Source organism: Sedimentitalea arenosa (assembly GCF_016428585.1).
In the GTDB taxonomy this organism is placed as follows: Bacteria; Pseudomonadota; Alphaproteobacteria; order Rhodobacterales; family Rhodobacteraceae; genus Sedimentitalea; species Sedimentitalea arenosa.
Window position 1 is genome coordinate 1 of the sequence record NZ_JAELVR010000008.1, and the last position, 112,120, is coordinate 112,120.

Genomic DNA, 112,120 nt, shown 5'->3' on the forward strand with positions numbered 1-112,120 from the left:
CAAATACGACAAGCGCCGCTACAAACGCCGCAATCGGATCGAGATCATGTTCGGCAGGCTCAAGGACTGGCGGCGTGTCGCCACCCGCTACGACCGGTGCCCGAAGGTCTTCCTCTCGGCAATCGCTCTCGCCGCTACGGTCATCTACTGGCTATGAGTCCTGAGCCTAACGTTCGCAAGGCTTTTTCCGGGATTGGAGGGTCAGGCAAAGGAAGTTGCCTTTCGGAATGGTCTGGTCACGTAACTCAAGTGTGGGTTTTTCTCTGGGGACCACATGTCTGCAGCATCACGATCGTGCGATTTGTTACTTCAATCCCTACAGTTGAGCGGAAGCAGTCGCCGTCAAATTAGCAAAGGAAAAGAACCATAGTCATGATGGGAACTAGATCTCCTTTGGTTCCACCCCTCCCGGCCCACCCCCACCCCGCGACAACAGCTTCATCCCGGACGCCGCCAGCACCTTCTGACGCGCGGCGCGGGTGTAGCGCGAGGCTTCCTTCATGGTCGTCCAGCCGAAGATCGCCATCAGCTGCCGCTCGGTCGCCCCGTTTTCGGCCGCAAGCGCTGCGCCCGCCTTGCGCAGCCCGTGGGCGGAACAGTGCTTCAGCCCGGCCTCGTCGCATTGCTTGCGGAACCAGTTGCCGAAGCCGTTCGAGGTGAAGGGCTTGCCGAAGGCCGTGACGAGGAAGGCGAGGTTGCCGGTGGGGGTGGCGTCGAGCACGGCCTTCAACTCGGGAAGGACCGGGATGGAAAGGGTGACGGGCTTGCGGTCGCGGTTCTTGGCCTGGGTCAGGGTGATCCAGCCGTCCTTGATGTGCTGGGGCCCGAGCCGGACGATGTCCGACCGCCGCTGCCCGGTGTAGAGCATTAGCGCCAGCGCCAGCCGCGGCTTGCTGCCGATCGGGTGATGGTCCTCGAACTGCCGGACCTCCTCCATCGTCCAGGAATGGAAACCGTCCCCCTTGGCCTTGAGGTAGGGCACATCGCGGGCCGGGTTTCGCTGCGCCAGCTCGTATTCGACCGCGAAGGCATAGACCTGCCTAAGCGCCTTGACGAAGCCGTTCGCGGCTTCGGGCCGGTCGGCCATCTCGTCCCGCATGCGCCGCACGTGACGGGGCTCCATCAGCGCGTAGGGCTTCGATCCGCTCTTCTCGCAGATCCGGTCGAGGATGCCGCGGCGGACATACTTGGTGCGACTGCTCAGGCGCTGGTACTCGGCCGAGACGTAATACTGCTCGCAGAGCCACTTGAAGCTGCCCCGCGATCCGCGCCGCTCGAGCGGTCCGGCCGGCGCGCTCGGCGTGGCGCCAATCATCGCGGCGCGGTATTCGGCGAGGAAGTCCTCCGTTCCCGGCTGGCTCCTCAGCCGCACCTTCAGGTGCCCGGGCCGCCGCAGGTAGACGCGCACGTTCCCGTGCCGGTCGGTATCCTCGATGACGTGCTTCAGGCGGATGCTGCCCGAGCCGTCTCTCATCCTGAATGTGGGCATTGCACGCGCTGCCTTTCGTCAGCCGTCAGTCGTCCCAGGGATTGTGGTCGGAGAGATCTCCATCAGGGATCAGCTCGAACGCCCGGTCAAGTTTTTTCCGGTCCCAGATCGTCCGGGCATTGATCCGCTTGGGCGGCGGCATGCGCCGGTCGCGGACCAGGTGATCGAAGAGCGTGGGCGACACCCCGATATAGGCCGCCGCCTCGGTCCGCGAGAGACCGCGGGGCGCGAGCGTGGGCGGCAGGATGGCGGGGCGCTTGGGCATGGGGCGATGGGTTTGGGTTTCGGGTGCTCCAAGGATGCCGGAAAGGGAGAGAGGAACGAAGCCGAGAACGGGCGGAGTAGGTCTGTGGCGGGGAATGACAGGCGGACGGCGGTTGTAGCTTTGCGGGGCGATGTCCTGGCTGCGCTGGCGTAGTCGTGCGACGTCGCGCACAAGGCTCGGTGCCGCATGCAAAATCGTGTGAAATCAGACTACTGGCGAACTTCCTGCCGCAGAGCCCGAGAAGATGCCGCGCATTTTCCCATTCGACATCAACAACCTGCAAGGATATGCGGCACGCCTTTTATCTTGCGCTCCCATTGTTGAGCGCGAGATGCCACCTCCCGATACACGGAGTTGTTGCCTCTTCAACCGCGCAGCCACAAAGAGCAGGTTTCCGCACTGTGCATGCCAGTGATCTGAAAATACTGCGAAATTGCAGGAAACCTGCACACGACCGATTTGCATGCACGCGAAAACGCCAGTCACGTCAGTGACTTGCGGCAGTCGTGGCAGGCGCTTTTATCTTGCCCTTTTCGTTTTCCGCGGCATACCGCCAGCATACTTCTTGCCGTTCATTCGCCACGACATGCTTCAATACGATATTGTGAGAAGAAATTATTCTCCCGGCTTCGTCGCAAAAAACAGTCGCTCAGCACTCGAAACTGGCGCCAAGACCGTGCAATGAGCCTGCAATCGGGAGACTCTAGTGCTCCAACGTGATCGCGCCGAGATTACAGATTTTTTTGCAAACCATGTGCGTTTCCTTGGCGCAGTTTTTTGGGCTCGCCGCTACGAACTATACGGCCATCGCCAGCCGTACTCGGCAGTAGAAACGGTAGTGCAATTTACGCGTCCATAGAAGGTTGGCAGCGGATCCGTGGCATTTTGTTTGCTGAGCGATTGAGCTCTGGTCCGCAGCGCTGATGGATTCCGAAGCGATGCTGCGGTTGCGGAAAGACGGAAGCAGACAAGCGACAACGCTGACGCCCTGCGCCATCTGCAAGTACCTGCCCGATCACCCCGGATTGGAGGCTGCAACTGGGAGGAGCAGATAACTTAGACCAGTCTACGGTCCTTTACGGTTGAGTTCGCGTAAGGCAAGAATTGGAAAAGCGTTTCACTTAAAAGGTTTGCAATGCCCTCTCCCCAGATCGACACCTTCGCCACTCAGCTTCGTCAGAGGCGTGCCAATTATGGAACCCTTGAAGAGACCGCGGCGGCTTGCCGGAGCGAGATGGAAGCGATGTTTGGCGTCTTCAGTCCTGAGATGGTTGCGAACCTCTTGGCGGCGGTGGAGATCGTCCGAGCCGAGATTCAGGACGTGGAGATTCTCCGGCGCCACTCGATCGTCGATGCACCGGAAGACTGGTATCGCGGACCCGGCGCAAACAGCCGACATTGGACCGCACTGCACGAATATCTCAAGACCAAGGGCTGGAACCCAGACACGATCAGCTCGCTGGACCGTGCATCTACAGAAGTGGTCTCGTTGCTGGGCAATCCAGGCAAGGACAAGTTCGCCTGCCGCGGACTCGTAGTCGGCTATGTGCAATCCGGCAAGACCGCCAACATGACTGCGGTCATGGCAAAGGCCGTCGATGCCGGTTACAATATGATCATCGTCCTCGGTGGCGTGACGAACAAACTGCGCAAGCAGACCCAGGATCGGTTCGAGAAGGATGTGCTTCGTCACCGCACTCTCTGGCAACTCTACACCACGAGTGACCCGGCCGGCGATTTCGTCCAGCCCGCGAACGGTGGATTCGTCATGCCTGCGGAAGGTCATGCTCAGCTGATCGTGATGAAGAAAGAGGGAAGTCGCCTCAAGCAACTGCGGCGCACGATTGCCCGCACGCCCGCTGTGGTCCTGCGGGAGCTCAAGGTGCTCCTGATCGACGATGAATGCGATCAGGCCTCGGTGAATTCGGCGCGCGGCGAGTTCGACATGACGCGGATCAACGCAGAGATACGGCAAGTCCTGGCTGCGCTGCCGGCTGTCACTTACGTCGGTTACACCGCGACCCCCTTCGCAAACGTCTTCATTAACCCCTATGCTCCTTTCAACCCTCACAACGATCTGCGCTCATCCTGTGGCGAGAATCTTTGAGAAAAATTCAGTCTCCATTTCCGTTGACTGGCATCGGGATCCATGTTCCAGACAGGATGTCGACTTAGCGCCGAAATCGCGAAAAGCAGTGAAAATCACTCTGCAAACGCGATTTTCCTCAATGGCCGCCGTTAAGTTGTAAAATGGCCATTTCTTCCCGAAAATGGCCAAAAATTTGCTTGTCGTCACAATACACAACCAGCCCAAGCCAGATCATCCGCACTTGGAATGACCACAACTGGCGCAGGTCATGCAGCCCTCGACCATCCGCATGTCGTATTGGCCGCAGCTCGGGCAGGCCGGGCCGCGGGCGGGGCCTGCGTTGGCGACTTGCGCATGGGGGTCGGATTTCAGGCCCATGCCTTCGCCTTCGAGAAAACCTATGGCGACCATGTGGCGTTCGATGACGCCACCGATCGCGGCCAGGATCGAGGGGATGTATTTGCCCTGCACCCAGGCGCCGCCGCGCGGGTCGAAGACGGCCTTCAGTTCCTCGACCACGAAGGACACGTCGCCGCCGCGCCGGAACACAGCGCTGATCATCCGGGTCAGTGCCACGGTCCAGGCGAAATGCTCCATGTTCTTGGAGTTGATGAAAACCTCGAACGGGCGGCGGTGGCCATTGATGACGATGTCGTTGATGGTGATGTAGAGCGCATGTTCGCTGTCGGGCCATTTGACCTTGTAGGTGTTGCCTTCCAACGCCTGCGGCCGGTCGAGCGGCTCGGACATGTAGATTACGTCGCCGTGGGGCGTGAGGGGTTCTGCGTCGGATTTTGCGACAATTTCCGGAGAGTTTTTCCCGAACGCCAGCCACTCCTTGCTGACACCAATATGGCTTGAAACGGCTTCTGCTACACGCAGGGTAATTTCTTTCTTACCTGTCTCGATTTCGCTGACGTAGGTTTTGCTGAAACCGGCCCTTTCTCCAAGATCAGCGAGCGTCAGTCCTGCTTGATTGCGGGCTTCGCGCATGCGTTGACCTGCGTTCTTTTGGTCCGCCGCCACACTCAACACACTCCCGGTCACCTCGTTCGGCCGGTAGGTCGTGCAGCCCTTGCAGCCGGTATCCCACGCCTGAAGATAGACATCCTTGAAGTCGTCAAAGGATATGTCCTCGGGACAATTGATGGTTTTGGATATGGACGAATCCACCCACTTCTGGGCGGCCGCCTGCATCTTGACATGCTCGGACGGCGAGAGAGTCTGGGCGTTGACGAAGTAATCCGGCAGCTCCGCGTCACCGAAGCGGTCGCGCCACATCTGTACCGCGTAGTCGACCACTTCCTCCTCGGTGCGGCTGCCGTCCTTCTGCAGAACCTTGCGCGTGTAAGCATAGGCAAAGACCGGCTCGATGCCCGAACTGACATTGCCCGCATAGAGGCTGATCGTCCCGGTTGGCGCGATGCTGGTCAGAAGCGCGTTGCGGATCCCGTGTTCGCGGATCGCGTCCCGCACGTCCTCGTCCATGCCGCGCATGGTGCCGCTGTCGAGGAACTTCTCGGCATCAAAGAGCGCAAAGGCGCCTTTCTCCTTTGCCAATTGCACCGACGCCAGGTAGGCGGCGCGGGCGATCGCGTGCAACCAGTCCTCGGTCTGACGCGCCGCCTCGTCAGTTCCGTAGCGCAAGCCCATCATCAGGAGCGCGTCGGCAAGTCCGGTGACGCCAAGGCCGATGCGGCGCTTGGCCTGTGCTTCCGCGGCCTGTTCGGGCAGCGGGAATTTCGAGGCGTCGACCACGTTGTCCATCATCCGCACCGCGACGGCGACGAGCTCGGCCAGGGCTGTGCTGTCGAGCTGCGCCTCCTTGCCAAAGGGGTCGCTGACCAGACGCGCGAGGTTGATCGAGCCGAGCAGGCAAGCGCCGTAGGGTGGCAGGGGCTGTTCGCCGCAGGGGTTGGTCGCCGCGATGGTCTCGCAATAATTGAGGTTGTTGGCCGCGTTGATCCGGTCGATGAAGATCACGCCCGGTTCGGCGTAGTCATAGGTCGCCTTCATCATGCGATTCCAGAGATCGCGCGCCTGCACCGTGTGATAGACCTTCCCACCGAACTCCAGGTCCCAGGGCGCATCTCGCTTGACCGCGTCCATGAAGGCGTCGGTCACCAGGACAGACAGGTTGAACATGCGCAGGCGGGCCGGGTCGGCCTTGGCAGCGATGAACGCCTCGATGTCCGGGTGGTCGCACCGCATCGTCGCCATCATGGCGCCGCGCCGCGACCCGGCGGACATGATGGTGCGGCACATGGCATCCCAGACGTCCATGAAGGAGAGTGGGCCGGACGCATCCGCCGCGACGCCGCTGACCGCCGCGCCCTTGGGCCGGATGGTGCTGAAATCATAGCCGATGCCGCCACCCTGCTGCATCGTCAGCGCGGCCTCTTTCAGCATTTCGAAGATGCCGCCCATGCTGTCGGGAATCGTACCCATCACGAAGCAGTTGAACAGGGTCACCTGCCGCGCAGTGCCGGCCCCGGCGGTGATGCGCCCGGCCGGCAGGAACCTGAAATCCTCGAGCGCCGCGTAGAAGCGTTCTTCCCACAGGTCGGGGTCCTGTTCGACGCGCGCCAAATCACGGGCGATGCGCCGCCAGGTATCCTCGACGCTCTGGTCCTTTGGCGTTCCCGAGGCATCCTTGAAACGATACTTCATGTCCCAGATCTGTTCGGCGATCGGGGCGGCAAAACGGGTCATGGTCCGAATCCTTTGGCTGGCAGGCATCCACAATAGCTTGAAGCCGGGGCCGATTCCACTACCATATACCGTGTGGCTTGGGGGCGACTCTGTGGATAAGACGACCAATCTCATCAAACTTTCCGTCGGCACCGAAACCGTCGAGGCGCTGGCGGCGTGGCAGGCGAGCCGGGCTGCGAAAGGCAAGGACGGCCTGCCCCGCCACGTCACGCGCATGTGGCCGAAACGGGCGGACGAGATCGTGAATGGCGGGTCGATCTACTGGGTCATCAAGGGCCTTGTGCAATGCCGCCAGCGGGTGCTCCGGCTGGACGAGGTGATCGGGGCGGATGGTGTCCGGCGCTGCGCCATCGTGCTCGACCCGGAGCTGCACCGCACGCAAACGGTGCTTAAGCGGCCGTTCCAGGGCTGGCGCTACCTGCCGGTCGCCGACAGCCCGCGCGACCTGCCAAAGGGCCGTCTGAACGAGGACCCGCTTCCCACCGAACTGAACCGCGCGCTGGCGGAAATCGGCGTATTGTAGGGGGTCGCCGCTCGCTGCGGACAATGCGAAATCGAGAGGGCTTGCAAGCCGCACCGCGACCGGGGATGAGTGGGGCCCGACAGGCCCGACGGAGACTAGCGTGACACGACTTCTGACCCTTCTGCTTGCCCTCGCTCTGATCGCCGCCTGTGGACGCACGCCGCCGCCGATCGTTACGCAGATCGATCCGGAACCGCCCCGCGATCCCGAAACCGGCCTCGTCACCTATCCCGAGTTCGGCGACACCAAGCCGCATCCCTGGCAGGGCCGTGGGCCGGATTCCTACGCGATCCACGGCATCGACGTCGCCCGCTATCAGGGAGAAATCGACTGGCCGGCGGCGCGGCGCGCCGGGGTCAGCTTCGCCTTCATCAAGGCGACGGAAGGCGGCGATCATCTCGATCCGAAGTTCGAAGACCATTGGCGCGATGCCAAGCGGGCCGGCGTACCGCGGGGCGCCTATCACTACTACTATTTCTGCCGACCGCCCGAGGAGCAGGCGCGTTGGTTCATCCGCAACGTCCCGCGCGATTCCCGCGCCCTGCCCCACGTGCTCGACATGGAATGGAACCACACCTCGCCGACCTGTCGCCTGAGGCCGGATGGTGCCACCGTGCGCCGGGACGCCGCGACCTTCCTCGACATCCTCGAGGCGCATTACGGCCGCCGGCCGATGATCTATACCACCGTGGATTTCTTTGCCGATACCGGCATCGGGCGGCTGCGCGATACGGAGTTCTGGTTGCGGTCGGTCGCCGGCCACCCACGACAGGTCTATCCGGGCGCGTTCTGGACCTTCTGGCAGTATACCGGAACGGGCCTGGTCCCGGGAATCAGGGGCGAAGTGGATCTCAACGTGTTTCGCGCCGGCCCCGATGTATGGCTGCGATGGTCCGGCGGCGCGGGTTAGCGACCGACCCGCCGGTTTTCGACGAGGGCAGCAGGGCTCTGCCCCTGACCCCGGAGTATTTGTGCAAAGATGAAAAGGGGCCGTGCGCCACTGGCATCGGCATGCGCGTGGGGCAGACGACCCTCACTGCAGACGGTCGGTCAGCGCCTTCAACGCGGCTTTCTCCTGGTCGGAGACCACGGCGGTCCGGCTACGCCAAAGCGTGGCCTGGCTGCGCAGAACCAGCCCATCGCTCAGGATTTTCAAGTGATTGGCCCGCAGGGTTTCGCCGGTCGAGGTGATATCGGCGATCATCTCGGCGGTTTCGTTGGCGACAGTCCCCTCGGTCGCACCCTGGCTGTCGACCAGCTGGTAGTCGGCCACGCCGGCCTCGCGCAGGAACCCGTGAACCAGCCGGTGGTACTTGGTTGCGATCCGCATCCGGTGCCCATGCCGGGCGCGGAATGCCGCCGCGGCCGCATCGAGGTCATCGAGCGTGTCGACATCGACCCAGAAGCGCGGCACTGCGAGGATCAGGTCGGCATGGCCGAAGCCGAGCGGCGCGATCTCTTCAACCTGCTGTTCCCAAAGCGGCAGTTTCTCGTGCACCAGGTCCGTCCCCGTGACACCGAGGTGGATCCGGCCCGACGCCAGTTCCCGCGGCACCTCGCCCGCAGACAGCAACACCAGGTCGACCCCGTCGATTCCGCTGACCGAGCCCGCATACTCGCGATCCGATCCGCTTCTTGTGAGCGTTATACCGTGCCGGTCGAACCAGCCGAAGGTCTTTTCCATCAGCCGGCCCTTGGACGGCACGCCCAGCTTGAGGGTCATCGCGCGCCTCCGAGCAGATCCAGCAACAGGCCCGGCCGCAGCACGCCTCCAACGGCCGGGATCTCGGTCCCCTTGCCGAGCTGGCGGGTCAACGCATCGTAGCGTCCGCCCGTGGCAACCGGCGGCAGGTCGGGGCGGCGCTCGGCATAGAATCCGAAAACGAAGCCGTCATAGTATTCCATTGAGGTCCGCCCGTAACTGGCTTCGAAATCGAGGTCGTCCACATCGACACCCCGTGCCGCCAAGGCGCCAAGACGCGCCTCGAGCCGATAGAGCGCAGGCCCGATGGCGGGAAGGTCCACGGCGATGTCGCGCAACTGAGCCAAGGCGAAGGGCGCCGTTTCGCGCACGGCGAGAAGGCTTTCGAGCGCGTTCAGCTCGGTTGCCCCGATCGGCGGCGCGGCAGCATCCGCGCGCAGGGTTTCGATCCGGGCGGCGATCTCGGCAGGGCCGCGCCGTCCGATCGCCGGGCCGGCATCCGCCATCGGTTCGGTGCTGGCCAGAAGAGCGCTGCGTGTGGGTGGAACCGGACTGCGCCCGGCGAAACGGTCGAGAAGGGCGCGGAAGCGGCGCGGGCGCCAGATGTGGCGCATCAGGGCAGCCTTGCGTGCGGGTGTCGTGTTCAGCCCCTGAACCGCCGCCATGAGGATGCCGATGTCCCCGGTTGCGGCCCGGAGCGGTGCGCCGTCCACGGCCTGCGCGATCAGGGCGAAGACCTCGGCATCGGCGGCACCGGGATTGGAGCGGTCGAAGACTTCATAGCCGACCTGGATGTATTCGCTGGCGCGCGCCGGATCGTGCTCCTGTCGACGGAACACTTCGCCCGCATAGGTGTAGCGCGCCGGTTCGGCGCCTTGCACCATGTGCATCTGCACCACCGGAACGGTGAAATCGGGACGCAGCATCTGCTCGCCGCGCAGCGCGTCACTGGTCACGTAGGCGCGGGCCCGGATATCCTCGCCGTAAAGGTCGAGTAGCGTCTCAGCGGGTTGCAGGATCGGCGTTTCGATCGGCAGGGCTCCCGCCGCCTCGAACCCGGCGCGCAACCGGGCGGCCTCGGCCAAGGTTTCCGCTCGGCTGGCCATCAGGCCTGCCCAAGATCATGGGCGACAAGGATTTCGCGGACCTTCGCGACGAGGTCACCGCGGGCGACCTCGAACTGGCTGGGGCGCTCCTTCCATTCCTCGAGCGTCGCGTTCTGCGCGATCTGCGCCCCGAGGATCAGATCCTTGATCTGCACGACGCCACGCGCCTTTTCGTCGCCGCCCTCGATGATCGCGACGGGGCTGTTGCGCCTGTCCGCGTATTTCAGTTGATTGCCGAAGTTCTTCGGATTGCCAAGGTAGACCTCGGCCCGAACGCCCGCATTGCGCAACTCAGCCACCATCGCCTGATAGTCGGCCATGCGGTCGCGATCCATCACGGTGACGACGACCGGGCCGATCTCCTGCGCTGTGATCCGCCCTTTCTCGCGCAGGGCGGCCAGCAGCCGGTCGACCCCGATCGACACGCCCGTCGCGGGCACCGCCTGCCCGGTGAACCGTTTCACCAGGTCGTCATAACGCCCGCCGCCTGCGACCGAGCCGAACTGCCGCTTGCGGCCCTTGTCGTCGAAGATCTCAAAGGTCAGCTCTGCCTCGTAGACCGGACCGGTGTAATAGCCGAGACCGCGCACCACCGACGGGTCGATGACGATGCGGTCGGGACCGTAGCCTTGCGCCGCCAGCAGATCGGCGATCTGTTCCAGTTCAGCAACGCCTTCTGCACCAACTACAGAATTGTCCACGATACTTCGAAGGTATGTGCATGTAAGTCTGTTTGTGAACTCTTGGTTATCGACTGACAGACTTTTTCGATCACCTACCTCAATAGTTTCAGAAATTGACCGATACTTCGCTTCCCAATCAGCATTCAATTTGCCAGCAGGTTCCGCAATCGACGCTAGTTGTTCCGCTATTCGCTCCTTTCCCAATACGAAAGATAGGACAACTTCTACTTGGTCCTCTCCGAGCCCGGCACCTTTGGTGAAATCCCCACTCTCGTCCTCGCGGCCTTTGCCCAGCAGCGCGCGCACGCCCTCCGGCCCCAGTCGGTCCAGCTTGTCGATGGCGCGCAGAACGATGCCGCGTTCGTGGGCGAATTTCTCGGGGTCCGAAGGGTCCAGTACGCCCGCAACCTCCATCACCCCGTTCAGAACCTTGCGGTTGTTGATGCGGATTACATAGTCCCCGCGCGCGATCCCGACCGCTTCCAGCGTATCGCTCAGCATGGCGCAGATCTCGGCGTCCGCCGCCATGGACGCGCTGCCCACCGTGTCCGCATCGCATTGATAGAACTGGCGGAACCGTCCCGGTCCCGGCTTTTCGTTGCGCCAGACCGGCCCCATGGCATAGCGCCGGTAGGGAATCGGCAAGTCGTTCCTGTGCTGGGCATAGACCCGGGCAAGCGGCGCGGTCAGATCGTATCGCAGGGCGAGCCAGGCGGCGTCCTCCTCCTGCCACGCGAACACGCCTTCGTTGGGGCGATCGACATCCGGCAGGAACTTTCCCAGCGCCTCGACCGTTTCGACCGCCGAGCTTTCCAGCGCATCGAACCCGTAGCGATGATAGACGGCAGCGATCACGTTCAGCATCTCGGCCCGCTGTGTCACCTCGGCGCCAAAATAGTCACGGAATCCTTTCGGCGTCTCCGCCTTCGGACGGGGCTGCTTGCGGGTCTTGGCCATGTCGGGCGTCCTCGGATTGCCGGCTTGCCGCGCGGTCTAGCCGAAGGGCCGGACGGGGGCAAGCCGACGCGCCGACCCGGAGTCTTTCCGGCCACGCCGACCCGGTTCCGACGCCCAGGCCCCGAACTGCGGTTGGACAGGACGCGTCCCGTCTGTCAGGAAGTGCCCGACAGACAGGGACAATGGCCATGCAGCAGCTGGAAGAAAGACTCGCTCATCTCATCCGCACCGTCGACGAGCTCAGTGACGTGGTGGCCGCTCAGCAGGCCGAGATCGAAACGCTCTCGCGCCGGGTCGAGATGCTGATGCGGCGCGAAGCCGAACGCGAGACAGATGGCGGCGGCGGTATCGTTCTCGGCGACGAGCGTCCGCCACACTATTGATGCAGCGCCCGCATCAGAGATCCTCTACCGACACCACGCCGGCGAGGCTCTTCAGCGCGCCCTTCACCTGCGGGTTGATGGCGAAATCCTGACCGAGGTCGATATCGACCTCGCCCGGCAACTCGGGATCCATCAGGCAGAACTGCACCGGCCCGCGCGCCGCCTTGCGCGCGGCATCGCGCGCCTGGTCGAGCACGCTGGCCACCGCGTCGACCGCGGCAGCGTCATCGATGAACACCCGCAGACCGCTGGCGCCGATATCGGCGATGGCGACATCGATTTCCGCAACCGACCGGCCCAACAGCTTGAGCTGATCGCTTTCCAGCGTCGCCTCGACCGTAACCAGCACCTTCGATCCCGCATCGAGAAAATCGCGTGATTTCTCGAGCGTTTCGGAAAACAGTGTGACCTCGTAGGCGCCGGTCGCATCAGACATCTGGACAAAGGCGAAGCGGTTACCGCGAGCGGACTTGCGTTCCTGCCGTCCGGCGACCACACCCGCCATCTTGGCGACCAATGGCCCGCTCTCGCTCTTGCTGCGCACCTCGTCCAGGGTGACCACGCCCTTGCGCTTGAGGAAGGCCGCATAATCGTCCAGCGGATGGCCCGACAGGTAGAAGCCGACCGCCTTGAACTCCTCGGCCAGACGTTCGGCGGGCAACCAGTCGGTCGCCGGCGACAGGCGCGGTTCGGGCAGGTCGTCGCCCGCCTCGCCGAACAGGGATACCTGGTCCGAGTTCTTCTGGTCGTGCACGGCGGCGGAATAGGCAACCAGCGCATCGAGACTGTCATGCACCCGCCGCCGGTTCGGATCGAGTTGGTCGAACGCCCCGGCGCGGGCGAGCATCTCCAGCGGGCGCTTGCCGACGCGCTTCAGGTCGACCCGCCGGGCAAGATCGAAGAGCGTGGCAAAGGGCTTGTCGCGTCCGTCGACACGGCGACCATCGGTCACCAGGCGCATCGCCTCGATGCCGACGTTCTTCAGGGCCCCCAGCGCATAGACCAACGCGCCGTCGACGACCTTGAACATTGCATCCGAGCGGTTCACGCAGGGCGGCACCCAGGGCAGGTTCAGCCCCTTTTTCACCTCTTCGAAGTAGACGCCAAGCTTGTCGGTGAGGTGGATATCGCAATTCATCACCCCGGCCATGAACTCGACAGGGTGGTTCGCTTTCAACCAGGCGGTCTGATAGCTGACCACCGCATAGGCCGCCGCGTGCGACTTGTTGAAGCCGTAGTTGGCGAACTTCTCCAGAAGATCGAAAACCTCGCGCGCCTTTTCAGGACTGACGCCGTTCTCCTGCGCGCCCTTCTCGAATTTCGGCCGCTCCTTGGCCATTTCCTCGGCGATCTTCTTGCCCATCGCGCGGCGCAACAGGTCGGCGCCGCCAAGCGAATAGCCGGCCATTTCCTGCGCGATCTGCATCACCTGTTCCTGATAGACGATGATGCCCTGGGTTTCTTCAAGGATATGATCGATCAGCGGATGCACGGATTCGCGCTCACGCTTGCCGTTCTTGACCTCGCAATAGGCCGGGATGTTTTCCATCGGGCCGGGACGGTAGAGCGCCACAAGCGCCACGATGTCCTCGATGCAGGTCGGCTTCATGCGCTTGAGCGCATCCATCATGCCCGAACTTTCCACCTGGAACACCGCCACCGTCTTGGCGGCGGCGTAGAGCTTGTAGGACGCCTCGTCATCCAGCGGGATGGTCCCGATATCGTCGATCAGCCCCTCGGGCGGGTCGAACAGCTGTCGCCCGTCGGCGGCGATATGCAGGTGCCGCCCTGACGCCTTGATCTGATCGACCGCGTTCTGGATCACCGTCAGGGTCTTCAGGCCCAGGAAGTCGAACTTGACCAGACCCGCCTGCTCGACCCATTTCATGTTGAACTGGGTCGCCGGCATGTCCGACCGCGGATCCTGGTAGAGCGGCACCAGCGCATCCAGCGGCCGGTCGCCGATCACCACGCCCGCGGCATGGGTCGAGGCATTGCGCAGCAATCCCTCGACCTGTTGGCCATAGGTCAGCAGGCGGTCGACGACTTCTTCGTTCTTGGCTTCCTCGCGCAGACGCGGCTCGTCGCTCAACGCCTTCTCGATGCTGACCGGCTTGACGCCCTCGACAGGTATCATCTTGGACAGGCGATCCACCTGTCCGTAAGGCATCTGCAGCACCCGCCCGATATCGCGCACCGCGGCCTTGGACAGCAGCGCGCCGAAGGTGATGATCTGCCCCACCTTGTCGCGGCCGTATTTCTCCTGGACGTAGCGGATCACCTCTTCGCGCCGGTCCATACAGAAATCGATGTCGAAGTCTGGCATCGACACGCGTTCCGGGTTCAGGAAGCGCTCGAACAGAAGGCTGTAGCGCAAGGGATCGAGGTCGGTGATGGTCAACGCATAAGCGACCAGACTGCCGGCGCCCGAACCGCGACCGGGGCCGACTGGAATGTCGTGATCCTTGGCCCATTTGATGAAGTCGGCGACGATCAGGAAGTAGCCGGGAAAGCCCATGCCTTCGATGATGCCGAGTTCGAACTCGAGCCGCTTTTCATACTCGTCGACCGGGGCGGCATGGGGGATCACGGCCAGGCGGGCCTTCAGGCCCTGCTCGGCCTGCCGGCGCAGTTCGACCACCTCGTCATCGGCGAATTTCGGCAGGATCGGCGCGCGCCGATAGGCCATGAAGGCGCAGCGGCGGGCGATTTCGACAGTGTTCTCGATCGCTTCGGGCAGGTCGGCAAAGAGCGTCGCCATCTCTTGCGGCGACTTGAAGTAGTGCTGCGCGGTCAGGCGGCGCCGCGGGTCCTGCTGATCGACATAGGCCCCGTCGGCGATGCAGATCAGCGCGTCATGCGCCTCGTACATGTCGCTGGTCGGGAAATAGACGTCGTTGGTCGCCACAAGGGGCAGGTCCATCGCATAGGCCATCTCGACGTGGCCGCGTTCAGTCAGCCGTTCAGCGTCGGGCTGGCCAGACTCGTCCGGATGACGCTGAAGCTCGATGTAGAGCCTCGTCGGAAATGCGCCGGCAAGCCGCTGGACCAGCGCTTCGGCCACCGGGCGCTGGTTGTCGCGCAACAGCCGGCCCACCGGACCGTCCGGCCCGCCGGTCAGGCAGATCACGCCATCGCTGCAGCGTTCAAGCTCCTCGAGGGTCACATGCGGCAGGGACCCGTCACCGCGCAGGTAGAGGCACGAGTTGAGCTTCATCAGGTTCTCGTAGCCGATCTCGGATTGCGCCAGCAGCACCAGCGGCGCGGGCGGCTTGGGCCGCTCACCAGGCTGCGGCACCAGATAGGCCAGATCGACCTGGCAGCCGATGATCGGCTGCACACCAGCACCGGACAGCGCGACCGACGCCTCGAGCGCGCAGAACATGTTGTTGGTATCGGTCACCGCGACGGCGGGCATGTCGTGGTTACGGCAGAGATCCGGCAGCTTCTTCAGCCGCACGGCCCCCTCCAGCAGCGAGTATTCGGAATGCAGGCGAAGATGGATGAATCGGGGAGAGGCTGTCATGTGCGAACGCTACCCACCCTCGCCGAAGAGGGGAAGCGGGTTTTACCGCCTCGCCCGTGACGAGAGGTACGTTGCCACGGCAATTATATCCGTTCCGTTGAAACAGTTTCCGGGCTCCAGAATCGACACCAACGGCAACCGCATGATTCAACGCGACTAATTCATGTGCAGAAGGGCATCGATCGTGACCGGACCGCGGCGATATCGCATTGCGGCGGAGGTTTCCCTTGCCAGAGCGACATATCGCTTTCTAACCTGCCAGCGGAACAAGGGCTGGCGTTTTTTCATGTCGCATCGATAAAGACGCGCCAAGGGCCGCAACGGGACAAGGCGACGGGTTTCAGCAGATGAGAACCGCAAGACTTCGGGCATCACTGGCTGGTGCACCGCGACCAGAGAACCGGGGCGTGCGCGCCCGACGGCAGGTTGCCTTCGCGGAGACGCGCAGGTGACCGCCCCGCTGTTGAGCCTGAAAGGCCTGACCAAGGCCTATCCCGGCGTTATCGCGAACAACAACGTGTCCTTTGACATCGATACCGGACAGGTGCACGCGCTTCTTGGCGAGAACGGCGCCGGCAAGTCGACCCTCGTCAAGATGATCTACGGGCTGGTGAAACCGGACAGCGGGACGATGTTTTTGAACGGCGCGCCCTTCACTCCCGCCGAACCCCGCGCGGCCCGCGCCGACGGGATCGCGATGGTGTTCCAGCATTTCTCGCTCTTCGATGCACTGAACGTCGCAGAGAACATCGCCCTGGGCATGGAAAGCCCGCCCCGGATGCGCGATCTTGCCAGCCGCATCCGCGAGGTGAGCGAAACCTACGGCCTGCCGCTCGATCCCTACCGCACCGTGGGCGACCTGTCCGCGGGGGAACGCCAGAGGGTCGAGATCATCCGCTGCCTGCTGCAGAACCCCAAGCTGCTGATCATGGACGAACCGACCAGCGTCCTGACACCGCAGGAGGTCGACATCCTGTTCCAGACTCTGCGCAAGCTGAAATCCGAAGGCACGTCGATCCTCTATATCAGTCACAAGCTGGAAGAGATCCGCGCGCTCTGCGATCATGCGACGGTGCTTCGGCTGGGCGAGAATGTCGGCGAATGCGTGCCCGCCGAAACCAGCGCCCGCGACATGGCCGAGCTGATGGTCGGCACGGCGCTGAAATCTCCGGAGCGGGCGGCGCGCGAGCTGGGCCAGATCGCGCTCGACATCAGCGGCCTGTCAGTGCGCTCGCCGCATGAATTCGGCACCGCATTGAAGAACCTGCACCTGACCGTGCGGCAGGGCGAGGTCTTGGGTATCGGCGGCGTTGCCGGCAACGGGCAGGACGAACTGCTGGCCGCCCTTTCGGGAGAAATCACCACGGCGGCGGAGGCGGTCAAGCTGAAGGGAAAGCCGGTCGGCCATCTCGGCCCCACGGCGCGGCGCCGGCTCGGCCTGCTCAGCGCGCCCGAGGAGCGGTTGGGCCACGCGGCCGCGCCCGACATGACCCTGACCGAGAACGCGATGCTGACCGGGTCGGTCCGGGAGGAGCTCGAGCAGGGCGGATTCCTGAAATGGCGGGCGGCAGAGGAGTTCGCCGAGCGCATCATCGCGGGGTTCGACGTGCGCACCCCCGGCCCCGGCAATGCCGCGAGGTCCCTGTCGGGCGGCAACCTGCAGAAATTCGTGATCGGGCGCGAGGTCCTGCAACGCCCGGACGTTCTGGTGGTCAACCAGCCGACCTGGGGCGTCGACGCCAGCGCGGCGGCGGCGATCCGGCAGGCGATCCTCGATCTCGCGTCAGGCGGGGCGGCGGTGGTCTGCATCAGCCAGGATCTGGACGAGCTGATGGAGATCAGTGACAGGTTCGCGGCCCTGAACGAGGGCCGGCTGAGCACTCCCCGCGAGACGGTCGGACTGACGATCGACGAGATCGGCCTGATGATGGGCGGAGCGCACGGCATGGAGGTCGCGCATGTCTGAAACCGTGAGTTTCGCCTTCGGCGAGAGTATTTTCGCAAAGATGAAGACAGGGTCCTCGCGATGATCGTTCTGGAGAAACGGCCGCAGCCCTCGCAGGCCTGGTCGCTGGCGACACCGGTGCTGGCGGTGCTGGCGACGATGCTGTTCGGCGGCCTGCTTTTCGCGGTGCTCGGCAAGAACCCGGTCGAAGCGATCAGGACGATCTTCTGGGATCCGCTGTTTGGTGAGTTCGCCTTCTACTATCGCCCGCAGCTGTTGGTGAAGGGCGCGCCATTGGTTCTGATCGCCATCGGCCTGTCTCTGGGCTTCAAGGCCGGGATCTGGAACATCGGCGCCGAGGGGCAGTACATCATGGGGGCGCTCTGCGGGGCGGGTATCGGGCTGGCTTTCTATCCGCTGGATGCGGTCTATGTCTTCCCGTTGATGGTTCTGGGCGGCGCCTTCGGCGGATGGGCCTGGGCGATGATTCCCGCGATCCTGAAGGTGCGCTTCGGCACCAACGAGATCCTCGTTTCCCTGATGCTGGTCTACGTGGCCGAGCAATTGCTCGCCTCGATGTCGCTGGGTCTTCTCAAGAACCCCGAGGGGTTCGGGTTTCCCGGCAGCCGCAACCTGAACGAATATGCCAGCGCGACCAGCTGGATCAGCCAGGACATCGGCATGCACTGGGGGGTTGTCGCCGCCTTCATCGCGGTGATCTTCGCCTACGTGCTGCTCAACCGGCACATGCTGGGCTTTCACATCCGCCTGACGGGCGACGCGCCGCGCGCGGCGCGGTTCGCGGGGGTTCGGCCGGCACGGCTGATCCTGTTCTGCCTCGGCACCTCCGGGCTGCTGGCCGGGTTGGCCGGGCTGTTCGAGGTCGCGGGGCCCGCGGGCCAGGTCAGCATCGATTTCAATGTCGGCTACGGCTTCACGGCGATCATCGTGGCATTTCTCGGCCGGTTGCATCCGGTCGGCATCCTTTTGGCGGCCGGTCTGATGGCGCTCACCTATATCGGTGGCGAGATCGCGCAGTCGCAGCTGGGCCTGCCCGCGGCGGCGATCCAGGTGTTCCAAGGGATGCTGCTGTTCTTCCTGCTGGCACTCGACGTTCTGACGAACTACCGCATCCGGATGCGCATGCGTGAGGTGGCCTGACATGGATCTGAGTTCGATCAATCCTGTCCTTCTGGTGGCGTCGCTGATGGTGGCGGCAACGCCGATCCTGCTGGCCGCGATTGGCGAGCTGGTCGTGGAAAAATCCGGGGTTCTCAACCTTGGAGTCGAGGGCATGATGATCACCGGCGCGATCAGCGGGTTCGCCATCGCGGTCGAAACCGGCTCTCCGTTTCTGGGTTTCCTCGCCGCGGCGCTCGGTGGCGCCGTCCTGTCGCTGCTCTTCGCAGTGCTGACGCAGCTGGCGCTGGCCAACCAGGTCGCCTCCGGCCTTGCGCTGACCCTGTTCGGGCTCGGGCTGAGCGCCCTGATGGGGCAGCGTTACGTGGGAATCAAGCCGCCGCCGACGCCGGATCTGGATATCCCGATTCTGAGCGATATCCCCGTCATCGGGCCGATCCTCTTCGGCCATGATCCGGTGCTCTATCTCGGCATCGCGATCGTCGCCCTGGTCTGGGTCATGCTGAAATTCACCCGTGCCGGCCTGATCCTGCGCGCCGTGGGCGAAAGCCACGACGCGGCCCATGCGCTCGGCTACAAGGTGGTCCGCATCCGCATCCTCGCGATCCTGTTTGGCGGCGCCTGCGCGGGTCTGGGCGGCGCCTATATCAGCCTCGTCCGGGTGCCGCAGTGGACCGAAGGCATGACCGCCGGGGTCGGCTGGATCGCGCTCGCGCTCGTGGTCTTCGCAAGCTGGAAACCCTGGCGCGTCCTGCTCGGTGCCTATCTTTTCGGCGGCATCACCGTTTTACAGCTGAACCTGCAGGCGGCGGGCGTTGCCATCCCTGTCGAGTATCTGGCAATGTCGCCCTATATCGTCACGATCCTCGTGCTGGTGATCCTGTCCAGGGACAAGAGCAACGCGCCAGCCTCGCTGGGCCGAATTTTCCACGCCTCTCGATAAGAGGCCAATCAGAAGCAACCGGGAGACCCTGAATGAAACTGACTTCTCTACTTGCCGGCGCCGCGATGGCGTTGGGCCTGGCCACGATGGCCGTGGCCGAACCGACCAAGGTCGGCTTCGTCTATGTCGGCCCCGTCGGCGATGGCGGCTGGACCTATGAGCATGACAAGGGCCGGCTGGCGGTCGAGGCCGAGTTCGGCGACGCCGTTGAAACCGTCTTTGTCGAAAGCGTGCCCGAGGGCCCTGACTCCGAACGGGTGATGACACAGATGGCGCTGAACGGCGCCGATCTGATCTTCACCACCTCCTTCGGGTTCATGGATCCGACGATCAACGTGGCCAAGAAATTCCCCAACGTGAAATTCGAGCACGCCACCGGCTACAAGACCGCCGAGAACGTGTCGGTCTATTCCGCACGCTTCTACGAAGGCCGCGCGATCCAGGGCCATATCGCCGGCAAGATGACCAAGAGCAACATCATCGGCTATATCGGCTCCTACCCCATCCCCGAGGTGATCCGCGGCATCAACAGCGCCTTCATTCACGCCCGCAAGGCGAACCCCGACGTGCAGTTCAAGATCGTTTGGGCCTATACCTGGTTCGACCCCGCCAAGGAGGCCGACGCCGCCAAGGTTCTGATCGAGCAGGGCGCCGACGTGATACTGCAACACACCGATTCCACCGCACCGCAGGCCGCGGCCCAGGCCGCTGGCAACGTGATCACCTTCGGGCAGGCCTCGGACATGAGCGAGTATGCGCCCCTGCCGCGCGTGAGCTCGATCATCGACAACTGGGCGCCCTACTACATCGAACGCACGCGCGCTGTCATGGAGGGAACCTGGGAAACCAGCAACCGCTGGGACGGGATCGACAAGGGCATGGTCGGGATCGGCGAGATCTCCGACGCCGTTCCAGCCGAGGTCAAGGAAGAGGCGTTGGCGCTGAAGGACGCGATCGCATCGGGCGAATACCACCCGTTCACCGGCCCGCTGAACAAGCAGGACGGCAGCGCATGGCTGGCGGACGGCGAAACCGCCGATGACGGTACGTTGGCCGGTATGAATTTCTACGTCGAGGGCATCGAGGGCGAAATTCCCAACTGATCCGGGACAACCGCCTTTTCGACGAAACCGACAGAGACCCCGCCCCGGCGGGGTCTTTTCCGTTCGGATGCACGCGCTCTCCTCTTCCCCGGCTCGGGTTGGCGTGTCAGAGTGTTGCCATGACACAGATGACCACACCCGATGGAACCCCCGCCAGCCGCTTTGCCTTTGGCACCATGCAGTTCGGCGGCAACGCCGATGAAGCCGACAGCCGCGCGATGTTCGAGGCCTGCCGCGCACAGGGGATCAACCACTTTGACACCGCCTATGTCTATACCGACGGAGCCTCGGAAACCCTGCTCGGCCGGATGATCGCCGATACACGGGACTCGCTTCTGATCGCGACGAAATACGGCAGCGTCGGCGGCGCCGGCCGCACCAACATGGCCGAGCAGTTCGCCATGTCCTGCACGCGGCTGGGTCTTGACGGGGTCGACCTCCTGTACCTGCACATGTTCGATCCCGACACCGATCTGCACGAGACCATGGAAGGTTTCGCCGACCTGAAACAGGCCGGGCGCATCCGTTACGTCGGCCTGTCGAATTTCGCCGCCTGGCAGGTGATGAAGGCAGTGCGCATCGCCGCCGAGTTCGACCTGACGATCGACGTCCTGCAGCCGATGTACAACCTTGTGAAGCGCCAAGCCGAGGTCGAGATCCTGCCGATGTGCGCCGACCAGGGCATCACCGCGGTGCCCTATTCCCCCTTGGGTGGCGGGTTGCTGACGGGCAAGTACGCACGCGGAGACACCGGGCGGATCATGACCAACGAGATGTACAAGTCCCGCTACCGCGATGGCTGGATGCATGACAGCGCCACCGCGCTTGCGGGGCTCGCCGAGGAAGTCGGCACCGACCCGGCGACGCTCGCCGTGGCCTGGGTCGCGGCGCATCCGACCCGCCCGGTGCCGATCATCTCGGCGCGCAATGCCGAGCAGCTGAAACCGTCCCTCGATGCGCTCGACTTCGAGATGACGGACACCCTCTACGGCCGGATCTCGTCCCTGTCGCCGACGCCGCCCCCGGCGACGGATCGCAGCGAAACCGGCACATGACACGGCGCGCGCTGCCCGACACGGCCAACGTGGCCCACGCGTCGGACGGCGCGAAGCTCAACGCCCCGGCGGCCGAACGCAACCTCGCCCCGCTCTGCGATCTGCTGTCGCAATTCGCGCCGAAAACGGGAGCCGCGCTCGAGATCGCCAGCGGCACCGGGCAGCATGTCGTCGCCTTTGCCAAGCGGCTTCCCGGTCTCGATTGGCAACCGTCCGAGCCCGACGCAGCCCGCCGGGCCAGCATCGACGCCTATGCCGCCGAGTCCCAACTGGACAACCTGGCTCCTGCGTTCGAGCTGGATGCGGCGGCACCCGGCTGGGGTGCCCGTCACGCGGGACAGGCGCTGATCGTGGTGATCAACCTGCTGCACCTGATCTCGATGACCGAGACCGAAACCCTGATCGGCGAAGCCGCCCGGGCACTGACCCCATCCGGGCGCTTCGTGATCTACGGCCCGTTTCAACGCGGCGGCGAATTGACCAGCGACGGCGATGCCCGGTTCCATGCCAGCCTGATCGCGCAAGACCCCGAGATCGGGTACAAGGACGATTTCGACATTCTCGACCTGGCTCTGGCCGCGGGATTGACGGTCGTGGACGTGATCGAGATGCCCGCCAACAACCTCGCCCTGGTGCTGGAAAAGCCCGCGATCTGATCAGGATCAAGGCGGCGGCCCGGCGGATGGGATGAATTCACCTGCAAAGAACACGATATATGGTGAGGACCGATACCCATGACATGGCAAGACAAGCTGAACAGCACCCGGAGCGGACTGCGCAATCTGAACGGGGCGATTCCCGACACTGCCCGCGCCTTCGGCGGACTGGGCAAGGCCGTCAAGCAGGAGGGCGCGCTCGACTACAAGACCAAGGAGTTCGTCGCGCTCGGCATCTCGGTCGCCGACCGGTGCGAACCCTGCATCTCGTTGCACATCGAAGCGCTGATCAAGCTGGGCGCCACCCGTGAAGAGGTCGCCGAGGTGTTGGGCATGTGCATCCAGATGGGCGGCGGGCCTGCGATGATGTATGCCGCCAAGGCGCTCGAATGCTTCGATGAATTGAGCGCGGCATGAAACCGCTTCTGGCATGCCTGCCGATCGCGCTTGCCGCCGGCATGGCGCTGGCGCAAGCCGGTCAACCCGGGGGGCATTTCATCGAGAATTGGGATCTCGACGGCGATGGCTCGGTGTCGCCCGAAGAGGCCACCCAGAAACGGGCGGAACTCTTCACGATGTTCGACCAGGACGGCTCGGGCGGGCTTGATCCGGCCGAATACGACCTCTTCGATCAGACCCGGCAGGCCGACATGAAGGCCAATGCCGGTGGCCACGACAAGGGGCCGATGCGAATCGTGAATGACGGCTTGACCTTGCCCTTCAACGACACGAACGGCGATGGGACCGTCAGCCGCGACGAGTTCCTCGGCCGCAGTGGGGACTGGTTCGAAATGATCGACCGGACCGGCGATGGGGTTGTCGACAGCGCGGACTTCACCCGCCCGGGCGGCTGATCCGCCCGCTCGGCGGCATTTCGCGAAGGGTATCCGCCCCAATGCTGGCGGCCAGGCGGCGCGCTGCCGCGCGGTGTTCCTCCGCTCAAACCGTTTCGCCGCTCCGAGGAAGGAGGCAGGTCGCAATTTGCCCGCGCGCTTGGTACGGTCGATACGGTCGCCCCCAAGGACCGGCAGATCCGGAACCTACGCCCTGACGGATTCACGCCCCATCAGGCTGTCGATCAGAAGGCTCAGCAATTCTCCCCGATTGTGGGTGCCCGACTTGCGGTAGATCGCGTTCAGATGCGACTTGACAGTGCCTTCCGCGCTGCCTCGCAGCGCGGCGATCTCGGCGATTCCCATCCCCTTGACCAGGAAGGTCGCCACGTCCCGCTCGGACGGGGTCAGACCCCACGTGTCGAAATGCGCCTCGATCACGTCATGCAGGGCCGAAGTGGCGACCGACACGCTATGCTCCAGGTGGGCCTTGCGCCGCAGCAGCGCCTGCACGAAGCGGATCTCGAACAGGATCGCGGCGACCAGCGACAGGGTGGCGATGCCCTCGATGTACAGGTGCCAGCGCGTCGTCGTCATGTCGGCGGTCTCGCTGAAGTCCGCGATGATGTCCGCAGCGAAGAACCCGGCGCAAAGCACCTGGATCACCACCAGGAGGATCAGTCCCTGCGGGGCGCGGGAGGGGCTCGCCTGTGTCACACTCCGCTCTTCTCTTCGGGTCGCATCTCCTTGTAACCCGTCACCATCGCGCGGGGAAGGTTGACGCCCAGCCTGCGACTTTCCACCACGACGGCAGCAACATGGAGCAGCACCGAGATCTCGGCCCATGCCACGGCGAATTCGTGCAGTTCCTCGGGCCATTCGACACCCCAGAACCGGTCGGTCGTCATCAGGTGACCGGACAGACCGATCACGATCAGCGCCAGCAACAGGTTGTAGATCATCAAGGCGCCCAGCGGAGAATGCCCGACCTCGGCATGCCTGCGTCCTGTGGCGATCTCGATCACCTGGCGTCGCGCGCCGCCCAGGCTGGGCGGAAAGTCCGCGAACCGTGCATGGCGGCTGCCCACGACGCCCCAAAGCAGACGCAGGGCGACCAGCGCCAACACCCCGTAGCCGATCCAGACATGAAGCTTGCTGTCATCATCCACGACCAGCGCATTGGCCGCGAACAGGATCACGAGAGACCAGTGAAAGATCCGGACGACCGGATCCCAAACCTTGATGCGCTCCATCGGAAAACTCCTTTCCGAGCTGGGGCCGGCGAACCCGCCGGCCCGGTGCAGTAGGATCAGTCGTCCTCTTTGGTTTTGACGATCTCCATCTTCTCGTTCAGATAGACTTCATAGCGTTTGCCGTCCTTGCGGGCATAGGCTTCGTAAAGACCGTCATCGGTCTTGATCTTGCCGACCTCGTAGCCCTGCCCGGTCAACATTGTCGAGATTTGCGTGCGGACCTCGTCGGTCAACTTGACGCCGCTTTCGGACGCCAGCGCGCTTCCGGCCGCCAGGGTCAGAACACTGCCCAGAAGCATTGCTTTCAGTTTCGTCATGGGTCTTCCTTTCCATCTGTTATGCCCGCAAGATCTGCGCGGCGTGGTGGTCAGGATGTCGGGCGGATAGCCACGCGACACCATCCCCCGACAGGTGGAGATCGCCAACCTGCGCCCCCTGTTCATCGTTCTGCAACCGTGGTTCAGGCTCCAAACGGTGCGAGGCCCCCAAAACAGGTCATCCACCGTTGCTCGGGCCGTACCGGCTGAGACCAAGCCAGAAAAAGCGTCGAACGACACCACAGATGTCTTGTTGTCCCGACGGTCTCAAAACAGAAAACCCTGAGAGGGGGCTCCGCCCCCGCCGCCCTGCAGGCGACTCCCCCGGAGTATTTTTGCAAAGATGAAGGGCGCTAAAGTCTTTGGTTCTTCAGCTTCGTTCAAATACTCCGGGGTTTGGGGCAGAGCCCCAAGACATGCTCGCTGCCACGAGATTGGAGTGGCGTTCGGGGAAAGCCGTGCCTTCCGGATGGCCTAGCCCTTGCCCTTCCAGGGCACCAGGATGCGTTCCGCCCAGCGCATCAGCATGTCGATCCCGAACCCGATGATCCCGATCAGGATGATGCCCATGATCACGATATCCGTGTTCTGGAACTTCGAGGCGACCATGATCATCATACCCGCGCCTTTTTCGGCCGCGACCAGTTCGGCGGCAACGACGGTGCCCCAGCAGACGCCCATCGCCACCCGCGCACCGGTGAAGATTTCGGGCAGGCTGTTGGGTATGATGACATGACGCATGATCTGTGGCTTGCTGGCGCCCAGCGAATAGGCCGCGTGAACCTTTGATATCTTCACGCCGGACACGCCCGAGCGCGCCGCGATCGCCATGATCCAGAGCGCTGCGAGGAACAGCAGGATGATCTTGCCGGTCTCGCCGATACCCGCCCAGATGATCACCAGCGGGATCAGCGCCAGCGGCGGCACCGGGCGCATGAATTCGACGATCGGGTCGAACCAGCCGCGGAACCAGTCGCTCAACCCCATGGCGTAGCCCAGCGGGATTCCGACCAACGCGCCGAAGAAGAAGCCGACCACCACCCGGAACAGCGAATACCCCAAATGTTCCCAGAGGGTTGATCCGCGAAAGCCCTCCCGCGCGATCTCGACCACCCGGGCGGCGACCGCCTCGGGGGCGGGCAGCCAGATCGGCTCCATCTGCCAGCCCTTCGCCGGTTCGAAGTTCAGCGTGCCCTTCGGGCTCATCCCGACGCGGCCGAACTCGGTTTCGACACTGCCGCCAGGCGCGATCGGCTTCCCGTTCACGGCGACCACCTCGGCGCCCTCGTCGCGCCCGATGTCGTCGTTGCGGTCGACCCGGATCAAGCCGCTGCGCCAGGTGCCGATGGTCGCGGAATCGTTCTTGGCCCAACCGTCGCCGGGATCGACCTCGGGTTCGGTGACCTCCTCATCCACCGGGTGCACCAGCACCGTCACAGTCGCCGTGTCGCGCTGCCCGTCCGGGGTCTGCGCCGTGTATTCGAACGTCGCCGTTCCTTCGAACGGCCCCGGCATGTGCAGGAACTTCGGCAGCAGGGAGGAGCCGGTGAACATGCCCCAGAGCAGGAACAGCGTCAGGATCGAGATCACCGAGGCGGTCCGGTTCGGCCTGACCGCGCTCTCGTCGCCGAAGGTGACCGTCTTCAGCGAGGTGTAATCGTTGCGCGCCGCGTGGTGGATCACCTTGGTGAACAGGTAGTAGGACAGTACGAAGATCGCGACGTAGATCAGCAGGGGGATCATGCGCCCGCTCCTTCGGTGCGGCCCATGATCTCTTCCTCCATGTCCCAGATCATCGCCAGGATTTCCTCCCGCGTCTTCGCATAGTCCGGATGCTTCTTCACCTCCCGCAGGTCCTGCCCGACGCCGAGATCGGCAAAGGGCAGCCGGTATTCCCTGTGGATGCGCCCCGGTCGCGGGGCCATCACCAACAGGCGCTCGCCCAGCAGCAGCGCCTCCTCGACCGAGTGGGTGATCAGGATGATCGTCTTCCCGGTCTCTTTCCAGAGCTTCAGCACGAGACTCTGCATCTTCTCCCGCGTCAGCGCGTCCAGCGCGCCCAGCGGTTCGTCCATCAGGATCACGTCCGGATCATTGGCCAGACAGCGCGCCAGCGCGACCCGCTGCTGCATCCCGCCCGACAGCTCGTACACCGCCTTCTCCTTGAAATCCTGCAAGCCGACCACGTCCAGCAGGTGATCGACCGTTTCGGCCATGTCCATTTTCGGCATCCCTTTCATCCGGGGGCCGAACCCGACATTCTCGCGCACGCTCATCCATTCGAACAAGGCACCCTGCTGGAACACCATCCCGCGTTCCGCATCCGGGCCCTGCACCGTGTGCCCATTCATCACGATCTGCCCCTCGGTCGGGGCCAGAAACCCTGCAACGATGTTCAGAAGCGTGGTCTTGCCGCAGCCCGACGGGCCCAGCACCGACATCAGTTCACCTTCCTTCAGGTGTAACGTTACGTCCTTCAGCGCCTGAACCGACCCGCCGCCCGGCAGATCGAAACGCATGGAAATCTTCTCGATGGCGAGACCGGACATGGCTGTCTCCACGGTCACGGTGCGGCCGGCGCTCAAGGCGCCGGCCTCACCCGTTTCGGGAAAACCCACCGCCTGCGCGGCGGGCGCGGCTCACATGCCGCTGGCGGCGGCGAGAGGGCCGGTGTTCACGGCGTTCTCATAGCTGTCCAGCGCCGCGTCGATGCTGCCGGCGGCGACGAACACGTCGGCCACGCCTTTCATGAAGCCCTGCGAGCCGCCGCCCAGCCACTTGGCCGAAAGCTGCTCCTCGACGCTCGGAAAGACGAAGGTGGCGATGGTCTCGGCGGTCGCGTCCTCGTCCATGCCGGCGTCCTTGGCGATCACCGGCAGCATCTCAGCGGTGTGCTCGCCTGAATTCCACATCGCGTTGGCATCCGCCGTCACCTTGAGGAACTTAGCGACCAGGTCGGAATTCTCGGCCACGAAGGATGCGGGCGCGCTGGTCACGTCGAAGACCAGGATGCCCAGTTCTTCCTTTTCCGCGCCGGTCAGCAGCACGTTGCCATGCTCCTTCATGCGCCGCAATGCGCCGCCCCAGCCGCAGGCCATGTCGACGCTGCCCTGCGCCAGCGCGGCCGCCCCTTCCGCCGGGGCCATGTCGACCACCTCGAGACTATCGAGCGAGACGCCGAAATGGTCCATCTGCTTGAGGAAGCCGTAATGCGCCGCGGTGCCCAGCGGCACGGCGACCTTCTTGCCGGTCAGTTCACCGGCGCTGTTCTTGTCGATCTCGAGGTTACTGTTCACCACGCAGTTGTCGTTGTCGGAATAGCTTACCGCCACGTCCAGGACCTGCAGGTCCTGGCCGGCGCTGGTGGCCACGACGAAGGGCGGTACGCCCTGGCTCACGCTCATCTGCACGTCACCCGAGGCCATCGCGGCACTCATCGCCGTGCCGGTGTCAAAGCTGACCCAGTTCACGGTGACGCCCATTTCCTCGTCATAGGTGCCCATCACCTTGGCGTATTCGAACGGCATCGGCCATTCGAGGAAATAGCCCACCGTGATCTCGTCCATCGCCAGTGCAGCCCCTGCGGAGGTCATCATCGCCACGCCGGCCACGGCACCCATAAGCCTGGATTTCAGTGTCATTCATCGTCTCCCTGTTGATCCGCCTTTCTGGCGGACATCTGGTTTTCGGGCGGTCGTCCGCCTCTGCGTGTTCGTTGGCGTCCCGGGTCTTTCCCGGTGCGCCCGCCCTTATCCCAGACCAATTCCCCCTCCCGATCAATGTTTTTTCGGGTGCTGGCCCGCGATTGCAGGATGCGTGTGGCGGGTTCCGTGTGGCCTTGGCTGGAAAATGTCCATAAATTTCGGCATACTGCCGGTCAGGGTCCGGGTCGCCGTGCTGGATAGCCCCGCTTTCTGGACTCAATGCTGCGGCAATTCTGGCCCTACGTCACGCCCGGTTTTGACGCGCATGGTTTTCTGCAATGATCCCGGCGCATCACGCCGGCGAAAACCCTGCGCGACACCCTTATTCCGAAAGGACATGTCATGGACGGCACGTTCAATGAAAACGACATCTCTCACGTGGTCGAGGCCGACAAGGCCCATATCTGGCACCACCTGAGCCAGCACAAGCCCTACGAGACCACCGATCCCCGCATCATCGTCGAAGGCAAGGGGATGAAGGTCTGGGACCAGAAGGGCAAGGAGCACCTCGATGCCGTCTCGGGCGGGGTCTGGACCGTCAATGTCGGCTATGGCCGCGAGAGCATCGCCAACGCCGTGCGCGACCAGCTGATCAAGCTGAACTATTTCGCCGGGTCCGCAGGCTCGATCCCCGGCGCCAATTTCGCGCAGAAACTGATCGACAAGATGCCGGGTATGAGCCGGGTCTATTACTGCAACTCGGGGTCCGAGGCGAACGAGAAGGCGTTCAAGATGGTCCGCCAGATCGCCCACGCGAAATACGGCGGCAAGAAGCACAAGATCCTCTATCGCGACCGCGACTATCACGGTACCACCATCGGCTGCCTGTCGGCGGGCGGCCAGGACGAGCGTAACGCGCAATACGGGCCCTTCGCGCCGGGCTTCGTGCGCGTGCCCCATTGCCTTGAATACCGCGCCTTCGAGCAGGAAGGCGCGCCGGTCGAGAACTACGGCCTCTGGGCCGCCGACCAGATCGAGGCGGCGATCCTGCGCGAAGGCCCCGACACGGTGGGCAGCCTCTGCCTCGAACCCGTGACCGCCGGCGGCGGCGTCATCACCCCACCCGACGGCTACTGGGAACGGGTCGCCGAGATCTGCAAGCAATACGACGTGCTCCTGCATATCGACGAAGTCGTCTGCGGCGTCGGGCGCACCGGCACCTGGTTCGGCTATCAGCACTACGGCATCCAGCCCGACATGGTGACCATGGCCAAGGGCGTCGCCTCGGGCTATGCGGCGATCGCCTGCCTCGTGACCAACGAAGGCATGTTCGACAAGTTCAAGGACAACCCGGACGATCCGCTGAACTACTTCCGCGACATTTCCACCTTCGGGGGCTGCACGGCAGGCCCCGCCGCGGCGCTGGAGAACCTCCGCATCATCGAAGACGAGAACCTGCTCGAGAACACCACACGGATGGGCGACTACATGCTCGACCAACTGGGCGCGCTGATGGACAAGCACAGCGTCATCGGACAGGTGCGCGGCAAGGGCCTGTTCCTTGGCGCCGAATTGGTTTCCGACCGCGACAGCCGCGCGCCGGTGCCCGAAAAGCAAGCGCAGGCCGTGGTCGCCGACTGCATGGCGCAGGGCGTTATCATCGGCGTCACCAACCGCTCGCTGCCGGGCAAGAACAACACGCTGTGTTTCTCGCCCGCGCTGATCGCCACCAAGGACGACATCGACCATATCCTCCACGCGGTCGATGGCGCGCTCGGCCGTGTGTTCGGATAAGATCCTCGAAAACGAATTCGGCCAGCCCATCGGCTGGCCGGTTCGGATCGACCTGCCCCGCCCGCGCCCGGACCACCGCCGCCTTCAGGGCCATTGGGGCTATCTCGAACCGCTCACGCCCGATCATGCGCCGGCGCTGTTTCAGGCCTTCCTGCCCAACCCGGCGGGCTTCACCTACATGCCGAACGGCCCCTATACGGAGCCGGCAGAGTTCCAGCGCTTCATCGACGCCTCGGCCCAAAGCCGCGACCCGCTTTTCTACGCCATCTGCACCCCCGACGGCACGCCCCTGGGCCATGCCACATTCCTGCGCATCGACCCGGCGCAGGGTGTGATCGAGGTCGGGTTCATCCACTATGGCCCCGCCCTGCAACGCACCGCGCTCGCCACCGAGACGATGTACCTGATGATGGCGCATGTGTTCGACGACCTGGGCTATCGCCGCTACGAATGGAAATGCGACGCGCTCAACGCGCCTTCCCGCCGCGCCGCGAAACGGCTGGGCTTCACCTTCGAAGGCATCTTCCGCCAGGCGACCACCTACAAGGGCCGCAACCGCGACACCGCGTGGTTCTCGATCCTCGACCGCGAATGGCCCGCCGCCAAGGCCGAATTCACCCGCTGGCTCGCGCCAAGCAATTTCGATGCTGACGGCAGCCAACTCAGCCCGCTCGCCATCGCCGCCGCCTCGTAAGCCGCCTAGAGTTCCTTGACGAAATAATGCAGATGCGGCCGCAGCATCGGCTGGTCCAGATAGGTGGTCGTTTCGATCGGTCCATCGACCTCGGAGAACCCCAGCTTGGGATAGAGTCCGCGCATCTCGACATTCGGCGTCAGCGTGTCCGCGACCAGCCGCGTCAGCCCCATGTCCCGCGCCGCCGCCTCGCGCGCCTCGATCAGTGCACGGCCCGCGCCGGTGCCGCGCGCCGCTTCGGTCACGAAGACCCGCTTCAACTCCCCTGTCTCCGGATCCAGCCGTTTCAGCATCCACTTAGTGGTCGTTCTCGCGAACAGCCAACATTTGCTATGCTTACCACACGGCAAACATTTCCAGTTTTCTGCGCAGTTGCTCCCATCTTTCTCTATATGGCAGCTTCTCATTTTCTTCTTGATGGCGCGATCACACCGCGATCAGTCGGAATGGCTCCCGATCTCAAGCAGACAGTCCAGCAGCATTTGTTGAACATCTTGCGGCAATTGCGATAGTTCTCCTGCCATCATGAAGTTGAAATCGATCCTATGATTTCGATGAAGATACACCAACACCGATCTGCTAGGAAACGAACGCCCGCTCTCCGCATTTGAAATTGCCGCTTTTTTGATCCCCACTAGTTCGCCAAGTTCACTTTGCGTCATACCAATCGCCTTACGAGCTGCCACCAGCCGGATCGCCGAAGCCTCACGCCCTGTGTCCCGCGTCATCGCCAAGGTTTCTTTCTCTTCTTTTTTCACTCCGACACCTTAAATCTGCTTTGGTTTGTTGTAGTGAGGCTACTTGAGCCAGTAGGTATTCCAAGCGCAGAAACGTTCGTATTCCCAGAAACTATGGCGAAAGCAGATGCTCCCGGTCCTATCCAAACTTCTCGGCCCGGACCGCGCGGTAACGGTCTATGTGTTCCTGCAACGCTGGGGCGTCGGGCTGGGGCTCGGCCTCGCCTTCGTCGTCGGCATGGGCCTGTTCCTCACCTTCTCCGCACCGTCCCGGCTCGACCATGTCGCCCATGTCACCGCAGAGGTCCTGTCCACCGCGCCGATCAACGGCGACGCGCGCAACGGGCTGCTGGTCGACGTGCGGCTGCCCGAGGGAGACGTGCTCAACCTGACCGAAACCGAGGGGCTGATCGACCTCGCGCCCGGCCAGCCGGCCTGCGTCGAACTCCGGCGGCACACGGTTACGGGACAGGATCACTACCGCCTGCGCCTCGCTCACCGCTGCACCGACTGAACGGGCTGTCCTTTCCGCGCGTCCGCGGCTAGCCTGAGCCGACAGAGGGAGGATCGATCCATGAGCATGACCGGAGGCTGCTATTGCGGCACCATCAGGTACGAGGCCACCGGCGCGCCGGTGATGAAATCGCAATGCCATTGCCGGGAATGCCAGTACATCTCGGGCGGCGGGCCGAATTACTTCATGATCCTGCCGCAGGAGGGGTTCAGCTACACCGCCGGCACGCCGAACAGCTTCACCCGCCCCGATCTCGACGCGCCGGTGACGCGCGAATTCTGCCCGAATTGCGGCACCCATATCCTGACAAGGCGTCCGGGGCTCGACATGGTGATCCTCAAGGTCGGAACGCTGGACAATCCCGCCGACTACGGCGGCCCGGACTCGGCGATCCATACGCTCGACATGCAGCCGTTCCACGTCATCCCCGACGGCCTGCCGAGCTTCGAGAAACGGCCCCCGCGCCGCTAAGTCCAGATTGCAAGCGAGATAAGGCCAGCGTATCCTGCGCCATGGCCATATCCGTCGACACCTTCTTTCTCAACCCCGACGCGCAGGGCACGCTTCAGGCGCAGATCCAGCAGATGATCGCCGAGGGCATCCTGTCGGGCCGCTTCCACCGGGGCGAGAAACTGCCCTCCTCGCGCAAGCTGGCCAGCCATCTCGGCGTCAGCCGCATCACCGTGACGCTGGCCTATACCGAGCTTCTGGCCAACGACTACCTCACCTCGCGCGGGCGGTCGGGCTATTTCGTCTCCGACAACGCCCCGGTGCCGCCCAGCTATGCCCCGGCCGGGCGCGGCACGGACCGGGTCGACTGGCCGCGCGCCATCAGCAAGCGATTCACCGGCGGCGACACGCCCGAAAAGCCGCGCGACTGGCACCGCTACCGCCATCCGTTCATCTACGGCCAGGCCGACCCCACGCTGTTTGACCACGCCAACTGGCGGCTCTGCGCCCTGCGCGCGCTGGGGCAGAAGGAATTCGCCTCGCTCACCGCCGACTACTACGACCAGGACGACCCGCTGCTGATCGAGTTCATCGCCCGCCACACCCTGCCCCGGCGCGGCATCACCGCACGACCCGAGGAAATCCTGATCACCATGGGCGCGCAGAACGCGCTGTGGCTGGCGGCGCAGATCCTGCTCGACCCGGGCCGCACCGCTGCCATCGAGGACCCCTGTTACCACGCCCTGCGCGACGTGCTGGTGCAGTCGGGGTGCCGCCTCGCGCCGATCCGGGTGGATGCGGACGGGCTGCCCCCCGACGCGCTGCCGGGCAAAACCGATGTCATCTTCACCACCCCCAGTCACCAGGCCCCGACCACGGCGACCATGCCGCTGGCGCGCCGCCGCGCGCTGCTGGACCGGGCGCAGGCGCTCGACGCGCTGATCGTCGAGGACGACTACGAGTTCGAGCTCTCCTTCCTCGCCGCGCCCTCGCCCGCGCTCAAGTCGCTCGATCGCGACGGACGGGTGATCTATGTCGGAAGCTTTTCCAAGTCGCTGTTCCCGGGCCTGCGGCTGGGCTACATGGTCGGCTCCGAACCCTTCATCCGCGAAGCGCGCGCCCTGCGCGCCAGCGTGCTGCGCCACCCGCCGGGACATATCCAGCGCACCGCCGCCTATTTCCTGTCGCTCGGCCATTACGACGCCCAGATCCGGCGCATGTCCCGCGCGCTGCACGACCGGCGCGCCGCGCTCGAAGCCGCCGTGGCGCAAAACGGGCTGACCATCGCCGGGCGCGGTGTCTATGGCGGTTCTTCGGTCTGGATGCGCGCGCCCGAAGGCACCGACACCGCCGCGCTGGCCGACAGCCTGCGCGGCGAAGGCGTGCTGATCGAACCCGGCGCGCCCTTCTTCGCCGGCCCCGCCCGCCCGACGGAGTTCTACCGCCTCGGCTATTCCTCGATCCCCAGCCCGCGCATCGCCGAGGGAATCGCCCGCATCGCTGCCCGCATCTCCGACCCCGCACCGCAGGAGGGCTGAGCACCGCGCCGACCGCCCGAACGCGACCGGCCCGGCATTTACCGCAAGTGCACTCCCCGCATTTACTTTTCGTTAACCTGTCGGTATCGTTGCTCCACTTCTAACCAGTACAACAGGAAATTTTATGAAACTCAGACTCGTCACAGCGGCCATCGCCGCTTCCATCGCTTTCGCCGGCGCAGCCGGAGCCGCCACGTTGAACGGTTTGTTCAGCGTACAGGTCGCCCAGATCACCGGCGCGAATTCAAGCCAGTCGGAAGCGACGGCAGCCAATTTCGGCGCCGCGCTGGCCGGCGGTGTTTCCGACGTCTTCACCTATAACGGTGACCTCAGCTTCGCCACGTCCAACTCCAACGACAGCACCACGATCGCATCCTGGCTTGCGACAGGCACTCCCGGCGGGGTGTCCGGTCTTGATTCGACTATCGGTGCCCTGCAGTTGAGCAAGCCCAACATCAACTCGAACCCCGGAAGCGCGACGACCACGTTCTTCCTGTTCAAGCTCGCGCCCCTCAACGCTGCGGATTTCTCGATCACCCATGACGACGGCATTGCGCTGTTCGACGACGGTACGCGCATCGGCGGCTTCAACGGCCCCAACGGTCAGCGCACCACCGCCGTCAACGGGTTCGACGGCGGCCAGTTCGACCTGCTCTACGTCGCGACCAACGGCGATCCGTCGATCCTCAAGGTCGACATGACCCCGGTTCCGGTTCCCGCCTCGCTGCCGCTGCTTCTGGCAGGTCTCGGCGGCTTCGCTTTCCTGCGCCGGCGCGCCCGCGCCTGACACGGCCCGACAGCGACCAAACGGACAGAGCCGCCTCAGGGCGGCTTTTTTCATGTCGGGCCATGTCCGGACGCGACCAGCCGCGCGTCTGGACCTAAGCGGGCTGCGCGTCTGGCCCTAACCGCCCCCCCGGCCGATCCCTTACATTACGGCCAGCAAAATCGGCGACCTCGGCCGATTTTTTCGTGTTTCCAGGGAGACTGCACCATGAAGATGACGACCGAAGAAGCGTTTGTGAAGGTTCTCCAGCGCCACGGCATCCAGCATGCCTTTGGCATCATCGGTTCGGCCATGATGCCGATTTCCGACCTGTTTCCCAAGGCCGGAATCACCTTCTGGGACTGCGCCCACGAAGGCAGCGCCGGGATGATGAGCGACGGCTATACCCGCGCCACCGGCAAGATGAGCATGATGATCGCCCAGAACGGCCCCGGCATCACCAATTTCGTCACTGCCGTGAAGACCGCCTACTGGAACCACACGCCGCTGCTGCTGGTCACGCCGCAGGCCGCCAACAAGACCATCGGCCAGGGCGGGTTCCAGGAAGTCGAGCAGATGAAGCTGTTCGAGGACATGGTCGCCTACCAGGAAGAGGTCCGTGACCCCTCCCGCGTGGCCGAGGTGCTGACCCGCGTGATCGCCCAGGCCAAGCGCCTGTCCGGCCCCGCCCAGATCAACATCCCGCGTGATTTCTGGACCCAGGTGGTCGACATCGCGATCCCCGACCCGATCGAATTCGAAGTCAGCCCCGGCGGCGAGAACTCGGTCGCCGAGGCGGCCCGCCTGATGTCCGAGGCAAAGGCCCCGGTCATCCTGAACGGTGCCGGCGTGGTGCTGTCCAAGGGCGGCATCGAAGCCTCGAGGGCGCTGGCCGAACGGCTCGATGCGCCGGTCTGCGTCGGCTATCAGCACAACGACGCCTTCCCCGGCAGCCATCCGCTGTTTGCAGGCCCGCTGGGCTACAACGGGTCCAAGGCCGCGATGGAGCTGATCAAGGACGCGGACGTGGTGCTCTGCCTCGGCACCCGTCTGAATCCGTTCTCGACCCTGCCGGGCTATGGCATGGAATACTGGCCCGCCGATGCCAAGATCATCCAGGTCGACATCAACCCCGACCGGATCGGCCTGACCAAGAAGGTCAGTGTCGGCATCGTCGGCGACGCCGCCAAGGTGGCGCGCGGCATCCTTTCGCAACTGTCGGACACGGCGGGCGACGCCGGCCGGGCCGACCGCAAGGCGAAGATCGCCGAAACCAAGAGCCGCTGGGCGCAGCAGCTCTCCAGCATGGACCACGAGGACGACGATCCCGGCACCACCTGGAACCAGCGCGCCCGCGCCGACAAGCCCGACTGGATGAGCCCCCGCATGGCCTGGCGCGCGATCCAGTCCGCCCTGCCGCGCGAAGCGATCATCAGCAGCGACATCGGCAACAACTGCGCCATCGGCAACGCCTACCCGTCTTTTGACGACGGGCGCAAATACCTCGCCCCGGGTCTCTTCGGCCCCTGCGGCTATGGCCTGCCCGCCATCGTCGGCGCCAAGATCGGCTGCCCGGACGTGCCGGTGGTCGGTTTCGCGGGCGACGGCGCCTTCGGCATCGCGGTCAACGAACTCACCGCCATCGGGCGCGGCGAGTGGCCCGCGATCACCCAGATCGTGTTCCGCAACTACCAGTGGGGCGCGGAAAAGCGCAATTCGACCCTCTGGTTCGACGACAATTTCGTCGGAACCGAGCTTGACGACGACGTGTCCTATGCCGGTATCGCCAAGGCCTGCGGGCTCAAGGGGGTCGTCGCGCGCACCATGGACGAATTGACCGAGGCCCTGAACACCGCGATCAAGGACCAGATGGAAAACGGTGTCACCACGCTTATCGAGGCGATGATCAACCAGGAACTCGGCGAACCCTTCCGCCGGGACGCGATGAAGAAACCCGTCGCCGTGGCGGGCATCGACGCCGCCGACATGCGCCCCCAGACGGTGTGAGGCACGTCGCCCAAGCAGACGTGATCCGCCGCCCGGCGGGTCACCCCATCGCCACGGCCACCGCCGTGGCGGCCACGATGTCCTCGACCGTGGCGCCCCGGCTCAGGTCGCAGACCGGCCGCGCGAACCCTTGCAGGATCGGGCCGAGCGCCTGCGCCCCCGCCAGTTCCTGGCACAGCTTGTACGCGATGTTGCCTGCGTCCAGCGACGGGAACACCAGCACGTTGGCATCGCCCGCGCCCAACCCCTTCTTGGCCGCCACGGTCGCGTTCAGCGCCGCATCCGCCTGCACCGGCCCGATGAACCCGGTCGCCTCCGCCGCCGCTCGCACCACGTCGACGCTGTCCCCCGCGCCCGACGCCCCGGTCGAAAACGACAGCAGCGCCACCCGTGCCTCGCCCAGCAGCGCCGCGCCCGATGCGGCCGAAGCGCGCGCGATCGCCGCCAACGCCTCGGCATCCGGCGCGACCGTGACCGCGCAATCGGCGAAGATCATCGCCCGCCCGTCGGGAAACAGCATCAGGAAGAAGGACGACGGCACGGTCACCCCCTCGGCCAGTCCGATCGCCATGCCCGCCGCCTCGATCACCCGCCGCGTCGGGCTGTCGGCCCCGGCGACCATCGCATCGGCCTCGCCCGCCGCCACCATCGCCGCGGCGCGGTACAGCGGTTTCGCCAGCAGCCGCCGCGCGAGGCTTTCCTTCAGACCCCGGGCCTGCACCAGCGCGGCCACCTGCGCGTCCGACACCTCGGCCAGCCCGACCGGGTCGCACAGCCCCTCAGCGCGCATCCGCGCCACTGCCTCGGCCACCCGCGTCTCCCCGATCTCGGGGAACACCACCCGCGCGGCCTTCGCCCGCGCGCGCTCGATCACATTCTCAAGAACCTGCATATCCGCCTCCCTGCACCATCCCCGAAGGAGCCTCACATGAGCGACCCCGTCAAGATCAACCGCGGCCTCAAGGGCGTCTACTTCGAACGGTCCGGCGTCAGCGACATCGACGGCGCAGCGGGCGAACTGTCCTATCGCGGCTACTCGATCCACGATCTCGCCACACAATCCACCTTCGAGGAAGTCTGCTACCTGCTGATCTTCGGAGAGCTGCCGACCGCCGACCAGCTGTCCGCCTTCGACGCCCGCCTCAAGGCCGCCCGCACCCTGCCGGATGGCATCCACGACATCATCCGCGCCTGCCAGCACGGCCACCCGATGGACGTGTTGCGCACCGCCGTCTCGGCCCTGGCCGCCCTTGAACCGCAAAGCCAGGAGGTCAGCGAAGAGGCGTTCATCGACAACGGCATCCGCCTGACCAGCCAGGTGCCGATGATCATCGCCGCGCACGAGGCGATCCGCAACGGACGCAACCCGGTGCCCGCGGACCCGACCCTGTCCCACGCCGCCAACTGGCTCTGGATGCTGAAGGGAGAGCGGCCCAGCGACGAGGCCGCCCGCCTCGCAGATGTCGATTTCATCCTGCACGCCGAACACGGCAGCAACGCCAGCAGCTTCGCCGCCCGCGTCACCATCGGGACCGAGGCCAACCTGCACGGCGCCATCGTCACCGCGCTCTCGACCCTCGCCGGTCCCGCCCATGGCGGCGCCGCCGAGGACGTGATGAAAATGGTCGCCGAGATCGGCACACCCGAAAATGCCGCCGCCTACGTCAAGGCCAAGCGCGCCGCGCGCGAGGCGGTCACCGGCTTCGGCCACCGCGTCTATCGCAAGGAAGACCCCCGCGCGCGCCACATGCGCGACGGCGTGCGGCAGCTGGGCGAGGAAATGGGCGCGCCCGAATGGTACGAAATCCTGCAAGCCGTGGTCGAGGCGATGAAACCCTATGCCCGCCACGGCCTGAACGTGAACGTCGATTTCTATTCCGGCGTGATCTACCAGCTGCACGGCATCCCGATGGACCTTTACGTGCCGATCTTCGCCATCGGACGGATGCCCGGCTGGGTGATCCAGTGCGTCGAACAGCTGCGCGGCAACATCCTGATTCGTCCGCTGACGCTCTATAACGGTCCCGACCCGCGCGCCTATGTGCCTGTCGAGCAGAGGTGAGCGACCTTCTCGCCCTGCCACCCGGGCTGGCCGCCTTCGCGGTGCTGGCCTGCTTTCTCGCGGGGGCGGTGCGCGGCTTCGCGGGCTTCGGCCTGTCGGCGCTGGCCATGGCGATGCTGGCCGCCTTCGTCCCGCCGATCCAGCTGATCCCGTCCTTCTGGTTCCTCGAAATGGCCGCCTCTCTGGTCCTGATGCGGGGCGGCTGGGCCGATGCCGACCGGCGCACCGCGTTGACGCTGATGATCGGCGCCGGGCTCGGCCTGCCGCTCGGCCTCGCCGTGTCGCTCTCGCTCGACCCGGTCGTGTCCAAGACGGCGGCACTGGTGCTGTTGATCGTGCTGGCGCTGATGCAGGTGTCGCGTCTGCGCCTGCCGGCGCTGGCGACCCGGACCGGCACCGCCGCCACCGGGCTGTCCGCCGGGATCATCACCGGCATCGCGGGCGCCGGCGGCATGCTGATCGCGCTCTACGCGCTGGCGCGCGACATCCCGGCGCGGCGGATGCGCGGCACGCTCAACATCTACCTGCTGGGCGGCGGCGTGCTCGGACTGCTGGTTCACCTGCTCGTCGGCACGATGACCTCCGAGGCCGCAACGCGCGGGCTCGTGCTGGTCGCGCCGACACTGGCCGGAGTCTTCGTCGGCAAGGCGCTGTTCACGCCCCGGTGGGAGCGCTGGTACCGCCCCGCCTGCCTGCTGCTCCTGATCGGTCTCGCCACCTCGGGCCTGCTGCGCCTGGCGCTCGCGGGATGAGGCCGCGCGTTCCACCGCCCGGCGCCAGCGTGGAACCGCGTTCCAACTCGCGCCCGATCGCCAGAAAAGGGTTGCCCCTGCGCCCGATTTGCCGGACCGTTCGCCCCGAGGGAGGCCTTCGATGACCCATCAGCAACCACAGCTCGACCTGTCGCCCAAGGTGTCGGACGAGGTGCGCAAGACCACCTGCTACATGTGCGCCTGCCGCTGCGGCATCAACGTGCACATGAAAGACGGCAAGGTGGCCTATATCGAAGGCAACCGCGATCACCCGGTCAACAGGGGCGTGCTCTGCGCCAAGGGCAGTGCCGGCATCATGCAGCACAACGCGCCGTCCCGCCTGCGCGCCCCGCTCAAACGCGTCGGTCCGCGCGGCTCGGGCGAGTTCGAGGAGATCACCTGGGACGAAGCCTTGCAGATCGCGACCGACTGGCTCGCCCCGATCCGCGCCGAGAACCCCGAAAAGCTCGCCTTCTTCACCGGGCGCGATCAATCACAGTCCTTCACCAGCTTCTGGGCACAGAATTTCGGCACGCCGAACTACGCCGCCCATGGCGGCTTCTGTTCCGTCAACATGGCGGCGGCGGGGATCTACACGATGGGCGGCGCGTTCTGGGAATTCGGCCAGCCCGACTGGGACCATACCAAGCTCTTCATGCTCTTCGGCGTGGCCGAGGATCATGACAGCAACCCGATCAAGATGGGGATCGGCAAGATCAAGGCGCGCGGCGCGCGGGTGATCGGCGTCAACCCGATCCGAACCGGCTACAACGCGGTGGCCGACGACTGGGTCGGCATCACGCCGGGCACCGACGGGCTGTTCATTCTCGCGCTGGTGCACGAGCTGATGAAGGCCGGCAAGATCGACCTCGACTACCTCGCCCGCTACACCAACGCCCCCTGCCTCGTGATCGACAACCCGGGCGGCGCGGATCACGGCCTGCTGTTGCGCGACGACGAGGGCCGCGAACTGGTGATCGACAAGACGACGGGCGAACTGACTCCCTTCGACACCCAAGGCGTGCGCCCGGACCTCACCGGACGTTCTGTCCGAAACGGTCGGACCTGCCACACCGTCATGTCCAAGATGGCGGAAACCTACCTCGACCCGCAGTTTTCGCCCGATGCCGTGGCAGACCGCTGCGGCATCAAGGCGGCGAAAATCCGCGCCATCGCCGCCGAAATCGCCCGCGTCGCCTTTGACGAAGCCATCGAACTTGACCGCGCATGGACCGACTTCCGCGGCGAAAAACACAGCACCATGACCGGCCGTCCCGTCAGCTTCCACGCCATGCGCGGCATCTCGGCCCACGCCAACGGCTTCCAGACCTGCCGCGCGCTCCACGTGCTGCAGATCATCCTCGGCAGCGTCGAAACCCCCGGCGGATTCCGCTTCAAACCGCCCTATCCCAAGCCTGCCACAGCCCACCCCAGACCCCATGTCGGGGTCAATCCCGGCGCGCCGCTCAATGGCCCGCATCTCGGCTTCGTCCAGGGACCACAAGACCTTGCGCTGAAGGACGATGGCAGCCCCGCCCGCATCGACAAGGCCTTCACCTGGGAAAACCCGATGAGCGCCCACGGCCTCATGCACATGGTGATCTCCAACGCCCATGCCGGCGATCCCTACAAGATCGACACCCTGTTTCTCTACATGGCCAACATGTCCTGGAACAGCTCGATGAACACAAAGGGCGTGATGGAGATGCTGACGGACACGGACGAAACCGGCGACTACGTGATCCCGCGCATCATCTACTCCGACGCCTATTCATCCGAGATGGTCGCCTATGCCGACCTGATCCTGCCCGACACCACCTATCTCGAACGCCACGACTGCATCTCCCTGCTCGACCGCCCGATCTGCGAAGCCGACGCCGCCGCCGACGCGATCCGCTGGCCCGTCGTCGAGCCCGACCGCGACGTGCGCGGCTTCCAGTCGGTGCTCTGCGATCTCGGCGCACGCCTGAACCTGCCCGGCTTCACCAATGACGACGGCAGCGCGAAATACGCCGATTACGCCGATTACATGGTCAATCACGAACGCCGCCCGGGCATCGGTCCCCTTGCGGGTTGGCGGGCGGGCGACGGCGCGGACGCGCCCGAAGGAAGCGGCCGCGGCGAGAGCCGTCCCGACCAACTGCAACGCTACATCGACAATGGCGGCTTCTGGATCAAGCACCTCCCCGAGGCCGCCGCCTACTACAAGCCCTGGAACAGCACCTACCAGGACTGGGCCGTCGAAACCGGCTTCTACGACAGCCCAAAGCCCTACCTGTTCCAGCTCTATGTCGAACCGCTGCGCAGGTTCCAGCTCGCCGCCGAGGGCCACGGCGACCGCCAGCCGCCCGACCATCTGCGCCACCGCATCAAGGCGGCGATGGACCCGCTGCCGATCTGGTACGACACCGACCAGACCGGCAATGACGGCTTCACCGTCCACGCCCTGACCCAGCGCCCGATGGCGATGTATCACAGCTGGGGCACCCAGAACGCCTGGTTGCGGCAGTTGCACGGCCGCAACCCGCTCTACGTGCCGACCCGCCTGATGCGCGATCACAACCTGACGGACGGCGACTGGGTGCGCGTCACCTCGCCCCATGGCGCGATCACCGTGCCGGTGATGGAGATGGCCGCGCTCAACGAAAACACCGTCTGGACCTGGAACGCGATCGGCAAGCGCAAGGGCGCCTGGGCGCTGGACAAGGACGCGCCCGAAGCCACCCGGGGCTTCCTGCTCAACCACCTGATCCACGAATTGCTGCCCGAACGCGGCGACGGGCAGCGATGGGCCAATTCCGACCCGGTGACGGGTCAGGCGGCCTGGTTCGACCTCAAGGTGCGGCTGGAAAAGACCACCGCCCCCGCCGAAAGCCGGCCCGCCTTCCCGCCGATCGCATCGCCGGTCGGCACAGGACCGGACAGCCTGGCCTGGAAGGTGGGCGAATGACACCCAAGACCCGAACCCTGCTTGTCATCCTGGCCTTCGTCGCCTTCACGCTCGGCTCCTTCATCTGGTTCATCCTCAGTTGGGACGCGACCAGCCAAGAACCCGTCGTCCACCTGCAACACTCAAGGGAGCGCCCCGCATGACCCGACTCCCCGAAACGACCCAGCGCAAGCTCGGCCTCGTCATCGATCTGGACACCTGCGTCGGCTGCCATGCCTGCGTGATCTCCTGCAAGGGCTGGAACACCGAAAACTACGGCGCGCCCCTGTCCGATCAGGACCCCTACGGCGCCGATCCCTCCGGCACCTTCCTGAACCGGGTGCACAGCTACGAGGTCACGCCGCTGGCCGACTCCGCCATGGCGCAGCTGGTGCATTTCCCCAAATCCTGCCTGCATTGCGAGGATGCGCCCTGCGTCACCGTGTGCCCCACGGGCGCCAGCTACAAGCGGGTCGAGGACGGCATCGTTCTGGTCAACGAAAGCGACTGCATCGGCTGCGGGCTCTGCGCCTGGGCCTGCCCCTACGGGGCGCGCGAACTCGACCAGGCGGCCGGCGTGATGAAGAAATGCACGCTCTGCGTCGACCGGATCTACAACGAGAACCTGCCCGAGGAAGACCGCGAACCCGCCTGCGTGCGCACCTGCCCCGCCGGTGCGCGCCATTTCGGCGATTTCGCCGATCCCGACAGCAACGTGTCCAGGCTGACAGCGGAACGCGGCGGCATGGACCTGATGCCCGAACAGGGCACCAAGCCCGTCAACAAGTACCTGCCGCCCCGCCCCAAGGACCGGCTCGACGGCCAGATCGACGTGCTGGCCCCGCTGCTCGCCCCGGTGGCCGAGGACGCACGCGGCTTTCTCGGCTGGCTCGACAAGACACTGGACAAGATCTGATGCACCCGGCCCCCTCCGTCATCATCTTCAGCACCTGCTCGGGTCTCGGCTTCGGTCTCCTGGCCTGGCTCGGGTTCGGCTTTCCCGCCGTCACCGGCTGGGTCGCCTTCACCTTCTTCGCCATCGCCTACCTTCTGGCGGTCGGCGGGTTGATGGCCTCGACCTTCCACCTCGGCCGCCCCGAACGCGCGCTCAAGGCCTTTACCCAATGGCAGACCAGCTGGCTCAGCCGCGAGGCCTGGTGCGCGATGGCCGCGCTGATCCTGATGGCGGTCTACGGCGCGGGGCTGGTTTTTCTTGACACGCGCTGGCCCCTGCTCGGCTGGCTCGGTGCCGCGGCCAGCCTCGGCACCGTGTTCACCACCTCGATGATCTACGCCCAGCTCAAGACCGTGCCACGCTGGCACAGCCCGCTGACGCCCGCGCTGTTCCTGTCTTTGGCGATCGCGGGCGGTGCGTTGATGGCCGGGCAGACCAGCCTCGCGCCCTGGCTCCTGCTGCTGGCCGGTGCGATCCAGCTCGCGGTCTGGCTGCGCGGCGATGGCGCTCTGGGCGCCTCGGGCACGACGATGGCCACCGCCACCGGGCTCGGCGATATCGGCACCGTGCGGGCGTTCGAGCCGCCGCATACCGGCACCAATTATCTCCTGCGCGAATTCGTCTTCGTGATCGGGCGCAAGCACGCCACCAAGCTGCGCGCCATCGCGCTGATCCTGATGATCCTGCTGCCGGTGGTCCTGCTGCTCGCCCCGTTCAGCCACCTCCTGGCCGCCGTCGCGGTGCTCTCGCACCTCGCGGGCGTCGCGGTGTCACGCTGGCTGTTCTTTGCAGAGGCCGAACACGTGGTCGGCCTCTACTACGGCAAACGCTAGGACGGTCAGCCGATCAGCCCGGCGTGGATCATCGCGTCCTTGACCAGGATCCGCGTGCCGTCCGTCAAACCGGTCAGCGGCAGGCGCACCTCCTCGCTGCACAGGCCCAGCAGCGACATCGCGTATTTCACCCCGACAAGCCCCGGCTCGGTAAAGATCGCCCGGTGCAGCGGCATCAGCCGGTCCTGGTAGTCCAGCGCCTTGGCGAAATCCCCGGCCAGAGTCGCTTCCTGGAACTCCGCGCAGAGCTTGGGTGCGACGTTGGCGGTGACCGAGATGCAGCCGACTCCGCCATGCGCGTTGAACCCCAGCGCGCTGGCATCCTCGGCGGACAGCTGGATGAACTCCTTGCCGCAGGTCGCCCGCTGGTCCGACACCCGCGCCATGTCGGCGGTCGCGTCCTTGACCCCGATGATGCGCGGCAGCTTGGCCAGCTCGCCCATCGTCGCGGGGGTCATGTCCACCACCGACCGGCCGGGAATGTTGTAGATGAAGATCGGCAGCTCGCAGCAATCGTGCAACGCCGTGTAATGCGCGATCAGGCCGCGCTGGGTCGGCTTGTTGTAATAGGGCGTCACCACCAGCGCGGCATCGGCCCCGACCTTGTCGGCGAACTGCATGAAGCGGATCGCCTCGACGGTGTTGTTCGATCCCGCGCCCGCGATCACCGGCACCCGCCCGGCCGCCGCCTTCACCACTTCGGCCACGACGATCTCGTGTTCCTCGTGCGACAGGGTCGGGCTTTCGCCGGTGGTGCCCACGGGCACCAGCCCGTGCGAGCCTTCCGAGATATGCCACTCGACCAGCTGTTTGAGCGTGTCCAGGTCCAGCTCGCCGTTGCGGAACGGGGTGACGAGGGCGGGCATTGAGCCTTTGAACATCGGCGCTCTTCCTTTTGGCATCGGCCCGTGTCCTTCGCGGGCCGTTCTGGTGGCGTCTGGCACGGATTATCCGTGTAGAACCGCGTCGGTCCCACGATTGTGTGTTGATCCCGAACCGCCACGGTTTATCGTAACCGGCTCTAGCCTTGGTTTGACGGGAAATGCAAGCGATGTTGCGCATTCTGGCGCTCGTGTTGGGACTGAAACTGCTGTTGGCCAGCGCACTCTGGGCCGAGGACGCCGAGCGCCTCTCCAAGGCGATGGAGTCGATGCGCAAGTCGCTCTGGGAGGACGCGCTGGCCGAGGCCGGCCCGGCCGACAGCATCGCGCGCGACGTGATCGAATGGCACCGCTTGCGCGCCGGTCTGGGCGATGCCGAGGACGTGCTCGGCTTTCTCAATCGCCGCCCGGACTGGCCGGGGCTCGACTGGCTGCGCCGCAAGAGCGAGGCGGCGATGACGGTGCTGAACACCGAGCAGACGCTGGCGTTCTACGCCGACACGCGCCCGCAATCGCCCGAAGGCGTGCTGACCTATGCCCGCGCCCTGATCGCCAACGGCCAGAAGGGTGACGGCGAGGCCGAGCTGGTGCTGGCCTGGCGCACCATGGCGATGGGCAGCGAGATCCAGCGCGATTACCTGTCGCGCCACGCCGACCTGCTGGCACCGCATCACGAGGCCCGGCTCGACCGGATGCTCTGGGACGGCCACATGGTCAGCGCGCGGCAGATGCTGCGCCTGGTCGATGACGGCCACAGGGCGCTGGCCGAGGCCCGCATCGCCCTGCGCGAGATGGAACCCGGCGTCGACACGCTGATCGCGCGGGTGCCGCAGGATCTGGCCAGCGCACCCGGCCTCGCCCATGACCGTTTCGTCTGGCGCGACCGCAAGGGCCGCGACGCCGACGCGATCGACCTGCTGCTGGAACGCAGCGCCAGCGCCGCCCTGCTGGGCGAACCCGACCAGTGGGCGCGCCGCCGCGCCAACCTCGCCCGCCAGCAGATGCGCGCCGGCGATCCCGCGCTGGCCTACCGGATCGCCTCGCGCCACTACACCGTCGAAGGCGCCGCCCATGCCGACCTGGAATGGCTGTCGGGCTTCATCGCCCTGCGCCTGCTCGACGACCCGGCCACCGCGCTGCGCCATTTCCAGAGCTTCGACGCCGCCGTCGAGACGCCGATCTCCAAGGGCCGCGCCGGCTATTGGCTGGGACGCGCCTACGAGGCGCTCGGCGACAGCGACGGGGCGCATGCGGCCTACCTGATGGGCGCCGAACACCAGACGTCGTTCTACGGCCTCCTGGCCGCCGAACGGATCGGCCGCCCCTTCGACCCGGTTCTGGCCACCCCGCCGCAACTGCCGTCCTGGCGCGAGGCCGAGTTCATGGACAGCAGCGTCCTGAAGGCCGGCCTGCTGCTGCGCGACGCCGGTCAGCCCGCCCTGGCCGAACGCTTCCTGACCCACCTGGTCGAATCGCTCGACCCGGTGCAGGCCGGGCAACTGGGCGACATGGCGCTCGAGCTCGACGAACCGCACCTCGCGGTGATGATCGGCAAGCGCGCCGCGCAGCAGGGCATGGTGCTGCCCGCCGCCTACTACCCGCTGCACCCGCTGGCCAAGGAGAGCCTGCCCATGGCGCAGGAGATGAACCTCGCCATCGCACGGCGCGAAAGCGAATTCGACCCGACCGTGATCAGCGGCGCGGGGGCGCGCGGCCTGATGCAGGTGATGCCCGCCACCGCCGTCGCCGTCGCCACCGAGATGGGCGTCCTCGCCGCCCACGACACCGCGCGGCTGACCCGCGACTGGCAGTACAACGCCAAGCTCGGCGCGCGCTACCTCGCCGGGCTCGCCGGCGGGTTCAACGGCAACGTCGTGATGATGTCGGCGGGCTACAATGCCGGCCCGGGGCGTCCGCTGCAATGGATGCTGGACTACGGCGACCCGCGCAAGGGCGAGGTCGACATCATCGACTGGATCGAGTTCGTCCCCTTCAGCGAGACCCGCAACTATATCATGCGGGTGACCGAAAGCCTGCCGATCTACCGCGCGCGGCTCGGCAAGGAGGCGCTGCCTATCCCGTTCTCGCGCGAACTGGTCGGCTCAACCCTGAACGCGTTCGCGCCATAGGGTGAACAGCCCCGCCGCGACGATGATCGCGGCGCCGATCACCACGTTGGTCTCCAGCGTCTCGCCGAACACCGCCATGCCAAGGGCGCTGGCAAAGACCAGCTGGAAATAGGCGAAGGGCTGCACCGCGCTCGCCTCGGCGGCCTCGTAGCAGCGGATCAGCAGCCAGTGCCCCGACACGCCGGTGATGCACAGGGTCAGCATCCACAGCCAGTCGGCGCGCGCCATCGGCTCCCAGAACCAGATGCCGACCGCCGTCATCACCACCGCGCCCACCGTGCCGGTCCAGAAAAAGCTGGTCGCAGTGCTGTCGCGCCGCGCCGCATAGCGGTTGAGCAGGCCATAGATGGCGAACATCACTGCCGACACCAGCGGGATGATCGCCCAAGGGTCGAAGACGCCCATGCCCGGCTCCAGGATGATCAGGATGCCGATGAACCCGACCGCGATCGCCGCCCAGCGCCGCCAGCCCACCCGCTCGCCCAGGATCGGTCCCGACAGCGCCGCGATCAGCAGCGGATAGCAGGCAAACACCGCGTGGCTTTCCACCAGCCCGAGGATGGTGAAACCCAGAACCGCGACGCAGATCTCCGCCGCCAGCAGCACCGCGCGGGTGATCTGGAGGCCCGGCTGGGTGGTCCGCGCCGCCGCGCGCACGCCCCCCGCCGCACGAACGCCGATGGCGATCACGAAAGCGGCGAAGAACCAATAGCGGATCATCACCACCATCATCACGTTGTATTCGCTGGCCAGGTGGCGCGAGATCCCGTCCTGCAACGCAAAGACCACCGTGGTCGCGATCATCAGCGCGATGCCCAGCGGCACGTTGTTGCTCTGCACGCGCAGCTCCGCCAGGCTCATGCCAGCACCCCCCGCGTCATGTGCCGCTTGCGCCCGAACCCGGGCGCGCGGGTCACGTCGAACCCCGCCTCCTGCAGCGCCCGGCGCACATGGCCCGCCGCCGAATAGCTCGCCACCGTGCCGCCCTCTGCGGTGTGCCGCGCGATCCTGCACATGAGCTCGGGCTCCCACAGCTCGGGATTGCGCGCCGGCGCGAACCCGTCGAGAAACCAGGCATCCGCCCGCCCCGTCCACCCGGGCAGGCTCTGCCGGGCATCGCCGCCGATCACCTCCAGCCGCACCTCGCCCAGGTCATACCGTCCCGGCCCGTGCCAGGCGGCCAGCAGCCGGTCCCGCCAAGCGGCAAGCGCGGGAAAGGCCGCAAGCGCGCGCGCCATGTCCTCGGCTCCCATCGGAAAGGCCTCGAAACTGGTGAAATGCAGCACGCCCGCCCGCCCGGTTCCGGCCCAGGCCTGCCATGCGGTCAGCAGGTTCAGCCCGGTGCCGAACCCCAGCTCCGCGATGTGGAACCCGTCGCGGAACCGTCCGGGCAGGTCATTGCCCGCAAGAAAGACGTGCCGGGTTTCCGCCAGGCCGTCCTGCAGGCTGAAATACGGATCGTCGAACCTCACCGACACGGGCACGCCCCCGTCGCGCCATTCCACGACTGCCTGCTGGTCCTGCATCCCATTCATCCCTAGACTCGCGGGGGTATGGCGCGAGCAATGGCGCAACTTCGGGACAGAGGCAATGGCAGAGATCACCATTCGCGGCGCCGGCATCTTCGGCCTTTCGATCGCCTGGGCCTGCGCCCGGCGCGGCGCGACGGTCCGCGTGATCGACCCGAACGGCCCCGGCGCGGGCGCCTCGGGCGGGCTTGTCGGGGCGCTGGCGCCGCATGTGCCGGAAAACTGGAACAGCAAGAAGGCGTTCCAGCTCGACAGCCTGCTTATGGCGCAGGCGTTCTGGGACGCGGTGCACGACACCGGCGGCGTCAGCGCCGGATACGGGCGCACCGGGCGGCTGCAACCGATCGCCGATGCCCGCGCGCTCGACCTCGCCCGCGTCCGCGCCGCCACCGCCGACACGCTCTGGCAGGGGGCCGCGACCTGGCGCGTTCTGCCCGCCTCCGAGCTGGGGCCCTGGGCCCCGCCCTCGGCCAGCGGCTTCCTGATCCACGACACGCTCAGCGCCCGGATGCACCCGCGCCACGCCTGCACCGCGCTGGTGGCGGCGCTCGCGGCGATGGGGGTGTCCGTCGCCCCCGACGGCCCCGACCGGGGGCGCGTAATCCACGCGACCGGGGCCACCGGCCTGCGCGATCTGTCGAATGCGCTCGGCAAGCTGGTCGGCGCGGCGGTCAAGGGCCAGGCCGCGCTGCTGCGGTTCGATGCCCACAACGCTCCCCAGCTCTTCATCGACGGGCTGCATCTCGTGCCCCATGCCGATGGCACCCTCGCGATCGGCTCGACCAGCGAACGCGACTTCGACGCGCCGGACACGACCGACGCACAGCTTGACGCCCTGATCGACCGCGCCACGTCCGCGATGCCGGTGCTGCACGGCACCGAGGTGCTGGACCGCTGGGCCGGCCTGCGCCCCCGCAGCCGCAGCCGCGCGCCGATGCTGGGCGCGCATCCGTTGAAACCGGATCATTTCATCGCCAACGGAGGCTTCAAGATCGGCTTCGGCATGGCCCCGAAGATCGCCGAGGTGATGGCCGACCTCGTGCTGGACGATCACGACACGATCCCGCCGGACTTCCGGGTCGAGGCGTCGTTGTGACCCCGCGCGCCGCGCTTCTCGCCCTCGGCTTCGGCCTGATCGCCGCCCTGCCGGCGGCCGCCGCCGACCCTTCCGCCAGCGCCGAGGCGAACCAGCCGCGCATCTGGATCGCGCTGTCTGGCGATCGGCTCGAACTGGACGGCCAGCGGGCGCGGCTGCGCGGCGTCCGCTGCGCACGGCCCGACACCGACGAGGGGCGCGCCGCCAAGGCGCTGCTCAACACCTTCCTGCGCGCGGGCCACGTGCGCTGCGCCCTGCGCGGCGGGCTCGCCGACTGCACCGTCAACGGCCGCGACATCAACGCCGAGATGCGCAAGGTGCCCGGATGCACCGCCACCGACGATCCCCGTCCGCAGGATCAGGACCAGCTCGCCGGCACGGTGCTCGAACGCCGGATCTGCCCCGCCGACCCCGACCTGCCCTGGCGCGTGCCCACCGGGCTTGGCCCGATGACCGAGCAACTCCGCCTGCTGCTCTACAGCCTGCACCTGGAATGGCGGGCCGAGTCGGGCGGCCCCTGCGGCCCCTGACACCCGGCGATCAGAGCGCCGGCACCGCGTTCGCCTCCATCACCGACCGCCCGTCCGGCCCCCTGACCCACAGATCGGTGCCATGCCGGCACAGGGTCGCGGTCTCGAAATGCATCAGCGGCGAGGCGGCCCGGAACGAGAACTGCGCCAGCGGCCCCACCAGTTCCTCGGCCATCAGCATCAGGTGCTGCGCCAGCAGCGGCCCATGCACCACCAGCCCCGCATAGCCTTCGACATCGCGCGCATAATCCAGATCGTAGTGGATGCGATGCCCGTTGAAGGTCAGCGCCGAATAGCGAAACAGCAGCGTCGAGGTGAACCCGACCTCGCGCGACTCGGTCTCGTCGGTGCGCGCCACCGGCGGCACCGGGCGCGGCGCCGACGCGTCCGGGTCCTGGCGATAGACCAGGTCCTGCCACTCGGTCAGGCAGACCTCGCCCGCCTGCCGGATCTCGTGGCGCAGGGTGACGAAACCCAGAGGCCCGCTGCGCCCATGCTTGTGCTCGGCCTTTTCCACCACCGTCCGGCGCTCGGCCGGACTCCCGGCGCGCAGCGGCGCGGCAAAGCCCAGACGCCCCCCGGCCCACATGCGGCGCGGCAGGCCCAGGTCGGGGATCAGGCCGCCGACTTTCGGATGCCCGTCCCGGCCCAGCGCCTCGGGCGGGTGCGGGGACCAGAAATAGAGCTGGTGAAAGAAGGGCGGCAGCGGCGCCCCGGCGCCGATATCCGCAGGCTGGCCCAGCGCGACCTGGAACGCGGCGGCGCGGGCCGGATCCATCATGTCCTCGCGGGTTTCGGTGGCGGGATGGGCGTGTTTCATGGCACTCAGGATAGAATCCGACACACCAAAGGACAATCGCCCATGCCGCCCCGCCTGACCGCGCTCGACCACTTGGTGCTGACCGTCGCCGACATCCCGGCGACGCTGGCCTTCTATGCCGATGTGCTGGGCATGACCGCCGAAACCTTCCAGCCCGCCGACGGCACGATGCGCCACGCGCTCAGGTTCGGCACCCAGAAGATCAACCTGCACCCCAGGGGCGGCGAATTCGACCCCAGGGCCACGCATCCCCGCCCCGGCAGCGCCGATCTCTGCTTCCTAACCGACCGGCCCCTCGCCGACTGGCAGGCGCATCTGCAGGCCCACGGCATCGCCGTGATCGACGGCCCGGTGCGCCGCACCGGCGCCACCGGCCCGATCCGGTCGATCTACCTGCGCGACCCCGACGGCAACCTCATCGAGATCGCCACGCCCCTCACCGACGGCTAGACGCCGGCCTCAGCGGCCGATCTCGGCCCGCAGCTTGTCCATCAGCGCCTGCAACGTCTTGACGTAAAGCTCGCCCTTCAGCTGCTCCTTGTCATCGAACTGGTTGCGGCAATCGGCCAGATGCACTTCCGGCCCCTGCAGGATGCGGGTCTGGAACGGCACCATGAAACTGCGCAGCACCAGCTGCGCGCGCTCGCCCCCGGCGCGGCCCGCCGCCGCCGACATCACCGCCACCGGCTTGCCGGCCCAGGGGTTGCCCTCGGTGCGGCTGGACCAGTCCAGCGCGTTCTTCAGAACGCCCGGCGGCCCCTTGTTGTATTCCGGGGTCGAGATCACGATCGCATCGGCCATCGCGATCTGCTCGGCCAGCTTGCGCGCCGGCGCGGGCACGCCATCCGCCTCTTCGGCGTCGGCGTCGAACAGCGGCAAGCGCAAGTCGGCCTCGACGAACGCGCAGGGTCCGAACAGGCGCGCCGCCTCGCGGATCAGCTTGCGATTGGAGGACTCCGCGCGCAATGCGCCCGCGATGCCCAGCAGGACGGGGTCTGTCGTCATCTGTCGTGCCTTTCTCGGTCGTTTCGGAACCACCTAGGGGCGGCTCCGCTCCGGTCCAGCGATTTCAGGTATTGCGCGGAATGACGACGATCTCGACACGGCGGTTCTGCGCCTTGCCTTCCTCGGTCAGGTTCGAGGCCACGGGCTGCTCCTCGCCACGCCCGGCGGTGGTGATCCGGCTGCCGGTCACACCATCGGCCTGCAATATGCCCGCCACCGCGTTGGCCCGGCGCAACGACAGCCCCAGGTTATAGGTCGCATCGCCCGTGTTGTCGGTGTGGCCGATGATCTGCACCGTGCTGTCGGGATAGCGGTTCAGGTTCGTGGCGACCTTGGTCAACTCGCCCCGCAGCGACGACCGCACGGTGGCGCTGTCGCTGTCAAAGGTGATGTCCTGCGGCAGCGACACGATCAACCTGTCGCCCGCGTTGGTGATGGTGATGCCGTCATTGGCCAGTTGCGAGCGCAGATCGGCCGCCTGCCGGTCCAGCTGGTTGCCCACGAGGCCTCCCGCCGCGGCGCCCGCCGCCGCCCCCAGCAGCAGGTTCGCGCCCTCGCCGCCGGTGGCCGCCGACAGGCCCGCCCCGACCGCCGCGCCCAGCAGCGCGCCCTGCTTGGCCTTGGCGTTGGGATCGTTGTTCATGGTCATGTTGGCCGGGTTGTTGCACGCAGCCAGTGCCAGCACGGCGCACAGCGCCGCGGATGCTTTGATCTTTCGGGTCATGTCGGTCTGCCTTCTGCTCAGAACGTCCCGTTTGTCGGGATCGGTTGCGCCCAGCATAGCACATCCGGCGCGGGACCGCTCAACCCGGAAAATCGCCGGTTTCGGCGAAACATCGCCCAAATCCGCGTGTATTTGCGGTCAGCCGGCCTCGCTGCGGGCGGTTTCATAGGCCAGCATGGCCCGCTTGACCGGCAGACCCCAGTGATAGCCGCCCAGCCCGCCCGACTTGCGCAGCGCCCGATGACAGGGGATCAGCCAGCTCACCGGGTTGCGCCCGACCGCCGTGCCGACGGCGCGCACGGCGCGCGGGTTGCCGATCGCCTCGGCGATCTCGGAATAGGTCGTGACATGGCCCGTCGGGATCGCCAGCAGCGCCTCCCAGACCTTGATCTGGAACGGCGCGCCGATCAGGAACAGCGGCGCGCTGCGCAACTCGGCGGTCTCCGCGCCGAAGGCCGCCAGCACCCAGGGCCGCAGCATCTTCGGGTCCTCGACGAACTCGGCCCGCGGCCAGCGCCCCAGCAGGTCGGCCATCGCGTGCTCCTCGCCGGTCTCGGCGGCGAAGCCGATGCCGCAGATGCCCTTGTCGGTGCCCATCACCAGCGCCGGGCCGAACGGGCTTTCGAACCAGCCCCAGCGGATCACCAGCCCCGCGCCCTCCCGCGCGAAGGCCCCCGGCGACATCGCCTCCCAGCGCAGGAACAGGTCGTGCAACCGGCCCGATCCGGACAGGCCGACACTGTGGCTGGCCGCCAGCGTGGTGAACCGGTCGCGCAGCAGGTTCTTGGCATGGCCCAGCGTCAGGTATTGCTGATAGCGTTTCGGAGACACCCCGACCCAGCGGCTGAACAGGCGCTGGAAATGCGCCGGGCTCATGTCCATCTGCGCCGCCAGCTCCTCCAGCGTCAGCGTCTCGCCGCCCGAGTCGATCAGCTCGATCGCCCGGCGCATCACCTCGTAGTGATAGCCGCTTTCCTGCACCTGAACGTTCATCGCGTGGTCCTCCTGTCGCGGTCGACACTACCCCCGGAGCGGCGGCGAAACGACCCGATTCCTGCGCAACCCGCACCGCGTCACAATTACACATTCGAATTGCAGAATTTATGACTAGGTATCTTTTGAACGCGCACCCTTCACCATCCGGAGTTCCAACCATGAAGACGACACTCGCCAGCCTCGCCCTCGCCATCGGCCTCGTCACACCCGCGCTCGCCAGCGATCCCGACCGCCTCGTGACCGTCGTCACCTCGGACCAGCCGCAGGTGCAACTGATGTCGATGGTGCTGACCAACCAGGCCATCGCCCAGGGTCATCCTGCCCGCATCCTGCTCTGCGGCGCCGCCGCCGACATCGCGCTCAAGGACGCGCCCGACAGCGCCACCGCGCCGCAACCGCCCAAGGGCGCCAGCCCGCAGGCGCTGATGATGGCCGCGATGCAGAAAGGCGCGACCGTCGAAGTCTGCGCCATCTACCTGCCCGGACGCGGCGCCGACCGCTCGATCCTGCTCGACGGGGTCGGCGTGGCGCAACCGCCCGCCATGTCCGGCGCCATGATGGACGACGACACCATCGTCTGGTCGTTCTGACACCCGGCGAGGGACGGGCATCGCGCCTGTCCCTTGCCCTGCCGCGCAAGGACGGGCATATGCTGCCGTCATGCCCAAGCAGCTCGACTATCACACGATCCGCGAGATCTTCGCCCGCTTCCACGCCGCCGACCCCGAACCCAAGGGCGAACTCGAGCATGTGAACGCCTACACGCTCGTCGTCGCCGTCGCGCTCTCCGCCCAGGCCACCGACGCCGGCGTGAACAAGGCCACCCGCGCACTGTTCCAGGTCGCCGACACCCCGCAGAAGATGCTCGATCTCGGCCTCGAGGGGCTGACCGACCACATCAAGACCATCGGGCTCTTTCGCCAGAAGGCGAAGAACGTCATGCAGATGAGCCGGATCCTCGTCGAGCAATATGGCGGCGACGTGCCCAATTCCCGCGCCGCGCTGCAATCGCTCCCCGGCGTCGGGCGCAAGACCGCCAACGTGGTTCTGAACATGTGGTGGGGGATGCCCGCGCAGGCGGTCGACACCCACATCTTCCGCTTCGGCAACCGCAGCGGCGTCGCCGTCGGCAAGGATGTCGTCTCGGTCGAACGCGCCATCGAAGACCACATCCCCGCCGATTTCCAGCAGCACGCCCATCACTGGATGATCCTGCACGGCCGCTACCACTGCAAGGCGCGCAAACCCATGTGCCCCACCTGCATCATCCGCGATCTCTGCCAGTACGAGGACAAGACCACATGAAGACCTATGACCTGGTCGGGATCGGCAACGCCGTCGTCGATGTCATCACCCAGTCCGACGACAGCTTCCTCGCCCATATGGGCATCGAGAAGGGCATCATGCAGCTGATCGAACGCGACCGCGCCGAACAGCTCTACGGTGCCATGAACGGCCGCACCCAGACCCCGGGCGGCTCGGTCGCCAACACCATCGCCGGGGCCGGCGCGCTGGGGCTCGACACCGCCTTCATCGGCCGGGTGCGCGACGACACGCTGGGCCATTTCTATGCCGACGCGATGAACGAGGCCGGGATCGATTTCGTCAACCCGCCGGTCGCCGATGGATCCGAGCCGACCTCGCGCTCGATGATCTTCGTCTCGCCCGACGGCGAACGCTCGATGAACACCTATCTCGGCATCTCGACCGGCCTGACCTCGGCCGACGTGCCGCCGGAGGTGTCGGGCAATGCCAACATCATGTTCCTCGAAGGCTACCTGTTCGATCACGACGCCGGCAAGACCGCCTTCCGCGAGGCCGCCCGCGCCACCCGCGCCGGCGGCGGCAAGACCGGCATCGCCATTTCCGATCCGTTCTGCGTCGACCGCCACCGGTCCGATTTCATCTCGCTGATCCAGCACGACCTCGATTTCGTCATCGGCAACGAGGCCGAGATCCAGTCGCTGTTCGAAACCGATCACCTCGACGACGCGCTGATGATGACCGCGGCCCTCTGCCCGCTGGTGGTCTGCACCCGCTCGGGCGACGGCGTGTCGGTGATGGAGGGCACGACCCGCATCGACGTGCCGGTGCAGAAGATCACCCCGGTCGACGCCACCGGCGCCGGCGACCAGTTCGCCGCCGGCTTCCTGTTCGGGCTGGCGCGCGGCCGCGACCTGGAAACCTGCGCGCGGATCGGCTGCGTCTGCGCCACCGAGGTGATCTCGCATATCGGGCCGCGCCCGGAAACCGACCTGCGCGCGGTGCTGCGCGAACGGGGCCTGCTGTGATCCTGCCCGACGGCTTTCACGACGTGCCACCGGGCAAGCTGGCGACGGTGGTCACGCACCTCGAGATGCGCGCCCCCGCGGCCCCGCGCCCGGTGCCCGACCCCGACAGCCTGCGCCTCGCCCCCGTCGCGCGGCCGGACAGCGCCTGGTATCGCGACCTCTTCCGCCGGGTCGGCGGCGAGGACTGGCTCTGGTTCTCCCGCCTCACCCTCTCGGATCAGGCGCTGACGGACATCCTGCACCACCCGGAGGTGACCGTTCTCGCGGTCATGGACGGCGAGACCGCCTGCGGCCTGCTCGAACTCGACTTCCGCGAGGCCGGCGCCTGCGAACTGGCCTTCTTCGGCCTCACCCGCGACCGGATCGGCGCCGGGGCGGGCCGGTGGCTGATGAACCACGCCATCCGCCTCGCCTGGGAGCGCCCGATCAACCGCTTTCACGTCCATACCTGCACGCTGGACAGCCCCGCCGCGCTGCCCTTCTACATCCGCAGCGGGTTCGTGCCCCAGCGCCAGCAGGTCGAGATCGCCGACGATCCCCGGCTCACCGGAAAGCTGCCCGCCAGCGCCGGCCCCCACATCCCTCTCCTGGCCTGACCACCGACCCGCCCTGTCGTAAACAAGGCCCCATGCGGCGCTGCAGCAAAAGCGACGCCCGTCAGCACGCCTAGGGTGGCCCGACGCGATCGGACCGCAACGCGCGAGAAGGGGGCACGCCATGCTGAACGTTCTTGCCGGTGTCTGGGCCCTGCTGCTCGGCATCGTTCTCATCATGCTGGGCAACGGCATGCATTTCACCCTGATCGGCCTGCGCGGCGGGATCGAGGGATTCTCCTCGACCGCGCTGGCCATCGTCACCTCGGGCTACTTCCTCGGCTTCCTCTCCGGGGCCCGCATCACGCCGATGATGATCCGGCATGTCGGTCACGTGCGCGTCTTCGCGGCGCTCGGCAGCTTCATGTCGGCGGCGCTGATCGCCCTGCCGCTGCTGGCCGAGCCCTGGGCCTGGACGATCCTGCGGGTGCTCGTGGGGTTCTGCATGTCGGGCATCTATGTCGCCGCCGAAAGCTGGCTGAACGCCGCCGCCACCAATGACAACCGCGGCAAGGTGCTGTCGGCCTACATGATCGCGCAGACCCTCGGCATTATCGGCGCGCAGGGGCTGCTGACGCTGGGCGACGCGTCGACTCCGGTGCTGTTCATCTGCGCCTCGATCCTGGTGTCGATCTCCTTCGCCCCGATCCTGCTGTCGGCGACGCCGGTTCCGGCGGTCGATGTCGCGCGCCCGATGCCGCTGCGCGCCCTGGTCCGGGCCGCGCCGCTCGGCACCGTGGGGATTTTCCTGCTCGGCAGCGTCTATGCGACGCAATCGGGCATGGGCGCCGTGTTCGGAACCCAGATCGGTCTGACACCCAACACCATCGCGCTGTTCATCGCCATGCTCTTTGCCGGCGCGCTGGTGCTGCAATTCCCGATCGGCTGGCTGTCGGACCGGATGGACCGGCGCTTGCTGATCCTCGGCCTCTCGGTCATGGGGGCCGCGTCCTGCGCGCTCGGCTGGCTGACCGGCGGCGGGCTCTGGCCGCTGATGACCGCGGCGTTCTTCGCCGGCGGGGTCACGACGCCGCTCTATGCGCTGCTGCTCGCCTACACCAATGATTCCCTCTCGACGTCCGACATGCCCGCCGCCTCGGGCGGTCTCGTCTTCACCTTCGGTCTGGGCGCGATCGTCGGGCCGATGATCGCGGGCTGGGCGATGGAGGCGCTCGATCCCGGCGCCTTCTGGCTGGTGCTGGGCCTGACATTCGTCATCATCGCGCTCTATGCGCTCTACCGCACGACCCAACGCGCCGCGGCCTCGGTCGAGGACACCGAAAGTTATCTGAACGTGGTCCCGACCACCTCGCTGGTCGCCATCGAAGCCGCCGGGGAATGGTCCGCCGAACACGCCGAGTCGGACCGCAGCGCGGAAGCGATCTGAGGCGGCGCTGCCCGCGCCCGGGCCCGCCCACGTTAACCTCTTCGCCCGCGCGAGGCACGGCATACGGCGTATGCACGCGGTATGCACGCAGTCTGCACGGATGGCACGGGCCCGAGTCAGGTCCCGCGCAGGACCGTTAACGGGGCGTCAGATGCGGCGCGAACTCGGTCAGAACCGTCTCGTAGACCGCGCGCTTGAAGGACACGATCCCGTCGATCAACTCCCCCGGCGCGACCCATTTCCAGGTCGTGAACTCCGGGTGCTCGGTGGCGATATCGACCTGCTCGTCACGCCCCAGAAAGCGCATCAGGAACCATTTCTGCTCCTGCCCGCGATACCGGCCCTTCCAGATGTTGGGCACGATGTCATGCGGCAGGTCATAGGGGAGCCAGTCCTTGGTTTTCGCAACGATTTCAACCAGGTCGGATGTGACGCCAGTCTCCTCCCACAGCTCGCGCAGGGCGGCTTCTCGCGGTTTTTCGCCCTTGTCGATGCCGCCCTGCGGCATCTGCCAGGCCTCGTGATGACGGTCGTTGCGCTGGCCGACGAACACCTCGCCCCGCGCATTCATCAGCATCACGCCGACGCAGCGGCGATAGGGCAGTTTCGCGATCTCTTCCGGGGTCATCCCAGCAGCTCCTCCTGGACCCCACCTGTCTAGCAAGGTCAGGTCGCGATGCAAGACCGTGACGCCGCGTTTGTCGTGACTCACGCCGCGAGTCGGGTATCACAAGACCCAACAGATGGAGACCCTCATGACAGCTTATCCGCACCTTCTCGCCCCACTCGATCTCGGCTTCATCCAGTTGAAAAACCGCGTCCTTATGGGGTCGATGCACACCGGGCTCGAGGAAACGCACGACTGGAACCGGGTCGCCGAATTCTACGCCGAACGCGCCCGCGGCGATGTCGCGCTGATGGTCACCGGGGGCATCGGCCCCAACCTCGAAGGCTCGGTTCTGCCCGGCGCCGCGATGATGACCACCCAGCAGGACATCGACAACCACAGCATCGTCACCCAGCGCGTGCACGACGCGGGCGGCAAGATCTGCATGCAGATCCTGCACGCGGGGCGCTATGCCTATGGACCGAAATGCGTTGCGCCCAGCCCGATCAAGTCGCCGATTTCACCGTTCCCGCCGACCGAGCTCGACGAGGACGGAATCGAGAAACAGATCGCCGACATCGCCGAGGCCGCCCGCAAGGCGCGCGAGGCAGGCTATGACGGGGTCGAGATCATGGGCTCTGAGGGCTATTTCCTGAACCAGTTTCTCGTCACCCACACCAACAAGCGCGAGGATCGCTGGGGCGGCTCCTACGAGAACCGGATGCGCCTGCCGGTCGAAGTGGTGCGCCGCACCCGTGAAGTCTGCGGCGAGGATTTCATCATCATCTACCGCCTGTCGATGATCGACCTCGTGCCCAACGGGTCGACCTTCGAGGAGGTGGTGCAACTGGCCCGCAAGGTCGAGGAAGCCGGCGCGACCATCATCAACACCGGGATCGGCTGGCACGAGGCCCGCATCCCGACCATCGCCACCTCGGTGCCACGCGCGGCCTTTGCCTGGGTCACCAAGAAGCTGATGGGCAAGGTCGGCATCCCGGTCATCACCTCCAACCGCATCAACACGCCCGACGTCGCCGAAGAAGTGCTCGCGACGGGCTGCGCCGACATGGTGTCGATGGCGCGGCCGATGCTGGCGGATGCGCATTTCGTCGCCAAGGCAAAAGCGGGACAGGGCGACCAGATCGCCCCCTGCATCGCCTGCAACCAGGCCTGTCTCGACCACACCTTCAGCGGCAAGCTTACCAGTTGCCTTGTGAATCCGCGCGCCTGCCATGAAACCGAACTGGTGATCGCGCCCGCCGAGACAAAGAAAACCGTCGCCGTGGTGGGGGCCGGTCCGGCCGGCCTGTCGGTCGCGATCACCGCCGCCCAGCGGGGCCACGAGGTCACGCTGTTCGACAAGGCGGCCGAGATCGGCGGGCAGTTGAACATGGCCAAGCAGATCCCCGGCAAGGAGGAGTTCTGGGGGCTCGTCGACTGGTATCGCACGATGATCGCGGATCTGGGCGTCACCACCGAACTGAACCGCGAGGTCGGCGCCGACGACCTGACCGGGTTTGACGAAGTCGTCATCGCCACCGGCGTGATCCCGCGCGATCCGCAGATCCCCGGCCAGGACGGGCCGAACGTCATCGATTACATCGACGTCCTGCGCCACAAGGCCGATGTCGGCAAGCGTGTCGCGGTGGTCGGTGCCGGTGGTATCGGGTTCGACGTGTCCGAATTCCTGGCCCACGAAGGCACCAGCCCCACGGAAAGCCTGCCGCTCTGGATGAAGGAATGGGGCGTCACCGACCCGGCCGAGAGCCGCAGCGGCCTCGCACCGGAAGGTCCGCAACCGCACCCCTCGCCGCGCGACATCACCCTGCTGCAACGCAAGGCCGAAAAGCACGGCAAGCGGCTCGGCAAGACGACGGGATGGATTCACCGCGCCTCTCTCAAGATGAAGGACGTGAACTTCGTCGGCGGCGTGAACTACGAACGCATCGACAAGGAGGGGCTGACCGTGTCCTTCGGCGAGGCGCGGGAGAACCCGACGCTGATCGAGGCCGATACGATCGTGCTCTGCGCCGGGCAATTGCCCGAACGGTCGCTGGCCGATGCGCTGATCGCCAAGGGCATCACGCCCCACGTGATCGGCGGTGCCGACGTGGCAGCGGAACTCGACGCCAAGCGGGCGATCGACCAGGGCACGCGACTGGCGGCCGCGATCTAGCCCTTGTGCACCTTGATGCTGTCCGACGGGGCCTCGGCCCTGTCGAACATGCCGTAGTCGCGCAGTACATGTGCCACGCGCAACCGGTAGTCCCGAAAGACGCCTGCACGCCCCTTGGCCTGAGCGACCCGATGCTCGGCCAGGCGACGCCAGTTCTCCACCGCGTCCTCATCGCGGAACAGGGAAAAGGACAGCAGCTTGTCCGGGTCGGTCAGGCTCTGGAACCGCTCGACCGAAATGAACCCGTCGACCTCTTCGACCATCGGGCGCATTTCGGCCGCGATGTCCAGATATTCGCCCTTGCGTCCGTCTGCCGGATAGACCTCGAAGATGATGGCGATCATGTCGTTCCCTCCCAACCTGCTTTCCGGCAGCCTTGTTCAGGTCAACGCCGGCGGCAAGCCTATTCGACGGTGATCGTGATCACCTCCGAGACGACCGGCGTGCTGTGGGGCACATGGGCGGCGTCGCCGAGAACCAGTTGCAGCGTATGTGTGCCGGGCGGAAGCTCGATGGTCGCTTCGGTCTGGCCACCGCCGAAATGCATGTGGTTTTCATCCGCCGGCAGCCCGTTCGCCAGTTCGTCGGCGCCTTCCTCCCCCTCGCCAAAGGGCGCGCGGTTGATCAGCAGGTGATGATGGCCGGTCATGTCCTTCTCGGTTCCGGCGGGCGCGACCCCCATGCCCGACAATCCGAAGACGACGGTGACGGGCGAAGACACAGTGGCCCCATCCTCGAGGTTGACGAAATAGACCTTTGCGTCGGGATTGGCGGGCGTGTCGCCCCCGGCGAAGGCGGGCAGCCCCAGAAGGGTGACGGCGGCGGCGATCAAGGCAAGTCTCATGGCAGATCCTTTCGGCTTGGTGTCCACGTCAGATTGCCCATCTTGACGCAAGGGCGCCCGCAAGTGTCAAGAAATTCGCGTCGTGTCCGGTTTCCTGTCGCGCGACGATGAAGGGTGAAATCCAGCAATTATCCCAAGCCCGCCCCGTTCTTGCCCAGATTGCGCGCGACAACCATGTGGATTGACCCGAGCGCCCGAGGTGACTGGAATGGATCGACTGACCGAGATGGAAGCCTTCGCGAACGTGGTGGATCAAGGCGGGTTCACCGACGCGGCCAAGAAGATGGGCATTTCCAAATCGGCCGTGTCAAAGCATGTGTCGAGCCTCGAGGCGCGGCTTGGCGCGCGGCTGCTGAACCGGACGACCCGGCGTGTCAGCCCGACCGAGATCGGGCTCGCCTATTATGACCGGGCGCGCCGCGTGCTGAACGACGCGGGCGAAGCGGATGCCCTGGTGACGTCGATGCAATCCGCGCCATCGGGCCTGTTGCGGATCAGTGTCGCCACGGATTTCGGGGTCAACCACCTGTCACCGGTGCTGAGCGGCTTCCTCGCCGACTATCCCGAGATCACCGTGAACATGGTCCTCAACAACCGCTATGTCGAACTGATCTCGGAAGGCTTCGATATGGCCGTGCGCATCGGAGAACTGGAAGACAGCACGCTGCGCGCCCGAAAGCTGACCGAGACCACCAAACGGATGATCGCGGCGCCCTCCTACTTCGAGAAATACGGCCGCCCTCTCAAGATCGACGATCTGAACGCACACAAGCTGCTGCACTACTCGAACCAGTCCAGCGGCAATGTCTGGCGATTGACCGCGCCATCGGGCGAAAAGCGGCAGGTGCGGACCGCCGGTTGGCTGAGCGTGAATGACGGGCAATCCCTGCTGAACGCGGCGATCTCGGGCCTGGGCATCGCCTATTTGCCAAGCTTCCTGTTTTCCGAGGCGTTGGCAAAGGGGCTTGTCGAAGATGCCATGCCGTCGCTCCCGCTCGAGACACAGGGAATCTATGCCGTCTATCCGCCGGGGCGCTTCACCCAGCCCAAGGTGCGCGCTTTCATCGATTTCCTCGTCCATGCCTTTGCCGACAAGGGTCCGAACGACTGGTAAGCCACACCCCGCGCGATCAGTCGCCTGACAACAGGATTGCCTCGACCCTGCGGTTCACCGTGCGACCCTCTTCGGTCAGGTTCGAGGCGATGGGGGCAAGATAGCCCATACCCTCGGCATCGACCTGCGCCGGGTCGGCGCCATAGGTTTCGATCAGACGCCTGCGCACGGCTTCCGCCCGGCGTTTTGAAAGCGAGATATTGCTGTCGAGCCCACCGGTGGTGTCGGTATGCCCGACCAGTGCAATTCTCTGACCTGGGGCGCGACTCAGGTAATCCGCGAGACCCGAGAGCGACTCGTGCGGACCGGGCCCCAGCGTGTCGGCCCCGGTTTCGAAATCGAGATCCGCGAGCACCACGTGGCCCCGCTCGAGCAGGATTTCGACCACGTCCTGCGCGTCGCCGGCATCCTGCGCCTGACCCGGTGCGCGCGCTGCGAGGATCACCCCCCCGGTCGCGTCCGGCGGCGTCACCTCGATCAACTGGATATAGGTCGCGTTGCGGCTGCGGCTGACCAGCAGGCTGAGCGCATCGCCTTCGGCGCGTCGGGCCGACACGAAGCGATAGTCCCGCATATCCACATGCATGTCCGGCGCAGGGATCACCTCCGTCGAAAAGCGGAAATCGAAGCCGCCACAGGCGCGATCCTCGCATTCGAATACCACGTCATAGCCTTCCTCGTCGATCTGCGCCCGCAGCGGGCTCAGCACCTGCAGCGTCGTGATCGCGCCGCCATCGATGCGCCAGCTGCGGCGCGTCACCCGGCCCTCGACCGTCTCCGCCGGGATGCCACCCTCGCTCCAGACCCCGAGCGGCAACTGGTAACTGTCCAGCGGGCTTGCCCGTTCGGTCAGCTGGCGGGCCGTCGTCGGCAGAACCGGCTCGAGCGCTGCGCCGGCCTGGGGCGCCAGCACCAGCGCACAGCCAAGGGCGAGACGGGCGATCATCTGGACTGCGCGTGATACCCGTCGTTGGGCTTCATCGCGGTGGCGCTGGCCACGCGGTTGGTCATGTTGAAGAAGCCGGCCACGTTGGCGATGTCCCAGATGTCCCGATCGCTGAACCCCACATCGCGCAGACCTTGCCGGTCGGCTTCCTCGATCGTCGCGCTGGCCGTGGTCATCTTGGCCGCGAAATCCAGCATCGCCCGCTGGCGCGCGTCCAGCGGCGCGACCCGGTAATTCATGACCAGCATCTCGCCCAGGATCGGATCGTTCGACAATTGCCGAACGGCGGCCCCGTGCGCGACCAGGCAATAGAAACACCGGTTGATCGACGAGACCACCACCGCGATCATCTCGCGCTCGAGCTTGCTGAGCCCGCTGTCGGCCAACATCAGGTCGTTGTACATGCCCGTAAAGGCGTTCAGCTTGTCGATGTCGAAGGCATTGGCCTTCAGGACATTGGGGATCATGCCCAGTTTTTCGGTGCAGATGTCAAAGTATTTTCGCGTCGCTTCGGGCAACGGGTCGACCATGGGCAGATCGAGGGCGGTGGGCATGTCGTTGTTGGTCATCCGGGCTCAGGCTCCGTCTTTCAGATGGCGATAATGATACTGTCCCACAGCCTGCATCCCGAGGGAAGCATAGAGCCCGTTCGCCGCCACATTCGCCCGAGTGCAGATCACTGACAGAGTGTCGGCCTGCTGTTCGGCTGCCCAGAAGGCCGCTGCGCGCATGATCCAGCGTGCCATCCCGGCCCGCCGCTGATGCGGCAGCACCTCGACCGCATGTACCATGGCCACCGAACCATGAATGGCGGCAAAGGCGACCCCGGCGGGCTTGTCGCGGTGGCGGGCAAGAAAGCCTGTCTTGGGCCCCGGCACGCGCTCCATCACCGCGACTCGCTCTGGCCCGATCCCACCCGCGGCCCAGATCTCGCGCATGATCGCCAGCGGCTCCCAGATCGTGAAGACGGTGACACGGGGAATCGGTTCGCTCATCAGCGCGTCCGGCGGGCAGGTATAGATCGTGACCGGGTCGCGCACCACGTGGCCCCGTGCCGCCAGTTGGCCGTCCAAGGCGGTTTCCTCGGGTCGGACCATGAAGAGCGGCGGTTGCTCCATGTCGCGCATCGCGCCTTCGGCGGCGGTGATCTGGTCCTCGTCGACCGGTGTCGCGACCGTCGAAAGCGTCGCCGCCGACACCCGCCCGCCACCGCCGCGACCCTCGCGCAATGTCCACGGGCCAAGCGTGCTGTAGCGCGCCGCTGACCAGGTTCCGTCGATCACCTCGGACCAGAAGGACGAGTCCGCCGTCACAAGTCGAGACCCCGGGCCAGATCGGCCATCGCCGCATCGACCCGGCTACCGTCCTGCCCCCGCACGACCACGTTGGCACCAAAGACACCATCCTTCTGGAACGGGTAGCAACCGATGGACAGATCCGCGTATTCGGCCGCGAGTTGGCCCAGCAGGTCCGCGATGTCACCCTCGCCGCGATAGACCCGCAGGCTCTGTGACAGCAGCGGCGCGCCTCCCGTCAGAGTCGGAAGCACGCTGGCGACCATCGCCTGAAAGACGGCCGGAACACCCGCCATCACGTGCACGTTGCCGATGGTGAAGCCCGGTGCGCGCGATACCGGGTTGTCGATCAGGGTCGCGCCCTCCGGGATGCGCGCCATGCGCAGGCGCGCAGCGTTCAGCTCGAGCCCGGTGGCGTCGTAATGCGCTTGCAGGATCGCCCGCGCATCGTCGCGCACGTCGATCGAGACTTCGAAGGCCGCCGCGATGCAGTCCGCCGTGATGTCGTCATGGGTCGGCCCGATCCCGCCGCTGGTGAACACCGCGTCATGGCCTTCGGACAACGCCTTGACCGCCGCGACGATCGCGTCGCGGTCATCGGCCACGACGCGCACCTCCTTGAGGTCGATGCCGTGCTTGGTCAGCTCGCCTGCGAGGAAGTGCATGTTGGAATCACGCGTGCGACCGGAGAGGATCTCGTCCCCGATCACGAGCATGGCGGCGGATGGATTGGCCATGACAAGCCTCCCTTGAATGGCGCGTGTCGCAGGTATAGTCCCGCGCTCATGCGCTTTGAACCCCCTCTCGTGCCGGCGCGGCTGATCCGCCGCTATAAACGGTTCCTCGCCGATTGCCGGCTTGAGGACGGGCGCGAGATTACCGCCCATTGCGCCAATCCCGGATCGATGCTGGGCCTGGCCGATCCGGGCATGCGGGTCTGGCTGGAAGAGAATGACGATCCGAAGAAAAAGCTGAAATTCGGCTGGCGGCTGGTGGATCACGAGAACGGCCATTTCACCGGAGTAGACACCTCGGTCCCCAACAGGGTGCTGCGCCAGGCTCTTGAAAATCGTCGCGTTGCCACGCTCGCCGCCTACGGGGCCGTGCGGCCCGAGGTGAAATACGGCACCTCCAGTCGCATCGACTTCCTGCTGACCGAGTCGGGCCTGCCCGACGCCTATGTCGAGGTGAAGAGCGTGACGCTCTCGCGGCAAAGGGGTTTGGCCGAGTTTCCCGATTCCGTCACTGCAAGGGGTGCGAAACATCTGGCTGAACTGGCCGACGTCGCGCGTCTCGGACATCGCGCGGTCATGTTGTTCCTGGTCCAGCGGACCGATTGCACCCACTTCGACCTCGCGCGCGACATCGACCCCACCTATGCCACCGCCTTCGACATGGCCCGGCAGGCGGGCGTCGAAACGCTTTGCTTGGGCACCCGTATTTCGGCGACCGGGATCGAGATCGCAGAACCCCTGGAGGTGACCTTTTGAGCGCCTCTGGTCCTTTCGCGCCAAAAGCACTAAATTGCGTGCAAGATCACGATGATGGAGCGATCCGTGAATAACGAACTTCGTGGCCGTCTGACCAAGGACGGCATACGCATCTACGATTCGGCAGACTTTTCCGGGATGCACGCGGCCGGTGCGCTTGCCGCGCGTATCCTTGACGAGGTCGCGCCCTACGTTCAGGTCGGTCAGACCACCGAAGCCATCGACAAGGCGATTACCGACATGGTCGAGGCGGCCGGCGCCAAGTCGGCCACCATCGGCTACAAGGGCTATCAGCATGCAAGCTGCATTTCGGTGAACCATGTGGTCTGTCACGGCATTCCCAGCGCCAAGACGCTGAAGGACGGTGACATCCTGAATATCGACGTGACCGTGATCGTCGATGGCTGGTTCGGCGACACCAGCCGGATGTACGTTGCCGGAAAGCTGCCCCGCAAGGCCGAGCGGCTCATCCAGGTGACCCATGACGCGCTGATGAAGGGCATCGAGATGGTGCGCCCGGGCAATACCTTCGGCGACATCGGCCACGCTATCCAATCCTATGTCGAGGCGCATCGGATGAGCGTCGTGCGTGATTTCTGCGGCCACGGGTTGGGCCGCGTGTTCCATGCCCCGCCCAACGTCCTGCACTATGGCCGTCCCGGAACCGGAGCGTTGCTGGAAGAAGGCATGTTCTTCACGATCGAACCGATGGTGAACCTCGGTCGCCCCGAGACCAAGACGCTGGCGGACGACTGGACCGCGGTGACCCGCGACAAGTCGCTGTCGGCGCAATTCGAACACTCCGTGGGCGTGACCAGCGATGGCTGCGATATCTTTACCCTGTCGCCCTCGGGTCGCTTCCACCCCACCTACGACTGATCGCGACCGCTTTCGCTCTGGTTTCGCAACAGATCGAGGAGCATGGTCTCACCCCGCCACGGCGTCACCGCGTCGTGAACAAAGACCGGCGAGGACCGCCGCTCGGGCGCGGTTCTGACCTTATCCTGCGTCCGGTGCGGGCCGCTCCAGGGCCAAAAGGCTGCGCGTAAAACCTCTGTCATGATGCGATCCAGCCTATCACGATCCGCGCATTGGGTCGAATTCTACCCGACGAAGCGCAGCAACGTCACATGCGTATCGCCATATCGGCGCGCATCAAGCTGTTCGAAACCTTCCGGGACCGGAACGGCGTCGCCCTCTTCCCACACGATCAGCGCATCCTGTGCGATCCAGCCGCCCGCGGTCGCAGAGGCCAGCGCACGCACGCCAAGACCCTTGCCATAAGGCGGGTCCAGGAACACCAGGTCGCAGGGCGGCTCGGACGCGGATGGCAGTCGGGTCGCATCGCGCCGGATCAGGGTGGTCCGGTCACCGCTGTCCGTCAGTTCGACATTGCGCCGGATCAGGCCCGTCGCCACCCGGCCATCATCGACGAAAGTGACATGGGCGGCCCCCCGCGACAACGCCTCCAGCCCCAGCGCCCCGGTGCCCGCGAAGAGGTCCAGCACCCGCGCGCCCGTGATTTCATGCCGATGCACCAGCACGTTGAACAGGCTCTCGCGCACCCGATCCGTGGTCGGACGAAGGTGCGCACTCGCATCGCCCTTGCCGACGCCGGCGAGGCTTCGCCCCCGGAACTGTCCGGCGATGATCCTCACGCGTTCAACAGCGCTTTCAGATCCGAGCCGGACGCCGCGATGATCTCCGCATCCGGTGATTTTCCCGCTTCGATCAACCTCTTTCCGATCATGTAGGCACGGGGATCATTCATCGCGTCCACCGCCAGCAACCGATCACCCGCGAAATACCAGAAGGAAACCGCGCCCTTGTCGCCCTTTCGCGTCACGACACGGTCATAGCCTGTGTTCAGGCCCGCGATCTGAAGCTTTACATCGTACTGATCCGACCAGAACCAGGGCCGCGGCACATAGGGCTGGTCCGCGCCCATCATGTTGTCCGCGACGCATTCTGCCTGATCAATGGCGTTGGGAACGCTTTCCAGCCGCAATCGGCCGCTCTTATAAGGAAAGCAGGCGCAATCGCCCGCAGCCCAGATCGCCGGATCCGAGCTGCGGCCATGTTCGTCGACCTTTATGCCGTTTTCGATGGCCAGCCCTGCCTTCTCGGCCAAGGTGGTCGAGGGCACGATGCCCACACCGACGACGACGAAATCGACCTGCAGCGCAGTGCCGTCGGTCAGCACGGCGCCGCTCACCCGTCCCCCTGTTCCGGTCAACCGGTCGAGCCCGACGCCTTCGCGGATGTCCACACCATGCGCGCGATGCAGGTCACGGAAGAAATCGCTGGTTTCGGGGCAAGCCACGCGCTGCAGGATGCGATCGGACATCTCAACCAGAGTGACGTCGACACCGCATTTGCGGGCCACCGCGGCAGCCTCCAGTCCGATGTAGCCGCCCCCGACGATCAGGGCCCGCGCTCCGTCGCGGACAGAGGTCGCCATAGCGTCCACATCGGCGAGGGTGCGCACCACGAAAACGCCCTCCAGATCACCGCCGATCGCGGCGGGCAAGCGGCGCGGTTCGGACCCGGTGGTCAGGGCCAACTGGTCATAGGAAATGGTTGCGTCACCGACGGTCACGGTTTTGGCCGCCGGATCGATCGCCGTCACCGGCGCGCCAAGGCGCAGGGTTATGTTCTGGTCGGCATAAAAACTCTCCGGCCTCAGAAACAGCCGTTCGAGCGCCATTTCTCCCAGCAGATACCCTTTGCTGAGCGGCGGGCGCTGGTAGGGCGCGATCGGTTCCTCACCGATCAGCGTGATCTCTCCGTCAAAGCCGTTCTTGCGCAGTTTCGCGACCAGGGACGCCCCCGCCTGCCCTGCACCGATCACCACGAAATGACTCATCTTGGCCCCTCGATCCACGAAAGCTGTGTTTCCCCGCCCATAAATCCTATATGCGCAGGTACATCAAACTCAACATGACGAAAGGGCAAAGGCATGACGATTTCAACAGGGGACAAGCTGCCTGACGCGACGCTGGTTCAGATGGGCTCCGAAGGCCCTGCGCCGGTCGCATTGGCCGAGAAGACGAAGGGCCGCAAGGTGGTGATTTTTGCCGTCCCGGGCGCCTTCACTCCGACCTGCCATTCCGCCCATGTGCCCAGCTTCATGCGCACCAAGGCCGAATTCGACGGGAAGGGCGTGGACGAGATCATCTGCGTTTCGGTCAACGACCCCTTCGTGATGAAGGCCTGGGGCGAGTCGACCGGTGCCGCCGATGCCGGGATCACCATGTTGTCCGATCCCGAAAGCGCCTTTACCAAGGCGATCGGCATGGATTTCGACGCGCCGCCCGCCGGGCTGATCGCCCGCTCCAAGCGCTATGCGATGCTGGTCGAGGATGGCACCGTCAAGATCCTGAATCTCGAGGACAATCCCGGACAGTGCGAAACATCCGCCGGCGAAGGCCTGCTGGCCGAAATGTGATCCATCTAAAGGGGCGGATGGACCATCCGCCCCTGAGACCGCCGGTCAACGGCACGGTTCCATCCCAGACGACACACGTTCCCCGGAGAGCACATGACCCTTCTTCGCGCGTCCCTATTGCCCGCCCTTCTCTTGCTCGCCGCCTGCGCAGTGCCCGACAATCCGTCGCGATCCGGTGCTGGCGGTGAAACCCAGATCCAACTGTCGGATGGGCAGAACTGCTGGAACAACCGCTGCTTCCGCTTCAGCAGCGTCAACCGCTCCGTCCAGGTCACCGGCAAGTACCCGGTCCGGGCGCCGCGCGACATAGACTTGCGTGACGGCTACGTGACCGAGGCGCAGTTCGCCGCGATGTTCCAGACCGCCAACATGGCCTATGCCAACGGTGTCGGACGCCGCTAGGATTTCGCCTGGCCTTCGGGTGTCAGGCCAAACCGTCCATCTTGCGCGCGAGCTTGGCATCCAGAGCGCTGAGACCGCCCACGTCGTGCGTGGTCAGAACCACGGTGACGGTCTTGTAGACGTTGCTCCACTCCGGATGGTGGTCCCATTTCTCGGCCCAGATCGCGACCCGCGTCATCCACCCGAAGGCCTCGACGAAATTGCCAAACTCGTAAGTCTTGGTGATCGCGTCGCGCCCGTCGGCCATCGTCCAACCGGACTTGAGCAACGGGTCCAGCAGAGGTCCCCGGGCTTCGGCTGAGAGTTTCTCGGTCATTCCTGTTCCTCCACTTCGATCTTCTTGAACGGACCATATTCGGTCAGGATCTCGATCTCTTCCTCGACGGCGTCGCGCTCAGCATCCAGATAGCGCCCCACGGCCTCGGCAAAGCCGGCATCCGCAATCCAGTGCAGGCTGTGGGTTTGCTTCGGCAGATACCCCCGCGCCAGCTTGTGCTCCCCCTGCGCCCCCGCCTCGACCCGAGACATCCCGCGTTCAATGGCCATGTCGATGGCGCGATAATAGCACAGTTCGAAATGCAGGCAGGGGTGATGTTCGATACAACCCCAGTAACGGCCGAAGAGCGTATCGCGACCGATCACGTTCAACGCCCCTGCGACCCAACGACCGTCCCGTTCCGCCATCACAAGAGCGAGGTCGGCGCGCAGGTCGCGTTGCGCCAGGTCAAAGAACCGCCGCGTGAGATAGGGCGTGCCCCATTTCCTCGCCCCGGTGTCCTGGTAGAAGACCCAAAAGGCGTCCCAGTGTTCGGGCTGGATCGCATCGCCGGTCAGTACATGGATCTCACCACCGAACCCGTTGGCCTGCGAACGTTCCTTGCGGATATTCTTGCGTTTGCGAGAGGAGAGTGTGGCGAGGAAAGCGTCGAAATCGGCGAAATCGCGGTTCAGCCAATGGAATTGCTGGGTGGTGCGCCGCATCAGTCCCATCTGAGCGCCTGCTTCGGCCTCCTCGCCCGTGCAGAACGTCACGTGCAGCGACGAGACCCTGTTGTCGGCGGCAAGTTGCACGGCCCCCTGCACCAGTGCCGACTGACCGATATGCTCATAGCCGGGCCTCACAAGGAACCTCCGCCCCGTGGCGGGTGTGTGCGGAACCGCGATTTGCAGTTTCGGATAATAGCGCCCGCCCGCCCGCTCCCAGGCGTGGGCCCAGTTGTGATCGAAAATGTACTCTCCCTGGGAGTGCGATTTCGCATACATCGGAGCGCATGCGATCAATTGTCCGTCGAGATAGGCTGTCAGGTATTGCGGCTGCCAGCCGGTGCCGGCGCCCACCGATCCCGACTCTTCGAAGGCGGACAGGAAGCGATGGGTGGTGAACGGGTCGATCGGGCGCCCCCCGTCCGCCGTTTCCGGACAAGCACAGGCATCCCATTCCCGGGCCGCGATCCGTGCCAGAGTTCCAATCACCTGAATTTCGATCTGTGCCTGATCCATACAGCCCTCGCGCCTCTGCCTAATCTGGGTCGGTCGGGCGGGCGATCAACCCGGCAGCGGGGCGAGGTAGCCTTCGAAGGTCACATTGTCCGCGAGCTTGCGCGCCTCTGCCTCTTCTGCGGGCGTCCGGATCGTCCAGCACAGGACCGGAACGCCCGCGGCGCGCATCCGCTGCACACGATCGCGCGTCAGGTCGGACTTGTCGTGGCTGATAAAGGCCGCGTGCGCCGTTTCGAAATCCGGAATCTCGCGCAGCCGCGCGCAGGCCTTGGCGGATAGCGGCCAGTCAGATGGATCATACCCGGAGGTGACGAGCCCACGCGGAATCTCGGGCGCAAGCTCGGCCATCTTCGCCACGCTGTGCGGGTTGAACGACATGACGGCGACGGGCCCCGCATATCCGCGCAGCGCGTCGGCCGCAGCGGCTTCGAGCGGTCCGACCGCCGGCCCCATCGCGCCGTCCTGGTCCTTTATCTCGATCAGCAGGGGTACTTTCCCCTGCACGGCGCCGAGGATGTCAGTGAGGGTGGGGATTCCCTCTCCGTCGCCCCGATACAGCGCGATCTGGGTGGCAGTCTCGGCCGTGATGGCGCGAATCGGACCCTGTTCTCCGGTCAATCGGGACAGATCGTAGTCGTGGAAGACCATGGCCTGACCGTCTGCGGTGAGCTGCAGGTCGATCTCGATACCGTATCCCGCTTCGATAGCGGCGCGGACGGCGGCACGACTGTTTTCGGGGCGCAGGGTGTCGATGTCATGCAAGCCGCGATGCGCGAGCGGCACCGAGAGGAACACCGCAGGAAGAGGCGGGGTCATCGGATACGAAATATGCCTTCGATCTCGACAGCGACTCCCAACGGCAGGGACGCCGCCGAGACTGCAGAGCGCGAATGCCGCCCGGCATCACCGAGGGCCTCGACCAAGAAATCGGACGCCCCGTTGATGACCTTGGGCTGGTCGGTGAATTCGGCTGTCGAGTTGACGAAACCGGTCAGTTTCACCACCTGCACCAGCCGGTCGATATCGCCCGCGCATGCCGCTTTCACCTGCGCCAGCAGGTTGATCGCGCAGCGTCGCGCTGCTTTGGCCCCCGCCTCGATCTCCATGTCATGGCCCAGCTTGCCGGTGATGAGCCCGTTCTCGTCGTTGGAGATCTGCCCGGACACGAACAGCAGCTCACCTGACTGGACGTAGGGAACGTAATTTGCGGCCGGCGCCGGCGCGTCTGGCAGGGTGACACCGAGGTCGGCGAGCTTGGCTTCGATAGACATGCGAAAATCCCTTTCACGGAGTGGTCGTCGCGGACGCTAGCCGGGTTGATGCCGCACGAAAACCCCCAAGTCAGGATTCGCGGAATGCCTTGGTGAAATAGTCCGCCAACGGCTTGACGAGATAGGCCAGCGGCGAGCGATCGTCGGTCCGGATAAAGGTTTCCACCGGCATTCCGGGAATCAGAACGATGCCGTCGGGCAGCTTGTCCTGTTCCCCCTCGTTCAGGACGATCTCGGCACGATAGAAAGACGCTTGCGTGGCGCTGTCCTCGAAGGCGTCGGCCGAAACCTGCATCACCGTGCCGAACAGTTCCGGGGTCTGGCGCTGGTCGAGTGCCGAAAAACGCAGCGTGACCGGCTGCCCGACGAAAATCTGGTCGATGTGTATGGTTTCGACCCGGGCCGCGATCACCAGAGGGCGGTCCTGCGGAACAAGGTACAGTACCGGATCCGCCGCACGGATGACCGAGCGCGGGGTATGCACCTGCAAGCCGTAGACGATGCCCGACACCGGTGCCGTGATGTCCAGCCGCTCGAGCCGGTCGATCAGCGAGCGGCGCTGTTCGGCCAGTTCCAACTCGCGATACTGAAGGTCGCGCAGGCGCGTGATCGCCTCCTCGCGTTGGCGCGTGCCCAGCTTCAGGATCTCGATGTCGATCTCGGTTATCCGCCCTTGCGCCTGTGCTTCCGAGGCGATGAGCTCTCCCAAGGTGCCGTCGAGATCCGCTGCCGTGCGCTCGAGATTGAGAACCGTGCCGGCCTGGGCAAGACCTCGGTCGAGCAGGGATTGCTGATTCGTCAGTTCCCGCGCGATAAGTTCGATCTGGCGCCGCAGCGATTTCTGCTGCGCCGTGATACCTTCGATCTGGTTGCCGATCTGGTTGCGCCGTTTTTCCAGTTGCTCGGTCTCGCGCGCGATCGAGTCGCGCCGCGCCTGGAACAGGCGCAACTGCCCGTCGATCAGGTCGGCCACTTCCGGTCTCAGCTCGGCAGCGGCATGCAGTTCGGCTTCGAATTCCACGGTGTCGCTCCCATCGCGTTCGGCCTCCAGCCGCCCACGCCGGGCCATCAGTTCGAACAACTGGCCCTCGGCGATCAACAGTTGGGACCGAAGCTGCGTCGCGTCCAGACGAATCAGAACCTGCCCCAGCGCGACACTGTCGCCTTCGTCCACCAGGATCTCGGAGACGACACCGCCATCAGGATGCTGCACGACCTGCCTGTTTTGATCGACTTCGAGCCGTCCCGACGCGATGATCGCACCGGCGATGTTGGACACCACTGCCCATGTGCCAAAGCCCCCGACCAGCAGCAGCAAGCCGAACAGGCCGAACAGAACCGGTGCTCGGGCGGACCAGCGCGACTCGCTCATCTCACCCCTCCCATGCCGGCGGTCTTCTGCACCTGCTCATGGTTCATCACGGTCTCGCGCAACACCTGCTCCTTGGGTCCGAAGGCGACACGCATGCCGTTGTCCAGCACCAGCAGCGTATCGCATTCCTGAATCGCGGCCGGTCGATGCGCCATGATCAGCACTGATTTCCCTTCGGCCTTGAGGTCCCGGATCGCCTGGTTCAAGGCCATGGACCCTTCGTTGTCCAGGTTCGAATTCGGCTCGTCGAGAATGACGATGACCGGGTCATCGTAGAGCGCCCGTGCCAGCGCGATTCGTTGCATCTGCCCACCTGACAGACGTCCGCCGCCGGCAGCAACGCGGGTGTCATATCCCTCGGGCAATTTGACGATCATGTCATGTGCTGCCGCTTTCTTGGCCGCCGCGACCACCTTTGCGCTGTCCGGCGTGCTGCTCAACCGGGCGATGTTCGACGCGATCGTGCCGTCGAACAGCTGCACCCGCTGCGGCAGGTAGCCGATATTCTGGCCCAGAACATCCGGCGCGTATTGGTCGAGCGACGCGCCGTCGAGCCGGATCGTGCCCCCCGCGGGGCGCCAGACGCCGGTCAACGCGCGCGCCAGCGTCGATTTCCCCGATCCCGACGGACCGATCACGCCGACCGCCTGGCCCGGCTCGACATTGAAGCTGATGGTCCGCAACGAGGCGCGAGTCTCTCCCGGAGGCACAAGCGTCAAAGACTGCACGGCGAGCTTGGCCTGTGGCTTGGGCAACTCGGTGCGGGGGCGTTCGGGCGGCACCTTGTCGAGCAGTTCGGCAAGGCTGTTCCACCCCTTGCTGGCACGCTGCACCAATGGCCACTGCCCGATCGCCAGTTCGATTGGCGCAAGCGCCCGACCGAGCAGAATCGACGCCGCGATCATCGCGCCCGCCGTGATCTCGTTCTGCAGCACCAGATAAGCCCCGAGACCCAGCATGGCCGATTGCAGGAACAGGCGCAGCGTCTTGGTCATCGACGAGAAGGTGCCGCCGACATCATTGGCCGAAATGCTCTCCTCCAGCGATTCTTCGCGCGCCTTCTGCCACCGCTCGAAGGCCGCACCACGCATGCCCATGCTCTGGATCATCTCGGCCTCGCCGCGTATCTCATCCGACAGCATCGAGGCGCGATGCGAGGTCGCGTTGGCTTGTCGCAAGGGTCCGCGCGACAGCATCTGATTGACCAAAGTGATCAGGATCAGGACCGCGCCCCCCGCCAGCGCCAGGATACCCAACCACGGGTGAAACAGCATGATCCCGGCCAGGAAGATTGGTGTCCACGGAATGTCGAACGCCGCCATCAGGACCGGAGAGGAGATCAGGCGTTGCACGGATTCAAGATCAGCCAGCCCGGTCTGCGCCGACGGATCGGACGCCACGGCGGACCGGCGCACCATCGCATCGAACACCCGCCGATCGAGCGCGGCCTGGAAGCGCGCTCCGGCACGGGCCATGATCCGACCGCGGGAATAGTCGAGAATGCCCATGACTCCATAGAGAAACGCCACGAGAAGCGACAACGCCACCAGGGTTTCGACCGAGCGGCTGCCGAGAACGCGGTCATAGACCTGCAACATGTAGATCGGACCGGTCAGCATCAGCAGATTGGCAAAGAAGCTGAACACGCCCACGACCCAGTAGAGCGCGCGGCTCTCGGCCCTTGCACGGCGCAGTTCCTCACGACCGGATTCTGGCGTCATCTGTCTCAGCCTCGCGCTTTCTGCCTGCTGGCATCCGCATCGCGTGTTCGGCGCGAATACGCAGAGCCCCTGAATCGGCTGTTCCAAAACCGCCACATTTTCATTAAGTGAACTTGCACCAAGTGTGAACCATGGTTGTTTGGTTTAGACGCCCCATAACGATCCCGACGACCCTGGATTGGACACGATCGCAATGACACTTACCCATCAATTTCTTAAGGTATTATGCGCGCCCCTTCTTCTGGCCGCAGTCGCCGGTTGCACCGTGCCCGAGACGGCGACCCGGTCGAACGAGACTCCGTTCGACCCGTACGAGGCCAACAACCGCGGCGTGCACAAGTTCAACCTTGCCGTCGACCGGGCCTTCTTTCGTCCGGCCGCCATCGGGTACACCAAGCTGATTCCCGACCCGATCGAGGACAGCTTCAACAATTTCGCCGAGAACCTTTCGGAACCCGGCGACGCGGCGAACTTCCTACTGCAGGGCGATTTTCGGCAGTCCGGCATATCGCTGGGGCGCTTCCTGATGAACTCGACCATCGGGTTCTTCGGACTGGCAAACCCGGCCAGCGATTTCGGGATACCGGAAACCGATACCGACTTCGGCGCGACGCTCGCCAAGTGGGGGTTCAGCGAAGGCGCCTATATCGAGTTGCCGTTCTTCGGCCCGTCGACCCAACGCGACGCGGTGGGTGTCTTTGTGGACTTCTTTACCAACCCGCTGACCTTCGCTCCGCAGCGCCCCCTCGAGAATGTCGGGTTCTACGCGGAATTCGTGGAACGGTTGAGCGACCGAGGGCGTTTCTCCGACACGGTGGATGCGATTCTATATGAAAGCGCCGACAGCTATGCGGTCGCGCGCATCCTTTACTTGCAGAACCGCCGGTTTGAACTGGAAGGCAACAGCGGTGACTCATACGTGGATCCCTATGGGGATGTCGCGCTTGATCCCTACGCAGATGTCTCACTTGACCCATACGAGGACCCATATGCAGAATAATTCATCGAACCGACGCAATTTCCTCGGCGGTGCGGTCGCCGGGCTAGGGCTGCTTGCCCTGCCGATGCCGGCCCTTGCCCTGACCGAAAGTGCGGCGCGGTCGCTGGTCGACCAGGTCGTGGCCGATATCAACCAGGTGATCGCATCGGGCAAGTCCGAGAGCGCCATGCTGCGCGACTTCGAGCGCATCTTCACACGCTATGCCGACGTTCCGATCATGGCACGCTATGCGCTCGGCAACGACGGTCGCCGGGCCAGCGCGGCGCAGATGCGCAACTTCACCAAGGCATTCCAGGGATACATCTCGCGCAAGTATGGTCGCCGATTCCGCGAGTTCATCGGTGGACGTGTCGAAGTGGAAGCCGCGCGGCAGATCAAGAACGGCTACGAAATCCGCAGCAAGGCCTACCTGCGCGGCGAAGCGCCCTTCGACGTTACCTTCCTCGTGTCCGACAAGTCAGGCAAGAACCTGTTCTACAACATCTTCATTGAAGGCGTGAACCTGTTGCTGACCGAGCGTACCGAGATTGGCGCGATGCTGGATCGGCGCGGCGGCAACATCGACCAACTGATCGCGGACCTGAACGCGACCAGTTGATCCTCAGCGATTTCCTCCGGCGGCGGGCGTATTGCCGCCGCCACCTCCGCCTCCGCCGAACAGGTCGCGCAGCACGTTGTCGATGACCGCGCCAAGCCCGTTGTTGCCCTGCGCGCCACCGCCATAGGAGCCACCGTCCCGCTGTTGCGCCACCTGCTCGGGCGCGCGCATGGGCAGTGGAACCGGCGTCATCCCATCATGGACGCGAACCATCACTTCGTGCCAGATCTCGGCCGGCAATCCGCCACCGGTGACTCCGGTCAACGGCGTATTATCGTCATAGCCCATCCAGATCCCCGCGACATATTGCGACGTGAAGCCGATGAACCATGCATCTCGAGCTGCCTGAGTCGTCCCCGTCTTGCCCGCCGCTTCCCAACCCGGCAACGCCGCGCGGCGACCGGAACCTTCAGACACGACCTTTTCCATCATCCAGATCAGGTGCTGTGCGGCCTTTTCCTGAATCACCCGCTCACCGATACCACCGTCGATTCCCATCAGCGGTTCGCGGTCGCCCAGCAGCGTCAGCTCGGTCAGACCATACGGAGTGACGGATGAGCCACCATTGAGGATGCCGGCATAGGCGCCAGTCATTTCCAGCAGCGTGCTCTCGGACGCCCCGAGGGCCAGCGCGGGGCCCGCCGCCAGATCGCTCTCGATACCGAACTGGCTGGCGACCTCGCGCACCACTTCGCGGCCGACACGCTCGGACACCTTGACCGCTGGCACGTTCAGCGAATCCTTCAGCGCGCGTGTCAGCGTCACTTGGCCATAATACTCGTTGGTGTAGTTCTTCGGGCACCACTGCCCCGATCCCGGGATGGTCATACAGAACGGTTCGTCGACAACGGTATCGAGCGGCGAATAGCCGAGATCCATCGCCGCGGCATAAACGAAGGGCTTGAAGGCCGACCCGGTCTGCCGCTTGGCCTGAATGGCGCGGTTGAACGCCCCGACAACCTTGGCCTCGCGCCCGCCCACCATCGCACGGACCGCACCATCCGCTGACATGACGACGATCGCCGCTTGCGCCTTGGACCCGTCCCGCACCTTGTTTTCAAAGATGAACTGCATCGCCTCTTCCGCCGCCGCTTGTAACTTGCGATCCAGCGTCGTCTTGATGATGACATCCTCGGTTGTGTTTCGGGTAAAGAACTCGGGTCCGCTGGACATCACCCAATCGGCGAAATAGCCGCCCGCGCGTTCGGCGGCAGCCTGCGACAGTTCGGCAGGATTGTCGCGTGCATCCTTTGCCTGCGCCGGGGACAGATAGCCCTGGTCCTCCATCAGTCCGACGATCACGGTCGCACGGTTCTGGGACCGGGTCAGGCTGTTGGTCGGCGCATAGCGCGTCGGGGCAACCAGCAAGCCCGCCAGCATCGCCGCCTCGGCCGGGCTGACATCGGAGGCGGACTTGCCGAAATAGCGTTGACTCGCAGCTTCGAACCCCCTCGCCCCTGCGCCGAGAAACGCCCGGTTCATGTAGATGGTCAGGATCTCGTCCTTGGTGTACTTGACCTCCATAGCCATGGCGAACACGGCTTCCTTTGCCTTGCGCCAGAGTGTTCCGCGACGGCATTCGGCCTCGTACTCGGCCTCGGTCATGCCCGCGCCCGGATCGAAAGGTTCCCCCAGACACAGCAATTTCGCGGTCTGCTGGGTGATGGTCGAGCCGCCGTGCCCGGAGAGTGGTCCGCGCCCTTCGCTCAGGTTGATGCGGACGGCGCTGGCGACACCCCGCGGACTGATCCCGAAATGACGGTAGAAGCGCCGGTCCTCGGTGGCGACGATGGCGTTCCGCAGGTGTGGCGAGACGGTCTCGGTGGTGATGACACCACCGAACTGGTCCCCCCGCCAGGCGAAAACATCACCGTTGCGATCCAGCATCGTAACCGATCCGCGCGCGCGTCCATCGAGCAGCGCACCGACCTCGGGCAACGTCGTGTAAACATAGCCGACGGCCATGGCGACACAGAGGCAGACGACCGCTCCGAACCGCCACGTCACGGACCAGATCAGCCGCAGGATCCAGCCGATCAGTCGGCGAAAAAACCCGACGATGCCGCCGCCGCCACCCGACTTGCCGGACCGCTTGCGGGGCGCACGCTTCCTTGGCGCGGGCTTGGCCTTTGCCGGTTTCGGCTTGGCAGTCGCCGCCTTGCTGGTGGAGGATGTGCGCTTGACGGACGGATACCTCCGGTCCGCCACCAGAGGTGGTTTGCGCGTCGACTTGTTGGTCATGCTCAGCCCTGCCCGGCTTTATCGTTCGGCCATCATACTGGGCCGTTACCGCTTTGTAGACGGTTTGTCAGCCCCGGTCATCCGCTTTCCTATTTGCCTATTTTTTGCGCCTTTTGTGGAAATTGTGCAAAAATTGTGCAATTTCTCGCACTCAATGACCGCCCGACGCTGCTGAATCGTTCCCATCCCGAATGCAACGCGGCTTTTCTGCGTGTGCAAACACGCGGGGCGACCCGCCAGGTGAAGGGGATAGAGGTGAAACTCATCATTGCGACAATCAAGCCGTTCAAGCTGGAAGAGGTGCGCGAGGCGCTCACCGAGGCCGGCGTGCGCGGCATGATGGTGACCGAAATAAAGGGCTTCGGATCGCAGTCCGGCCATACCGAAATCTACCGCGGTGCCGAGTATGCCGTGAACTTCGTACCCAAGATCAAACTCGAAATCGTCGTATCGGCCGGCATGGCCGATCAGGTGGTCGAGACGATCACCAGGACCGCCAAGACCGGCAAGATCGGCGACGGCAAGATTTTCGTGCTGGACGTGCAGCAGGCCATCCGCGTGCGAACCGGCGAAACCAACGAGGACGCAATCTGAAGCTGCGGCAACCTAGGGAAATGACTATGACACACTTCAAGACACTCGCCACAGCAGCAGCGCTGATGACGCTGCCGTCTCTGGCATTCGCGCAAGATGCGCCGGGCTTTGACGAGATCGGCCCCTATATCATGACGACCTTGCTATTCTGCATGGCAGGGTTCCTCGTGTTCTTCATGGCGGCCGGATTCGCCATGCTCGAAGGCGGCCTGGTGCGATCCAAGAACGTCACCATGCAGATGACCAAGAATATCGCGCTCTACTCGATCGCCGCGATCATGTACTGGTTCATGGGCTTCAACCTGATGTATCCGGGCGACTTCAACGGCTATGTCGGCAGCTTCTTCTCGCCGACAGTCCTTGACCCCGTCGGTGTCTCGGCAGCCGATGCGGCGCTTGATTATGCCTCGATCGGCTCTGACTTCTTCTTCCAACTGGTGTTTGTCGCCGCCACCGCCTCGATCGTGTCGGGTGCTTTGGCCGAGCGGATCAAACTTTGGCCCTTCCTGGTCTTCGTCGTCGTTCTGACCGGCGTCATGTACCCGATTTCCGGCTCCTGGAAATGGGGCGGCGGCTGGCTAGATGCCGCCGGGTTCCAGGACTTCGCCGGTTCGACCGTCGTGCACTCTGTCGGCGGCTGGGCCGCTCTGGCCGGTGCCATCGTCCTCGGTCCGCGCATCGGGAAATACGGCAAGGACGGCAAGGTGCATCCGATGCCCGGTTCCAACCTCGCACTCGCCACGCTCGGCACGTTCATCCTGTGGCTGGGCTGGTTCGGCTTCAACGGTGGCTCGCAACTCGCGATGGGAACCGTGGGCGATGTTTCGGACGTTTCGCGGATTTTCGCCAACACCAACATGGCGGCTGCGGCCGGTGCGGTCACAGCGCTGATCCTGACGCAGGTTCTCTACAAGAAGCCCGACCTGACCATGGTGCTGAACGGCGCGCTGGCCGGCCTGGTCTCGATCACGGCCGAACCTTTGGCCCCGTCGCTCTTCGGCGCGCTCTGGATCGGTGCCATCGGTGGTGTCATCGTGGTGTTTGCGGTTCCGATGCTCGACAAGTTCAAGATCGATGATGTCGTCGGCGCCATCCCGGTCCACCTGCTGGCGGGCATCTGGGGCACCATCGCGGTGACGTTCTATAACAGCGACGCAACTCTGATGACCCAGCTGACCGGCATCGTGGCCTACGGCGTGTTTACGTTCGCTGCGTCCCTTGTGGTCTGGCTGATCCTAAAGGCAGTTCTCGGTATCCGGGTCGGCGAGGAAGAAGAGATCACCGGTCTGGACATGTCCGAACTGGGCATGGAGGCCTATCCGGAATTCTCCAAAGGCTGATACAAGCTGAGTTGTCTGGCAGAATGGCCCCGGCGCGCAAATCGCCGGGGCCATTTCCATTTCCGACGGCGCCTTATCGCCTGACCCCGCGGCATCCCCTTGCAATCAGAGCGGGACTCCTGAAACATGAATGTGCGCGACGAGCGGTCGCGCGTGCAGTTCACCCCAGAGACAACGAGGACTATCCAGAATGGCGTTCAAGACCACTCTCATTGCAAGCCTTTCGGCAGCGCTTTTTGCCGCGACGGCGACCAGTGCGGACACGTTCATGAAATACGGCGAAGTCGAAGGCTGGAAAGTGTTCATCGACGAGGAAAAGAAGTCCTGCCTGATCGAGAAGGTCGACGATCTGGACAACGTAGTCCAGATGGGCCTGACCGCGGACCGGTCCGCCGCTTATGTCGGTGTCTTCACCAAGGCCGATACCGACATCAAGGCGGGCGACACCGAAGGCGTTGCGATCCTGATCGACGAAGATCTCTACATCGGCGAGGCCACCGGGATGCGTGGCAATATCACCAAGGGCTATTCCGGCGGCTATGTCTTGTCGGATGATCCGAAGTTCATCGAGGATATTGCCCGCAAGTACGTGATGATCGTGTTCCCGGAAAAGGACTACGCCTTCACGGTCAATCTGGAAGGCACTTTCAAGGCCATCGAGATGGCGCGCGAATGCAACAAGAGCGTCATGGGCTGAGCCTCCCACGCAAGAAACGTCGACCGGCCCCGCTCAGGGCCGGTCAGAAACCAAGCTGGAACCTAGACCCCGACGTCCACGATGGCTCGTGCAAGAACGGGAACCGTGTTGGCGTTCAGGCCCGCGATATTCATGCGACTGTCCCCGATCATGTAGATGCCGTGTTCGGCACGCAGTTTCTCGACCAGATCGGGCGTTGTGCCGAGCCGCGAGAACATGCCGCGATGCTGCGCCAGAAAGGCGAAGCGGTCCGATCCGGTGAGGCGCTGCAATTCATCCGCCAGCGCCTGCCGCAGGCTTAGCATCGAAAGGCGCACGTCTTCGAGTTCGGCCATCCAGTCCGCCCGGAGGGCCTCGTCGTTCAGGATCATCGTGACCAGCCGCGCGCCGTGATCGGGCGGGAAGGAATAATTCTGCCGATTGAGGAACGCGAGTGTGTCCTGGTTCAGCTTTCGTTGCGCCGTATCCTGCGACACCGCCATCAGAAGACCCGTGCGCTCGCGATAAATGCCAAAGTTCTTTGAACAGCTCGCCGCGATCAGGCATTCCGGCACCCGCGACGCGACCATGCGGGTGGCGGCCGCGTCCGCCTCTAGCCCGTCGCCGAATCCCTGATAGGCTATGTCGATCATCGGGATCAGGCCGCTCTCGTTCAGCAGGTCGATCACCGCCTGCCACTCGACCGGGTTGAGGTTGGCGCCGGTGGGGTTGTGACAGCAGCCGTGCAGCAGCACGACGTCTCCGGCGCGGGCGGCCCTAAGGTCAGCGAGCATGCCGTCGAAGTCGACGCCGCCAGTCTCGTTGTCGAAATAGCGATAGGGCACCACGTCCATGCCCAGATAGGACAGGATCGACAGGTGGTTCGGCCAGGTCGGATCGGAGACGAACACCCGTGCGCCCGGTGTCGCCATGCGGATCAGTTCGAACGCCTGCCGGCACGCGCCAGTGCCGCCCGGCGTGGCGGCGGCGGCAACAGCCTCACGCGGCACCGCATCGCCCAGGATCAGGCCGATCATCGCATCGGCAAATGCCGGGTCGCCGGCGAGCCCGACATAGGCCTTCGTCTGCTGCTCTTCCCAGAGCCGGTGCTCGGCCGCCTTGATCGCGCGCATGACCGGTGTCACGCCCTCGGCATTCTTGTAGACCCCGACACCCAGGTCGATCTTCTGTTCGCGCGGATCGTCCTTGAACGCCTGCATCAGCGCGAGAATCTTGTCAGCGGGTTGCGATTTGAGTTGATCGAACATCACGCGTCTCCAGTGGCAACGGGAAGGGTCGGGAAAGCGCCCCACTCGGCCCAGGAGCCGTCATAGAGCGCATGGTCCGTCTTGCCCATGCGCTCGAGCGCCAGGCTGAGAATGGCAGCGGTCACACCCGAGCCACAGGTCGTGATCGCGGGACGGGACAGATCGACACCGGCGGCCTCGAAGACCGCACGGGTTTCGTCGGGTGACTTCATCGTGCCGTCGGATGTCAGCAGATTTGCAAACGGGACGTTGTGCGAGCCCGGGATATGCCCGCTCCGCAGGCCTTCGCGCGGCTCGGGTTCGGTTCCGGCGAACCGGCCCGCCGAGCGGGCATCGATGATCGCGTGATCCTTGAGCTTGCTCGCCTGGCTGACCTGGGTGACGTCGCGCACGAGGCTGTTTTGAACCCGGACCGTCATATGCCTGTCACGCACCATCGGCGGAAGATCCTCGATCGGTCGCCCTTCGGCCTGCCACTTGGGGAAACCGCCATCCAGCACCGCAACATTGGGCTGCCCCATCAGCCGGAACAGCCACCACACCCGTGCGGCGGACACGAGGCCCGCACCATCATAGACCACCACCTGGTGGCCGTCGCCAACGCCCATTGCCCGCATCCGCGAAATGAACTTCTCGGCCGGCGGGGCCATGTGCGGCAAGTCGGATCGGTGATCGGAAATCTCGTCGATATCGAAGAAGCGCGCGCCCGGTATATGGGCGGCGTGATACTCGGCCTTCGGGTCGCGCCCTGCAGACGGAAGATACCAGGAGCCGTCGAGTATCCGAAGGTCGGGATCCTTCAGATGGGCGGCCAGCCAGTCGGTGGAAACAAGTGTCTTCGGATCATCCTGCATGTCGCGCTGCCCCCTGTCATACGCGCCCCTTGCTACGCGCCAGACGCAAGCGTTGCAATACCGGGGTCGGTGTCCTGATAGACCCTTTGACGCTGCATACCCTCCCACCAGGCCATCAGCGCGGGATAGGTTCGGAGCGCGCGGAGTCCCTGCGGAGCCATCTCGAAATACCCGATCATCGGCGCCAGGTGCATGTCCGCGAGGCAGAGGCTCTTGCCGTCGAGAATCCGGCCCTCGGCAGCAATCTCGTTCAGAAGCCGCAGGACCGGAACCGCGGCCACCAACCCTTCGGTAATCTGCGCACCATCCGGCGCCGCGCCGATGACAGGTCGAAACACCGCGTGGGCGAAGACTTGGCGCACCATCGGCCAGTATCCGTGGGCATCCATGGTCGCGATAGTCTGGTCCATACGCGCGCGGGCCTGCGGCGCCTCGGGGACCAACGCAGTGTTGGGAAAGATCGCCGCGAGGTATCTGCAGATCGCCGACGTCTCGCTGAGGGTGAAACCCGCATGGTCGAGCACCGGCACGCGTCCGATCGGGGCAATCCGCGCAAGATCGGGATCGGGAGGGTCGGCGAACGGGTCGGCTTCACGCGCGCGGTAGGGAACATCCAGATGCAGCAGAACCATGCGGACGATGCGGGTATAGACGCTGTAGCGATAGCCCCAGAGCGTCACGTCGAGGTCTGCTTTGGCGGAGTTATTTGCGCCCATTGTCCACACCGCTCGGTTCAGCTTCCACGTTGCCGCACGGCCCTGTGCGGAAAACCCATGCTGCGCGGCTGGTTTTCATGACAGCACCCGGGCCCGGCATCTGTCAACCAGCGGCCCGAACAGAAAGGGGCGCCTGAAACAGGCGCCCCGTGTCACGTCCGTTGTCTTGACCGGTCGGTCTTCAGGCGGTCTTCGTCCGGCGACGGCGAACCGCGCCGAAGGCACCCAGACCGCCCAGCAACAGCACGGCAGCACCAGGCAGGGGCACCGGTGGCGTATTCACGGTATTAAGCTGGCCCATGACCAGATCCTGACGGTTGTCAGTGTCGGCGTCGAGGAAGTTGACCGTGAAGAGGTCGGTGACCGTTCCGGTCATCGCATCGAGGAACGCGGTCGCGCGGTCCGTGATAGCCTGCGTGGAGCCGGAACCGACACGGGTGCCCGATGTCAGCGACAGCGGTCCGGCATCGGTTTCGTACCCGGCCTCCCAAAGTGCCAACTGGAAGGCGGCGGCGTCGGTGTTGTCGGTCGCGTCGACATCTATATAGGCCGCGTCGAACAGCCGCTCGACGTTGGACTTCTGCAACGCCGTCAACACGCGGCCGGGCTGGAACGGGTTCAGGTTGTTGATGACGTAATTGTCGTCGCCGACAATCCCCGCCAGATCGAGACAGAAGGCGAAGAAATCCGTGCCCAGCCCCAGGGCGTTGGTCGCATCCTTCATCTTGAAGCTCGCGGCCTGACGGTTGATGTAGTTCGGTGCGGTTCCGCCCGCTCCATTTTGCGCGGTGACCTTCGCGCCCGCACCCTGGCCTTCATAGGTAAGGGTCGCAGCCGAAACGGCGCCTGCCGCCATCGACATAGAGACGGCGACGATGCTCGCTTTCAAAAATTTCATGATAACTTTCCTCTAAACACTCGTAGAAAGCGGAATACCGCTCACTCAACACATCCCAGATATATTCATTTTGAATTTCTTTGGTAAAGCTGTGATTGGCCTGCCGCGTGCTACCTTGGGTTGAACCGGGCTAAGGCTTTGAGGAATAGGGGCAAAAAAATCGAAACCGTCTTGCAGGTAGTGTTTCCAAAGCAAGGACAGTGTAGGGAAATCGCAACAACAGCGTCCGAAGACCTGCACCTATCGCCGATTTTCTCACCGCCGCTTCCAAGCTCCGTTACCCTGTAGCAGCTAGGCCGCGAACGTTAGCGAGGTTTTCATGCATCCGTTTCATCCCCTTGGGCTGCTGACCGCAACCGCTGTCGCGTTCTCAGCAGCAGGCGCGGCCGCTCAGGAGGAGCGTCGTCCGCTCGAACTGGATCTCGGAAACGGCGTGTCCGTCACACTCTACGGATATGTCAAAGCAGATTTCATCTGGGACGAAGACTACAACCTGGGCAAGACGACCTTTGCCATCAATCGGATCGGCCTGCCAGGCGGCCCGGCAACCGGACGCTTCAATCGCCAGCAACTTAACGAAACGCGGATCGGCTTTGACGTGCGCGGCCCAAATGATGTCTTCGCCCGGTTCGAAGGCGATTTCTACGGTGCCGACGATTCCCTGCGATTGCGCCATGCCTACGTGTCCTGGCACGGGCTGATGATCGGCCAGAACTGGACGAATTTCATGTCCGTCGAGACGCTTGCCGAGACCGTCGATTTCCAGGGGCCCGGCGCCCTGCCCTTCGCCCGCGTGCCGCAGGTACGCTACACCTACGACGGGTTTGCCGATTGGTCCCTTTCCGCGTCGGTCGAGGAAGACATCGCCAACGAGGACGATCAGGCGGTCACGGTCGCGGCCCGCTACGGGCTCAAAGGAGGCATGGTCCGCGTCGCGGGGCTCTGGCGCGATGCCACCGTCTCGGGGGCGAGGGTCGAAGGCTGGGGTCTGAACCTGTCGAGCGTGCTGACGCCCTGGACGGGCGGAACACTCCGCGCGAACCTGACGACGGGATCGGGCATTTCAGACATTCTTGCGGCGGGACTGACCGGTGATGCGCTGTCGATCAACGGCCGGTCCGTCGGCGTGTCTTCCGCGGCCCTGTCGCTCTCGCACCAGGTCACGCCTTCGCTGCGCTTGGCAGCTACGGGCAGCTGGGTCGGCGTGGACGAGGCCGTGGGAACGGACACCGATACCCTGGAATCCCTGCACCTGTCGGCATTCTACACCATATGGGACAACACCACCCTGATGGCCGAACTGTTCAACGGGCGCCGGACGCAGGCCGATGGGCGCAGCTTTGATGCGCGACGCATCCAGTTGGCGATCAGATACGCGTTCTGACAGGACTGCGTCGGCGACGATCACACCACGGCACCCTGCACATGCACGGGCAGAGACCGGTTGCAAAACCGGTCACAACGCCGTTTTATCGCCCAATCAAGAACACCAAGAAAAAAAGGGAGACACTCACGATGAAACGCTTGCTCGCAACGGCCGCGCTGGTTCTGACGACGACCGCGGCCTCGGCCGCGGAAGACTGCTCCGAAGTGACCTTTTCAGACGTCGGCTGGACCGACATCACCGCTACCACGGCAGTCGCTACCGTGGTCCTGGAAGCATTGGGATACGATACCGACACCAAGATCCTGTCGGTGCCGGTGACCTATACCTCGCTGGCCGCGGGCGATATCGACGTGTTCCTCGGCAACTGGATGCCGACGATGGAGGCCGACATCGCCCCCTACAAGGAAGCCGGCACGGTCGACACCCTGCGCACCAACCTGGAAGGCGCGAAATACACGCTGGCGGTCAACCAGGCCGCCGCCGATCTCGGCATCGGGAATTTCGCCGATATCGCGACCCATGCAGAGGCGCTGGACGGCAAGATCTATGGCATCGAACCGGGCAATGACGGCAACCGGCTGATCCAGTCGATGATCGACGGCGACGCCTTCGGTCTCGGAGAGTTCGAAGTGGTCGAAAGCTCCGAGCAGGGAATGCTGGCGCAGGTGGCGCGTTCCGACAAGCGCGGCGAACCGATCGTGTTCCTTGGCTGGGAACCGCACCCCATGAACGCCAATTTCGAATTGTCCTACCTTGAGGGCGGCGATGATTTCTTTGGCCCCAACCTGGGCGGCGCCACCGTGATGACCAACACCCGCGCCGGATATGCCGAGGCCTGCCCGAATGTCGGCAAGTTCCTGATGAACCTCGAATTCACGCTTGCGATGGAGAATGAGATCATGGCGGCGATCCTGGATGACGGAAAAAACCCGACCGAGGCGGCAGCCGAATGGATCGAGGGCAATCCCGACACGCTGAAAGCCTGGCTTGACGGCGTAAAGGACGTGGAAGGTGATGACGACGCCTTCACGCAGGCCAGCAAGGTTCTGCTGGACTGACATGCATCCGGGGGCGCGATGTCCCCGGACCCTGATCTGCCCGGCCCAACCGGCCCGGGGCCAAGCGAAAGCCCGAAATGGACTGGCTGACCGACAACAAGCTGCCGATCGATGATGTGGCCGAAGCCGGGTTCGACTGGCTGCAAACCAACGGCGGCTGGTTTTTCGACGGCCTGGCGCTGGTGATGGAGGCATTGATCGAAGCAATCTTGTGGGTGTTGCAGACGCCGCATCCGCTCGTGATCGTCGCGGCCTTTGCCCTGCTCACCTGGGTGATCCAGCGCAACTGGAAGATCGTGGCGCTGGTGGTTCTCGGCTTCCTGTTCATCCTCAACCAAGACTATTGGGAGGAAACCACCGAAAGCCTGACGCTCGTCCTGTCGTCCTGCCTGGTGTGCATGGGCATCGGTGTGCCGATCGGGATCGCGGTGGCGCACCGGCCCCGGCTCTACAGCTATGTCGCCCCCGTGCTCGATCTGATGCAGACCCTGCCGACATTCGTCTACCTGATCCCGGCGATCGTGTTCTTCGGCATCGGTATGGTGCCGGGCCTGATCGCAACGGTGATCTTCGTTCTGCCCGCGCCGATCCGCCTGACGCAGCTCGGGATTTCGTCCACGCCCAAGGATCTTCTGGAAGCCGCCGAGGCGTTCGGAGCCAAGCCTTCGCAAACTCTCTGGAAGATCGAACTGCCCTATGCGCTGCCGCAGATCATGACCGGGCTGAACCAGACCATCATGCTGTCGCTGTCCATGGTGGTCATCGGCGCCCTGGTCGGCGCTGACGGCCTTGGGGTGCCGGTCGTGCGCGCACTGAACCAGGTCAACACCGGGCTCGGGTTCGAAAGCGGGCTGATCATCGTCGTGGTCGCCATCATGCTGGATCGGATGCTGCGGGTGCACCGGAAATGAAGAACGCGGTCGAATTCGACGCGGTCAACATCGTCTTTGGCGACAAACCCGCCAAGGCCCTGCCGCTCATGGACGACGGCCTGAGCCGGTCGGAGATCCAGGAGGCGACCGGCCAGATCCTGGGTGTGCATGATTGTTCCATCGACGTCGCGGAAGGCGAGATCCTTGTGCTGATGGGCCTTTCGGGATCGGGCAAATCGACCCTGCTGCGCGCCGTCAACGGGCTGAACCCTCTGGCGCGCGGTCAGGTCCGGGTCAGCGACGGGACAGACATGATCAACGTCACCGACGCCGATGCGGCAACCCTGCGCAACATTCGCCAGACGCGTGTATCGATGGTCTTTCAGCAGTTCGGCCTCTTGCCCTGGCGTACCGTGCGCGCCAACGTCGCGCTTGGGCTCGAACTCTCGGGCCTTCCGCGCGACGAACGGTTGCGTCGCGCCGACGCGCAACTCGAAAAGGTCGGCTTGTCCGATTGGGCGGAGCGAAAGGTCGGCGATCTGTCCGGCGGGATGCAGCAGCGGGTCGGGCTGGCCCGGGCTTTCGCCACGGATGCACCGATCCTGCTGATGGACGAACCGTTCTCGGCGCTCGACCCCTTGATCCGCACCCGCCTTCAGGACGAATTGCTCGACCTGCAACGCGACATGCGGTGCACGATCATCTTCGTCAGTCACGATCTGGATGAAGCCTTCAAGCTGGGCGAACGCATCGCGATCATGGAAGGCGGGCGGATCGTGCAATGCGGCACCCCGCGCGAGATATTCTCGGACCCCGCCTCGGATTATGTGGCAGATTTCGTCGCCAACATGAACCCGCTGGGGGTTCTGACCGCGCGCGACGTGATGGGCCCACCCCAGCACGGAACGGCACGGCAGGTCGAGGCCGAAACACCGGTCAAGGCGCTGATCAGCCAGTTGCGCGGTGGAGATGCGCGTCTTGATGTTGTCACCGGTGATCGCCATATCGGCACGGTGACAGCGCAGAGCCTGGTCGAAAGGCTTGGCGCATGACGTGCACTCCGACCCGGCCCGTGACCAGACGGAGGCCCTGACATGGTGGCCTTTTTTCGACTGATGTTCATCCTGATGATCGTGCTGACGATTGTCTATGTCACGCTGTCACTGTATTCTCGCTCCGTGCGGCGCAACAAGCTCGAGGCGCACTGGAAGACCAAGGGCTTGACCGGTGATCGCGAGGCCTTCGTGCAGAGGGGCCTGCAGAAATACGACAAGTCCTTTCGCCGCAAGCTGATCCTTGGCGTCTATGTCGTGCCGCTGATGGCGATCGCCGTGCTGGTGTATGTGACGAATTTCATGTGAGGGTTGGCCGATGGGCTATGTCAAATGGGCGTTCATACTGCTGTTCTGGGTGCTGCTCGGGTCGTTCCTGCATTACACGCTGCCGCATCAGGACATCGCGCGCATCACCGACACGTATGAAAAGCGTGTCGATCTTGAAGGCGAGAACAGCCTGTTCTGGGCACAGCATGATACCGGCGGCAACAGCACCGTGACCGGGCGGGACGTGTTCTTCATCCAGACCCGGCTGAAGAACGGCAAGGTCATGGTCTATCGCAACGAGGACACCGGGTGGAGCTGGCCTCCTTATTTCAAGGTCAACAGCTCGAACCTGCAAGCCGAGGCCTCCGATCTCAAATCGTCGTCGGAACAGCCGAAATGGGTGGTGATCCGCCACTACGGCTGGCGCAACGAGTTCATCTCGATCTTCCCCAACGCGATCAGCGTGCGCCAGGTCGCCAGCCCGGACGTGCGTCTGATCCCGTGGTTCAACATCGTCTTCCTGACCATCATGGCCGCGCTCTGCTGGGCGGTGTGGGTGCGCTGGCGGCGCTTCCGCGAAGCCCGGATCGACCCGATGTTGCAGGACATCGGCGACAGCGTCGATGCCGCTGGCGACGTGGTCGCCGAAAAGAGCGGACGCCTGCGCCGATGGTTCACGCGATGAATGGCTCCGCCGATATTGCGTTGATCCAGATGACCCCTCTGCGCTAACACGGCGCTACGACCGGAAGCGAGTTGACCAGACATGACCATGCTTGGAACCTTTGTGAAACCGATGCACCGGGAGGGGATTCCCTTCGTCGCGGGGTTCACAATCGTGTCTGCCCTCCTGTTCCTGATCGCGGACGAACTGGGCTGGGTCGGCATCGGCCTCACGGTCTGGTGCTACTATTTTTTCCGAGATCCCAAGCGCACCACGCCGATCCGCGAGGGGCTGATCGTCAGCCCGGCCGACGGGGTCGTGTCGCTGATCGAACCGGCAACTCCTCCCGCGGAACTGGGCATGACCGACACGCCGCTGACCCGGGTAAGCGTCTTCATGAACGTGTTCAACTGCCACGTGAACAGGTCGCCCGTCGCCGGCACGGTCGAGGCCATCGCCTATCGGCCCGGCAAGTTCTTCAACGCATCTCTCGACAAGGCCAGTTCCGACAATGAACGCAACAGCCTGTGTTTGCGGATGGAGGACGGTCGGCAGGTCGCCGTGGTGCAGATCGCCGGTCTCGTCGCGCGCCGCATTGTTTGCTTCGTGGCGAAGGATCAGCCGCTGATGACGGGTGAACGGTTCGGCCTGATCCGCTTCGGGTCACGGCTGGATGTCTATCTGCCCGAGGGGGTCGAGCCGATGGTCAGCGTCGGCCAGACCATGGTGGCCGGGGAAACCGTGCTCGCCGATCTTCAGTCGAGCGAACAGGCCCGCGCCGGGCGCACGGCCTGACCGTGGACGACGACCGCAATCAGCCGCAACGCACCGACCTTCCGGTCGTCATGCTGTTGCCCAACGTCGTCACCATCGCCGCGATCTGCGCCGGTATGTCGGCAATCCGCTTCGGGTTCGAAGGGCAGTTCAAGGCTGCCGTTATCCTGATCCTCGTCGCTTGCATCCTCGATGGTCTGGATGGGCGGCTGGCGCGGCTGCTCAAGTCCGAGTCCCAGATCGGGGCGGAACTGGACAGCCTCGCCGATTTCGTCAACTTCGGGGTCACTCCGGCCCTGGTGATCTATGCTTGGGGTCTGCAGGGCACCAACAGCGCGGGATGGATCGCGGTTCTGGTTTTCGCGATCAGTTGCGTAATGCGTCTGGCGCGGTTCAACATCGACAGCAAATCCGAGATCTCCGGAGCAAAATCCGACCGGTTCGTCGGCGTTCCGGCCCCGGCGGGTGCCTTTCTGGTGTTATTGCCGATGTTCGTGTCCTTCTTCTTCAACGACCCTGACCTGATCGCACCCGGTCTGATCGGGGCCTACATGATCTGTATCGGTCTGTTGATGATCAGCCGCATCCCGACTTTTTCGTTCAAGAAGGCGCGGGTGTCGCGGAAAATGGCGAAATTCCTGCTGCTCGGCTTCGCCTTCCTGGCGGCCGCGCTTCTGACGCACACTTGGGCCACGCTGATCGTGCTCGATCTGATTTATGCAGGCGGGGTCCTCTGGGCCTGGCTCAGCCGAAACAAGACGCCAACCGCACCCTGACCCCGATCAATCTGCGAAAAGGTGTTTGGCCTCGGCGATGTTTCTCGCCTTGTCCCAATCGATGCTCAGGAAATCGCGCAGGGCCGAGGCGTTCCGGTCGGTGCCGCCAATCTCGGACATTCGACTGTAGTGCGTGAAACCGGCATCCCGGATCAGGTCACTTTCATAGGCAATATCGTTGCGGATGGTGGGCAGCAACCGTCCCAGCGTCGCGTCCGAGGTCGTCTCTCCCGCCAGCCCGACGCGCTTTGCGTGTCCAACAAGGTAGTCGTCGGAAAACCGGCACTCGATTTCCAGAAGCCGCGTCGTCGCCCGATCCGAGCAGAAATCCTGTAGCAGGGTCAGGTTGCCGGGATCAATGCAAACGACCAGCCGATCGGTTTCATGATATTCGAACAGCATCCGCATCAAGGACCGACGATGGCGCGTGCGCTTTTCCAGCGTGGTCTGAATACCGCCGAGGTCAGGCAACGGCGTGTGCTCCTCGTTGAACACATACTCCACTGCGGGCAGGTTCGTCGCCTGGCAGATACGGTCGAGCAACCGTTTTGCCACATGCCATTTCTTGCAGACCACGATCATCAACTCGCGATCGCGGCCGAGCGAGCTCTCCTTTTCCCAGAATCTCGGCGCGAACCGCAGGCCGACCCGACCCCGCCGGGTCAGGAAGCCATAGAGGTTGCGCCCCTCGTTGCTGATCTGGAACGAGACATCCTGTGCCGCGTAGAGCCGCCCGAGCCGCTCCTTGAGGGCGTATGCCTCGGGACTGATCTTGCGCGCAAACAGGAAATCCTGGCTCAACAGCAGGTCATAGTGATCGTTGTAGAACGTCACAGGCATCCCGTAGTCCGAGAACATCAGGAAAGTCAGCGTCCGGCTTTCAATCTCGGTTCCGGGGATCAGGTGGCGTACGAGGGTCTGGAAAAAGGTTTCATCCGGGATCCACGTCGACCGGAAGAAGCGCATCACGTCGCGACGGCGCTCGGCGAACTCGAGCACCGCCTCGATCGTACGGCGACGCAGGCACCACCACTGGCTGCCGATCTGGATCTGCAGATCGGCCGGAACCGAGCGCCGCAACCCGAGTTGCCGTTGCAGGGCGACGGACTTGTAGAACAGCGCCTTGTGCCTGCGCTCGTTGAAGAGATGGCGATAGATCAGCCGCTCTTCTTTCATCCCCGTGCGAATCCAGTCGCTCTCGAAGAAATCGAAACTCTCGATGAAGTCGCGGTCAGTCTCGTCGAGAAAGCGGTGCACGTACTCGGCGCTCTTGATCGGCATGCAGTCGCCGGACAGCATGTAGACATGCGTGGCGCGGGGAAATGCACCCAGCGCGCAACGCAAGGCATTCAGCGTCGCCTGCACCAGCGACCATTCTCCCCAGCCGCACTTGACCCTTTTGGCGGCGAAGGCAACGTTCGGATTGTCGGCAAGCGCGTCCCGGATTCGCTGGTAGTCAGCCGCGCTGGACCTGCCGTCGAAATGGATCGCCACGCAATCGCCGACAGCAGTCAGACGATGCGCCTGTTCGATCACTGCGTCAGGATCCTTGTGACACAGTAGGATGTAAGCGATCTTGGCCATGCCGGAACGAATTCAACTATAGTTTAATCATTGGTTTAGCTTGTTATTGATGAAGGACGATTGAATAAACCGGGATTGTTTGCTTTTTTGTCCGCAACTCGCCTGTTTCCCGCTCGATGGACCGCAGGCCATTGGAGACATCGCGAAATGGGGTTTCCCGGAACCTGGATGACCGAATCCGAGAGCATGGTCTATCGGGTCGTCCCGAAATGTGCCTGCTCCACCATCGGCCAGATCATGTATTATTCGGACCATGGCCGGTTCTTCGACGGCGACATCCACGACGCGGAGTCCGGCCTGCACAAATGGGCGCTCGAAGACAGCAAGGAACCGATCACGCGCAACGTGACCGGGCACAAGTCTTATGCCTTCACCTGCGTGCGCAATCCCTACACGCGCATACTCAGCTCGTTCTTCGACAAGATCTGCGGCATCCAGCGCAACGGCAAGCGCTACCGCGGCAACCTGGTGCCGATGCTGGTGGCGCAGTATGGCGTCAATGTCGGCGGCCCGGACGGCAAGGAGGAGTTCGATCAGATCACCTCGTTCCGGCGTTTCCTGCTGTTCGCGCGCGACACGATCCGCTGGCGCAAACCGATGGAGCCCGACATCCACTGGTCGGCCATCTCGGGCCACGCCTCGACCTTCATCATCAACGGCGGGCGCTACGACAACATCATCTGGACCGAGCGGTTCGACGAGGGGATGTCACAGGTTCTGGATGCGACGACGCAACGTCATCCGGTCGAACTGGCCGCGATCCCCCGTTTCAACGAGAGCGAAGGCCACGGACCCAAGCGGGCGCACCCGGTCGAAGACTATTTCGACGACCTGTCGATGCACCTGGTCTATGAGATCTACAAGCGCGATTTTGAGCTGTTCAAATACGATCACCTTGACCCGTCCAACAAAATGCCGATCGACGAGATCGACCTGAACGAAGTGCACGCCAAACTCGGCGATCCCTGAACCAAACCCAGTTCAGCGGCGCAGGCGGGCCAGCAGGTCGAGCGAGGGCTCGCCGGTTTCCGGCAGGCCGACGCTACGCTGGTAGCCCCGGATTGCCGCTTCGGTGTTCGACCCGATGACCCCATCCGCGCCGTCCGTGTCGAACCCGGCCGCCGTCAGGCGGCGCTGCAGCTCCTTGCGATCGTCGATGGTCATCCCGCTCGCATCGGGCGGAAAACTCCCGCGGATCGGCGGCCCGCCAACGATCCGGTCGGACAGGTGCCCGATCCCGATCACGTAGCTTTCCGAATTATTGTAGCGGGTGATGACCGTGAAATTGCGGAAAGTCATGAAGGCCGGACCATTGCGCCCGGACGGAATGATGATCGATGCCGCGCCGTAATCCGGCACGCGCCCCCCGTTCACGTCACGCACTCCCTGCGCCGCCCATTGCGATGGACTGCGGGTCGTATCGCGACCGAACGGACCGGCGAACCCGGCCGGCAGGAGGACCTCTACCCCCCAGGGTTGGCCGCGGGTCCAGCCGTTGCGCGACAGGTAGACCGCAGCGGACGCCAGCGCGTCGGTCGGGTCATCCGACCAGATGTCGCGTCGGCCGTCGCCGTTAAAATCCACTGCGAACGCCTGGTAGGACGTCGGGATGAACTGCGTATGCCCCATCGCCCCGGCCCAGCTTCCGGTCATCCGGTCGACCGTGGTGTCGCCGTTCTGCAGGATCTTCAACGCGGCGATCAGCTGGCTTTCGAAGAAGGAGCCGCGCCGTCCGTCATAGGCCAGCGTCGACAGTGCAGACACCACCTGGATGTCGCCGCGTCGCTCTCCATACCGGCTTTCTAGACCCCAGATCGCCGTGACGACCTGTTTCTCGACACCGTATCGCGACTCGATCTGCGACAGGGTCGAATTGTACTGGCGCAGCTTCGCCTTGCCGGTGCTGACCCGTTCGTCCGATGCCGCGATCGCCAGGTAATCCTCGAGCGAGCGTTTGAACTCGGTCTGGTTGCGGTCTCGCTCGATCACGCCGGGGAGGTATCCCGCCCCGCGAAAGGCGCGGTCGATCGTGGCCTGCGAAATGCCCTGCCAGGCAGCCCGCGTCTTGAAGCGCGCAACCCAGGCGTCATAGCCTGCATTCGGAATCGACCGCATCGCGCTGCTTGGCCCCGCGGGAGAACCGCCACCCGTCGAGCACCCTGCGACCAGGGTCGCGGCCAGGCCGCAAGTCATCGTTCGCCGTGAAATCCGCATTGTGTCCGCCTGCGCTTTGATCTGCCTCAGGACCAATGCTTAACGCAGTCTCGCCGGCACGCAAACCATCCCCGGCGAGAACGCCGGCGTTTCCTTGCCGAACCGCTGTCCGCTTGCACCCGCGCAGCCGAGCGCCTACATCTGCGACCCATGGCGCAGACGAAATCAGATCCCAATTACAAGGTGATCGCCGAGAACCGGCGGGCCCGGTTCGACTATGCCATAGAGGAAGACCTGGAATGTGGCATCCTGCTGGAAGGGTCCGAGGTCAAGTCCTTGCGCCAGGGCGGTGCCAACATCGCCGAAAGCTATGCCGCCGTCGAAGATGGCGAGCTTTGGCTGATCAACAGCTATGTCGCGCCCTATGATCAGGCCAAGACCTTTCGACACGAAGAACGCCGCCGCCGAAAGTTATTGGTGTCGCGCAAGGAATTGTCGAACCTGTGGAACGCAACCCAGCGCAAGGGCATGACCCTCGTGCCGATCGTTCTGTACTTCAACCACAAGGGCCTCGCCAAGTTGAAGATCGGGATCGCCAAGGGCAAGAAAAACCACGACAAACGCGAAACCGAAGCCAAACGCGACTGGTCACGGCAAAAACAGCGCCTTCTCAAGGATCATCGCTGAACGGCCCGATTGCGCTGCGCGGACTTGCATCCCCGCGCCGGGTGAGCCGTGCTCCATGACATCGGAATTGGAGCCAGACGGAGCATGCCGGGACAGCCGTCCAAGGCACCGAAGATGATGGCCAACACCCCAGACCATGGCTATGAAAATGAGAATGACTTTGGCCAACGGATCGGGAAAGAGAGCGCGATGATGACACCGAAAGCAAACTGGTCCTATCCGACCGCAATCAGATTCGGAGCGGGTCGGATCGCGGAACTGGCGGAGGCCTGTGTCTCCTGCGGCGTCACGCGGCCTCTGCTGGTGACCGACAGGGGGCTCGCGAGTCTCGAGATCACCCGCCGGGCGTTGAACGTGATCGATGCCGCGGGATTGGGCCGCGCGCTTTTCTTCGAGGTCGACCCGAACCCGACCGAGGCCAATCTCGAAACCGGCCTCGCGGTTTATCGCGACGGTGGCCATGACGGCGTGATCGCCTTTGGCGGCGGTTCGGCGCTGGATCTCGGCAAGATGATCGCCTTCATGGCCGGCCAGGTCCGCCCGGTCTGGGACTTCGAGGACGTGGACGATTGGTGGACGCGGGCCGATGCCAGCGCGATCGCTCCGGTGATCGCCGTGCCGACCACGGCAGGCACCGGATCGGAGGTCGGGCGCGCTTCGGTTCTGACGAATGCGGTCAGCCACGAGAAAAAGATCATCTTTCATCCCCTGGTTCTTCCGAAGATCGTGATCGCGGATCCGGAACTGACCGTCGGCATGCCGCGCGCCATCACCGCCGGGACCGGTATGGACGCCTTTGCCCATTGTCTCGAAGCCTATTGTTCGCCGCACTATCACCCGATGAGCCAGGGCATCGCGCTGGAAGGCATGCGGCTGGTCGCCGAGAACCTGCCCAAGGCCTATGCCGACGGCACCGACCTCTCGGCGCGCGCCGAGATGATGAGTGCGGCCATGATGGGCGCGACAGGCTTCCAGAAAGGGCTGGGCGCAATCCACGCCCTGTCGCATCCGATCGGGGCGGTGTTCGGAACGCATCACGGTACCACCAATGCAGTCGTGATGCGGCCGGTGCTGCGCTTCAACCGCCCGGCGATAGAAGATCGGCTGAACCGGGCGGCGGACTATCTCGGCATCGCGGGCGGATTTGACGGCTTCTACGACCATGTCGGCGACCTGATCGACCAGCTTGGCATCCCGGGTCGCCTTGGCGATCTGGGGGTGACCGACCCGGATATAGATGCGCTCGTGGCGTCTGCCCTTGCAGATCCCAGCACTGGCGGCAACCCAGTCAAGATGACGGCCGAAAATACCCGCGCCCTGCTGCTGGCCTGTCTCTAGCCGCGATACGTCGGAGGTCGTTCAGCGCTGAAGTCCACGACCGGACTCGGCCAGCCAGCGCGCCGCAACGAAGAAGCCACCGGCCAGAAGGGCCGGGAGCAGGAAGATGCGGAACACGTACACTGCAAGGATCGCGACATAGCTGGCCACCAGTTCGTCCGCCTGGTCGAAGATCGTGCCCGCGAGGGTACGGTAGGACTCCATTTCCGTCAGACCCGAGCGCATCCTGTCGAACCAGCCGGCCTCCGCGCCGGAGTCGGGCGTATCGATCGACGAGGTTATGCGGGCGATGACGGCCTCGTTTTCCTCCCAGACCTCGCGGGTCATGTGATCGGCCACGCTGCTGGACAGCAGAAAGGACAGGGGCAGTGCAAGCGCGAGAAAGACGCCGTAGGAGGCCAACCTGCGTCCCAGAACCTGCCCCGGCGCAAGCCACCACAAGAGGAACGCTCCCGCCATCATCGCGAACCCGACAGCGCCCACCGGTCCCATGGCCACGGCAAGGACACCGGAGAAGACCATGAGCGCAAAGACCGCATCGGCGATGCGCTCGATCGTGTCGTCGATGGGCTCGAGCATCTTGAGCGGCTGCGCCGAACCCGACACGCCCAGCCCGACGCCCATTTCGACCTCCTGCGCGGTGGACAGCACCGCGTTGAGCGTGCGCAAGGTCACATAGGTACCGGCGCTGGCTGCGCTGACCGTACTGGCATAGCCGGCCGCCTTCGTGCTGACCGGGTTATGGGCGTAAAACAGCGCCAGCAGGACTGACAGGGCTGCCCCTGCGAGAAGGGCGAACCCGGTCCATCGGCGTCGCTCAGCCGTCCTTTCGAATGACGTCGTTTCCCGGGTCATAGGGGCTGTCCTCACAAATCTCGGCATCCCACAGCTGATTCAGCATCTTGACTTGCAGCTTCGCGCCCGGAACCGCGATGTCCGGCTTCACATAGCCCATGCCAATGCTTTTTCCGAAGCTGACGGAATAGCCACCCGAGGTTAAACGCCCGACGCGGGTGTCCCCTTGGTAAAGCGCCTCACGCCCCCACGGGTCGGCGTCCTCGGGACCGTCGATCAGCAGCGTCACGCATTTGCTGCGGATGCCCTTGGCCTCCATCGCCTCTCTACCGCGAAACGCCTTGGACAGGTCCACGAAACGCGGCAGATCGGCCTCCAGCGGGGTGGCGTCGCGGCCCAGTTCGTTGCCGAAGGCGCGATAGGACTTCTCCTGACGCAGCCAGTTCTGCGCCCGCGCGCCGACCGGTTTCAGGCCATGATGCGCGCCCGCCGCCATCAGCTGGTCCCAGAGATAATTCTGCATCTCGATCGGGTGGTGCAACTCCCAGCCCAGTTCGCCGGTATAGGCCACCCGGATCGCCCGTACCGGGCACATGCCCAGTTCGATATCGCGCATCGAAAGCCAGGGGAAACGCTTGTTGCCCAACACTGTGGCCGGATCGGCATCCTTGACGATCTCGTTCAGCACGTCGCGGGATTTCGGCCCGGCAATGGCAAAGACGCCCCATTGGGTGGTGACGTCCTGAATCTCGATGTACCCGTATTCGTCCATCTTGTCGGCAGCGGACTTGCGCAGGTAATCTGCGTCATAGGCCGTCCACGCCCCTGCGGAGACGAGGTAATACTCATCCTCGCCCAGCCGAACGATGGTGTATTCGGTGCGGGTGGTGCCGTGATCGGTCAGCGCATAGGTCAGGTTGATACGTCCGACCTTGGGTAGCTTGTTGCAGGTGAACCAGTCGAGAAATGCGGTCGCGCCCGGCCCCTTCACCACGTGCTTGGTGAATGCGGTGGCGTCGATCAGCCCGACACCTTCGCGGATGGCCTTCGCCTCTTCGACCGCGTATTGCCACCAGCCGCCACGGCGGAAGCTGCGGCTGTCATGATCGCTGAAGCCTTCGGGGGCGTAGTAGTTCGGCCGTTCCCAGCCATTGACGAAGCCGAACTGCGCCCCGAGGGCCTTCTGCCGGTCATAGGCGGGTGCCGTGCGCAACGGGCGGCAGGCCGGGCGTTCCTCGTCCGGATGGTGCAGGATGTAGACGTGGTCGTAGCATTCCTCGTTCTTTCGCGCGGCGAATTCGGTCGTCATCCAGTCGCCATAGCGCTTGGGGTCAAGGCTCGCCATGTCGATCTCGGCCTCGCCCTCGACCATCATCTGGGCGAGGTAATACCCGGTGCCACCCGCCGCGGTGATGCCAAAGCTGAAGCCCTCGGCCAGCCACATGTTGCGCAGACCCGGAGCCGGCCCGACCAGCGGGTTGCCGTCGGGTGTATAGCAGATCGGGCCATTGAAATCGTCCTTCAGCCCGCAATTCTCGGCGCTCGGCATCCGGTGGTTCATCGCCAGGTATTGTTCCTCGATCCGGTCCAGATCAAGCTGGAACAGGTCGGCACGGAAGCTGTCGGGCACCCCGTATTCGAACCGTGCCGGCGCCCCCTTTTCATAGACACCCAGGATCCAACCGCCGCGTTCCTCGCGCACATAGCTCTGCGCGTCGGCGTCGCGGATCACCGGATGCTCGGGATGATCCTTGCGGAACTCCACCAGGGCGGGATCCTGCTCCATCACGATGAACTGATGCTCGACCGGGATCGCCGGCATCTTTATGCCCAACATCTTCGCGGTGCGCTGTGCGTGGTTGCCGCTCGCGGTGACGACATGTTCGGCGGTGATGACGATTTGCTCGTCGCTCGGCACCAGGTTGCCGCCCTTCTCGACCATCTTCGTCGCGGTGACCTCCCAGGTTTCGCCGGTCCAGTGAAACGCGTCGGCCTGCCATTTGCGTTCGATCATGACGCCGCGTTGGCGCGCCCCCTTGGCCATCGCCATGGTCACATCGGCAGGATTGATGTACCCGTCCGTGTGATGATAGAGCGCGCCCTTCAGGTCCTCGGTGCGGATCAGCGGCCAGCGCGCCTTGATCTCGTCCGGGGTCAGGAAGACGTAAGGAACGCCACAGGTTTCCGCCGTGCTGGCGTAGAGCATGTATTCGTCCATGCGCTCCTGTGTCTGTGCCATGCGCAGGTTGCCGACCACAGCAAAGCCGGCATTCAGCCCCGTTTCTTCCTCGAGGGTCTTGTAGAACTCGACCGAATACTGGTGGATATGGGTCGTGGCAAAGGACATGTTGAACAGCGGCAACAAGCCAGCCGCATGCCAGGTCGACCCGCTGGTCAACTCGTCCCGTTCAAGCAACATCACGTCGTCCCAACCGGCCTTCGCCAGATGATAGGCGATCGAGGTACCCACGGCCCCACCCCCGACGACCAGGGCTTTCACTTGCGTTTTCATCGGCTCACTCCACGGCACGAGTCACTTGCCAGCGGTTATGCCTTTCCGGCACGTCGCGCGCCAATCTCATCCGACACAAACCGCAACAAAACCGACCTTGCCTGAAACTTCCCGCAAACGGCAACCGGTGCGCGGCAGCACGGCCAAGCGGGGCTCGATGCCCCGCGAGGGCGTCTCCGGTTCACGGCTTGGGGTGGTCGTCCCATTCATCCGACAGGATCCGGCGTGCATCGCCTTCCGGATCGTCGTACTGGTTCGAGCGCACCGTGTAGATGAACGCCACCAGTCCGATGGCGCCCATCGTCAGGGAAATCGGGATCAGGTAGGACAGGATCGACATCTGTTCACTTCACACGCAGAGCATTCAGGGACACGGTAATCGAACTGGTCGACATGGCCAAGGCCGCGATCAACGGCGTGGCCATGCCGGCAACCGCCAGCGGCACGGCGATAATGTTGTACACCGTCGCGATGCGGAAATTCTCCTTGATCCGCTTGGTGGCACGGACCGCGGTGTCACAGGCATCGGCGATCGGGCTGAGGTCGCGCCCCAAGAGCACGATATCCGATGCGACACGCGCCGCATCCAGTGCCGTCGCCGGGGAAATCGAGACATGCGCCGCCGCCAGCGCAGCGGTGTCGTTCAGTCCGTCGCCCACCATCAGGACATGGCGACCCTGTTCGCTCAGCGCCTTGATCCGGGCCGCCTTGTCCTCGGGCAGGGCCTCGGCAATCCAGCGCTCGATGTTCAACCGTCGCGCCAGATCCTCAACCGGTCCGGCCGCGTCGCCGGACATCAGCAGAACCTCCTTGCCCGCCGCCCGCAAGCCCGCAATCGCCTCTTTGGCTCCCGGGCGCAGCGCGTCGGTGAAGAGGAAGGGCCGCGGTGTCTCGGTACCGATGGCCAGCCATGCCGCCGTTTGCGTCCTTTGCGCGCCCCCGACCCAATTCGCCCGGCCCAGCCTGACAGTCTGCCCGCGCCATGTGGCCTCGGTGCCATAACCCGGCACCTCGCGCAGATCCGTCACGCGGGCGGGCTTGATACCCGCGGATCGCGCCGCCGCAGTCAGCGATCTGGAAAGCGGATGCGCGGACCCTTCGGCCAACGCAAGCGCGACCTCGAGTTCCGTTCGCGTGAAATCTCCCAGATCGACCACCTCGGGCGTGCCGGCGGTCAGGGTTCCGGTCTTGTCGAAAACGACGGTATCGACCTGCGACAACCGCTCCAGTGCGGTCGCGTCCTTGATCAACATCCCCTTTCGGAACAGCCGGCCCGACGCCGCAGTGGTCACCGCCGGCACCGCGAGTCCCAGGGCACAGGGGCAGGTGATGATGAGAACCGCCGCCGCGATGTTCAACGCCACCCGCAGGTCGCCCGACCACAGGTACCAGCCGAGGAAACTGAGCGCGGAAAGGATATGCACCCCCGGCGCATACAGCTTGGCCGCCGCGTCGGCGAGCGAGGTATATCTCGATCGTCCTGACTCGGCGATCGCCACCAGGTCGGCCATGCGGTGCAACGAGGTGTCCTGCCCCACGGCGCTGGCCCGCACCGTCAGCGGCCCGGTCAGGTTTACCTCGCCGGCACTGACCACCAGTCCCGGCGCGGCGAAGACGGGCAAGGTCTCCCCGGTCAGAAGCGACCGGTCCAGTTCCGACTGGCCCGACACGATCTCTCCATCGACGGGCATCCGCCCGCCCGGGCGCACCAGAACAAGGTCGCCCACGACAAGCTCGGCCACGGGCACTTCCCGCTCGACGCCATCGACCAGCTTGAGCGCGCGAGGCACCTCGAGCGCGGCCAATTCCTCGGCGGCAGATCGGGCGACAGCGCGAGTCCGGTAATCGAGATACCGTCCGGCCAACAGGAAGAAGGTCAACGCCAGAGCCGCGTCAAAATAGGCGTGTTCGCCCGAGAGCGACGTCTCCCAGAGCGACGTGACCAGTGCCAGCACGATCGCGAGCACGATCGGCACATCCATGTTCAGACGGCGAGCCGACAGCGCCGCCCAGGCGTTGCGGAAGAACGGCTGCGCGGAATAGGCGATCGCCGGCAACGTGATCGCCGCCGAAATCCAGTGGAACATGTCGCGCGTCGCATCCGTCGCCCCGGACCAGACCGAGACCGACAGGAGCATCACGTTCATGGACGCGAACCCCGCGACTGCCAGCCGGATCAGCAGAGCGCGCCCGGCCGTGTCGGTCTGGGTAGCGCTCAGCGCGCCGGGGTCGAGTTCGTGCGCCTCATAGCCAAGCCCTTCGAGCACACCGATCAGGTCGCGCGCGGTGACGCTGTCATCGGCCTCGACCATTGCGCGCTTGAGTGTGAGATTGACCCGTGCGCCGTGGACTCCGGGATGCGCATTCAGGCCCCGCTCCACCGCCGAGATGCAGCCCTGGCAATGGATGCCGGGCAGGGACAGAGCGATGCGTGCGTCCTTGGGCGCCTCCGCGACGGGCTCCGCCGGGGTCGCGAGGCAGCCCGGGCAGGCGGCGGCGGACGGCGGACGCAACTGTGCCGTCATGGCCGATCAGCCCCGCACATGCAGGATCACGCGCTGGGTGAACTCGGTTCCGTCGTCGGCGCGTGCGACCATGCGGATGTTCCAGTTGCCCGCTCCCAGATCGACGGGCGCAACATAGGCTGTGCCATCGAAGGCAAAGTCCGGCTCCACATCGTCCTTGACATGGGTTGCGCGACCCAGCACCGCCGACAGCTTGGCCACCTCCACAGGAGCGCCCTCGGTGTCGGTGATCGACAGGATGACCTGTCCATCGCGGGCATCCGCCCGCACCGACCATCCCAACGCCTCCTGCGCGTCGCGCCTCACATCGAACTCCTGGCTGGCGACGTAGGAGTTCTTGACCTCGAGCCCCGGAAAGGTCGACACCGCGCTGTAGGCCAGGGCCAGATTCACTCCGATGATGACCGCGAACGCGCCGATGAAAACGGCTGCCGCGTGCTTGCCTGTGAATTCACGTTTTGCCATCTCTCAGTTCCCCTTGCCGTTGAAGGTCGAGTCCTTGTAGGCCCGATCGCCGTTGCTCAGATCCTCGACCCAGAACCGGATATCGGTATTGCCGGCGTTCGACGGGGCAGATGCCCCCGGAGACACCACGTAGACTCGCTGCAGGAACCCGGTGTCGGCCGGCACTTCGATCGAGTCATAGGGAGACCCCTCAAGCTGGATGCGCAGCGATGGGTCGCCCACGACCGACAAGCGGAATTGGCGCGGTTCGCCGTTCTTGTTCAGCATCCGGATATCGTAGGTATTTCTGATCGACCCATCGGACATGGTGACGTATGTCGGGTTTCGGATCGGCGCCACGGTCATCTCGATATCTTGCCGGATGAACAGCGCGAACACCAAGCCGAGGCCGACCAGCGACCACAGGGCTGTGTACATGATCGTGCGCGGTCGAAGAATGTGTTTCCAGATGTTCTTGGGCGGCAATCCGCTGCGCTCTCGCCCTTCATCGGACAATGCCATGTAGTCGATCAGCCCGCGCGGCTTGCCGATCTTGGCCATGATATCGTCACAGGCGTCTATGCAGAGCGCACAGGTGATGCATTCCAGCTGTTGTCCGTCGCGGATATCGATGCCCACCGGGCACACGTTGACGCAAGCCATGCAATCGATGCAATCGCCCTGCGGCTCGCCCGCCTTGACGGCTTCGGAATGCTTCCGCGGTTCTCCACGCCACTCGCGATAGCCGACGACAAGCGTGTCCTCGTCCATCATCGCGGCCTGAATACGCGGCCAGGGACAGGCATAGATGCAGATCTGCTCGCGCGCGAAGCCCCCGAAAAAGAAGGTCGTCAGGGTCAGGATCGCCATGGTGGTATAGGCGACCGGGTGCGCGTTGCCCGTCACCAGATCGCGCGCCAGCGTCGGCGCATCGGCAAAGTAGAATATCCACGCACCGCCGGTCGCAAGGCCTATCAGAAGCCAGATCGTCCATTTCGTGATGCGCAGGCGGAACTTGCGGAAATCCATCTTTTGCTGCCGGTGCAGACGGAGCTGCGCGTTCCGGTCACCCTCGATCCAGCGTTCGACGAGGATGAAGAGGTCGGTCCAGACGGTCTGGGGGCAGGCATAACCGCACCAGACCCGTCCCAGAGCCGATGTGAACAGAAACAGCCCGAGCCCCGCCATGATGAGAAGGCCCGCGACGAAATAGAACTCGTGCGGCCAGATCTCGATCCAGAAAAAATAGAACCGGCGGTTGGCAAGATCGAGCAGCACGGCCTGATCCGGCAAGCTAGGACCGCGATCCCAGCGGATCCAGGGAGTCAGGTAGTAGATACCCAGCGTGACGATGAGAATGATCCATTTCAGGTTGCGGAATGGACCTGACACGCGCTTGGGAAAAATCGGCTCCCGCGCGGCATAGAGACTTGGGGCGGGTTCGGTACTGCTCACGGAATCACTCCGGTTGGAAGGCCTTGCTGCTGGCGTTGTCACAGATGCGCCGCATGCAAACTTTGATATGGGTCAAAAAGCGCATCGGACAGTAATGTTTTCCGGGCAATCAGCCGGGTGAGACACCATGCCGCCCACGCGTTCCCGGTCGGGCGACGCAGGTCATGCGGGTCGGCTACCGAGGCGGGCAATTCGAAAGACGAGTACCCTGCGTCGTCACACGGGCCGCAGGTCAGGTTCCGTAGAGGGCTGACGCCTGCCGGAATGACAACAGGCGGCGGTCGCGTTCGTCCCACAGGTGCAAGCGACCACAAGCAAAGCTTTCGGACAGGGTCATGCGGTTCATGGTGGCCAGAACGGCATGATCGCGCAGGACTTCGGTCAGACGATAGAATGGAATGCGGCTGTAGAGATGATGCACGTGATGCACGCCGATGTTCGCCGAGAACCAGCGCAGCACCGCCGGCAAGTCGTAGAAAGAGCTGCCGTGAAGTGCCGACTCATGCAATTGCCAGTCTTCCTCGGAGTTCCAACTGGTTTCCTCGAACTGGTGCTGGATGAAGAACAGCCAGACCCCGGCCGACGCCGCGATCAACGTCGTGGGCAGGAACACCAGCAGCACCGGGGCAAGGCCTCCGAAATAGATGATCACGCCCAACCCTATGCAAAGGGCGAGGTTGGTACCCATCGCACTTGTCCAATAGCGCCAGCCCGCGGTCATCAGGCCGATCGGCAGGCGGTTCTGCAAGAAGAAGATGTATCCCGGCCCCAGCCCGAACAGGGTGAAGGGGTTGCGGTAGAGCCGATAATGCCACCGCCAGAGCGGCGACAGAGCCTGATACTCGGCCACGGTCAGGGTGTGGACATCGCCGATGCCGCGCCGCGCGAGATTTCCGGCCGCCGAATGATGGATTGAATGGGTACGCCGCCAGACATCATACGGCGTGAGTGTCAGCACACCCAACGCGCGCCCCGTCCAGTCGCTCACCAAACGGTTGCCAAAGAACGCCCCGTGGCCGCAATCGTGCTGGATCGCGAAAAGCCGGACGAGGAATCCCGCGTTGAGAAGCGAAATCGCGAGGGCCAGCCAATAGCTGAACGAGAGCGCCCACCAGGCCAACGCCCATAGAGCGAAGAACGGCAACAGGCTGACACCAAGTTCAAACAGACTGCGCCACAGGTTCGGTTCGCGATACTTCGCCAGGACCTGAACCCATTCGCGCGCGGACAGAGTCCGGGTCTCCTCGATGTCGGCTTGCCGTGACCCGTCCATGTGCCTGCTGTTCTGTTGTCGTTTTACCAACCCCGGATATACGACACCTGCCGCATGACAAGCACAATCGACCCGGACACTGCAAACAGTGCCTCATATGAGGTTACGAACACGTTACCAAAGTCAACCGGAACGCCTTGTCAGAACGGCTCGATTTCGGTGCTGTTGGAATATCGGCACCGACTCTTCAGGAAACGCGCGAACAGATCGAAGAGTCGGTGCCCAACTCCCGGGCGACATTTGCCGCCCGGGAGTATTCTCATTCTGTCATTCACCGCCACCAAGCTGGTGGACATAGGTCGCGACGGCGCGGATTTCGGCCTCGGTAAGGCGACCGGCCGGCGATGCCTCTGCGGACCAGGGCGGCATCACGCCAAAGCGGCTGTAGGTTACGGTTTCGACCAGCGTGTCGTAATCGCCACCATAGAGCCAAATCGCATCCGACAGGTTGGGCGCGCCCTGCATGCGGTCGCCCGAGCCATCTTCCATGTGACAGGCGGCGCAGTTCTCTTCATAGACGACGGCTCCGGCTTCGACCTTGGAGGCATCCTGCGGCGTTCCGGATAGAGACATCACGTAGTTGACGACCTCGTCGATCTGCTCGGGCTCGAGCAGTTCGTCGGCGCCGAAGGCCGGCATTTCCGAGTAATGGGCGTCAGGGTCATCCTCGTTACGGATACCGTGGCTGATCGTGTAGTGGATCGCCTCGATATCACCGCCCCAGAGCCAGGCGTCGTCCAGCAGGTTGGGATACCCCTTGGCGCCCGCAGCACCCGACCCGTGGCATTGCGCGCACCAGGTGCGGAACACTGCCGCGCCGGCCGAGGTCGCGTAGGTCGCCAGTTCCGTGTCGTCCACGATGGCGTTCAGGTCAGCGCTGGCCAGCCTGATATTGATCTCGGCGTTCGCTTCTTCCGCCGCGGCGATCTCGGCCGCGACATCGGCACGGGTCGACCACCCCAGGATACCAGCCGTCGCCTGGTTGACCAGCGGCCAAGCGGGATAGGCGATGGTATAGAGAACGGCCCAGACGATCGTGACGTAGAAGGTCCACAGCCACCAGCGCGGAAGCGGGTTGTTGAATTCCTCGATACCGTCCCAGCTATGGCCGGTGGTCTCCGGATCACCCTTTTGTTTTTCAGGTACTTTGCTCATTGCCGCGCCTCCTTGGGTGTGGCGGTATTGTCGTCTTGATCATCGGTGTCAGGTGCCGGTTTATCTTCGTGCCGGAAGGGGATGTTCGCGGTATCCTCGTAGGTTTTCTTGCTGCCCGGGCGGAACACCCAGAAGACGACCCCTATGAAGAAGGCAAACAACGCCACCAGCATCCAGCTGTCCGCGAATTGCCGGAGAAAGGTGTATTCTTCCATACCTCCTCCTAGCGACTTGCATCGGGCGTGAAGGTCGAGAAGTCGACCAGTGTGCCCAGCATCTGCAGGTAGGCGATCAGCGCGTCGGTTTCCGAGATACCCGGCTGACCGTCGAAGTTGCGCACCTGTGCCCCCGGATAGCGTTCGAGCATATCGTCATAATCACTGTCGGGATCCGCCTGGGCCCTGAAATCGGCGGCGGCGTTCTCGATCATCTCTTCCGTATAGGGCACACCGACGAACCGCTGCGTCTTGAGCAGGTCCTCGATATAGGTCGGCTCGATCAGCGTGCGTTCGAGGAACGCGTATTTCGGCATGACCGACTCCGGCACGACCGATTGCGGATCCCGCAAGTGGTCGACGTGCCAGTCATCCGAATAGCGGCCACCGACGCGGGCCAGGTCCGGCCCGGTGCGCTTGGAGCCCCACTGGAACGGATGATCGTACATCGACTCCGCCGCCAGGCTGTAGTGGCCATAGCGTTCCACTTCGTCCCGCATCGGGCGCACCATCTGGCTGTGGCACACGTAGCAGCCTTCGCGGATATAGATCTCGCGTCCTGTCAGCTCGAGAGGCGAGTAGGGACGCATCCCCTCGACCTCTTCGATCGTGTTTTCCAGCCAGAACAGCGGTGCGATCTGGACGATGCCGCCGACCGTCACCACAAGGAAGCTGAGGATCAGGAGGAGCGTGGCGTTGGTCTCGATGACCTTGTGCTTGTCTAAGATTGCCATGTTTCCGGCCCTCCTTATTCAGCCGGGACTGCGGATGCGAGACTGGCTTCCTTGGCCGGCGAACGCTTCACAGTCATCCAAAGGTTGTAGCACATGATAAGAGCGCCGGTGAGGAACATGACCCCGCCCAGACCGCGCACCACGTACATCGGGAACTTGGCGGCGACGGTGTCGGCAAAGCTGTTCACCAGGAAACCATTGGCGTCGACTTCACGCCACATCAGGCCTTCCATGATCCCTGTGACCCACATCGAGGCGGCGTAGAGCACGATGCCGATGGTGGCGAGCCAGAAGTGCCAGCTGACCAGCGTCAGGCTGTAGAGCCGCTCACGCTTCCACAGCACCGGCACCAGGTAGTAGAGCGCGCCGAAAGTGATCATGCCGTTCCACCCGAGAGCACCGGAATGCACGTGGCCGATGGTCCAGTCGGTGTAGTGGCTGAGCGAGTTGACCGCACGGATCGACATCATCGGACCTTCGAAGGTCGACATGCCGTAAAAGCCGATCGAGATCACCATCATCCGGATGACCGGGTCGGTGCGCAGCTTGTCCCATGCGCCGGACAGCGTCATCAGACCGTTGATCATGCCACCCCAGGAGGGCATCCACAGCACGATCGAGAACACCATGCCGAGGGTCGAGGCCCAGTCCGGCAGAGCGGTGTAGTGCAAATGGTGCGGGCCGGCCCAGATGTAGATGAAGATCAGCGCCCAGAAGTGGATGATCGACAGCTTGTAGCTGAACACCGGACGCTCGGCCTGCTTCGGTACGAAGTAGTACATCATGCCGAGAAAGCCGGCGGTCAGGAAGAAGCCCACGGCGTTGTGCCCGTACCACCATTGCGTCATGGCGTCCTGCACACCCGAGAAGACCTGGATCGACCGGCTGCCCCAGAACGAGACCGGGATCGACAGGTTGTTCACTACGTGGAGCATCGCCACGGTGACGATGAAGGACAGATAGAACCAGTTGGCCACGTAGATATGCGGTTCTTTCCGCTTAATCAGCGTGCCGAGGAACACCGCGAGGTAAGCGACCCAGACGATGGTCAGCCACAGGTCGACATGCCATTCCGGCTCAGCGTATTCCTTGGATTGGGTTGCACCCAGAAGGTATCCGGTGGCGGCCAGAACGATGAAGAGCTGATACCCCCAGAACACGAACCAAGCGAGGTTGCCGCCCCAGAGCCGTGCCGCGCTGGTGCGCTGCACCACGAAGAACGACGTGGCGATGAGAGCGTTGCCCCCGAAGGCGAAGATCACTGCCGAGGTATGCAGCGGGCGAAGACGACCGAAGTTGGCATATCCCTGTGCCCAATCGAAATTGAGCTGCGGAAACGCAAGCTGGAACGCGATGACGACCCCGACGAGAAACCCGACAACGCCCCAGAAGGCGGTCGCGATCACGCCGGCACGCACCACTGAATCGAAATATTCATTCTGTGGCCCTGCGGCAGGCAGCGGTTCGTCCGTGCGCCGCACGGTATACAGGAACAGCCCACCGGCCACGAGCATCACGATGATGGCGTGAACCATGTAAGCTGTATCACGCGCGTAATTGATCCCGATCATCGCGACCAGCGTGACCAGACCAAGCGCGATAAGCTTGATATAATTCGACATTTTGCGTCCCTTTTCCGCACCCTTCGCGAATCCTGAATCGCGCGGGCATATTTAGACTGTCAGCTTG

113 protein-coding genes are annotated in these 112,120 nt (G+C 64.5%); 57 read left to right on the forward strand and 56 right to left on the reverse strand.

Translation table 11 applies throughout. The features are described 5' to 3' along the window. Positions 1–157 (forward strand): transposase (locus JF290_RS12015; RefSeq protein ID WP_199025136.1); only part of this gene is annotated, 157 nt, incomplete at its 5' end. Between the two features lie 225 nt (positions 158–382). On the opposite strand, the gene JF290_RS12020 is transcribed toward JF290_RS12015, so the two are convergent. Beyond that, positions 383–1,489, reverse strand: coding sequence for a tyrosine-type recombinase/integrase (locus tag JF290_RS12020; protein WP_199025137.1), 1,107 nt, complete (start codon positions 1,487–1,489; stop codon positions 383–385). 25 nt (positions 1,490–1,514) lie between these two features. After that, complete coding sequence (locus JF290_RS12025) at positions 1,515–1,754, reverse strand: helix-turn-helix transcriptional regulator (protein WP_199025138.1); 240 nt, start codon at positions 1,752–1,754, stop codon at positions 1,515–1,517. A gap of 1,234 nt (positions 1,755–2,988) precedes the next feature. Here JF290_RS12025 and JF290_RS12030 point away from each other — a divergent pair. Beyond that, positions 2,989–3,861 (forward strand): hypothetical protein, encoded by an 873-nt coding sequence (locus JF290_RS12030; RefSeq protein WP_233155311.1) that lies wholly within the window; start codon positions 2,989–2,991, stop codon positions 3,859–3,861. A gap of 213 nt (positions 3,862–4,074) precedes the next feature. Here JF290_RS12030 and JF290_RS12035 read toward each other — a convergent pair whose 3' ends face one another. After that, positions 4,075–6,555, reverse strand: a complete 2,481-nt coding sequence (locus tag JF290_RS12035; protein WP_199025139.1) for an adenosylcobalamin-dependent ribonucleoside-diphosphate reductase — start codon at positions 6,553–6,555, stop codon at positions 4,075–4,077. A 91-nt stretch (positions 6,556–6,646) separates the two neighbouring features. Here JF290_RS12035 and JF290_RS12040 point away from each other — a divergent pair, with 91 nt between their 5' ends. Continuing rightward, a complete protein-coding gene (locus JF290_RS12040) occupies positions 6,647–7,078 on the forward strand; it encodes a DUF1489 family protein (protein ID WP_199025140.1) in 432 nt (143 codons plus the stop codon). A gap of 100 nt (positions 7,079–7,178) precedes the next feature. Continuing rightward, entirely contained in the window at positions 7,179–7,988 is an 810-nt protein-coding gene (locus JF290_RS12045) for a glycoside hydrolase family 25 protein (protein WP_199025141.1), read from the forward strand. A gap of 123 nt (positions 7,989–8,111) precedes the next feature. On the opposite strand, the gene hisG is transcribed toward JF290_RS12045, so the two are convergent. From hisG to hisS, 3 genes are read right to left on the reverse strand one after another with little or no spacing between them, the layout of a single operon-like run. Then, entirely contained in the window at positions 8,112–8,801 is a 690-nt protein-coding gene (gene hisG, locus JF290_RS12050) for an ATP phosphoribosyltransferase (protein WP_199025142.1), read from the reverse strand. Beyond that, positions 8,798–9,886 carry an ATP phosphoribosyltransferase regulatory subunit gene (locus tag JF290_RS12055; RefSeq protein ID WP_199025143.1) on the reverse strand — a complete coding sequence of 363 codons (1,089 nt, stop codon included), beginning with the start codon at positions 9,884–9,886 and terminating at the stop codon, positions 8,798–8,800. Before JF290_RS12055 ends, hisG begins: the two co-directional genes overlap by 4 nt. Further along, complete coding sequence (gene hisS / locus JF290_RS12060; RefSeq protein WP_199025144.1) at positions 9,886–11,526, reverse strand: histidine--tRNA ligase; 1,641 nt, start codon at positions 11,524–11,526, stop codon at positions 9,886–9,888. Before hisS ends, JF290_RS12055 begins: the two co-directional genes overlap by 1 nt. A gap of 188 nt (positions 11,527–11,714) precedes the next feature. On the opposite strand from hisS, the gene JF290_RS12065 reads away from it, so the two are divergent. Beyond that, positions 11,715–11,909 (forward strand): SlyX family protein, encoded by a 195-nt coding sequence (locus JF290_RS12065; RefSeq protein ID WP_199025145.1) that lies wholly within the window; start codon positions 11,715–11,717, stop codon positions 11,907–11,909. A gap of 13 nt (positions 11,910–11,922) precedes the next feature. Here JF290_RS12065 and dnaE read toward each other — a convergent pair whose 3' ends face one another. After that, entirely contained in the window at positions 11,923–15,435 is a 3,513-nt protein-coding gene (gene dnaE, locus JF290_RS12070) for a DNA polymerase III subunit alpha (protein ID WP_199025146.1), read from the reverse strand. 448 nt (positions 15,436–15,883) lie between these two features. Between dnaE and JF290_RS12075 the strand changes: the two genes are divergently transcribed. The 8 genes from JF290_RS12075 to JF290_RS12110 all read left to right on the forward strand — a co-directional run bounded on the left by JF290_RS12075 (position 15,884) and on the right by JF290_RS12110 (position 23,131). Further along, positions 15,884–17,401 carry an ABC transporter ATP-binding protein gene (locus JF290_RS12075; protein WP_199025147.1) on the forward strand — a complete coding sequence of 506 codons (1,518 nt, stop codon included), beginning with the start codon at positions 15,884–15,886 and terminating at the stop codon, positions 17,399–17,401. Between the two features lie 60 nt (positions 17,402–17,461). Then, the gene (locus tag JF290_RS12080) at positions 17,462–18,541 is read left to right on the forward strand and encodes an ABC transporter permease (protein ID WP_199025148.1); all 1,080 of its coding nucleotides are present in this window, start codon (positions 17,462–17,464) and stop codon (positions 18,539–18,541) included. 1 nt (position 18,542) lies between these two features. After that, positions 18,543–19,463 (forward strand): ABC transporter permease, encoded by a 921-nt coding sequence (locus tag JF290_RS12085; RefSeq protein ID WP_199025149.1) that lies wholly within the window; start codon positions 18,543–18,545, stop codon positions 19,461–19,463. 32 nt (positions 19,464–19,495) lie between these two features. Beyond that, positions 19,496–20,566, forward strand: coding sequence for a BMP family ABC transporter substrate-binding protein (locus tag JF290_RS12090; RefSeq protein ID WP_199025150.1), 1,071 nt, complete (start codon positions 19,496–19,498; stop codon positions 20,564–20,566). Positions 20,567–20,685: 119 nt separating this feature from the next. Continuing rightward, positions 20,686–21,621, forward strand: coding sequence for an aldo/keto reductase (locus JF290_RS12095; RefSeq protein WP_199025151.1), 936 nt, complete (start codon positions 20,686–20,688; stop codon positions 21,619–21,621). Beyond that, positions 21,618–22,277 (forward strand): DUF938 domain-containing protein, encoded by a 660-nt coding sequence (locus JF290_RS12100; RefSeq protein ID WP_199025152.1) that lies wholly within the window; start codon positions 21,618–21,620, stop codon positions 22,275–22,277. Before JF290_RS12095 ends, JF290_RS12100 begins: the two co-directional genes overlap by 4 nt. 78 nt (positions 22,278–22,355) lie before the next feature. Then, positions 22,356–22,694, forward strand: coding sequence for a carboxymuconolactone decarboxylase family protein (locus tag JF290_RS12105; protein WP_199025153.1), 339 nt, complete (start codon positions 22,356–22,358; stop codon positions 22,692–22,694). Beyond that, positions 22,691–23,131 (forward strand): EF-hand domain-containing protein, encoded by a 441-nt coding sequence (locus tag JF290_RS12110; protein ID WP_199025154.1) that lies wholly within the window; start codon positions 22,691–22,693, stop codon positions 23,129–23,131. The genes JF290_RS12105 and JF290_RS12110 overlap by 4 nt, the downstream gene beginning before the upstream one ends. A 186-nt stretch (positions 23,132–23,317) precedes the next feature. On the opposite strand, the gene JF290_RS12115 is transcribed toward JF290_RS12110, so the two are convergent. From JF290_RS12115 to JF290_RS12140, 6 genes are all read right to left on the reverse strand, one after another. After that, positions 23,318–23,827: a helix-turn-helix transcriptional regulator gene (locus JF290_RS12115; protein WP_199025368.1), complete on the reverse strand. Its 510-nt coding sequence runs from the start codon at positions 23,825–23,827 to the stop codon at positions 23,318–23,320. Beyond that, positions 23,824–24,363 carry a cytochrome b/b6 domain-containing protein gene (locus tag JF290_RS12120; protein WP_199025155.1) on the reverse strand — a complete coding sequence of 180 codons (540 nt, stop codon included), beginning with the start codon at positions 24,361–24,363 and terminating at the stop codon, positions 23,824–23,826. The genes JF290_RS12115 and JF290_RS12120 overlap by 4 nt, the downstream gene beginning before the upstream one ends. 56 nt (positions 24,364–24,419) lie before the next feature. Continuing rightward, on the reverse strand, positions 24,420–24,680 hold the full coding sequence (locus JF290_RS12125; protein WP_227362146.1) for a PepSY domain-containing protein: 261 nt from the start codon (positions 24,678–24,680) through the stop codon (positions 24,420–24,422). Positions 24,681–25,154: 474 nt separating this feature from the next. Beyond that, positions 25,155–26,423 (reverse strand): ABC transporter permease, encoded by a 1,269-nt coding sequence (locus tag JF290_RS12130; RefSeq protein WP_199025156.1) that lies wholly within the window; start codon positions 26,421–26,423, stop codon positions 25,155–25,157. After that, the gene (locus JF290_RS12135; RefSeq protein ID WP_199025157.1) at positions 26,420–27,229 is read right to left on the reverse strand and encodes an ATP-binding cassette domain-containing protein; all 810 of its coding nucleotides are present in this window, start codon (positions 27,227–27,229) and stop codon (positions 26,420–26,422) included. Before JF290_RS12135 ends, JF290_RS12130 begins: the two co-directional genes overlap by 4 nt. 90 nt (positions 27,230–27,319) lie before the next feature. Further along, positions 27,320–28,321 (reverse strand): taurine ABC transporter substrate-binding protein, encoded by a 1,002-nt coding sequence (locus JF290_RS12140; protein WP_199025158.1) that lies wholly within the window; start codon positions 28,319–28,321, stop codon positions 27,320–27,322. 405 nt (positions 28,322–28,726) lie between these two features. On the opposite strand from JF290_RS12140, the gene JF290_RS12145 reads away from it, so the two are divergent. Both JF290_RS12145 and JF290_RS12150 read left to right on the forward strand, forming a co-directional pair. Further along, a complete protein-coding gene (locus JF290_RS12145) occupies positions 28,727–30,118 on the forward strand; it encodes an aminotransferase family protein (protein ID WP_199025159.1) in 1,392 nt (463 codons plus the stop codon). Continuing rightward, positions 30,105–30,812, forward strand: a complete 708-nt coding sequence (locus JF290_RS12150) for a GNAT family N-acetyltransferase (protein WP_328701248.1) — start codon at positions 30,105–30,107, stop codon at positions 30,810–30,812. The genes JF290_RS12145 and JF290_RS12150 overlap by 14 nt, the downstream gene beginning before the upstream one ends. A 5-nt stretch (positions 30,813–30,817) precedes the next feature. Here the strand turns inward: JF290_RS12150 and JF290_RS12155 are convergent, their stop codons facing one another. Next, the gene (locus JF290_RS12155) at positions 30,818–31,105 is read right to left on the reverse strand and encodes a GNAT family N-acetyltransferase (RefSeq protein WP_233155312.1); all 288 of its coding nucleotides are present in this window, start codon (positions 31,103–31,105) and stop codon (positions 30,818–30,820) included. A 144-nt stretch (positions 31,106–31,249) separates the two neighbouring features. Further along, positions 31,250–31,570, reverse strand: a complete 321-nt coding sequence (locus JF290_RS12160; RefSeq protein ID WP_199025161.1) for a helix-turn-helix domain-containing protein — start codon at positions 31,568–31,570, stop codon at positions 31,250–31,252. Positions 31,571–31,676: 106 nt separating this feature from the next. On the opposite strand from JF290_RS12160, the gene JF290_RS12165 reads away from it, so the two are divergent. From JF290_RS12165 to xsc, 5 genes are all read left to right on the forward strand, one after another. After that, positions 31,677–32,063, forward strand: coding sequence for a hypothetical protein (locus tag JF290_RS12165; protein ID WP_199025162.1), 387 nt, complete (start codon positions 31,677–31,679; stop codon positions 32,061–32,063). Positions 32,064–32,123: 60 nt separating this feature from the next. Further along, positions 32,124–32,534: a GFA family protein gene (locus tag JF290_RS12170; RefSeq protein WP_199025163.1), complete on the forward strand. Its 411-nt coding sequence runs from the start codon at positions 32,124–32,126 to the stop codon at positions 32,532–32,534. 41 nt (positions 32,535–32,575) lie between these two features. Continuing rightward, on the forward strand, positions 32,576–34,051 hold the full coding sequence (pdxR, locus tag JF290_RS12175) for a MocR-like pyridoxine biosynthesis transcription factor PdxR (protein WP_199025164.1): 1,476 nt from the start codon (positions 32,576–32,578) through the stop codon (positions 34,049–34,051). A gap of 124 nt (positions 34,052–34,175) precedes the next feature. After that, positions 34,176–34,838 (forward strand): VPLPA-CTERM sorting domain-containing protein, encoded by a 663-nt coding sequence (locus tag JF290_RS12180; protein WP_199025165.1) that lies wholly within the window; start codon positions 34,176–34,178, stop codon positions 34,836–34,838. A gap of 207 nt (positions 34,839–35,045) precedes the next feature. After that, positions 35,046–36,824 carry a sulfoacetaldehyde acetyltransferase gene (gene xsc / locus JF290_RS12185; RefSeq protein WP_199025166.1) on the forward strand — a complete coding sequence of 593 codons (1,779 nt, stop codon included), beginning with the start codon at positions 35,046–35,048 and terminating at the stop codon, positions 36,822–36,824. Between the two features lie 40 nt (positions 36,825–36,864). Here the strand turns inward: xsc and JF290_RS12190 are convergent, their stop codons facing one another. Continuing rightward, a complete protein-coding gene (locus JF290_RS12190; RefSeq protein ID WP_199025167.1) occupies positions 36,865–37,716 on the reverse strand; it encodes a phosphate acyltransferase in 852 nt (283 codons plus the stop codon). Between the two features lie 36 nt (positions 37,717–37,752). On the opposite strand from JF290_RS12190, the gene JF290_RS12195 reads away from it, so the two are divergent. From JF290_RS12195 to JF290_RS12220, 6 genes are all read left to right on the forward strand, one after another. Further along, positions 37,753–38,886 carry a citrate/2-methylcitrate synthase gene (locus JF290_RS12195; protein WP_199025168.1) on the forward strand — a complete coding sequence of 378 codons (1,134 nt, stop codon included), beginning with the start codon at positions 37,753–37,755 and terminating at the stop codon, positions 38,884–38,886. Then, on the forward strand, positions 38,883–39,638 hold the full coding sequence (locus JF290_RS12200) for a TSUP family transporter (RefSeq protein ID WP_199025169.1): 756 nt from the start codon (positions 38,883–38,885) through the stop codon (positions 39,636–39,638). The genes JF290_RS12195 and JF290_RS12200 overlap by 4 nt, the downstream gene beginning before the upstream one ends. Before the next feature lie 121 nt (positions 39,639–39,759). After that, the gene (locus JF290_RS12205) at positions 39,760–42,588 is read left to right on the forward strand and encodes a molybdopterin oxidoreductase family protein (protein ID WP_199025170.1); all 2,829 of its coding nucleotides are present in this window, start codon (positions 39,760–39,762) and stop codon (positions 42,586–42,588) included. Then, the gene (locus JF290_RS12210) at positions 42,585–42,731 is read left to right on the forward strand and encodes a hypothetical protein (RefSeq protein WP_199025171.1); all 147 of its coding nucleotides are present in this window, start codon (positions 42,585–42,587) and stop codon (positions 42,729–42,731) included. Before JF290_RS12205 ends, JF290_RS12210 begins: the two co-directional genes overlap by 4 nt. Then, positions 42,728–43,483 carry a 4Fe-4S dicluster domain-containing protein gene (locus JF290_RS12215; RefSeq protein ID WP_199025172.1) on the forward strand — a complete coding sequence of 252 codons (756 nt, stop codon included), beginning with the start codon at positions 42,728–42,730 and terminating at the stop codon, positions 43,481–43,483. Before JF290_RS12210 ends, JF290_RS12215 begins: the two co-directional genes overlap by 4 nt. Next, positions 43,483–44,355 carry a dimethyl sulfoxide reductase anchor subunit family protein gene (locus JF290_RS12220; RefSeq protein ID WP_199025173.1) on the forward strand — a complete coding sequence of 291 codons (873 nt, stop codon included), beginning with the start codon at positions 43,483–43,485 and terminating at the stop codon, positions 44,353–44,355. Before JF290_RS12215 ends, JF290_RS12220 begins: the two co-directional genes overlap by 1 nt. A gap of 5 nt (positions 44,356–44,360) precedes the next feature. On the opposite strand, the gene dapA is transcribed toward JF290_RS12220, so the two are convergent. Continuing rightward, positions 44,361–45,236: a 4-hydroxy-tetrahydrodipicolinate synthase gene (gene dapA / locus JF290_RS12225; protein WP_199025174.1), complete on the reverse strand. Its 876-nt coding sequence runs from the start codon at positions 45,234–45,236 to the stop codon at positions 44,361–44,363. Positions 45,237–45,406: 170 nt separating this feature from the next. On the opposite strand from dapA, the gene JF290_RS12230 reads away from it, so the two are divergent. Beyond that, positions 45,407–47,365 carry a lytic transglycosylase domain-containing protein gene (locus JF290_RS12230; protein WP_199025175.1) on the forward strand — a complete coding sequence of 653 codons (1,959 nt, stop codon included), beginning with the start codon at positions 45,407–45,409 and terminating at the stop codon, positions 47,363–47,365. On the opposite strand, the gene JF290_RS12235 is transcribed toward JF290_RS12230, so the two are convergent. Then, positions 47,339–48,226: a DMT family transporter gene (locus JF290_RS12235; protein ID WP_199025176.1), complete on the reverse strand. Its 888-nt coding sequence runs from the start codon at positions 48,224–48,226 to the stop codon at positions 47,339–47,341. The two genes, JF290_RS12230 and JF290_RS12235, sit on opposite strands and share 27 nt — an antisense overlap. Continuing rightward, a complete protein-coding gene (gene mnmC2, locus JF290_RS12240) occupies positions 48,223–48,891 on the reverse strand; it encodes a tRNA (5-methylaminomethyl-2-thiouridine)(34)-methyltransferase MnmC2 (protein ID WP_199025177.1) in 669 nt (222 codons plus the stop codon). Before mnmC2 ends, JF290_RS12235 begins: the two co-directional genes overlap by 4 nt. A 64-nt stretch (positions 48,892–48,955) precedes the next feature. On the opposite strand from mnmC2, the gene JF290_RS12245 reads away from it, so the two are divergent. Together JF290_RS12245 and JF290_RS12250 are read left to right on the forward strand one after the other, a co-directional pair. After that, on the forward strand, positions 48,956–49,990 hold the full coding sequence (locus JF290_RS12245; protein ID WP_199025178.1) for an NAD(P)/FAD-dependent oxidoreductase: 1,035 nt from the start codon (positions 48,956–48,958) through the stop codon (positions 49,988–49,990). Further along, positions 49,987–50,520 carry a hypothetical protein gene (locus tag JF290_RS12250; RefSeq protein WP_199025179.1) on the forward strand — a complete coding sequence of 178 codons (534 nt, stop codon included), beginning with the start codon at positions 49,987–49,989 and terminating at the stop codon, positions 50,518–50,520. Before JF290_RS12245 ends, JF290_RS12250 begins: the two co-directional genes overlap by 4 nt. A 10-nt stretch (positions 50,521–50,530) precedes the next feature. Here JF290_RS12250 and JF290_RS12255 read toward each other — a convergent pair whose 3' ends face one another. Next, positions 50,531–51,340 carry an HTD2 family dehydratase gene (locus JF290_RS12255; protein WP_199025180.1) on the reverse strand — a complete coding sequence of 270 codons (810 nt, stop codon included), beginning with the start codon at positions 51,338–51,340 and terminating at the stop codon, positions 50,531–50,533. A 42-nt stretch (positions 51,341–51,382) separates the two neighbouring features. On the opposite strand from JF290_RS12255, the gene JF290_RS12260 reads away from it, so the two are divergent. Next, a complete protein-coding gene (locus JF290_RS12260; protein WP_199025181.1) occupies positions 51,383–51,790 on the forward strand; it encodes a VOC family protein in 408 nt (135 codons plus the stop codon). A gap of 9 nt (positions 51,791–51,799) precedes the next feature. On the opposite strand, the gene JF290_RS12265 is transcribed toward JF290_RS12260, so the two are convergent. From JF290_RS12265 to JF290_RS12275, 3 genes are all read right to left on the reverse strand, one after another. Then, positions 51,800–52,345 carry an NADPH-dependent FMN reductase gene (locus tag JF290_RS12265; protein ID WP_199025182.1) on the reverse strand — a complete coding sequence of 182 codons (546 nt, stop codon included), beginning with the start codon at positions 52,343–52,345 and terminating at the stop codon, positions 51,800–51,802. Between the two features lie 64 nt (positions 52,346–52,409). After that, positions 52,410–53,069, reverse strand: a complete 660-nt coding sequence (locus JF290_RS12270; RefSeq protein WP_199025183.1) for a YiaD family glycine zipper/OmpA-like lipoprotein — start codon at positions 53,067–53,069, stop codon at positions 52,410–52,412. Positions 53,070–53,207: 138 nt separating this feature from the next. Beyond that, positions 53,208–54,062: a methylated-DNA--[protein]-cysteine S-methyltransferase gene (locus tag JF290_RS12275; RefSeq protein ID WP_199025184.1), complete on the reverse strand. Its 855-nt coding sequence runs from the start codon at positions 54,060–54,062 to the stop codon at positions 53,208–53,210. A gap of 161 nt (positions 54,063–54,223) precedes the next feature. On the opposite strand from JF290_RS12275, the gene JF290_RS12280 reads away from it, so the two are divergent. The 5 genes from JF290_RS12280 (at position 54,224) to JF290_RS12300 (ending at position 58,336) form a co-directional block, all read left to right on the forward strand. Beyond that, positions 54,224–54,655, forward strand: a complete 432-nt coding sequence (locus JF290_RS12280; protein WP_199025185.1) for a DsrE family protein — start codon at positions 54,224–54,226, stop codon at positions 54,653–54,655. Positions 54,656–54,725: 70 nt separating this feature from the next. Next, entirely contained in the window at positions 54,726–55,370 is a 645-nt protein-coding gene (gene nth / locus JF290_RS12285; RefSeq protein WP_199025186.1) for an endonuclease III, read from the forward strand. Then, entirely contained in the window at positions 55,367–56,356 is a 990-nt protein-coding gene (locus JF290_RS12290; RefSeq protein WP_199025187.1) for an adenosine kinase, read from the forward strand. Before nth ends, JF290_RS12290 begins: the two co-directional genes overlap by 4 nt. After that, positions 56,356–56,952 carry a GNAT family N-acetyltransferase gene (locus JF290_RS12295; RefSeq protein ID WP_199025361.1) on the forward strand — a complete coding sequence of 199 codons (597 nt, stop codon included), beginning with the start codon at positions 56,356–56,358 and terminating at the stop codon, positions 56,950–56,952. The genes JF290_RS12290 and JF290_RS12295 overlap by 1 nt, the downstream gene beginning before the upstream one ends. Before the next feature lie 121 nt (positions 56,953–57,073). After that, complete coding sequence (locus JF290_RS12300; protein WP_199025188.1) at positions 57,074–58,336, forward strand: MFS transporter; 1,263 nt, start codon at positions 57,074–57,076, stop codon at positions 58,334–58,336. A 136-nt stretch (positions 58,337–58,472) separates the two neighbouring features. Here JF290_RS12300 and JF290_RS12305 read toward each other — a convergent pair whose 3' ends face one another. Continuing rightward, complete coding sequence (locus tag JF290_RS12305) at positions 58,473–58,964, reverse strand: RNA pyrophosphohydrolase (protein WP_199025189.1); 492 nt, start codon at positions 58,962–58,964, stop codon at positions 58,473–58,475. 127 nt (positions 58,965–59,091) lie between these two features. On the opposite strand from JF290_RS12305, the gene JF290_RS12310 reads away from it, so the two are divergent. Continuing rightward, positions 59,092–61,119, forward strand: a complete 2,028-nt coding sequence (locus JF290_RS12310) for an NADPH-dependent 2,4-dienoyl-CoA reductase (RefSeq protein WP_199025190.1) — start codon at positions 59,092–59,094, stop codon at positions 61,117–61,119. Here JF290_RS12310 and JF290_RS12315 read toward each other — a convergent pair. Next, positions 61,116–61,463, reverse strand: a complete 348-nt coding sequence (locus JF290_RS12315) for an antibiotic biosynthesis monooxygenase family protein (protein ID WP_199025191.1) — start codon at positions 61,461–61,463, stop codon at positions 61,116–61,118. The two genes, JF290_RS12310 and JF290_RS12315, sit on opposite strands and share 4 nt — an antisense overlap. Before the next feature lie 59 nt (positions 61,464–61,522). Next, entirely contained in the window at positions 61,523–61,963 is a 441-nt protein-coding gene (locus tag JF290_RS12320; protein ID WP_199025192.1) for a DUF4399 domain-containing protein, read from the reverse strand. Positions 61,964–62,171: 208 nt separating this feature from the next. On the opposite strand from JF290_RS12320, the gene JF290_RS12325 reads away from it, so the two are divergent. After that, positions 62,172–63,077: a LysR family transcriptional regulator gene (locus JF290_RS12325; RefSeq protein ID WP_199025193.1), complete on the forward strand. Its 906-nt coding sequence runs from the start codon at positions 62,172–62,174 to the stop codon at positions 63,075–63,077. 16 nt (positions 63,078–63,093) lie between these two features. Here JF290_RS12325 and JF290_RS12330 read toward each other — a convergent pair whose 3' ends face one another. From JF290_RS12330 to JF290_RS12345, 4 genes are read right to left on the reverse strand one after another with little or no spacing between them, the layout of a single operon-like run. Further along, positions 63,094–64,023, reverse strand: coding sequence for an OmpA family protein (locus JF290_RS12330; protein WP_199025194.1), 930 nt, complete (start codon positions 64,021–64,023; stop codon positions 63,094–63,096). Further along, entirely contained in the window at positions 64,020–64,592 is a 573-nt protein-coding gene (locus tag JF290_RS12335) for a peroxidase-related enzyme (protein WP_199025195.1), read from the reverse strand. The genes JF290_RS12330 and JF290_RS12335 overlap by 4 nt, the downstream gene beginning before the upstream one ends. A 6-nt stretch (positions 64,593–64,598) precedes the next feature. Continuing rightward, entirely contained in the window at positions 64,599–65,336 is a 738-nt protein-coding gene (locus JF290_RS12340) for a GNAT family N-acetyltransferase (RefSeq protein ID WP_199025196.1), read from the reverse strand. Further along, on the reverse strand, positions 65,333–66,055 hold the full coding sequence (locus JF290_RS12345) for a competence/damage-inducible protein A (RefSeq protein WP_199025197.1): 723 nt from the start codon (positions 66,053–66,055) through the stop codon (positions 65,333–65,335). The genes JF290_RS12340 and JF290_RS12345 overlap by 4 nt, the downstream gene beginning before the upstream one ends. Before the next feature lie 48 nt (positions 66,056–66,103). Between JF290_RS12345 and sfsA the strand changes: the two genes are divergently transcribed. Further along, the gene (sfsA, locus tag JF290_RS12350; RefSeq protein WP_199025198.1) at positions 66,104–66,808 is read left to right on the forward strand and encodes a DNA/RNA nuclease SfsA; all 705 of its coding nucleotides are present in this window, start codon (positions 66,104–66,106) and stop codon (positions 66,806–66,808) included. Between the two features lie 51 nt (positions 66,809–66,859). Further along, a complete protein-coding gene (map, locus tag JF290_RS12355; RefSeq protein ID WP_199025199.1) occupies positions 66,860–67,687 on the forward strand; it encodes a type I methionyl aminopeptidase in 828 nt (275 codons plus the stop codon). 224 nt (positions 67,688–67,911) lie between these two features. Here map and rsmD read toward each other — a convergent pair whose 3' ends face one another. After that, positions 67,912–68,466 (reverse strand): 16S rRNA (guanine(966)-N(2))-methyltransferase RsmD, encoded by a 555-nt coding sequence (gene rsmD, locus JF290_RS12360; RefSeq protein WP_199025200.1) that lies wholly within the window; start codon positions 68,464–68,466, stop codon positions 67,912–67,914. Next, entirely contained in the window at positions 68,463–69,674 is a 1,212-nt protein-coding gene (locus tag JF290_RS12365; protein ID WP_199025201.1) for an NAD(P)/FAD-dependent oxidoreductase, read from the reverse strand. The genes rsmD and JF290_RS12365 overlap by 4 nt, the downstream gene beginning before the upstream one ends. 93 nt (positions 69,675–69,767) lie before the next feature. Between JF290_RS12365 and JF290_RS12370 the strand changes: the two genes are divergently transcribed. Then, a complete protein-coding gene (locus JF290_RS12370; protein WP_199025202.1) occupies positions 69,768–70,256 on the forward strand; it encodes a peroxiredoxin in 489 nt (162 codons plus the stop codon). Positions 70,257–70,349: 93 nt separating this feature from the next. Continuing rightward, the gene (locus tag JF290_RS12375) at positions 70,350–70,658 is read left to right on the forward strand and encodes a hypothetical protein (protein WP_199025203.1); all 309 of its coding nucleotides are present in this window, start codon (positions 70,350–70,352) and stop codon (positions 70,656–70,658) included. Positions 70,659–70,680: 22 nt separating this feature from the next. Here JF290_RS12375 and JF290_RS12380 read toward each other — a convergent pair whose 3' ends face one another. From JF290_RS12380 to JF290_RS12405, 6 genes are all read right to left on the reverse strand, one after another. Beyond that, positions 70,681–70,974, reverse strand: a complete 294-nt coding sequence (locus JF290_RS12380; protein ID WP_199025204.1) for a 4a-hydroxytetrahydrobiopterin dehydratase — start codon at positions 70,972–70,974, stop codon at positions 70,681–70,683. Next, positions 70,971–72,158 carry a GNAT family N-acetyltransferase gene (locus JF290_RS12385; RefSeq protein WP_199025205.1) on the reverse strand — a complete coding sequence of 396 codons (1,188 nt, stop codon included), beginning with the start codon at positions 72,156–72,158 and terminating at the stop codon, positions 70,971–70,973. The genes JF290_RS12380 and JF290_RS12385 overlap by 4 nt, the downstream gene beginning before the upstream one ends. Before the next feature lie 45 nt (positions 72,159–72,203). Next, positions 72,204–72,974: a glycerophosphodiester phosphodiesterase family protein gene (locus JF290_RS12390; RefSeq protein ID WP_199025206.1), complete on the reverse strand. Its 771-nt coding sequence runs from the start codon at positions 72,972–72,974 to the stop codon at positions 72,204–72,206. Next, positions 72,971–73,429, reverse strand: coding sequence for a RidA family protein (locus tag JF290_RS12395; RefSeq protein ID WP_199025207.1), 459 nt, complete (start codon positions 73,427–73,429; stop codon positions 72,971–72,973). Before JF290_RS12395 ends, JF290_RS12390 begins: the two co-directional genes overlap by 4 nt. 70 nt (positions 73,430–73,499) lie before the next feature. Then, a complete protein-coding gene (locus JF290_RS12400; RefSeq protein WP_199025208.1) occupies positions 73,500–74,801 on the reverse strand; it encodes an HlyD family type I secretion periplasmic adaptor subunit in 1,302 nt (433 codons plus the stop codon). Then, positions 74,798–76,522 (reverse strand): type I secretion system permease/ATPase, encoded by a 1,725-nt coding sequence (locus JF290_RS12405; RefSeq protein WP_199025209.1) that lies wholly within the window; start codon positions 76,520–76,522, stop codon positions 74,798–74,800. The genes JF290_RS12400 and JF290_RS12405 overlap by 4 nt, the downstream gene beginning before the upstream one ends. Positions 76,523–76,787: 265 nt before the next feature. Between JF290_RS12405 and JF290_RS12410 the strand changes: the two genes are divergently transcribed. Both JF290_RS12410 and JF290_RS12415 read left to right on the forward strand, forming a co-directional pair. Further along, positions 76,788–77,522: an MlaA family lipoprotein gene (locus JF290_RS12410; RefSeq protein ID WP_227362186.1), complete on the forward strand. Its 735-nt coding sequence runs from the start codon at positions 76,788–76,790 to the stop codon at positions 77,520–77,522. Further along, complete coding sequence (locus JF290_RS12415; RefSeq protein WP_199025211.1) at positions 77,512–78,120, forward strand: MlaC/ttg2D family ABC transporter substrate-binding protein; 609 nt, start codon at positions 77,512–77,514, stop codon at positions 78,118–78,120. Before JF290_RS12410 ends, JF290_RS12415 begins: the two co-directional genes overlap by 11 nt. Positions 78,121–78,123: 3 nt before the next feature. Here JF290_RS12415 and JF290_RS12420 read toward each other — a convergent pair whose 3' ends face one another. After that, positions 78,124–80,361 carry a transglycosylase domain-containing protein gene (locus JF290_RS12420; RefSeq protein WP_199025212.1) on the reverse strand — a complete coding sequence of 746 codons (2,238 nt, stop codon included), beginning with the start codon at positions 80,359–80,361 and terminating at the stop codon, positions 78,124–78,126. A gap of 255 nt (positions 80,362–80,616) precedes the next feature. Between JF290_RS12420 and JF290_RS12425 the strand changes: the two genes are divergently transcribed. The 3 genes from JF290_RS12425 to JF290_RS12435 all read left to right on the forward strand — a co-directional run bounded on the left by JF290_RS12425 (position 80,617) and on the right by JF290_RS12435 (position 82,992). Then, the gene (locus JF290_RS12425) at positions 80,617–80,955 is read left to right on the forward strand and encodes a P-II family nitrogen regulator (RefSeq protein WP_199025213.1); all 339 of its coding nucleotides are present in this window, start codon (positions 80,617–80,619) and stop codon (positions 80,953–80,955) included. Between the two features lie 26 nt (positions 80,956–80,981). After that, positions 80,982–82,295: an ammonium transporter gene (locus JF290_RS12430; RefSeq protein ID WP_199025214.1), complete on the forward strand. Its 1,314-nt coding sequence runs from the start codon at positions 80,982–80,984 to the stop codon at positions 82,293–82,295. Positions 82,296–82,485: 190 nt separating this feature from the next. Continuing rightward, positions 82,486–82,992 carry a hypothetical protein gene (locus JF290_RS12435; RefSeq protein WP_199025215.1) on the forward strand — a complete coding sequence of 169 codons (507 nt, stop codon included), beginning with the start codon at positions 82,486–82,488 and terminating at the stop codon, positions 82,990–82,992. A gap of 62 nt (positions 82,993–83,054) precedes the next feature. Here the strand turns inward: JF290_RS12435 and JF290_RS12440 are convergent, their stop codons facing one another. From JF290_RS12440 to JF290_RS12455, 4 genes are all read right to left on the reverse strand, one after another. Next, positions 83,055–84,239: an amino acid aminotransferase gene (locus tag JF290_RS12440; protein WP_199025216.1), complete on the reverse strand. Its 1,185-nt coding sequence runs from the start codon at positions 84,237–84,239 to the stop codon at positions 83,055–83,057. Further along, positions 84,239–85,093: a 3-mercaptopyruvate sulfurtransferase gene (sseA, locus tag JF290_RS12445; RefSeq protein ID WP_199025217.1), complete on the reverse strand. Its 855-nt coding sequence runs from the start codon at positions 85,091–85,093 to the stop codon at positions 84,239–84,241. Before sseA ends, JF290_RS12440 begins: the two co-directional genes overlap by 1 nt. A 32-nt stretch (positions 85,094–85,125) precedes the next feature. Beyond that, a complete protein-coding gene (locus tag JF290_RS12450) occupies positions 85,126–85,809 on the reverse strand; it encodes a glutathione S-transferase family protein (RefSeq protein ID WP_199025218.1) in 684 nt (227 codons plus the stop codon). A 181-nt stretch (positions 85,810–85,990) separates the two neighbouring features. Continuing rightward, positions 85,991–86,707, reverse strand: coding sequence for a VPLPA-CTERM sorting domain-containing protein (locus JF290_RS12455; protein ID WP_199025219.1), 717 nt, complete (start codon positions 86,705–86,707; stop codon positions 85,991–85,993). 319 nt (positions 86,708–87,026) lie between these two features. On the opposite strand from JF290_RS12455, the gene JF290_RS12460 reads away from it, so the two are divergent. The 8 genes from JF290_RS12460 (at position 87,027) to pssA (ending at position 93,560) form a co-directional block, all read left to right on the forward strand. Further along, positions 87,027–88,091: a DcaP family trimeric outer membrane transporter gene (locus tag JF290_RS12460; RefSeq protein ID WP_199025220.1), complete on the forward strand. Its 1,065-nt coding sequence runs from the start codon at positions 87,027–87,029 to the stop codon at positions 88,089–88,091. Positions 88,092–88,222: 131 nt separating this feature from the next. Further along, positions 88,223–89,152 (forward strand): choline ABC transporter substrate-binding protein, encoded by a 930-nt coding sequence (gene choX / locus JF290_RS12465; RefSeq protein WP_199025221.1) that lies wholly within the window; start codon positions 88,223–88,225, stop codon positions 89,150–89,152. A 77-nt stretch (positions 89,153–89,229) separates the two neighbouring features. Continuing rightward, entirely contained in the window at positions 89,230–90,063 is an 834-nt protein-coding gene (gene choW / locus JF290_RS12470; RefSeq protein ID WP_199025222.1) for a choline ABC transporter permease subunit, read from the forward strand. Then, positions 90,060–91,076, forward strand: coding sequence for a choline ABC transporter ATP-binding protein (choV, locus tag JF290_RS12475; RefSeq protein WP_199025223.1), 1,017 nt, complete (start codon positions 90,060–90,062; stop codon positions 91,074–91,076). Before choW ends, choV begins: the two co-directional genes overlap by 4 nt. Before the next feature lie 42 nt (positions 91,077–91,118). Further along, entirely contained in the window at positions 91,119–91,385 is a 267-nt protein-coding gene (locus JF290_RS12480; RefSeq protein WP_199025224.1) for a hypothetical protein, read from the forward strand. 10 nt (positions 91,386–91,395) lie between these two features. Further along, the gene (locus tag JF290_RS12485; protein WP_199025225.1) at positions 91,396–92,031 is read left to right on the forward strand and encodes a DUF1523 family protein; all 636 of its coding nucleotides are present in this window, start codon (positions 91,396–91,398) and stop codon (positions 92,029–92,031) included. A gap of 81 nt (positions 92,032–92,112) precedes the next feature. After that, a complete protein-coding gene (locus JF290_RS12490) occupies positions 92,113–92,805 on the forward strand; it encodes a phosphatidylserine decarboxylase (RefSeq protein ID WP_199025226.1) in 693 nt (230 codons plus the stop codon). 2 nt (positions 92,806–92,807) lie between these two features. After that, complete coding sequence (pssA, locus tag JF290_RS12495; RefSeq protein ID WP_227362198.1) at positions 92,808–93,560, forward strand: CDP-diacylglycerol--serine O-phosphatidyltransferase; 753 nt, start codon at positions 92,808–92,810, stop codon at positions 93,558–93,560. A 6-nt stretch (positions 93,561–93,566) separates the two neighbouring features. On the opposite strand, the gene JF290_RS12500 is transcribed toward pssA, so the two are convergent. Next, positions 93,567–95,144, reverse strand: coding sequence for a DUF5928 domain-containing protein (locus JF290_RS12500; protein WP_199025227.1), 1,578 nt, complete (start codon positions 95,142–95,144; stop codon positions 93,567–93,569). A gap of 147 nt (positions 95,145–95,291) precedes the next feature. Here JF290_RS12500 and JF290_RS12505 point away from each other — a divergent pair, with 147 nt between their 5' ends. Beyond that, entirely contained in the window at positions 95,292–96,113 is an 822-nt protein-coding gene (locus tag JF290_RS12505) for a sulfotransferase family protein (protein WP_199025228.1), read from the forward strand. A 12-nt stretch (positions 96,114–96,125) separates the two neighbouring features. Here JF290_RS12505 and JF290_RS12510 read toward each other — a convergent pair whose 3' ends face one another. After that, entirely contained in the window at positions 96,126–97,358 is a 1,233-nt protein-coding gene (locus JF290_RS12510) for a lytic murein transglycosylase (protein WP_199025229.1), read from the reverse strand. Positions 97,359–97,508: 150 nt separating this feature from the next. On the opposite strand from JF290_RS12510, the gene smpB reads away from it, so the two are divergent. Both smpB and JF290_RS12520 read left to right on the forward strand, forming a co-directional pair. After that, complete coding sequence (smpB, locus tag JF290_RS12515; protein ID WP_199025230.1) at positions 97,509–97,985, forward strand: SsrA-binding protein SmpB; 477 nt, start codon at positions 97,509–97,511, stop codon at positions 97,983–97,985. Between the two features lie 192 nt (positions 97,986–98,177). Continuing rightward, on the forward strand, positions 98,178–99,323 hold the full coding sequence (locus tag JF290_RS12520) for an iron-containing alcohol dehydrogenase (protein WP_199025231.1): 1,146 nt from the start codon (positions 98,178–98,180) through the stop codon (positions 99,321–99,323). Positions 99,324–99,344: 21 nt separating this feature from the next. Here the strand turns inward: JF290_RS12520 and JF290_RS12525 are convergent, their stop codons facing one another. From JF290_RS12525 to ccoN, 11 genes are all read right to left on the reverse strand, one after another. Then, positions 99,345–100,178, reverse strand: a complete 834-nt coding sequence (locus JF290_RS12525; protein WP_199025232.1) for a hypothetical protein — start codon at positions 100,176–100,178, stop codon at positions 99,345–99,347. Beyond that, positions 100,141–102,630 (reverse strand): GcvT family protein, encoded by a 2,490-nt coding sequence (locus JF290_RS12530; protein WP_199025233.1) that lies wholly within the window; start codon positions 102,628–102,630, stop codon positions 100,141–100,143. The genes JF290_RS12525 and JF290_RS12530 overlap by 38 nt, the downstream gene beginning before the upstream one ends. 181 nt (positions 102,631–102,811) lie before the next feature. Then, complete coding sequence (ccoS, locus tag JF290_RS12535; RefSeq protein ID WP_199025234.1) at positions 102,812–102,970, reverse strand: cbb3-type cytochrome oxidase assembly protein CcoS; 159 nt, start codon at positions 102,968–102,970, stop codon at positions 102,812–102,814. A 4-nt stretch (positions 102,971–102,974) separates the two neighbouring features. Further along, the gene (locus tag JF290_RS12540) at positions 102,975–105,155 is read right to left on the reverse strand and encodes a heavy metal translocating P-type ATPase (RefSeq protein ID WP_199025235.1); all 2,181 of its coding nucleotides are present in this window, start codon (positions 105,153–105,155) and stop codon (positions 102,975–102,977) included. A gap of 6 nt (positions 105,156–105,161) precedes the next feature. Continuing rightward, positions 105,162–105,620, reverse strand: a complete 459-nt coding sequence (locus JF290_RS12545) for a FixH family protein (protein ID WP_199025236.1) — start codon at positions 105,618–105,620, stop codon at positions 105,162–105,164. 3 nt (positions 105,621–105,623) lie between these two features. Then, a complete protein-coding gene (gene ccoG, locus JF290_RS12550; RefSeq protein ID WP_199025237.1) occupies positions 105,624–107,054 on the reverse strand; it encodes a cytochrome c oxidase accessory protein CcoG in 1,431 nt (476 codons plus the stop codon). 232 nt (positions 107,055–107,286) lie between these two features. Beyond that, the gene (locus JF290_RS12555) at positions 107,287–108,327 is read right to left on the reverse strand and encodes a fatty acid desaturase (protein WP_199025238.1); all 1,041 of its coding nucleotides are present in this window, start codon (positions 108,325–108,327) and stop codon (positions 107,287–107,289) included. 267 nt (positions 108,328–108,594) lie between these two features. Then, positions 108,595–109,482 carry a cytochrome-c oxidase, cbb3-type subunit III gene (gene ccoP / locus JF290_RS12560; protein WP_199025239.1) on the reverse strand — a complete coding sequence of 296 codons (888 nt, stop codon included), beginning with the start codon at positions 109,480–109,482 and terminating at the stop codon, positions 108,595–108,597. Further along, positions 109,479–109,697 (reverse strand): cbb3-type cytochrome c oxidase subunit 3, encoded by a 219-nt coding sequence (locus JF290_RS12565; RefSeq protein ID WP_199025240.1) that lies wholly within the window; start codon positions 109,695–109,697, stop codon positions 109,479–109,481. The genes ccoP and JF290_RS12565 overlap by 4 nt, the downstream gene beginning before the upstream one ends. An 8-nt stretch (positions 109,698–109,705) precedes the next feature. Further along, a complete protein-coding gene (gene ccoO, locus JF290_RS12570) occupies positions 109,706–110,431 on the reverse strand; it encodes a cytochrome-c oxidase, cbb3-type subunit II (protein WP_199025241.1) in 726 nt (241 codons plus the stop codon). A gap of 14 nt (positions 110,432–110,445) precedes the next feature. Beyond that, complete coding sequence (gene ccoN, locus JF290_RS12575; protein ID WP_199025242.1) at positions 110,446–112,053, reverse strand: cytochrome-c oxidase, cbb3-type subunit I; 1,608 nt, start codon at positions 112,051–112,053, stop codon at positions 110,446–110,448. Positions 112,054–112,120 lie beyond the last annotated feature (67 nt).

Coding starts and splice junctions, on each gene's coding strand:
- JF290_RS12020 (WP_199025137.1), bottom strand. CDS start 1,489: ATGCCCACATTCAGGATGAGAGACGGCTCGGGCAGCATCCGCCTGAAG.
- JF290_RS12025 (WP_199025138.1), bottom strand. CDS start 1,754: ATGCCCAAGCGCCCCGCCATCCTGCCGCCCACGCTCGCGCCCCGCGGT.
- JF290_RS12030 (WP_233155311.1), top strand. CDS start 2,989: ATGGAAGCGATGTTTGGCGTCTTCAGTCCTGAGATGGTTGCGAACCTC.
- JF290_RS12035 (WP_199025139.1), bottom strand. CDS start 6,555: ATGACCCGTTTTGCCGCCCCGATCGCCGAACAGATCTGGGACATGAAG.
- hisG (WP_199025142.1), bottom strand. CDS start 8,801: ATGACCCTCAAGCTGGGCGTGCCGTCCAAGGGCCGGCTGATGGAAAAG.
- JF290_RS12055 (WP_199025143.1), bottom strand. CDS start 9,886: ATGGCCAGCCGAGCGGAAACCTTGGCCGAGGCCGCCCGGTTGCGCGCC.
- hisS (WP_199025144.1), bottom strand. CDS start 11,526: ATGGCCAAGACCCGCAAGCAGCCCCGTCCGAAGGCGGAGACGCCGAAA.
- JF290_RS12065 (WP_199025145.1), top strand. CDS start 11,715: ATGCAGCAGCTGGAAGAAAGACTCGCTCATCTCATCCGCACCGTCGAC.
- dnaE (WP_199025146.1), bottom strand. CDS start 15,435: ATGACAGCCTCTCCCCGATTCATCCATCTTCGCCTGCATTCCGAATAC.
- JF290_RS12080 (WP_199025148.1), top strand. CDS start 17,462: ATGATCGTTCTGGAGAAACGGCCGCAGCCCTCGCAGGCCTGGTCGCTG.
- JF290_RS12085 (WP_199025149.1), top strand. CDS start 18,543: ATGGATCTGAGTTCGATCAATCCTGTCCTTCTGGTGGCGTCGCTGATG.
- JF290_RS12090 (WP_199025150.1), top strand. CDS start 19,496: ATGAAACTGACTTCTCTACTTGCCGGCGCCGCGATGGCGTTGGGCCTG.
- JF290_RS12095 (WP_199025151.1), top strand. CDS start 20,686: ATGACACAGATGACCACACCCGATGGAACCCCCGCCAGCCGCTTTGCC.
- JF290_RS12100 (WP_199025152.1), top strand. CDS start 21,618: ATGACACGGCGCGCGCTGCCCGACACGGCCAACGTGGCCCACGCGTCG.
- JF290_RS12105 (WP_199025153.1), top strand. CDS start 22,356: ATGACATGGCAAGACAAGCTGAACAGCACCCGGAGCGGACTGCGCAAT.
- JF290_RS12110 (WP_199025154.1), top strand. CDS start 22,691: ATGAAACCGCTTCTGGCATGCCTGCCGATCGCGCTTGCCGCCGGCATG.
- JF290_RS12120 (WP_199025155.1), bottom strand. CDS start 24,363: ATGGAGCGCATCAAGGTTTGGGATCCGGTCGTCCGGATCTTTCACTGG.
- JF290_RS12125 (WP_227362146.1), bottom strand. CDS start 24,680: ATGACGAAACTGAAAGCAATGCTTCTGGGCAGTGTTCTGACCCTGGCG.
- JF290_RS12130 (WP_199025156.1), bottom strand. CDS start 26,423: ATGATCCCCCTGCTGATCTACGTCGCGATCTTCGTACTGTCCTACTAC.
- JF290_RS12135 (WP_199025157.1), bottom strand. CDS start 27,229: ATGTCCGGTCTCGCCATCGAGAAGATTTCCATGCGTTTCGATCTGCCG.
- JF290_RS12140 (WP_199025158.1), bottom strand. CDS start 28,321: ATGACACTGAAATCCAGGCTTATGGGTGCCGTGGCCGGCGTGGCGATG.
- JF290_RS12145 (WP_199025159.1), top strand. CDS start 28,727: ATGGACGGCACGTTCAATGAAAACGACATCTCTCACGTGGTCGAGGCC.
- JF290_RS12155 (WP_233155312.1), bottom strand. CDS start 31,105: ATGCTGAAACGGCTGGATCCGGAGACAGGGGAGTTGAAGCGGGTCTTC.
- JF290_RS12165 (WP_199025162.1), top strand. CDS start 31,677: ATGCTCCCGGTCCTATCCAAACTTCTCGGCCCGGACCGCGCGGTAACG.
- JF290_RS12170 (WP_199025163.1), top strand. CDS start 32,124: ATGAGCATGACCGGAGGCTGCTATTGCGGCACCATCAGGTACGAGGCC.
- pdxR (WP_199025164.1), top strand. CDS start 32,576: ATGGCCATATCCGTCGACACCTTCTTTCTCAACCCCGACGCGCAGGGC.
- JF290_RS12180 (WP_199025165.1), top strand. CDS start 34,176: ATGAAACTCAGACTCGTCACAGCGGCCATCGCCGCTTCCATCGCTTTC.
- xsc (WP_199025166.1), top strand. CDS start 35,046: ATGAAGATGACGACCGAAGAAGCGTTTGTGAAGGTTCTCCAGCGCCAC.
- JF290_RS12190 (WP_199025167.1), bottom strand. CDS start 37,716: ATGCAGGTTCTTGAGAATGTGATCGAGCGCGCGCGGGCGAAGGCCGCG.
- JF290_RS12195 (WP_199025168.1), top strand. CDS start 37,753: ATGAGCGACCCCGTCAAGATCAACCGCGGCCTCAAGGGCGTCTACTTC.
- JF290_RS12205 (WP_199025170.1), top strand. CDS start 39,760: ATGACCCATCAGCAACCACAGCTCGACCTGTCGCCCAAGGTGTCGGAC.
- JF290_RS12210 (WP_199025171.1), top strand. CDS start 42,585: ATGACACCCAAGACCCGAACCCTGCTTGTCATCCTGGCCTTCGTCGCC.
- JF290_RS12215 (WP_199025172.1), top strand. CDS start 42,728: ATGACCCGACTCCCCGAAACGACCCAGCGCAAGCTCGGCCTCGTCATC.
- JF290_RS12220 (WP_199025173.1), top strand. CDS start 43,483: ATGCACCCGGCCCCCTCCGTCATCATCTTCAGCACCTGCTCGGGTCTC.
- dapA (WP_199025174.1), bottom strand. CDS start 45,236: ATGTTCAAAGGCTCAATGCCCGCCCTCGTCACCCCGTTCCGCAACGGC.
- JF290_RS12230 (WP_199025175.1), top strand. CDS start 45,407: ATGTTGCGCATTCTGGCGCTCGTGTTGGGACTGAAACTGCTGTTGGCC.
- JF290_RS12235 (WP_199025176.1), bottom strand. CDS start 48,226: ATGAGCCTGGCGGAGCTGCGCGTGCAGAGCAACAACGTGCCGCTGGGC.
- mnmC2 (WP_199025177.1), bottom strand. CDS start 48,891: ATGCAGGACCAGCAGGCAGTCGTGGAATGGCGCGACGGGGGCGTGCCC.
- JF290_RS12245 (WP_199025178.1), top strand. CDS start 48,956: ATGGCAGAGATCACCATTCGCGGCGCCGGCATCTTCGGCCTTTCGATC.
- JF290_RS12255 (WP_199025180.1), bottom strand. CDS start 51,340: ATGAAACACGCCCATCCCGCCACCGAAACCCGCGAGGACATGATGGAT.
- JF290_RS12260 (WP_199025181.1), top strand. CDS start 51,383: ATGCCGCCCCGCCTGACCGCGCTCGACCACTTGGTGCTGACCGTCGCC.
- JF290_RS12265 (WP_199025182.1), bottom strand. CDS start 52,345: ATGACGACAGACCCCGTCCTGCTGGGCATCGCGGGCGCATTGCGCGCG.
- JF290_RS12270 (WP_199025183.1), bottom strand. CDS start 53,069: ATGACCCGAAAGATCAAAGCATCCGCGGCGCTGTGCGCCGTGCTGGCA.
- JF290_RS12275 (WP_199025184.1), bottom strand. CDS start 54,062: ATGAACGTTCAGGTGCAGGAAAGCGGCTATCACTACGAGGTGATGCGC.
- JF290_RS12280 (WP_199025185.1), top strand. CDS start 54,224: ATGAAGACGACACTCGCCAGCCTCGCCCTCGCCATCGGCCTCGTCACA.
- nth (WP_199025186.1), top strand. CDS start 54,726: ATGCCCAAGCAGCTCGACTATCACACGATCCGCGAGATCTTCGCCCGC.
- JF290_RS12290 (WP_199025187.1), top strand. CDS start 55,367: ATGAAGACCTATGACCTGGTCGGGATCGGCAACGCCGTCGTCGATGTC.
- JF290_RS12300 (WP_199025188.1), top strand. CDS start 57,074: ATGCTGAACGTTCTTGCCGGTGTCTGGGCCCTGCTGCTCGGCATCGTT.
- JF290_RS12305 (WP_199025189.1), bottom strand. CDS start 58,964: ATGACCCCGGAAGAGATCGCGAAACTGCCCTATCGCCGCTGCGTCGGC.
- JF290_RS12310 (WP_199025190.1), top strand. CDS start 59,092: ATGACAGCTTATCCGCACCTTCTCGCCCCACTCGATCTCGGCTTCATC.
- JF290_RS12315 (WP_199025191.1), bottom strand. CDS start 61,463: ATGATCGCCATCATCTTCGAGGTCTATCCGGCAGACGGACGCAAGGGC.
- JF290_RS12320 (WP_199025192.1), bottom strand. CDS start 61,963: ATGAGACTTGCCTTGATCGCCGCCGCCGTCACCCTTCTGGGGCTGCCC.
- JF290_RS12325 (WP_199025193.1), top strand. CDS start 62,172: ATGGATCGACTGACCGAGATGGAAGCCTTCGCGAACGTGGTGGATCAA.
- JF290_RS12330 (WP_199025194.1), bottom strand. CDS start 64,023: ATGATCGCCCGTCTCGCCCTTGGCTGTGCGCTGGTGCTGGCGCCCCAG.
- JF290_RS12335 (WP_199025195.1), bottom strand. CDS start 64,592: ATGACCAACAACGACATGCCCACCGCCCTCGATCTGCCCATGGTCGAC.
- JF290_RS12345 (WP_199025197.1), bottom strand. CDS start 66,055: ATGGCCAATCCATCCGCCGCCATGCTCGTGATCGGGGACGAGATCCTC.
- sfsA (WP_199025198.1), top strand. CDS start 66,104: ATGCGCTTTGAACCCCCTCTCGTGCCGGCGCGGCTGATCCGCCGCTAT.
- map (WP_199025199.1), top strand. CDS start 66,860: ATGATGGAGCGATCCGTGAATAACGAACTTCGTGGCCGTCTGACCAAG.
- JF290_RS12365 (WP_199025201.1), bottom strand. CDS start 69,674: ATGAGTCATTTCGTGGTGATCGGTGCAGGGCAGGCGGGGGCGTCCCTG.
- JF290_RS12370 (WP_199025202.1), top strand. CDS start 69,768: ATGACGATTTCAACAGGGGACAAGCTGCCTGACGCGACGCTGGTTCAG.
- JF290_RS12375 (WP_199025203.1), top strand. CDS start 70,350: ATGACCCTTCTTCGCGCGTCCCTATTGCCCGCCCTTCTCTTGCTCGCC.
- JF290_RS12380 (WP_199025204.1), bottom strand. CDS start 70,974: ATGACCGAGAAACTCTCAGCCGAAGCCCGGGGACCTCTGCTGGACCCG.
- JF290_RS12385 (WP_199025205.1), bottom strand. CDS start 72,158: ATGGATCAGGCACAGATCGAAATTCAGGTGATTGGAACTCTGGCACGG.
- JF290_RS12390 (WP_199025206.1), bottom strand. CDS start 72,974: ATGACCCCGCCTCTTCCTGCGGTGTTCCTCTCGGTGCCGCTCGCGCAT.
- JF290_RS12395 (WP_199025207.1), bottom strand. CDS start 73,429: ATGTCTATCGAAGCCAAGCTCGCCGACCTCGGTGTCACCCTGCCAGAC.
- JF290_RS12400 (WP_199025208.1), bottom strand. CDS start 74,801: ATGAGCGAGTCGCGCTGGTCCGCCCGAGCACCGGTTCTGTTCGGCCTG.
- JF290_RS12405 (WP_199025209.1), bottom strand. CDS start 76,522: ATGACGCCAGAATCCGGTCGTGAGGAACTGCGCCGTGCAAGGGCCGAG.
- JF290_RS12415 (WP_199025211.1), top strand. CDS start 77,512: ATGCAGAATAATTCATCGAACCGACGCAATTTCCTCGGCGGTGCGGTC.
- JF290_RS12420 (WP_199025212.1), bottom strand. CDS start 80,361: ATGACCAACAAGTCGACGCGCAAACCACCTCTGGTGGCGGACCGGAGG.
- JF290_RS12430 (WP_199025214.1), top strand. CDS start 80,982: ATGACACACTTCAAGACACTCGCCACAGCAGCAGCGCTGATGACGCTG.
- JF290_RS12435 (WP_199025215.1), top strand. CDS start 82,486: ATGGCGTTCAAGACCACTCTCATTGCAAGCCTTTCGGCAGCGCTTTTT.
- JF290_RS12440 (WP_199025216.1), bottom strand. CDS start 84,239: ATGTTCGATCAACTCAAATCGCAACCCGCTGACAAGATTCTCGCGCTG.
- sseA (WP_199025217.1), bottom strand. CDS start 85,093: ATGCAGGATGATCCGAAGACACTTGTTTCCACCGACTGGCTGGCCGCC.
- JF290_RS12450 (WP_199025218.1), bottom strand. CDS start 85,809: ATGGGCGCAAATAACTCCGCCAAAGCAGACCTCGACGTGACGCTCTGG.
- JF290_RS12455 (WP_199025219.1), bottom strand. CDS start 86,707: ATGAAATTTTTGAAAGCGAGCATCGTCGCCGTCTCTATGTCGATGGCG.
- JF290_RS12460 (WP_199025220.1), top strand. CDS start 87,027: ATGCATCCGTTTCATCCCCTTGGGCTGCTGACCGCAACCGCTGTCGCG.
- choX (WP_199025221.1), top strand. CDS start 88,223: ATGAAACGCTTGCTCGCAACGGCCGCGCTGGTTCTGACGACGACCGCG.
- choW (WP_199025222.1), top strand. CDS start 89,230: ATGGACTGGCTGACCGACAACAAGCTGCCGATCGATGATGTGGCCGAA.
- choV (WP_199025223.1), top strand. CDS start 90,060: ATGAAGAACGCGGTCGAATTCGACGCGGTCAACATCGTCTTTGGCGAC.
- JF290_RS12480 (WP_199025224.1), top strand. CDS start 91,119: ATGGTGGCCTTTTTTCGACTGATGTTCATCCTGATGATCGTGCTGACG.
- JF290_RS12485 (WP_199025225.1), top strand. CDS start 91,396: ATGGGCTATGTCAAATGGGCGTTCATACTGCTGTTCTGGGTGCTGCTC.
- JF290_RS12490 (WP_199025226.1), top strand. CDS start 92,113: ATGACCATGCTTGGAACCTTTGTGAAACCGATGCACCGGGAGGGGATT.
- JF290_RS12500 (WP_199025227.1), bottom strand. CDS start 95,144: ATGGCCAAGATCGCTTACATCCTACTGTGTCACAAGGATCCTGACGCA.
- JF290_RS12505 (WP_199025228.1), top strand. CDS start 95,292: ATGGGGTTTCCCGGAACCTGGATGACCGAATCCGAGAGCATGGTCTAT.
- JF290_RS12510 (WP_199025229.1), bottom strand. CDS start 97,358: ATGCGGATTTCACGGCGAACGATGACTTGCGGCCTGGCCGCGACCCTG.
- smpB (WP_199025230.1), top strand. CDS start 97,509: ATGGCGCAGACGAAATCAGATCCCAATTACAAGGTGATCGCCGAGAAC.
- JF290_RS12520 (WP_199025231.1), top strand. CDS start 98,178: ATGACACCGAAAGCAAACTGGTCCTATCCGACCGCAATCAGATTCGGA.
- JF290_RS12525 (WP_199025232.1), bottom strand. CDS start 100,178: ATGACCCGGGAAACGACGTCATTCGAAAGGACGGCTGAGCGACGCCGA.
- JF290_RS12530 (WP_199025233.1), bottom strand. CDS start 102,630: ATGAAAACGCAAGTGAAAGCCCTGGTCGTCGGGGGTGGGGCCGTGGGT.
- ccoS (WP_199025234.1), bottom strand. CDS start 102,970: ATGTCGATCCTGTCCTACCTGATCCCGATTTCCCTGACGATGGGCGCC.
- JF290_RS12540 (WP_199025235.1), bottom strand. CDS start 105,155: ATGACGGCACAGTTGCGTCCGCCGTCCGCCGCCGCCTGCCCGGGCTGC.
- JF290_RS12545 (WP_199025236.1), bottom strand. CDS start 105,620: ATGGCAAAACGTGAATTCACAGGCAAGCACGCGGCAGCCGTTTTCATC.
- JF290_RS12555 (WP_199025238.1), bottom strand. CDS start 108,327: ATGGACGGGTCACGGCAAGCCGACATCGAGGAGACCCGGACTCTGTCC.
- ccoP (WP_199025239.1), bottom strand. CDS start 109,482: ATGAGCAAAGTACCTGAAAAACAAAAGGGTGATCCGGAGACCACCGGC.
- JF290_RS12565 (WP_199025240.1), bottom strand. CDS start 109,697: ATGGAAGAATACACCTTTCTCCGGCAATTCGCGGACAGCTGGATGCTG.
- ccoO (WP_199025241.1), bottom strand. CDS start 110,431: ATGGCAATCTTAGACAAGCACAAGGTCATCGAGACCAACGCCACGCTC.
- ccoN (WP_199025242.1), bottom strand. CDS start 112,053: ATGTCGAATTATATCAAGCTTATCGCGCTTGGTCTGGTCACGCTGGTC.